The 115343-nt window shown below is 71.1% G+C and carries 84 protein-coding genes and 3 pseudogenes (2 of these 87 running past the window's edge); 44 read left to right on the plus strand and 43 right to left on the minus strand.

Annotation, left to right across the window (positions count from 1 at the left end; all coding sequences use genetic code 11):
- Nucleotides 1-1351, minus strand: partial view of a dipeptidase gene (locus FHX78_RS31060; RefSeq protein ID WP_145870706.1) — the 5' portion only. It extends 11 nt beyond the left edge of the window; the window shows 1351 of its 1362 coding nt (coding positions 1-1351); its start codon is at nt 1349-1351; its stop codon lies off the left edge, out of view.
- A gap of 194 nt (nt 1352-1545) precedes the next feature.
- On the opposite strand from FHX78_RS31060, the gene FHX78_RS31065 reads away from it, so the two are divergent.
- The 4 genes from FHX78_RS31065 (at nt 1546) to FHX78_RS31080 (ending at nt 5431) form a co-directional block, all read left to right on the plus strand.
- Entirely contained in the window at nt 1546-2784 is a 1239-nt protein-coding gene (locus tag FHX78_RS31065; RefSeq protein ID WP_145870707.1) for a geranylgeranyl reductase family protein, read from the plus strand.
- A gap of 157 nt (nt 2785-2941) precedes the next feature.
- Nucleotides 2942-4243, plus strand: a complete 1302-nt coding sequence (locus FHX78_RS31070; protein WP_425282236.1) for a sensor histidine kinase — start codon at nt 2942-2944, stop codon at nt 4241-4243.
- On the plus strand, nt 4240-4905 hold the full coding sequence (locus tag FHX78_RS31075) for a response regulator (RefSeq protein WP_145870709.1): 666 nt from the start codon (nt 4240-4242) through the stop codon (nt 4903-4905). Before FHX78_RS31070 ends, FHX78_RS31075 begins: the two co-directional genes overlap by 4 nt.
- A gap of 133 nt (nt 4906-5038) precedes the next feature.
- On the plus strand, nt 5039-5431 hold the full coding sequence (locus FHX78_RS31080) for a MarR family transcriptional regulator (protein WP_145870710.1): 393 nt from the start codon (nt 5039-5041) through the stop codon (nt 5429-5431).
- Nucleotides 5432-5457: 26 nt separating this feature from the next.
- On the opposite strand, the gene FHX78_RS31085 is transcribed toward FHX78_RS31080, so the two are convergent.
- From FHX78_RS31085 to FHX78_RS31095, 3 genes are all read right to left on the minus strand, one after another.
- A complete protein-coding gene (locus FHX78_RS31085) occupies nt 5458-6192 on the minus strand; it encodes a maleylpyruvate isomerase family mycothiol-dependent enzyme (protein ID WP_145870711.1) in 735 nt (244 codons plus the stop codon).
- A 108-nt stretch (nt 6193-6300) separates the two neighbouring features.
- Nucleotides 6301-7179 (minus strand): SDR family oxidoreductase, encoded by an 879-nt coding sequence (locus FHX78_RS31090; protein ID WP_145870712.1) that lies wholly within the window; start codon nt 7177-7179, stop codon nt 6301-6303.
- Between the two features lie 128 nt (nt 7180-7307).
- Nucleotides 7308-8471: an MFS transporter gene (locus FHX78_RS31095; protein WP_145870713.1), complete on the minus strand. Its 1164-nt coding sequence runs from the start codon at nt 8469-8471 to the stop codon at nt 7308-7310.
- 263 nt (nt 8472-8734) lie between these two features.
- Here FHX78_RS31095 and FHX78_RS31100 point away from each other — a divergent pair, with 263 nt between their 5' ends.
- Complete coding sequence (locus FHX78_RS31100; protein ID WP_145870714.1) at nt 8735-9223, plus strand: hypothetical protein; 489 nt, start codon at nt 8735-8737, stop codon at nt 9221-9223.
- Nucleotides 9224-9389: 166 nt separating this feature from the next.
- Nucleotides 9390-10052: a class F sortase gene (locus tag FHX78_RS31105; RefSeq protein ID WP_244403712.1), complete on the plus strand. Its 663-nt coding sequence runs from the start codon at nt 9390-9392 to the stop codon at nt 10050-10052.
- 52 nt (nt 10053-10104) lie between these two features.
- Here FHX78_RS31105 and FHX78_RS31110 read toward each other — a convergent pair whose 3' ends face one another.
- The 5 genes from FHX78_RS31110 to FHX78_RS31130 all read right to left on the minus strand — a co-directional run bounded on the left by FHX78_RS31110 (nt 10105) and on the right by FHX78_RS31130 (nt 16069).
- Nucleotides 10105-11742, minus strand: coding sequence for a cellulase family glycosylhydrolase (locus tag FHX78_RS31110; RefSeq protein WP_145870715.1), 1638 nt, complete (start codon nt 11740-11742; stop codon nt 10105-10107).
- 43 nt (nt 11743-11785) lie between these two features.
- Nucleotides 11786-12874, minus strand: a complete 1089-nt coding sequence (locus FHX78_RS31115; protein ID WP_145870716.1) for a GDSL-type esterase/lipase family protein — start codon at nt 12872-12874, stop codon at nt 11786-11788.
- A 177-nt stretch (nt 12875-13051) separates the two neighbouring features.
- Nucleotides 13052-14536, minus strand: coding sequence for a tripartite tricarboxylate transporter permease (locus FHX78_RS31120; protein WP_145870717.1), 1485 nt, complete (start codon nt 14534-14536; stop codon nt 13052-13054).
- Between the two features lies 1 nt (nt 14537).
- Nucleotides 14538-15089 (minus strand): tripartite tricarboxylate transporter TctB family protein, encoded by a 552-nt coding sequence (locus FHX78_RS31125; RefSeq protein WP_145870718.1) that lies wholly within the window; start codon nt 15087-15089, stop codon nt 14538-14540.
- Nucleotides 15086-16069, minus strand: coding sequence for a Bug family tripartite tricarboxylate transporter substrate binding protein (locus FHX78_RS31130; protein ID WP_167532005.1), 984 nt, complete (start codon nt 16067-16069; stop codon nt 15086-15088). Before FHX78_RS31130 ends, FHX78_RS31125 begins: the two co-directional genes overlap by 4 nt.
- 414 nt (nt 16070-16483) lie before the next feature.
- Between FHX78_RS31130 and FHX78_RS31135 the strand changes: the two genes are divergently transcribed.
- From FHX78_RS31135 to FHX78_RS31150, 4 genes are all read left to right on the plus strand, one after another.
- Nucleotides 16484-17272: a response regulator gene (locus tag FHX78_RS31135; RefSeq protein WP_145870720.1), complete on the plus strand. Its 789-nt coding sequence runs from the start codon at nt 16484-16486 to the stop codon at nt 17270-17272.
- A gap of 232 nt (nt 17273-17504) precedes the next feature.
- Nucleotides 17505-18620, plus strand: a complete 1116-nt coding sequence (locus FHX78_RS31140; protein WP_145870721.1) for a Gfo/Idh/MocA family protein — start codon at nt 17505-17507, stop codon at nt 18618-18620.
- Nucleotides 18617-19558 carry a DUF6807 domain-containing protein gene (locus tag FHX78_RS31145; RefSeq protein WP_145870722.1) on the plus strand — a complete coding sequence of 314 codons (942 nt, stop codon included), beginning with the start codon at nt 18617-18619 and terminating at the stop codon, nt 19556-19558. Before FHX78_RS31140 ends, FHX78_RS31145 begins: the two co-directional genes overlap by 4 nt.
- Nucleotides 19552-20307 (plus strand): cupin domain-containing protein, encoded by a 756-nt coding sequence (locus FHX78_RS31150; protein WP_145872230.1) that lies wholly within the window; start codon nt 19552-19554, stop codon nt 20305-20307. The genes FHX78_RS31145 and FHX78_RS31150 overlap by 7 nt, the downstream gene beginning before the upstream one ends.
- 207 nt (nt 20308-20514) lie before the next feature.
- Here the strand turns inward: FHX78_RS31150 and FHX78_RS31155 are convergent, their stop codons facing one another.
- Nucleotides 20515-21186, minus strand: a complete 672-nt coding sequence (locus FHX78_RS31155; RefSeq protein ID WP_145870723.1) for a phosphatase PAP2 family protein — start codon at nt 21184-21186, stop codon at nt 20515-20517.
- A 260-nt stretch (nt 21187-21446) separates the two neighbouring features.
- On the opposite strand from FHX78_RS31155, the gene FHX78_RS31160 reads away from it, so the two are divergent.
- The gene (locus FHX78_RS31160) at nt 21447-22364 is read left to right on the plus strand and encodes a hypothetical protein (protein ID WP_145870724.1); all 918 of its coding nucleotides are present in this window, start codon (nt 21447-21449) and stop codon (nt 22362-22364) included.
- A 3-nt stretch (nt 22365-22367) separates the two neighbouring features.
- Here the strand turns inward: FHX78_RS31160 and FHX78_RS31165 are convergent, their stop codons facing one another.
- A complete protein-coding gene (locus FHX78_RS31165) occupies nt 22368-24203 on the minus strand; it encodes a glycoside hydrolase family 15 protein (protein ID WP_145870725.1) in 1836 nt (611 codons plus the stop codon).
- Between the two features lie 108 nt (nt 24204-24311).
- A complete protein-coding gene (locus tag FHX78_RS31170; protein ID WP_145870726.1) occupies nt 24312-25091 on the minus strand; it encodes a DeoR/GlpR family DNA-binding transcription regulator in 780 nt (259 codons plus the stop codon).
- Nucleotides 25092-25227: 136 nt separating this feature from the next.
- Here FHX78_RS31170 and FHX78_RS31175 point away from each other — a divergent pair, with 136 nt between their 5' ends.
- Together FHX78_RS31175 and FHX78_RS31180 are read left to right on the plus strand one after the other, a co-directional pair.
- A complete protein-coding gene (locus FHX78_RS31175; protein WP_145870727.1) occupies nt 25228-26109 on the plus strand; it encodes an SIS domain-containing protein in 882 nt (293 codons plus the stop codon).
- A gap of 20 nt (nt 26110-26129) precedes the next feature.
- Complete coding sequence (locus FHX78_RS31180; RefSeq protein ID WP_145870728.1) at nt 26130-26999, plus strand: class II fructose-bisphosphate aldolase; 870 nt, start codon at nt 26130-26132, stop codon at nt 26997-26999.
- On the opposite strand, the gene FHX78_RS31185 is transcribed toward FHX78_RS31180, so the two are convergent.
- Nucleotides 26989-28134 carry a methyltransferase gene (locus tag FHX78_RS31185; RefSeq protein WP_189908637.1) on the minus strand — a complete coding sequence of 382 codons (1146 nt, stop codon included), beginning with the start codon at nt 28132-28134 and terminating at the stop codon, nt 26989-26991. The two genes, FHX78_RS31180 and FHX78_RS31185, sit on opposite strands and share 11 nt — an antisense overlap.
- A 56-nt stretch (nt 28135-28190) precedes the next feature.
- On the opposite strand from FHX78_RS31185, the gene FHX78_RS31190 reads away from it, so the two are divergent.
- The 4 genes from FHX78_RS31190 to FHX78_RS31205 are packed head-to-tail and all read left to right on the plus strand — an operon-like array spanning nt 28191 to nt 31526.
- Entirely contained in the window at nt 28191-28850 is a 660-nt protein-coding gene (locus FHX78_RS31190) for an alpha-ketoglutarate-dependent dioxygenase AlkB family protein (protein ID WP_145870729.1), read from the plus strand.
- Nucleotides 28851-28901: 51 nt separating this feature from the next.
- Entirely contained in the window at nt 28902-30179 is a 1278-nt protein-coding gene (locus FHX78_RS31195) for an ROK family protein (RefSeq protein ID WP_145870730.1), read from the plus strand.
- Nucleotides 30176-31066, plus strand: a complete 891-nt coding sequence (locus FHX78_RS31200) for an NAD(P)-dependent oxidoreductase (RefSeq protein ID WP_145870731.1) — start codon at nt 30176-30178, stop codon at nt 31064-31066. The genes FHX78_RS31195 and FHX78_RS31200 overlap by 4 nt, the downstream gene beginning before the upstream one ends.
- Before the next feature lie 37 nt (nt 31067-31103).
- Nucleotides 31104-31526 carry a PPOX class F420-dependent oxidoreductase gene (locus FHX78_RS31205; RefSeq protein ID WP_145870732.1) on the plus strand — a complete coding sequence of 141 codons (423 nt, stop codon included), beginning with the start codon at nt 31104-31106 and terminating at the stop codon, nt 31524-31526.
- A gap of 101 nt (nt 31527-31627) precedes the next feature.
- Here FHX78_RS31205 and FHX78_RS31210 read toward each other — a convergent pair whose 3' ends face one another.
- Together FHX78_RS31210 and FHX78_RS31215 are read right to left on the minus strand one after the other, a co-directional pair.
- Nucleotides 31628-32212 (minus strand): DUF4865 family protein, encoded by a 585-nt coding sequence (locus FHX78_RS31210; protein WP_145870733.1) that lies wholly within the window; start codon nt 32210-32212, stop codon nt 31628-31630.
- 36 nt (nt 32213-32248) lie between these two features.
- On the minus strand, nt 32249-32827 hold the full coding sequence (locus tag FHX78_RS31215; protein WP_145870734.1) for a TetR/AcrR family transcriptional regulator: 579 nt from the start codon (nt 32825-32827) through the stop codon (nt 32249-32251).
- 186 nt (nt 32828-33013) lie between these two features.
- Between FHX78_RS31215 and FHX78_RS31220 the strand changes: the two genes are divergently transcribed.
- From FHX78_RS31220 to FHX78_RS31230, 3 genes are read left to right on the plus strand one after another with little or no spacing between them, the layout of a single operon-like run.
- Complete coding sequence (locus tag FHX78_RS31220) at nt 33014-33295, plus strand: SHOCT domain-containing protein (RefSeq protein WP_145870735.1); 282 nt, start codon at nt 33014-33016, stop codon at nt 33293-33295.
- Complete coding sequence (locus FHX78_RS31225; protein ID WP_145870736.1) at nt 33292-34047, plus strand: ABC transporter ATP-binding protein; 756 nt, start codon at nt 33292-33294, stop codon at nt 34045-34047. The genes FHX78_RS31220 and FHX78_RS31225 overlap by 4 nt, the downstream gene beginning before the upstream one ends.
- Nucleotides 34044-36605 (plus strand): ABC transporter permease, encoded by a 2562-nt coding sequence (locus FHX78_RS31230; protein WP_145870737.1) that lies wholly within the window; start codon nt 34044-34046, stop codon nt 36603-36605. Before FHX78_RS31225 ends, FHX78_RS31230 begins: the two co-directional genes overlap by 4 nt.
- A gap of 172 nt (nt 36606-36777) precedes the next feature.
- On the opposite strand, the gene FHX78_RS31235 is transcribed toward FHX78_RS31230, so the two are convergent.
- A complete protein-coding gene (locus tag FHX78_RS31235) occupies nt 36778-37323 on the minus strand; it encodes an ATP-binding protein (protein ID WP_189908638.1) in 546 nt (181 codons plus the stop codon).
- A 183-nt stretch (nt 37324-37506) separates the two neighbouring features.
- Nucleotides 37507-37830: a hypothetical protein gene (locus FHX78_RS31240; protein WP_145870739.1), complete on the minus strand. Its 324-nt coding sequence runs from the start codon at nt 37828-37830 to the stop codon at nt 37507-37509.
- 334 nt (nt 37831-38164) lie between these two features.
- On the opposite strand from FHX78_RS31240, the gene FHX78_RS31245 reads away from it, so the two are divergent.
- Nucleotides 38165-39319 (plus strand): PLP-dependent cysteine synthase family protein, encoded by a 1155-nt coding sequence (locus FHX78_RS31245; protein ID WP_145870740.1) that lies wholly within the window; start codon nt 38165-38167, stop codon nt 39317-39319.
- On the opposite strand, the pseudogene FHX78_RS31250 reads toward FHX78_RS31245, so the two are convergent.
- Nucleotides 39293-39762: pseudogene (locus tag FHX78_RS31250) on the minus strand (SRPBCC family protein). The gene FHX78_RS31245 and the pseudogene FHX78_RS31250 sit on opposite strands and share 27 nt — an antisense overlap.
- 68 nt (nt 39763-39830) lie before the next feature.
- Nucleotides 39831-40670 carry a DeoR/GlpR family DNA-binding transcription regulator gene (locus tag FHX78_RS31255; protein ID WP_145870741.1) on the minus strand — a complete coding sequence of 280 codons (840 nt, stop codon included), beginning with the start codon at nt 40668-40670 and terminating at the stop codon, nt 39831-39833.
- Between the two features lie 292 nt (nt 40671-40962).
- Between FHX78_RS31255 and FHX78_RS31260 the strand changes: the two genes are divergently transcribed.
- Nucleotides 40963-43296: a lipase family protein gene (locus tag FHX78_RS31260; protein ID WP_145870742.1), complete on the plus strand. Its 2334-nt coding sequence runs from the start codon at nt 40963-40965 to the stop codon at nt 43294-43296.
- Nucleotides 43297-43333: 37 nt separating this feature from the next.
- Here the strand turns inward: FHX78_RS31260 and FHX78_RS31265 are convergent, their stop codons facing one another.
- The 4 genes from FHX78_RS31265 to FHX78_RS31280 form a co-directional block, all read right to left on the minus strand.
- The gene (locus FHX78_RS31265; RefSeq protein WP_167531895.1) at nt 43334-45796 is read right to left on the minus strand and encodes a right-handed parallel beta-helix repeat-containing protein; all 2463 of its coding nucleotides are present in this window, start codon (nt 45794-45796) and stop codon (nt 43334-43336) included.
- 123 nt (nt 45797-45919) lie between these two features.
- A complete protein-coding gene (locus FHX78_RS31270; protein ID WP_145870744.1) occupies nt 45920-46525 on the minus strand; it encodes an Rv1733c family protein in 606 nt (201 codons plus the stop codon).
- A gap of 96 nt (nt 46526-46621) precedes the next feature.
- Complete coding sequence (locus FHX78_RS31275) at nt 46622-47464, minus strand: MOSC domain-containing protein (RefSeq protein WP_145870745.1); 843 nt, start codon at nt 47462-47464, stop codon at nt 46622-46624.
- Between the two features lie 41 nt (nt 47465-47505).
- Complete coding sequence (locus tag FHX78_RS31280) at nt 47506-47943, minus strand: DUF6643 family protein (RefSeq protein WP_145870746.1); 438 nt, start codon at nt 47941-47943, stop codon at nt 47506-47508.
- A gap of 299 nt (nt 47944-48242) precedes the next feature.
- On the opposite strand from FHX78_RS31280, the gene FHX78_RS31285 reads away from it, so the two are divergent.
- Nucleotides 48243-49535 (plus strand): TerD family protein, encoded by a 1293-nt coding sequence (locus tag FHX78_RS31285; RefSeq protein ID WP_145870747.1) that lies wholly within the window; start codon nt 48243-48245, stop codon nt 49533-49535.
- 6 nt (nt 49536-49541) lie between these two features.
- Here FHX78_RS31285 and FHX78_RS31290 read toward each other — a convergent pair whose 3' ends face one another.
- Nucleotides 49542-50705: a glycosyltransferase gene (locus FHX78_RS31290; RefSeq protein ID WP_145872232.1), complete on the minus strand. Its 1164-nt coding sequence runs from the start codon at nt 50703-50705 to the stop codon at nt 49542-49544.
- Nucleotides 50706-50775: 70 nt separating this feature from the next.
- Here FHX78_RS31290 and FHX78_RS31295 point away from each other — a divergent pair, with 70 nt between their 5' ends.
- Both FHX78_RS31295 and FHX78_RS31300 read left to right on the plus strand, forming a co-directional pair.
- Entirely contained in the window at nt 50776-51570 is a 795-nt protein-coding gene (locus FHX78_RS31295; protein WP_167531896.1) for a glutamate racemase, read from the plus strand.
- Nucleotides 51571-51620: 50 nt separating this feature from the next.
- A complete protein-coding gene (locus tag FHX78_RS31300; RefSeq protein ID WP_145870749.1) occupies nt 51621-52166 on the plus strand; it encodes a hypothetical protein in 546 nt (181 codons plus the stop codon).
- Between the two features lie 254 nt (nt 52167-52420).
- On the opposite strand, the gene FHX78_RS31305 is transcribed toward FHX78_RS31300, so the two are convergent.
- Complete coding sequence (locus FHX78_RS31305; protein WP_145870750.1) at nt 52421-53485, minus strand: O-antigen ligase family protein; 1065 nt, start codon at nt 53483-53485, stop codon at nt 52421-52423.
- Between the two features lie 263 nt (nt 53486-53748).
- Here FHX78_RS31305 and lnt point away from each other — a divergent pair, with 263 nt between their 5' ends.
- From lnt to FHX78_RS31325, 4 genes are all read left to right on the plus strand, one after another.
- Nucleotides 53749-55359 (plus strand): apolipoprotein N-acyltransferase, encoded by a 1611-nt coding sequence (lnt, locus tag FHX78_RS31310; RefSeq protein ID WP_145870751.1) that lies wholly within the window; start codon nt 53749-53751, stop codon nt 55357-55359.
- A 56-nt stretch (nt 55360-55415) separates the two neighbouring features.
- Nucleotides 55416-55895, plus strand: a complete 480-nt coding sequence (locus FHX78_RS31315; protein WP_145870752.1) for an NUDIX hydrolase — start codon at nt 55416-55418, stop codon at nt 55893-55895.
- 55 nt (nt 55896-55950) lie between these two features.
- The gene (locus FHX78_RS31320; RefSeq protein ID WP_145870753.1) at nt 55951-56751 is read left to right on the plus strand and encodes a 3-hydroxybutyrate dehydrogenase; all 801 of its coding nucleotides are present in this window, start codon (nt 55951-55953) and stop codon (nt 56749-56751) included.
- Nucleotides 56752-56837: 86 nt separating this feature from the next.
- A complete protein-coding gene (locus tag FHX78_RS31325) occupies nt 56838-58826 on the plus strand; it encodes a helix-turn-helix domain-containing protein (RefSeq protein ID WP_167531897.1) in 1989 nt (662 codons plus the stop codon).
- Nucleotides 58827-58869: 43 nt separating this feature from the next.
- On the opposite strand, the gene FHX78_RS31330 is transcribed toward FHX78_RS31325, so the two are convergent.
- Nucleotides 58870-60255 (minus strand): MFS transporter, encoded by a 1386-nt coding sequence (locus FHX78_RS31330; protein ID WP_189908639.1) that lies wholly within the window; start codon nt 60253-60255, stop codon nt 58870-58872.
- A gap of 1191 nt (nt 60256-61446) precedes the next feature.
- On the opposite strand from FHX78_RS31330, the gene FHX78_RS31335 reads away from it, so the two are divergent.
- From FHX78_RS31335 to FHX78_RS31345, 3 genes are read left to right on the plus strand one after another with little or no spacing between them, the layout of a single operon-like run.
- Nucleotides 61447-61653: a hypothetical protein gene (locus FHX78_RS31335; RefSeq protein ID WP_145870755.1), complete on the plus strand. Its 207-nt coding sequence runs from the start codon at nt 61447-61449 to the stop codon at nt 61651-61653.
- Nucleotides 61653-62327 carry a restriction endonuclease gene (locus FHX78_RS31340; protein ID WP_145870756.1) on the plus strand — a complete coding sequence of 225 codons (675 nt, stop codon included), beginning with the start codon at nt 61653-61655 and terminating at the stop codon, nt 62325-62327. The genes FHX78_RS31335 and FHX78_RS31340 overlap by 1 nt, the downstream gene beginning before the upstream one ends.
- A 43-nt stretch (nt 62328-62370) precedes the next feature.
- Nucleotides 62371-63084 carry a restriction endonuclease gene (locus tag FHX78_RS31345; protein WP_145870757.1) on the plus strand — a complete coding sequence of 238 codons (714 nt, stop codon included), beginning with the start codon at nt 62371-62373 and terminating at the stop codon, nt 63082-63084.
- 385 nt (nt 63085-63469) lie between these two features.
- Here FHX78_RS31345 and FHX78_RS31350 read toward each other — a convergent pair whose 3' ends face one another.
- Both FHX78_RS31350 and FHX78_RS31355 read right to left on the minus strand, forming a co-directional pair.
- Nucleotides 63470-67090, minus strand: coding sequence for a DEAD/DEAH box helicase (locus tag FHX78_RS31350; RefSeq protein ID WP_145870758.1), 3621 nt, complete (start codon nt 67088-67090; stop codon nt 63470-63472).
- Nucleotides 67075-67995, minus strand: coding sequence for a hypothetical protein (locus FHX78_RS31355; RefSeq protein ID WP_145870759.1), 921 nt, complete (start codon nt 67993-67995; stop codon nt 67075-67077). Before FHX78_RS31355 ends, FHX78_RS31350 begins: the two co-directional genes overlap by 16 nt.
- Nucleotides 67996-68198: 203 nt before the next feature.
- Here FHX78_RS31355 and FHX78_RS37665 point away from each other — a divergent pair.
- The 4 genes and pseudogenes from FHX78_RS37665 to FHX78_RS31375 form a co-directional block, all read left to right on the plus strand.
- Nucleotides 68199-68475 (plus strand): annotated as a pseudogene (locus FHX78_RS37665) (TetR/AcrR family transcriptional regulator); the annotation flags it as partial.
- Nucleotides 68476-68583: 108 nt separating this feature from the next.
- Nucleotides 68584-73932: a sacsin N-terminal ATP-binding-like domain-containing protein gene (locus FHX78_RS31365; protein ID WP_145870760.1), complete on the plus strand. Its 5349-nt coding sequence runs from the start codon at nt 68584-68586 to the stop codon at nt 73930-73932.
- Between the two features lie 249 nt (nt 73933-74181).
- Nucleotides 74182-74523, plus strand: a complete 342-nt coding sequence (locus FHX78_RS31370) for a hypothetical protein (protein ID WP_145870761.1) — start codon at nt 74182-74184, stop codon at nt 74521-74523.
- A 349-nt stretch (nt 74524-74872) separates the two neighbouring features.
- Nucleotides 74873-75556 carry a DUF6308 family protein gene (locus FHX78_RS31375; RefSeq protein WP_145870762.1) on the plus strand — a complete coding sequence of 228 codons (684 nt, stop codon included), beginning with the start codon at nt 74873-74875 and terminating at the stop codon, nt 75554-75556.
- Between the two features lie 305 nt (nt 75557-75861).
- On the opposite strand, the gene FHX78_RS31380 is transcribed toward FHX78_RS31375, so the two are convergent.
- Complete coding sequence (locus tag FHX78_RS31380) at nt 75862-76191, minus strand: hypothetical protein (RefSeq protein WP_145870763.1); 330 nt, start codon at nt 76189-76191, stop codon at nt 75862-75864.
- 103 nt (nt 76192-76294) lie between these two features.
- Nucleotides 76295-77200, minus strand: a pseudogene (locus FHX78_RS31385) (IS481 family transposase).
- 226 nt (nt 77201-77426) lie between these two features.
- Here FHX78_RS31385 and FHX78_RS31390 point away from each other — a divergent pair.
- A complete protein-coding gene (locus FHX78_RS31390) occupies nt 77427-78317 on the plus strand; it encodes a DUF5655 domain-containing protein (RefSeq protein WP_145870764.1) in 891 nt (296 codons plus the stop codon).
- A gap of 148 nt (nt 78318-78465) precedes the next feature.
- Here the strand turns inward: FHX78_RS31390 and FHX78_RS31395 are convergent, their stop codons facing one another.
- Entirely contained in the window at nt 78466-78951 is a 486-nt protein-coding gene (locus FHX78_RS31395; RefSeq protein WP_145870765.1) for an NUDIX domain-containing protein, read from the minus strand.
- Nucleotides 78952-79298: 347 nt separating this feature from the next.
- Here FHX78_RS31395 and FHX78_RS31400 point away from each other — a divergent pair, with 347 nt between their 5' ends.
- The 7 genes from FHX78_RS31400 (at nt 79299) to FHX78_RS31435 (ending at nt 89854) form a co-directional block, all read left to right on the plus strand.
- On the plus strand, nt 79299-79799 hold the full coding sequence (locus FHX78_RS31400) for an NUDIX domain-containing protein (protein ID WP_229924127.1): 501 nt from the start codon (nt 79299-79301) through the stop codon (nt 79797-79799).
- A gap of 748 nt (nt 79800-80547) precedes the next feature.
- Nucleotides 80548-81564 carry a nucleotidyltransferase domain-containing protein gene (locus tag FHX78_RS31410; protein WP_145870766.1) on the plus strand — a complete coding sequence of 339 codons (1017 nt, stop codon included), beginning with the start codon at nt 80548-80550 and terminating at the stop codon, nt 81562-81564.
- Entirely contained in the window at nt 81561-83126 is a 1566-nt protein-coding gene (locus FHX78_RS31415) for a ThiF family adenylyltransferase (protein WP_145870767.1), read from the plus strand. Before FHX78_RS31410 ends, FHX78_RS31415 begins: the two co-directional genes overlap by 4 nt.
- On the plus strand, nt 83123-83578 hold the full coding sequence (locus FHX78_RS31420) for a Mov34/MPN/PAD-1 family protein (RefSeq protein WP_167531898.1): 456 nt from the start codon (nt 83123-83125) through the stop codon (nt 83576-83578). Before FHX78_RS31415 ends, FHX78_RS31420 begins: the two co-directional genes overlap by 4 nt.
- 155 nt (nt 83579-83733) lie before the next feature.
- The gene (locus FHX78_RS31425) at nt 83734-84795 is read left to right on the plus strand and encodes a hypothetical protein (RefSeq protein ID WP_145870769.1); all 1062 of its coding nucleotides are present in this window, start codon (nt 83734-83736) and stop codon (nt 84793-84795) included.
- Between the two features lie 391 nt (nt 84796-85186).
- On the plus strand, nt 85187-87964 hold the full coding sequence (locus FHX78_RS31430) for a protein kinase domain-containing protein (protein ID WP_145870770.1): 2778 nt from the start codon (nt 85187-85189) through the stop codon (nt 87962-87964).
- A 435-nt stretch (nt 87965-88399) separates the two neighbouring features.
- On the plus strand, nt 88400-89854 hold the full coding sequence (locus FHX78_RS31435; protein ID WP_229924128.1) for a hypothetical protein: 1455 nt from the start codon (nt 88400-88402) through the stop codon (nt 89852-89854).
- A gap of 150 nt (nt 89855-90004) precedes the next feature.
- Here FHX78_RS31435 and FHX78_RS37680 read toward each other — a convergent pair whose 3' ends face one another.
- The 12 genes from FHX78_RS37680 to FHX78_RS31500 all read right to left on the minus strand — a co-directional run.
- Nucleotides 90005-90187, minus strand: a complete 183-nt coding sequence (locus FHX78_RS37680; RefSeq protein ID WP_229924129.1) for a hypothetical protein — start codon at nt 90185-90187, stop codon at nt 90005-90007.
- A 388-nt stretch (nt 90188-90575) separates the two neighbouring features.
- Nucleotides 90576-94007: a type ISP restriction/modification enzyme gene (locus tag FHX78_RS31450; RefSeq protein WP_145870771.1), complete on the minus strand. Its 3432-nt coding sequence runs from the start codon at nt 94005-94007 to the stop codon at nt 90576-90578.
- A gap of 219 nt (nt 94008-94226) precedes the next feature.
- Nucleotides 94227-94601: a hypothetical protein gene (locus FHX78_RS31455; protein ID WP_145870772.1), complete on the minus strand. Its 375-nt coding sequence runs from the start codon at nt 94599-94601 to the stop codon at nt 94227-94229.
- A gap of 212 nt (nt 94602-94813) precedes the next feature.
- Nucleotides 94814-95548, minus strand: a complete 735-nt coding sequence (gene drmC, locus FHX78_RS31460) for a DISARM system phospholipase D-like protein DrmC (RefSeq protein ID WP_145870773.1) — start codon at nt 95546-95548, stop codon at nt 94814-94816.
- Entirely contained in the window at nt 95541-97574 is a 2034-nt protein-coding gene (gene drmB, locus FHX78_RS31465; protein ID WP_145870774.1) for a DUF1998 domain-containing protein, read from the minus strand. The genes drmC and drmB overlap by 8 nt, the downstream gene beginning before the upstream one ends.
- Nucleotides 97571-101317, minus strand: a complete 3747-nt coding sequence (gene drmA / locus FHX78_RS31470; RefSeq protein WP_145870775.1) for a DISARM system helicase DrmA — start codon at nt 101315-101317, stop codon at nt 97571-97573. The genes drmB and drmA overlap by 4 nt, the downstream gene beginning before the upstream one ends.
- Complete coding sequence (locus tag FHX78_RS31475; protein ID WP_145870776.1) at nt 101314-105360, minus strand: Eco57I restriction-modification methylase domain-containing protein; 4047 nt, start codon at nt 105358-105360, stop codon at nt 101314-101316. Before FHX78_RS31475 ends, drmA begins: the two co-directional genes overlap by 4 nt.
- Nucleotides 105357-108560: a DISARM system SNF2-like helicase DrmD gene (drmD, locus tag FHX78_RS31480; RefSeq protein ID WP_145872236.1), complete on the minus strand. Its 3204-nt coding sequence runs from the start codon at nt 108558-108560 to the stop codon at nt 105357-105359. Before drmD ends, FHX78_RS31475 begins: the two co-directional genes overlap by 4 nt.
- Before the next feature lie 369 nt (nt 108561-108929).
- Nucleotides 108930-109991 carry a Wadjet anti-phage system protein JetD domain-containing protein gene (locus FHX78_RS31485; protein WP_229924130.1) on the minus strand — a complete coding sequence of 354 codons (1062 nt, stop codon included), beginning with the start codon at nt 109989-109991 and terminating at the stop codon, nt 108930-108932.
- Complete coding sequence (locus tag FHX78_RS31490; protein ID WP_145870777.1) at nt 109988-114451, minus strand: coiled-coil domain-containing protein; 4464 nt, start codon at nt 114449-114451, stop codon at nt 109988-109990. Before FHX78_RS31490 ends, FHX78_RS31485 begins: the two co-directional genes overlap by 4 nt.
- A gap of 11 nt (nt 114452-114462) precedes the next feature.
- Nucleotides 114463-115287 (minus strand): hypothetical protein, encoded by an 825-nt coding sequence (locus FHX78_RS31495; protein WP_145870778.1) that lies wholly within the window; start codon nt 115285-115287, stop codon nt 114463-114465.
- A protein-coding gene (locus FHX78_RS31500; RefSeq protein WP_145870779.1) for a hypothetical protein crosses the window boundary here: on the minus strand, nt 115284-115343 show its 3' end. It continues 1488 nt past the right edge of the window; only the last 60 of its 1548 coding nucleotides appear in the window; its start codon lies beyond the right edge, outside the window; its stop codon occupies nt 115284-115286. Before FHX78_RS31500 ends, FHX78_RS31495 begins: the two co-directional genes overlap by 4 nt.

A 115343-nucleotide genomic window follows, 5' to 3' on the forward strand; every position in this document is an offset into this window, starting at 1 on the left:
TGGCCGCGTAGGTGCGCAGGAACAGCGCCTCCGCCACCGACAGCCGCTCCAGCTCCTCCGGGGAGACGCTCTCGTTCACCGCGTGGATACAGGCCTCCGGCTCGCTCAGACCGATGAGCAGGATCTCCGCCTTCGGATAGAGCGCGGCGAGGGTGTTGCACAGCGGGATCGAGCCGCCCTGACCGGCGTACTGCATCTCCTGGCCCGGGTACGCCACCGCCATCGCGTCGGCCATGGCCTGGTAGGCCGGGCTGGTGGTGTCCGCGCGGAACGCCTGTCCCTGACCGATCTGCTCGGTGCTCACCCGCGCGCCCCACGGCGTGTGCGTCTCCAGGTGGGCCCGCAGCAGCCCGGTCGCCTCGGCCGCGTCCACACCCGGCGGCACCCGCAGGCTGATCAGCGCGCGGGCGCTCGCCTGCACGGACGGCGTGGCGCCGACCACCGGCGGGCAGTCGATGCCGAGCACGGTGACCGCGGGCCGCGCCCAGATGCGGTCGGCGACCGTGCCGGAACCGATCAGCTCCACGCCGTCGAGCACCTTGGCGTCCTTGCGGAACTGCTCGGCGTCGTACTGCAGCCCGTCCCAGGCGCTGTCGCCGCTCAGCCCTTCGACGGTGGTGGAGCCGTCCTCGGCGCGCAGCGAGTCCAGGACCCGCACCAGCGCGGCCAGCGCGTCGGGCGCGGCACCGCCGAACTGGCCGGAGTGCAGGTTGCCCTCCAGGGTGTCGACGCGCACCCGCACCAGCGTCATGCCCCGCAGCGTGGAGGTGACCGTCGGCAGACCGACGCGGAAGTTGCCCGCGTCGCCGATGACGACGGTGTCGGCCTCCAGCAGCTCGGGGTGCTCCTCGGCGTACCGCTCCAGACCGCCGGTGCCCTGCTCCTCCGAGCCCTCCACGATCACCTTGACGTGCACGGGGACGCCGCCGTCGGCCTTCAGCGCGCGCAGCGCCAGCAGGTGCATGATGACGCCGCCCTTGCAGTCGGCGGCACCGCGCCCGTACCAACGGCCGTCCCGCTCGGTCAGCTCGAAGGGCGGGGTGGTCCAGCCCGCCTCGTCCAGCGGCGGCTGCACGTCGTAGTGGGCGTACAGCAGTACGGTCTTCGCGCCCTCCGGCCCGGGCAGGTACCCGTACACCGACTGCGTGCCGTCCGGGGTGTCGAGCAGCGCCACGTCCTGGAAGCCCTCGGCGGTCAGCGCGTCCGCGATCCAGCGCGCGGCCCCCTCGCTCTCCTCGCGCGGGAACTGGCCGAAGTCCGCCACCGACTTGAAGGCCACCAGTTCGGTGAGCTCCTCCTTCGCCCTGGGCATCAGCGAGGCGACGGTCGCGGCGACCGGATTCGACGACATGGGCACGCTCCTTGTGGGTGCGACGTTGTACTTCTGCGTACTTCTCGGTACGAGATGATCGTGCGGTGTGCGTGAGGACCGCGTGTACGTGGCACTCACACCGCCGATCCTCCCACAGTGGCCCACGGTGACCGCCGCCGTAGGATGCGGGGGACAAGAGCGGCAGGCGGCTGGATCGGGAGCAGTAGACCATCGTGAGCAGCGAGAACTCTTCGGCGGACGACGTGCGGCAGGTGTGGGACGTCGTCGTGGTGGGCGCGGGACCCGCGGGGGCCTCGGCCGCCTACGCGGCGGCGGTCGCGGGGCGGCGCGTGCTGTTGCTGGAGAAGGCGGAGCTGCCCCGCTACAAAACGTGCGGCGGCGGCATCATCGGCCCCTCGCGCGACGCGCTCCCGCCCGGCTTCGAGCTTCCGCTCAAGGACCGGGTGCACGCGGTGACGTTCTCGAACAACGGCCGCTTCAGCCGCACCCGCCGTTCCCGGCAGATGATGTTCGGGCTGATCAACCGGCCCGAGTTCGACCAGCAGCTGGTGGAGCACGCGCAGAAGGCGGGTGCCGAGCTGCGCACCGGCGTCGCCGTGCAGCGGGTCGAGCAGCACGGCTCGGCGGTGCCGGACCGGCGCTCGGTCGCCGTCGTCCTCCAGGGCGGCGAGACGGTGCTCGCGCGGGCCGTGGTCGGCGCGGACGGCAGCGCGGGCCGGATAGGGGCGCACGTCGGGGTCAAGGTGGACCAGGTCGATCTGGGCCTGGAGGCGGAGATCCCGGTGCCGGAGACCGTCGCGGAGGACTGGAAGGGCCGGGTGCTCATCGACTGGGGCCCCATGCCGGGCAGTTACGGCTGGGTCTTCCCCAAGGGCGACACGCTCACCGTCGGCGTGATCTCGCGGCGCGGTGAAGGCGCCGCCACCAAGCGGTACTTGGAGGACTTCATCGGGCGGCTCGGCCTCGCGGGCTTCGAACCGAGCATCTCGTCGGGCCACCTGACCCGCTGCCGCGCCGACGACTCGCCGCTCTCGCGCGGCCGGGTGCTGGTGTGCGGGGACGCGGCCGGGCTGCTGGAGCCGTGGACCCGCGAGGGCATCTCCTTCGCGCTGCGCTCGGGCCGGCTGGCGGGGGAGTGGGCGGTGCGGATCGCCGAGGCGCACGACGCGGTGGACACCCGGCGGCAGGCGCTGAACTACGCCTTCGCCGTCAAGGCGGGCCTCGGCGTGGAGATGAGCGTCGGCAAGCGGATGCTGGCGGCGTTCGAGCGGCGCCCCGGAGTGTTCCACGCGGTCCTCACCGGTTTCCGCCCGGCCTGGAAGGCGTTCAAGGACATCACGCAGGGCTCGACGACGCTCGGCGAACTGGTCCGCACCCACCCGCTGGCCCACCGGGCCCTGATGGCGCTGGACCGGCGTCCCGCCGACGTCCCGGAGGAAGCCGGCTCCTGACCGCCCCGCCCGGCGCGGGAGACCCGGGCTCTCCCGGACGGGCCGGCGCGCGGCCGGTCCCCGGTGGGACGGTGCGCGGCCCGGTCGGCGTACTTCGCCGGGAGTACGCGTGATCACCACGCCGGGCTGACGCCACCCGGGGCGTGCGGCGTCTAGCGTGGCGGACATGGACGAGCAGCGTGGACCCGGTGGCGGGCCGCCCGGGCGGTGGCGCCGGGGGCGGCCGCCCCGGTGGTGGCGGCACGGTCCGCCCGGACGGAGCCGCTGGACCGACGAGGGTTACGGGGCCCGCGAGGGCGACGGCGGGGGCGGCGAGGATCGGCGCCCCCGGTGGCCGTGGCGCTCCACCGTGCTGCTGACGGCCTTCGTCATGCTCGGAACCCACTTCGCGGACCACGCCCAGGACGGCGAGCGGGTCCCCCTGGACCCCTTCGCGCGGGTGCTGGTGTTCGGGGCGGGGGCGATGCTGCTGTGGCGCGGGCGTCACCCCGTCGCCGTGGTGTCCGGCACGGTCGCCGCCGTCCTGCTCTACGTGGGGGCCGGCTACCCGTACGGGCCGGTGTTCCTCACCGTCGTGGTGGCCTGCTTCAGCGCCGTCCTGTCCGGGCGGCGGCACGCCACCTGGGCGGTGATGGGGGCGCTGTGGGCGGGCCACGCGCTGATCGGCCACGTGCTGTACCGGTGGCTGCCGCCGTCGGGCGACGGGCCCTCCTCCTGGAACCAGGACCTCGTGATCGCCACCTGGGTGGTGGCGCTCCTGGCGGTGTCGGAACTGGCCCGGACCCGCCGTGAGCAGTGGGCCCGGGAACGCGCCGAGCGCGCCCAGGCGGCGCGGCGGCGCGCGGACGAGGAGCGGCTGCGGATCGCCCGGGAGCTGCACGACGTGCTCGCGCACAGCATCTCCGTCATCAATGTGCAGGCGGGCGTCGGTCTCGCCCTCCTGGACACCGACCCGGAGCAGGCGCGCACCGCGCTCACCACCATCAAGGCCAAGAGCAAGGAGGCGCTCGGCGAGGTGCGTCAGGTGCTCGACACCCTGCGCGCGCCCGGCGCGGCGCCGCGCACCCCGGCGCCCGGCCTGGACCGGCTGCCCGAGCTGGTGGAGCAGGCCGCGAGCGCGGGCCTCACGGTGACGGTCGAGGGGCGGCCGCCCGAACTGCCACCCGGCGCGGACCTGGCCGCCTTCCGCATCGTCCAGGAGGCCCTCACCAACGTCGTACGGCACTCGGGTTCGCGCGAGGCGCGGGTGCGCATCGAGCAGGACGGGGGCCGGCTGCGGCTGCGCGTCGACGACGACGGGCCCGCCACCGGGGCCGACGCGGGAGGCAGCGGGAACGGGCTGGCCGGGATGCGGGAGCGGGCCGCCGCGCTGGATGGCACCATCGAGGCGGGCCCGCGTCCCGGCGGCGGGTTCCGGGTGCTCGCCGTACTGCCGCTCGACGTCAAGGAGGACCGGTGATCCGCGTACTGCTCGCCGACGACCAGTCACTGGTCCGCGCGGGGTTCCGCGCGCTGCTGGACGCGCAGCCGGACATCGAGGTGGCGGGGGAGGCGTCCGACGGCGAGGAGGCCGTGCGCCTGATCCGTGAACTCCGCCCCGACGTGGTGCTGATGGACATCCGCATGCCCGCGCTCGACGGCCTGGCCGCGACCCGGCGGGTCACCGGGGACGCGGAGCTGGGGGAGGTGAAGGTGGTCATGCTGACCACCTTCGAGCTGGACGAGTACGTCTTCGAGGCGATCCGCTCGGGAGCCTCGGGCTTCCTGGTCAAGGACACCGAGCCGGAGGAACTGCTGCGCGCGGTGCGGGCGGTGGTCGACGGCGACGCGCTGCTCTCGCCCGGGGTGACCCGCCGGCTGATCGCCGAGTTCGCGGCCCGCTCCAAGGAACCGGCGGCGGTGGGCGCCCTGGCCGGGCTCACCGAGCGGGAGCGGGAGGTGATGGCCCTGGTCGGCATCGGGCTGTCCAACGAGGAGATCGCCCGCCGCCTGGTCGTCAGCCCGCTCACCGCCAAGACCCACGTCAGCCGCACCATGGTGAAACTGGGCGCCCGCGACCGGGCCCAACTGGTGGTCCTGGCCTACGAGTCGGGCTTGGTCCGCCCGGGCTGGCTGGGCTGACCGGCCCGCCGGAACCGCACCAGCACGGCGACCGAAGGTGAGCGCGAGGCCGATCACGGGTCATGCGTGCGGATCGAATGCATGCGCATTTAATTCCGGTGCAATGAACCGGCTTCTCTGCTACGGTGCGCCCATGGCGGCGACCCAGGCCGAACAGGCGCTCGTGCGACGGTGGCGGGACGTGCTGGCGCTGCATGCGCGCACCCAGTGCGAGATCGACCGCGCCCTGCACGGACACGGCCTGTGCGCCAGCGACTTCGAGGTGCTCGACATCCTCGCGCAGAGTGCCGGATCGGGCGGATGCTCCTACCGCGTCCAGGAGATCTCCGAGCGCGTCCACCTGAGCCAGAGCGCGCTGTCCCGGCTGATCGCCCGGCTGGAGAAGGAGGGCCTCGTCGAGCGCGGGATGTGCGCGGAGGACCGGCGGGGGGTCCGGGTGGTGCTCTCGGAGAAGGGGCGCGCCCTGCACGGCGAGTTGCTGCCGGTGCAGCGCGAGGTGCTGGCCCGGATGCTCTCCGACGGCTGAGCGACGCCGGAACCCCCGCGTGGCTCTCAGGTCACGGCGGAGGTGTCCCGCCAGAGGGCGGCGAGAGCCGGGTCGCCCGATATCCGCGGCACCGGCCGCCGGTTCCACAGCGCCAGGTACAACTCCTCGGCGGGCCCGGCCAGTTCGCACTCCGCCTCCGCGTCCGCGCCCCGGGTGGTCACGGGCGGCTCCTGGGACAGGCGTACGGTCCACACCGCGTCCGCGTCGGTCGCGCGGACCCGCAGGACCCGGGGCGCCGCGGTGCGCACCCGGCTCCTCGGCCGCGCGTGGAAGCCGCGCAGCAGCTCGTCGACGCCGTCCACGGCGAAGTCCGTGGCGGTCGGCGCCGGCGTGCCACCGCGGGCCGACTCGGCGTCATACCGGTGGACGGCGGTCTCGTGCGCCTGGCGGCGGGCCCAGAACGCCGGCGCGGAGGGCGATCCGGGCAGGAAGGTGAAGCACTCCACGTCGGGTGCCGCGCCGGCCAGGGTCTCCAGCAGGCGGCGGTGGCTGTTGCGGTACCAGGTCACGAGCTCGGCGCCGTCCAGCTCGGGGTGGTCGTCCATCGGGCGGGGCGCGACGTGCCGGTCGGCGACGAAGGCCGCGGCCCACCGGTGCACCACACCGGTGTGCCGCAGCAGGTCCCGCACCCGCCACCCCGGGCAGGTGGGGACCACGGTGTCCGTACCGGCCTCCGCCGCGGCGGAGGCCAGCAACCGGCCCTCTCTCTCCAGGCTTCCCAGGAACCAGGCAGTGTCCATGCCCAGGAGTCTGCCGTACGGACCGCCCGCCCGGGCCGTCGTCGACGAGGCGGGCGGCCCCGCGGCCGGATGGACGGTCCCGTGCACAGCCGTCCCTAGGTGTACTGCCTAGGGCAGCGGCGTCCCGCCCGTCGCGTTGACGATCTCGGCGGTGATGTACGACGCCTCCTGGGAGGCGAGGAAGACGTACGCCGGAGCCATCTCGGCCGGCTGGGCCGGGCGCCCGATGGGCGCCTGCTTGCCGAACTCCGTGGTGTCCGGCAGCGTCGCCGGGATCAGCGGCGTCCACACCGGCCCCGGGGCCACGGCGTTGACCCGGATGCCCCGCTCGATCAGCATCTGCGCGAGACCCTGGGTGAACGTGACGATGGCGCCCTTGGTGGTGGCGTAGTCCAGCAGGTGCGGGCTCGGCTTGTAGGCCTGCACCGACGTGGAGTTGATGATGCTGCCGCCCTCCGGCATGTGCGGCAGGGCCAGCTTGCACAGCCAGAACATGCCGTACAGGTTGGTGCGCATCACCCGGTCGAACTGCTCCGTGGAGATCGCCTCGATGCCGTCCGGCTGCGACATCTGGTACGCCGCGTTGTTCACCAGGATGTCGATCCGGCCGAACTCGGAGACCGCCCGGTCGACCAGCGCCCGGCAGTTCTCCTCCTCCCGCACGTCGCACGCGACGGGCACGGCCCGCCGGCCGGCCTCCTCCACCCACCGCACGGTCTCGGCGGCGTCGTCCTTCTCGCCGTCCAGGTGCGTGAAGAGGACGTCGGCCCCCTCGCGGGCGAACGCCAGGGCGACCGCCCGCCCGATCCCCGAGTCCCCGCCCGTGATCACGGCCTTGCGGTCCGCCAGCCGCCCGCTGCCCCGGTAGGTCTCCTCACCGTGGTCCGGGGGCGGGTCCATGGGACCGGTCCAGCCGGGATGCGGCTGGTCCTGGGACGGGAAGTCGGGGGTCGGATGCCGCTCGGCGGGATTCTGCTGCTCGGTCACGGTCTCTCCCGGGTTCCGGTTGCTCGGTCGCCGCGTCCGCCGGCGGACGGCGGGCGCGGACAACCGGGTACCCCGGCCCCGGGCCATTGATCCGGACCATCGAGGAGACCGTGCGGAGGTGCCGCTCCTCAGTCGGCGTGCGCACGGCGCGTGGCGAACCCGATGAGCGTGGCCACCGCGGCCAGCGCCGCCACGCTGGTCAGCGCCAGCGGCAGACTGAACCAGTCCGCCATGAAACCGATCGCGGGCGGACCGAGGAGCATGCCGCCGTAGCCGAGGGTGGAGGCGGTCGCCACCCCGGCGGCGCCCGCGAGGGCCCCCGCCCGCTCCACGGCCACGGGGAAGAGGTTGGCCAGGCCGATGCCGGTGACCGCGTAGCCGAGCAGGGCCGCCCACAGGGAGGGCGCGAGCGCGCCGAGCAGCATGCCGGCGGCCGCGGTGGAACCGCCCGCGAGGACCGTACGGGTCCGGCCCAGCCGTTCGAGCAGCGTCGTACCGGTGAGCCGCCCGACCGTCATGGCGAGCGCGAAGCACGCGTACCCGACGGCCGCCGCGCCCGGCGAGGCGCCGAGGTCCTGCTCCAGGTGGAGCGCGCCCCAGTCGGCCAGCGCCCCCTCGCCGTACGCGGTGCACAGCGCGATGAGCCCGAAGACGAACACCAGCGCGCGGGTACGGCGGTCCAGCCGGCGCGGGGCGCCCCGCTCGGACCGCCGCCCGTCCGCCGGGGTCAGCGGCTCGCACCGCATCAGCGCCCGCCCCGCGACCGCCGTGACCAGCAGTCCGACGACCGCGAGCCCCCACAGATGCCGGGTCGGCGACAGGGAGCCGGCGACCAGGGCGCCCAGCCCCGCACCGACCATGCCGCCCAGGCTGAACGCGGCGTGGAAGCTGGGCATCACGGGCCGGCCCAGCGCGGCCACCAGATCGACGGCGGCGCTGTTGAAGGCGACGTTGATGCCGCCGTACGCCGCGCCGAACAGCAGCAGGACGGCGCCGAGGGAGAGGGCGGAATGCGTCAGCGGGGGCAGGCCGACGCTCAGGCAGAGCAGGACCGCGCAGACGACGGTGACGAGATGACTGCCGTAGCGGCGGCACAGGCGGCCGGTGAGCGTCATCGTGACCACGGCCCCGGCGGAGACGCCGAGCAGGGCGAGGCCGAGGGTGCTCGCGGAGGCGCCGGTCTGCTCCTTGACGGCCGGGATGCGCACGACCCAGCCGGAGAAGACGAAGCCGTCGAGGGCGAAGAAGGCGGTCAGGGCGAGACGGAGGCGGACGAGGTCGGGACCCGGCACCACACTGTGCGAACGGGTTTTGTTTATCGGCGGCACAAACTCAGGCTAGGGGTGCGCACGGCCCGGGGCAAGGGCGCCGCCGGGGCGGAGCGGGCAGGGGAGCGGGACGGCCGGAGACCGCCGCGGGGGTGGTGCCGTTAACCCGTGTGAACGTCCCGGATGGTGGGACCGGCCGGCATGACTAACGGTGGATCACGCCGGAGAACGGGACATCAGCGCTGACGAGGGGTCAGCCGCCCGGCCTCCTGCGGAAGGACTCTCAGATGCGCTCTGCCCGCATGGTGCTCGCCACCGCGACGGCTACGGCGGCCCTCGCCATCGCCGCGCCCGCAGCCTACGCCGACCACACGGGTGACGGGGGCCACGACGACTCCTCTTACAGCAAGGAGCACGACGACTCTTCCTACAGCAAGGAGCACGACAAGGACGGCAAGCACGACAAGCCGCACGGCGGAATGCACACGGGCGGCGGGGCGCTGGCCGCCGTGAGCGAGGAGGACTGGGGCACCGCCAAGGACCCCAAGTACGACCCCGAGACCTACAAGGACAAGGGCGACTCCCAGAGCGAGGAGTCCTGGAGCGGCAAGCAGGACAAGGAGTGGAAGCACGAGAAGCCGCGCGGCGGGATGCACACCGGCGGCGGCGGTCTCGCCGAGCCCGGTGTCACCGCGGGCGGACTGGCCGCACTCGCCGTCCTCGGCACCGGCGCGTACGCGCTGCGCCGCAAGAAGGTCTCCGGGAACGTGGCCTGAGCCATGCCCGGCGGCATACCGGTCGGGGCCGTCGTGCGCGCCTCGCGCGTTCCGGCGGCCCCGCTCGCCCCGCCGCCCGCCGTACCCGCTGCCGTGCCCGAATGAGGTGGTTCCCCCGATGCCGGCCAGTCCCCCCACCCCCCTCGCAACCGATCCGGCGTCGCCGATGAGGCGGAGACTGCGCACCGCCATGACGGCGGTCTTCTGGAGCGGGGCCGGCCTGGTGCTGGCCACGACGCTGCTGGGCGGTGCCGAGGACCCGCCCGACGACGCCCACGGACCGCACGCGCCCCCCGCGGTGTCCACCGCGCCGTCCGGCACCGCCGCGAGCGACCCGGCGGCCGGTGAGCCCGCCGGCAAGGCGCCGGCCCGGCCGCTGCCCCGCTCCGAGCCGACCCGGCTCCTGATCCCCGCCATCGACGTCGACGCCCCCTTCACCGATCTCGCCATCAACCGCAAGGGGCAGCTCGAACCGCCGCCGGCCCACGACACCAACCTGGTCGGCTGGCACGCCAAGGGCGTCTCCCCGGGCGAACGCGGTACGTCGATCATCGCCGGGCACGTGGACACGGCGACGTCCCCGGCGGTGTTCGCGCGCCTGGGCGAACTGGAGAAGGGCGACCGCTTCCGGGTGCTGCGCGAGGACGGCAGCAAGGCGACGTTCGTCGTGGACGACACGGAGTCGTTCGAGAAGGACGACTTCCCCGACGCGCGCGTGTACGCCGACACGCCCGACGCCCAGGTCCGGCTCATCACCTGCGCGGGCGACTACGACCGCGCCGCCAGGGACTACACCGAGAACCTGGTGGTCTTCGCCCACCTCGTCTGACCGGCCGGGTGGCTGCCCGGAAGGGGGAGGAACCCTCCGGGCAGCCCGTCCGTCACGCCACGGAGCAGTCCGCGCCGTTGAGACTGAACGCCGTGGGAGCGGGGTTCGCGCCCGTCCGCGTGCCGGTGAAGCCGACGGTGACCGAGCCGGACGCCGGGATCGCCGCGGTGTACGAGGCGGAGGTGACGGTGACGTCGGCACCGCTCTGGGCGGGCGTGCCGCCCCACATGTTCGTGACGCGCTGGTCGGCGGGGAAGGTCCAGCGCAGCGTCCACCCGTTGACCGCCGCCGCCCCGGTGTTGCGCACCGTGATCTCGCCCTGGAAGCCTCCGGGCCACTCGCCGGTCACCCGGTAGCCGACCGCGCAGGCCCCCGTCGTCCCGCCGGACGACGTGGTGACGGTCACCGTGGCCGACCGCCGCGAGCGGTTGCCGGCGGCGTCCCTGGCGTACACGGCGAAGGTGTAGGAGGTGGCCGCGGTGAGGCCGGTGACGGTGGCGGAGGTACCGGTCGTCGTGGTGACGGCGGACTCCGTGCTCCCGCTGATCCGCACCACGTCGTAGCCCGTCACCCCGACCGCGTCGGTGGCGGCGCCCCAGGTGAGGGTCGCGGACGACGCGGTGACCGCCGAGGCGGCCGGGGTGCCCGGGGCGGTCGGGGCCGTGGTGTCGCCGCCGGAACCGGAACCGTAGACCGCGGCCTCCTCGGAGGTGGCGGCGATGCCGTTGGCGCCCTCGAACAGGCGCCGGCCCCAGCTGGTCAGCTGGTTCGGGTCGAAGTTCGTGACCATGTCGAGGTACTCGACCCCGCCGCCGTTGCCGCTCCACGACCAGCCGAGGTAGCCGAGGCGGAGCTGCTGGGTGACGGCCAGGATGGTGTCCTCGTCCGGGTTGCCGTCGGAGTGGTCGTGCCCGAACTCGCCCACCACGATGGGCAGTTTCGCGGCGACGAAGCGGCCGAGGTAGTCGCTGATCTCGGCGGCGGTGTCGAACACCCCGTACATGTGGATGGAGAACACCGTGTTGGCGTCCGGGTCGGCCGCGAACACCGAGGCCGCGTTGTCGCGCATGGTGAACGCCCAGTCCTGGCCCCAGTTGGGGGCGTCGACCATCAGGGTGTGGTCGAAGCCGGCGGAGCGCAGCTTCTGGACGGCCGCCTTGGTGTCGGCCGTCCAGGCGGTGTAGTTGGTGTTGCCGTACGGCTCGTTGCCGATGTTGACGATGACGTAGTCCTCCTGGCCGGCCAGGGCGCTCTGGACGCTGATCCAGTAGTCGGCCGCCCGGGAGAGGGTGGTGGCCCCGCTCTGCTCGCCGTAACCGGTGGTGTCGTGCACCTCCAGGACGCAGATCAGCCGGTTCTGCTTGCACTGCGCGACCACGTTCGCCACGTCCGAGGCGTCGTTGCGGGTCCACCGGTCACCGCTGGACAGCACGACGCGCACGGTGTTGGCGCCCTTGGCCTTGATGTGCGCCAGCGAGCCGATCCGGTCGGCGTACCAGGTGTGCGCGTGGTTGACACCGCGCATCACGAAGTCGTTGCCGGACGCCTCGAGCAGCCGGCCGTTCTCGACGCGGAAACCGGTGGGCGCCGCGTGGGCCGCGGTGGTGAGCGTGAGGAGCGGGAGGAGCAGTCCGAGGAGGGCGGCGACGAGGCCGGCCGCACGGGGGAGGGGACGTTCGGGGAATCTCATGGCGGCTCCAGTGGATGTGGGGGGTCTCGTACGGTGCCGTGCGTCAGGAGGAGGCGGTGACCGCGCAGCCGACGGTCGCGGCCGGGGCGGACGTCGCGGGGGTGGTCGCGATGAGGCCGAAGGCCGTGCTCGCGCCGGGGGCCAGGGTGCCGTTCCAGCCCGCGTCGGTGACGGTGGCCGTGCCGTCGGCGGCCGTCGCGAGGGTGCCGTTCCAGACCTGGGTGACGCGGGCGCCGTCGGCCGGCGCGACCGTCACCCGCCAGCCGGGCAGGGGCGCGGAGGAGGTGTTGCGGACCGTCACCTCGGCCTGGTACCCGCCCTGCCAGCCGGAGACCGCCCGGAAGGACGCGGTGCAGACGAGACCGCCGTCGCCCGGGCCACCGGGACCGCCCGGCACGCCGTCCTCGAGGAGCGCCGCCAGGGCGGGGAACCAGCGGGCGGCGATCTTCGCGTCGCCGGCGGCGTTCGGGTGCACGCCGTCGTAGGTGTCCGTGGCCGTGTCGAAGCCGGTCCACTGGTCGACGACGGTCACCGGCGAGCGGGTGGTACTCGTCGCCGCGGCCCAGGCGGGGATGCGGGCGTTGAGGTCGGCGACGCGCTGCGCGCAGGCGGCGCAGGTGCTGGGGTTCATGGGGATGAGCTGGGCGACGAGGACCCGCATGTCCGGGTTGGACGCCCGCATCCGCGCCACCAGTTCGGTGTACGCGGTGAGGATGCGGTCGGTGGGGACACTGCTCCAGACGTCGTTCGTGCCGAAGTGCATGACAACGATGTCCGGCCGGGTGGCGGCCAGCCGTGCGGGAAGCAGGTCCTGGTCGGCGACGTGGGTGGCCAACTCGCCGCCGTGCCCCTCGTTGTCCCCGTCGTGCGCCACGCCGCAGCCCTGCTCGGGCAGGGTGCCGACGAAGTCGATGTCCATGTGGCCGGCCTCCAGCAGCCGGTTCCACAGCACCGCCCGCCAGCAGCCGGGCGAGCCGGTGATGGAGTCGCCGAGCGGCATGACGCGCACCGGGGTGGCCTCGGGTGCGGCTGCCGCGCCCGGCGCGAGGCCCACGCCGAGGGGGAGGAGCAGGGCGGCCAGCAGGCCGATGAGCGGAAGCGTGCGTAAGCGCAGCAGACGGGTGTCGCGCATGGTTTTCCCTTCCCTGGATGAGGTGGGAGCGCTCCCATGACGGACATCAAGCCACTGTTGTCATTGACGCGTCAAGGGGTGGGACGGCACGCCGTTCCGGGCCCGCAGGGGCGTACGCCCGCGGGGCGCGGCCTCGGCGTGCCGCGCCCCGACGGTCGAACCCGTCGTTCGATCAGGTCAGCCCTTCCGGGGCAGCGCCCGGCGCACCAGCGGCCACGCCAGCAGCAGGACGACGACCGCGTAGACGGTCACCGAGAACGGTGTGTCCACCAGCCCCGCGACGCTGCCGTCGCTGATCTGCAGGGCGCGGCGGAGCTGCTGCTCGGCGGCCGGGCCGAGGATGACCCCGATCACGGCCGGCAGCACCGGCAGTCCGTAGCGCCGCATGCCGAAACCGATCAGACCGATGATCAGCAGGATCACCAGGTCGATCACCTCGCCGCCGACCGCGTACGCGCCCACCGCCGCGAAGAACATGATCCCCGCGTACAGGTACGGCCGCGGGATGCGCAGCAGCTTCGCCCACACCGGCGCCAGCGGCAGGTTCAGGGCGAGCAGCAGCACCATGCCGACGAACAGCGAGGCGATCAGGCCCCACACCAGGTCCGGTTCGCGCTCGAAGAGCAGCGGGCCGGGCTGGATGCCGTACTGCTGGAACGCCGCCAGCATCACCGCCGCGACCGCCGTGGTCGGCAGGCCGAGCGTCAGCATGGACACCAGGGTGCCCGCCGCCGAGGCCGACGCGGCCGACTCCGGGCCCGCGACGCCCTCGATGGCGCCCTTGCCCCACTCGTCCTTGTGCTTCGACAGCCGCTTCTCCGTGACGTACGACAGGAAGGTCGGGATCTCCGCGCCGCCCGCCGGGATGGCCCCGAAGGGGAAGCCGATGAACGGGCCGCGCGCCCAGGACTTCCAGGTGCGCCTCAGATCGGCGCGGCCCAGCCACGGCCGGCCCACCGGGATCGGCTCCGGCGGCCGGCGCCGCAGGTGCGCCGCGACCCACAGGGCCTCGCCGATGGCGAACAGGCCCACCGCGACGATCACCACGTCGATGCCGTCGGCGAGCTGGAGCGAGCCGAAGGTCAGCCGCTGCTGGCCGGTCATCTGGTCCAGGCCCACCAGACCGATCGTCAGACCGATCAGCAGTGAGGCCATGCCCCGGATCCGGGACGAGCCGAGCACGGACGTCACCGCGATGAACGCCAGCACCATGATGGCGAAGTAGTCCGGCGCGCCGATGTCCACCGCCAGGTCGGCCACCGTCGGGGCCAGCGCCACCAGCAGGATCGTGCCGACCATGCCGCCCGCGAAGTGCCCGACGGCGGCCGCCGCGAGCGCCTGGGCGCCGCGCCCGGACTTGGCCATGGGGTTGCCCTCCATGGCCGCGACCACGGCGGCGCTCTCACCGGGCGTGTTCAGCAGGATCGAGGTGGTGGACCCGCCGAACATCGCGCCGTAGTAGATCCCGGCGAACATGATGAACGCGCCGATCGGATCGAGCCCGTACGTCACCGGCAGCAGCAGCGCCACCGCCATCGCAGGGCCGATGCCGGGCAGCACCCCGATCGCCGTGCCGAGCAGCACGCCCACGGCGGCCCACAGCAGGTTGAGCGGGGTCAGGGCCGTACCGAAGCCGTCCATGAGGGAGTTGAGGGCGTTCATGTCACAGCACTCCCATCAGCGGACCGCCGGGCAGCGGCACTCCGAGCAGGTTGTTGAACACGGCGTAGGTGACCAGGGAGAGCACCGCCGCGATCAGCGGATCGCGGTCGAGTCTGCGGCTGCCGAGCGCGTGGGCCGCGCCCCAGAAGAGCAGCGCGCCCGCCACGGGGAAGCCGAGCGGCTCGATGAGCACGGCGGCGCCGAGGAACACCCCGGTCAGCAGCAGCACGGTGCGCCAGTCGGCGGGTTCGGACAGGTCGATGTCCTCGCCGCCCTCCGCCTGGCCCCGGCCGCCGCGCAGTACGTCGACCGCGAGCAGCGCGGCGACGACGAGCAGTCCGCCGCCGACGACGAGCGGCACGGTCCTCGGGCCGACGGGCCCGCGCTGGGCGATGTCGACGTCCATGGTGAGCGCGTCGGTCAGCACCAGCACGCCCAGGGCCAGCAGCAGGACGCAGACGCCGAGTTCGGAGTGGTCGCGCAGCCAGGAGCGCCGTCCGGCGGCGGGCGCCGGGGCGGTGCCGGCGGCCGGGGTGGGGGTCGGTGTCGTCACAGTCCCAGCTCCTTCAGTACCGAGACCACGCGCTTGTCCTCGGCGTCCAGGAACGCGCCGAACTCCTCGCCGGTCAGGAAGGCGTCGTCCCAGCCGTTCCGCTTCATCGACTCGCGCCACTCGTCCGAGTCGTGCAGCGCCTCCACCAGGCGCACGAGCTTGTCGCGCTCGGCCTCGGTGAGGCCGGGCGGGGCGACGATGCCGCGCCAGTTGGTGAAGCTCACGTCGTAGCCGGCCTCCTGGAGCGTGGGTGCGTCGAGCCCGGCGACGCGCCGCGGGCCGGTCACCGCGAGCAGTCGCAGCTCGCCCGACTTGATCTGGTCGAGGTACTCGCCGACACCCGAGACGCCGAAGGCGACCTTGTTGCCGAGGATCGAGGCAAGCAGCTCGCCGCCGCCGTCGAAGGGGATGTAGTTGACCTGCTTCGGCGGGATCCCGGCGGCCTTCGCCATCAGCATCGGCGCGAGGTGGTCGGGCCCGCCGGGGGAGGACCCGCCGCCCACCGGGAGCTTGCCGGGGTTCTCCTTCCAGGCGCCGATCAGGTCGTCGATCGTCTTGTACGGGGAGTCCTTGCCGACCACCACGACGTCCTGCTCCTCGGTGAGCCGGGCGATCGGGGTGGTGTCGGCGAGGGTCTTGGGCGCGTCGTTGGAGCGGACGGCGCCGACCACGCCCAGGCCCATCGACATGGCGAGCTTGCCGTTGCCGTGCTCGCTCACCAGCCGGCTGAGGCCGACGGTGCCGCCGGCACCGGGCAGGTTGAACACCTCGACGGTGTGGGTGAGCCCGGCGTCCTCGGCGTTCTTCGCGGCCGTACGGGCCGTGATGTCGTAGCCGCCGCCGGGCGTGTTGGGAACCATGAAACGCAGGCCCGGGATCTGGGTGCCGCTCTCGGTGCCGCTGCCGGTCGTGAGCAGCGGGGGGCCCACGAGTACGAGCACGGCGGCCCCGAGCAGGGCGAGGGGTGTGCGCAGGCGCACGAATGCCACCACCTGTCGGTCGGTCGTCTGGGATCACGCCAAGCCCTGTGGGGGGAGGGTGACGCGGGCCACATGGTGCCCGCGTACCGCCCGGCTGTCGCCCTTGCGGAAGCAATGGAGGTTGTGTTCATTGCGTCAGCGCACCGCCTCCAGTGGCGTACGTCTCTTTCCCCGGCCGCAGGTGAGGGCCATGATGGCGGCTCCGGCAGTGCCGGGCCCGCCCGTGCGACGCCGTGTCGCGCGGCCGGGGCGGTCGGTCCGTCGGGTGGGCCGGCCGCGGCGGTCGGCCCGCGGGGCGACGGCCGGCCCGTCGCGGGGACGGGCGGCCGGCGCGCCGGACGGGCCGGGGCGGACGGTCCGCCCGCACGGCCGCCGGCCACCTCACCGAAGCGGTGGCGGAAGGAGCGGAAACCGATGACCGGCACGCGGGACGGGCGTCCCACGCCCGCCGACGACGGCACGATCGACGTGCTCGTGGTCGACGACGACTTCAGGGTGGCCCGGGTGCACCGCGCCTACGTCGAACGCCTCGACGTGTTCCGGGTCGTCGGCGTCGCCGGCACGGGCGAGCAGGCGATCGCCGCCGTGGACGAGCTGCGCCCCGATCTCGTGCTGCTCGACCTGTATCTGCCCGATCTCTTCGGCCTCGACGTCATCCCCCGGCTGCGCACCGCCGGGCACGACTGCGACGTGATGGTCATCAGCGCCGCCCGGGAGGCGGACGCGGTGCGCGGGGCCGTCCGGCACGGGGTCGTCGACTATCTGCTGAAGCCGTTCGACTTCGAGGACCTGCGGGGCCGTCTGGAGCGGTACGCCGTCCAGCGCGGCCGGCTGCTCGACACGGTCGTCCGCGGTCAGGCGGACGTCGACCGGGTGCTGGCGGGGGCGGGGGCGGCGGTGGCCGTGTCCCCGGTGCTGCCCAAGGGGATGAGCGCGGAGACCGCGGGGCTGATCGAGCGCACCCTGCGCGCGGCCGGCGGCACGCTGTCGGCCACCGAGTGCGCCGGGCTCACCGGGGTGTCCCGGGTCAGCGCCCGCCGTTACCTGGAGCACTTCCACACCGTCGGCAGCGTGGAGGTGTCGCTGCGGTACGGGGCGACGGGACGGCCGGAGCGGCGGTACCGGCTGCTGGGGCCGGGGAGCGCGGGGGTGGCCGGTGGGCGCACCGGCGGGCTCCGGCCGGGGGGTGCGGCGCGGGCGTAGGGGTGGGTGCGGGGCTGATCTGCGCGGCGGGGGCGGGTCGGGTGAGGTGCGGCCGGGCGGGGCGGGGCGGGGCGGGGCGGGGCGGTTGTGCCCGGGTCCCGGCCGCGGCGGTTGCGGTGCCCGGGTCCCGGCCGGGGCGGTGGGGGTTGTCCAGGGGTGGGGGCGGCCCTAGGGTCGTCGGTCGGGGGAAAGCGCTTTCCCCCTCGCCTCTACCGTCTCCAAGGAGCGCCGCATGTCCTTGCCCCCCGTCCGCCGTCGCGTCGCCGTCGTCGGCACCGGCGCCATCGTCACCGGCGGCCATCTGCCCGCGTTGCGCGCCCACGCCGACCGCACCGAGCTGGTCGCCGCCGTCGACGTGGACCAGGGCCGGCTCGACGCCTTCCGCGCGGAGGCCGGGGAGCGGGTCGCCGGGTTCACCTCGATGAGCGCGATGCTGGACGCCGTACGCCCGGACCTGGTGCTGATCGGGACCCCGCCGTCGCTCCACCGCGAGCAGACGGTGGCCGCGCTCGGGGCGGGCGCCTGGGTGCTGTGCGAGAAGCCGCTGTGCCTCTCCCTCGCCGAGTACGACGAGATCGCCGCCGCCGAGGAGGCGTCGGGCGCGTACGCGTCCGTCGTCTTCCAGCACCGCTACGGCTCCGGTGCCGCGCACGCGCGCGAGCTGATCGCGCGCGGGGAGCTGGGCGCGCCGCTGGTCGCGCACTGCCAGACCACCTGGCACCGGGACGCCGCCTACTACTCCGTGCCCTGGCGCGGACGGTGGGCGACCGAGGGCGGCGGGCCCACCATGGGGCACGGCATCCACCAGTACGACCTGCTGCTGCACCTGCTCGGCGAGTGGGAGGAGATACGGGCCATGGCGGCACGGCTCGTCCACGACACCGAGAGCGAGGACGTCTCCACCGCCCTGGTCCGCTTCCGCAACGGCGCGCTCGCGACCGTCGTCAACAGCGTGCTCTCGCCGGACGAGGTGAGCCGGATCCGGGTCGACTGCGCCGACGCCACCGTCGAACTCACCCACCTCTACGGTCATGTCAACGACGACTGGACCTACACCCCGGCCCGGCACGTCCCCGCCGAGCGCGCCGCCGCCTGGCGCGCGCCCGCGCACGACGTGCCCAGTTCCCACACCGCGCAGCTCGACGCGCTCCTCGACGCCCACGACGCCGGCCGGCGGCCTCCGGGCAGCGGACGGGAGGCGCGGGGCACGCTGGAGTTCGCCGCGGCGCTCTACAAGGCGGCGTTCACCGGCCGACCGGTCCGCGCGGGCGAGATCGTGCCCGGCGACCCCTTCCACGAGGCCATGCACGGTGGCCGTACCGACTGGGCATCCAAGGAGCGGGCATGAACAGCCGTGGCATCGGCGTGACCCACACGCACGGTGAGGCCGTCACCGTGACCGCCGCGGGCGGTACGGAGATCCTCCGGTACGTCTACCGCCCGGACCCCGAGCGGTTCGAGTCCCGCAAGCCGTACGCCCATCCGGTGCGCACGCTCGGCGGGCGCACGGTGACCGGGTACCGCCCGAGCGACCACCGGTGGCACAAGGGACTGCAGATGACGGCCAGTCATCTGTCGGGGCAGAACTTCTGGGGCGGCAACTCGTATGTGCACGGCCGGGGTTACCTCCCGCTGCCGGAACGCGTCGGCTCGATGCGGCACGACGGGTTCTCCGCCTTCACGGTTCGGGACGACCGCTGCGACCTCACCGAGGACCTCACCTGGGTGGAGAACGGCGGCGCCGAGTGGGCGCGGGAGGAACGCGGGCTGAGCGTCCACTCGGTCGACGAGGAGGCCGGCGCGTGGGTGCTGGACTGGTCGATCCGGCTCACCAACCTCCGTGACTCCGCGCTGCGGTTCGGCTCGCCGACCACCGCCGGACGGGAGATGGCCGGTTACACCGGGCTCCAGTGGCGCGGCCCGCGCGACTTCACCGGGGGGACGGTCTTCACCCCCGACTCCGACGCCGACGCCGGTGCCGGCCGGCTCATGGGTACGCAGGGTCCCTGGCTCGCCTTCAGCGCCGAACACGACGAGTACGACGGCCACTCCACGCTCGTCTTCGCCCACGCGCCGGAGAACCTGGACGAGGCGGGCGCCATCCACCCCTCGCACTGGTTCGTGCGCGCGGAGCCGATTCCGTCGGTGGCGTTCTCCTGGGCGTTCTTCGAGGAGTTCGCGCTGCCGCCGGGGGAGTCGTTCGCCTACCGGTACCGGATCGTGGTCGCGGACGGGGCGTGGGACCGGGAGCGGGTGGGGGCGCATCTGGACGGGCTGCCCTGGTGAGCGGGCCCGTGCCGCCGCCTGCCGCGCCGCTGCCCGGCGCCGTCGGGCTGTCGCACCTCAGCGCGTACGACTGGGAGGCCGCCGACGGGGTGTGCGGGGGCAGCCCGCACCTGCATCTGGTGTGCACGGAGGCGTACGTCGTCACCGGCGGCCGGGGTGCCGTGCAGACGCTGAGCCCCGACGGCTACCGGGACACGCCGCTGGAGCCGGGGACGGTGGCGTGGTTCACCCCGGGGACCGTGCACCGGATGGTCCAGGGCGGTGACCTGCGGGTCACGGTGCTGATGCAGAACAGCGGCCTTCCCGAGGCCGGGGACGCGGTGTTCACCTTCCCCACCGAGGTGCTGGCCGACCCGGACCGCTACGCCGGCGCCGCGACGCTCCCGGCCGGTGCGGGGGCGGAGGCGGCGGCGCGGCGCCGGCGGGACCTCGCGGTCGAGGGGTACCTCGTGCTGCGGGAGGCGCTCGTCGCGGGGGACGCGGGGCCCTACCGCGCGTTCCAGCGTGCGGCTGCCCTGCTGGTGCGGGAACGGGTGCCGCTGTGGCGCGAGTTGTGGCGGGCCGGTGCGCTGGCCGCCGCCGAGCGCACGGGTGCGCAGCTGGACGCGCTGGCGGCCGGTGACGCCGCCCACCTCGGTGCGGCGTCGGCGTACCGGGCCGAACCCAGCCGGCGGGGCGGGTACGGCATGTGCGGACGGCGGGACGAGTACGCGCTGCCGGGGGTCACGGTGCCGTACGGGGGCGGGTGACGTTCGCGCCGTGCGCCGCCGGTGGGCGGGGCGGGGCCGGGGCGGGGGTTCCCGTCCTCGGTCCGGCGCGGAACCGGCCGCCCGGTGAGGTGAGGGGGCGGACGCGCCGGCCGCTGCGGGCGGGCACTCCCGCCCCGTCACCTCCGCGCCGTACGAGGATCGGCGGCGTCGTCGGCCGGGGGCGGTGCGCCGTCGTTGTTCCTGCGGTCAGGGGCGTCGGGGGATGCGGATGCCGCCGCGGGTGTACGAGGCCGGCAGGCGGGCCGTCGCCACGGCGAGGGCGGTCGCGGCGCTGGCGATCCCCAGGACCGCACCGGCCGCCACGTCCCCCGGGTAGTGCACGCCCGTGTGGACGCGCGAGTAGGCGACCGCCCCCGCCAGCGCTCCCAGGGGGACCGACGCGGCGGGCAGGACCGTACCGACCGCCGTGGCGAACGCCACCGCCGACGCGGTGTGCCCGGAGGGGAAGGACGCCGACGTCGGCATCGGCACGTGCCGGTCCACGGTGACCCGGGCCGCCTCGCGGTCCGGACGGGCCCTGCGGACCAGGCGCTTGCCCAGCAGGTTCGCCGACGCCGAGGCCACGGCGATGGCGCCGACCCCGACGAGCGCCGCCCGGCGCGGCCGTGCCCCGCTCAGCGCCAGGAGGCCGGCGATCGTGAACGAGATCTTGGAGTGGTCGGCCGTGTGGGAGAGCCGGCGCAGGGCCCGGTCCAGGGTCGGGGTGGGCGTGGCGGCGACCGCCGCGTACAGGGCGCCGTCCACGGCCCTGAGGTCGCCGAGCACGGCGGAGGCGACTCTGCGCAGTCCGTCGGCGGGCGGTACGGGCCGGGTGAGCGGACGGGTGACGTCCTGGTCGGCGGTGGGCGGCTCGCTCATCTGTCTCTCCCGCGGTGACTTCGTGGAGTGGCGTCCCGCGCGCTGAGGCGGGAATTCACCAGGTGCCCACGGTACGCATGATCCACACGGGAGAACCGGCCGCCCCGGTGGGAGCTGATTGCGGGGCATGTGGGTTTATACCCCCGCCCGTATGTGTGGCGGGGGGTTGTCCGGCTTGACTGAGTACCCCTGGGGGGTATTGTGAGCTGTGTCGATGGCTTTTCGTGAGTCACAGGTACCGTTTTCTGGGAGAGACGGCCATGCATACCGGACTGAAGATCACCGCGTTCGCCGCCGCGCTGGCCGCCACCTTCGGCACGGCCTACGGGATCGGTCAGGGGCTCGACCCGGTCGTCGCGGACCGGGCGCCGGAGTCGCACGCCTCCTCCTCGCCGGCGCGGGAGCGCGGTGGGGACGCCGTCGGCGGGCTCCGGATCTCCGAGCGCGGGTACACCCTCGATCTGAGGACCCCGCGCGTCGCCGCAGGGCAGCCCGCCGACCTGCGCTTCACGGTCCGGGACACGAGCGGCCGGCCCGTCACCGAGTTCCGTCGGGAGCACGATAAGGAGCTGCATCTGATCGTGGCTTCGCGCGACCTGCGCACCTACCGCCATCTGCACCCCGTCCGCGCCGCCGACGGCACCTGGAGCACCCCCGTCGAACTGCCCCACGCGGGCGGCTACCGGGTCTTCGCCGACTTCACTCCCGAGGCCGAGGGCGCACGGAACCTCACCCTCGGCGCCGACCTCGCCGTCTCCGGGTCCTACCACCCCCAGGAGCTGCCGCGAGCCGCCGCCACGGCCCGCGTCGACGGCTACGAGGTCGAGCTGACCGGAGGGCTGCGCCCGGGCCGGTCGAGCGAACTGCGGCTGACCGTCTCCCGCGACGGAGCACCGGTCACCGACCTCGAACCGCACCTCGGCGCCTACGGCCATCTGGTCGCCCTGCGCTCCGGAGACCTCGCCTACCTGCACGTCCACCCGCACGGCGAACCCGGCGACGGCACGACCCCCTCCGGGCCGGAGGTCTCCTTCACGGCCACGGCCCCCAGCGGCGGCAGCTACCGGCTGTTCCTCGACTTCAAGCACGGCGGAGTCGTCCGCACCGCGGCCTTCACGGTCCCGGCCGGGCAGAGCGCCGGAGCGCCGGAGCACGCCGAGGACGGTCACGGCCACTGAGCGTCAGCCGAGGGCCCGGTCCAGGTTGAACGCGGCGCTGATCAGCGCGAGATGGGTGAACGCCTGCGGGAAGTTGCCCTGTTGCTCCCCGGTGTGGCTGATCTCCTCGGCGTACAGGCCGAGATGGTTGCCGTACGTCAGCATCTTCTCGAAGGCCAGGGACGCCTCGTCGAGCCGTCCGGCCCGGGTCAGCGCCTCGACGTACCAGAACGAGCAGATGGAGAACGTGCCCTCGTCGCCGTTCAGCCCGTCGGGGCTCGTCTGCGGGTCGTAGCGGTAGACCAGTGAGTCGGACACCAGGTCCTCGGTGAGGGAGTCCAGCGTGGACAGCCACTTGGGGTCCCTCGGCGCGATGAACTTCGACAGCGGCATCATCAGGACGGCCGCGTCCAGGACGTCTCCGTCCTCGTGCTGGACGAAGGCCCGCCGTGACGCGGACCAGCCGTGGCTCATGATCCGCCGGTACACGGCGTCACGGCTCGCCTGCCAGCGGGGGAGATCGGCGGGCAGGCCGCGCCGGTTGGCCATCCGGACGGCCCGCTCGATCGCCACCCAGCACATCAGCCGCGAGTACAGGAAGTTCTTCCGCCCGCCGCGCGTCTCCCAGATGCCCTCGTCGGGCTGGTCCCAGTGCGCGCACACCCAGTCCACCAGCGCCGTCACATGGTCCCACTGCTCGCTGGAGACGGGCTCGGCCCACTTGTCGTACAGGTAGACGGAGTCGATCAGCGCCCCGTAGACATCGAGTTGGAGCTGGTCGGCGGCGGCGTTGCCGATGCGGACCGGTGCCGAGCCCCGATGGCCCGCCAGGTGGCCGAGTTCGCGCTCGGGCAGCTCGGTGCGGCCGTCGATGCCGTACATGATCTGCAGGGGGCCGGACGGACTGCCGTCGCCGGGGCTGATGTGCTGGGAGACGAACCCCATGAACGCCTCGGCCTCCTCGGTGAAGCCCAGCCGCAGCAGCGCGTACACGCAGAACGCCGCGTCGCGCACCCACACGTACCGGTAGTCCCAGTTGCGCTCCCCGCCCAGCTCCTCGGGCAGGCTGGTCGTCGGCGCCGCCACGATCGCCCCGGTCGGCGCGTAGGTGAGCAGCTTCAGGGTGAGCGCGGAGCGGTGCACCATCTCCCGCCAGCGGCCCCGGTAGCGGGAGGAGGACAGCCAGCGCCGCCAGTACGCCACCGTCGCGGCGAACTGCCGCTCCGCCTCCCCGCACTCGCACCGGTCGGGCGCCACCTCGCCGCCGACCCGGTCCAGGGCCAGCACCGCCGTCTCGCCCTCGGCCAGCTTGAAATCGGCCCGCACATCCGTCCCGTCGGCCTCCAGCGGGACGGTCGAGGTGAGCGCGAGCGACAGGTCGGGGGAGTCGAAGACGGCGAGGTCGCCGGTCAGCCGCAGGGTGTGCGGCACGGCGCCGTACCCGAACCGCGGCGCCACCCGCGTCCGGAACCGCAGCGAGCCGCGCACGCACAGCACCCGCCGGATCAGCCGGTGCCGGTCCTCCTCGGCCGGCCCGTCGGCGACCGGCATGAAGTCCTGCACCTCGCCGACCCCGTCCTCGGTGTAGAACCGGGTGATCAGGACGTTGGTGTCGGGGAAGTAGAACTGCTTGGTGCGGGCCCGCACGGCGGCCGCCAGCTCGAAGCAGCCGCCCCGCTCGGCATCCAGGATCGCGGCGAAGACGCTCGGCGCGTCGAACGACGGGCAGCAGTACCAGTCGATGGTGCCGTCGGTGCCCACCAGGGCCACGCTGCGCATGTCACCGATGAGCCCGTGGTCGGCGATCGGCACGTACCCGCGCGTCGCGGACCCGTCCCGCTCCTTGGCCGTCCCGTCCATCGCAGCCTCCCTGGCCCGGCACGCCTCACCTGCCAGCTTAAGGGGGGTTTGCCCGGATCGTGCCGGGGGTCGCTCCCGCACGATCCGGGCGGGTCCGGCCGCACCGGTTCACACCGTGACGACCCGCAGGCCCTCCTCCTCGAACCGGCGCACCTCGTCCGGGTCCGCCGCCGAGTCCGTGACCAGGATGTCCACCGAGCCGGCCGCGCAGATCCGGGCGAACGCCCGCCTGCCCAGCTTGCTGGAGTCGGCCGCCACGACCACCCGCTCGGCCCGCTCGCACAGCAGCCGGTTGACCGCCGCCTCCGCCTCGTCATGGGCGGCCGCGCCGTGTGCGGCGTCGAAGGCGACGACACCCAGCACCGCCACATCGAGGGTGATCTGCCCCAGCACCCCGTCCGCGAGCGGCCCGACCAGCTCGTACGACTGGGCCCGCGCCACCCCGCCGGTCAGCACGATCTTGAACTGGGGCCGTACGGCCAGCTCGTTGGCGATGTTCAGCGCGTTCGTCACCACGGTCAGCGCCGGCGACCCGGAGGCGAGATCACCGCGCACGGCCAGCGCCCGCGCCACCTCCGTCGTGGTCGTACCGCCGGTCAGCCCGACCGCCTCGCCCGGCGCGACGAGCTCCGCCACCGCCTTGGCGATCCGCTGCTTCCGCGAGGCGTGCCGCGCGGTCTTGTAGCGCAGCGGCAGCTCGTACGACACCCCGTGCACCACCGCGCCGCCCCGGGTGCGCACCAGCATCTGCTGCTCGGCCAGCTGGTCGAAGTCGCGCCGGATCGTCGCCGCCGACACCGCCAGCTCCCCGGCCGCCTCCTCGACGTCCAGCCGGCCGCGCTCGACCAGCAGCTCCAGCAGCGCCTTCCAGCGGGCGTCCCGCGACATCCGCCCCTCCCGTCCCCGGCCTCGTCTCGCACTCTCCGGTGACCCTAACGCACCCGATTCCCCGCACGATGCTTGATTCTGCTCGAAAGCTGGCTCTATCTTGCAGGAACAATCACCGAGCGGTCAGGGGTGCGGCATGACGCATGTCGAGGACGAGCTGAACAGCCAGCCCGAGTGCTGGCGGCGCGCCGCCGCGCAGGCCGCGGCCCACGCCCCGGTCCTGCCGGTGGCGGGGGAACGGGTCGCGGTGGTCGGCTGCGGCACGTCGTACTTCATGGCGCAGGCCGTCGCCGCCCTGCGCGAGGGCGCGGGCCAGGGCGAGACCGACGCCTTCGCCGCCTCCGAGTTCCCGCACGGACGGGCCTACGACCACGTGGTCGCCCTCACCCGCTCTGGCACCACGACCGAAGTCCTGGACCTGCTCGGCCGGTTGACCGGCGGCATTCGCACCACGGCGGTCACCGCCGACCCGGACACCCCGGTGATGTCGCTCGCCGACGGGACCGTCGTCCTCGACTACGCGGACGAACGCTCCGTCGTCCAGACCCGGTTCGCCACCACGGCCCTCACCCTGCTCCGCGCCCACCTGGGCCTGCACACCGCGGCGGTCGAGGAGGACGGGCGCACGGCCCTGGAGACGCCGCCGCCCGAAGGGCTCGTGGACTGCTCCCAGTTCACCTTTCTCGGGCGCGGCTGGAGCGTCGGACTGGCCAACGAGGCCGGGCTGAAGATGCGCGAGGCCGCGCTCGCCTGGACGGAGGCCTACCCGGCGATGGAGTACCGGCACGGCCCCATCAGCGTCACCACACGGGGGACGGCCACATGGATGCTCGGCACGGCCCCCGACGGGCTGGCCGACCAGGTCCGCGCGACCGGCGGACTGTGGATCGAGGGCGGCCTCGACCCGCTCGCCGAACTCGTCCGCGTCCAGCGGCTCGCGGTCGCCGTCGCCGCCGCCCGCGGCCTGGACCCCGACCGGCCCCGGCACCTCACCCGCTCGGTCGTCCTCGCGCCCTGACCCGTCGGAAAGGACCGGCCGTGCCCCTCACCACCACCGGCGAACTCGTCGCCCGCGCCGCCGCGCACCGCTCGGCGGTCGCCTCCTTCAACATCATCACCCTCGAACACGTCGAGGCCGTCGTCGCCGGCGCCGAGTCGGTGAACGCCCCCGTCGTGCTCCAGGTCAGCGAGAACGCCGTCAGGTTCCGCCACGGCCGCCTGCTCCCGCTCGCCCGCGCCGCCGTCGCCGCCGCCGAACAGGCCGGCGTCCCGGTCGCGCTGCACCTCGACCACGTGCGCAGCGACGCCCTGCTGCGGCAGGCACCGGACGCCGGCTTCGGCTCGGTGATGTACGACGCGGCCCGGCTGCCGTACGCCGACAACCTCGCCGCGACCCGGGCCGCCGTCGACTGGGCCCACGCCCAGGGGCTGTGGATCGAGGCCGAGCTGGGCGAGATCGGCGGCAAGGACGGACAGGGCGCGCTGGACGCCCACGCCCCCGGCGCCCGCACCGACCCCGCTCAGGCCCGCGCGTTCGTCGCTGACTCCGGCGTGGACGCGCTGGCCGTCGCCATCGGCACCACCCATGCCATGACCACCCGTACCGCCACCCTCGACCACGGACTCCTCAAGCGGCTGACCGCCGCCCTGGACGTGCCCCTCGTGCTGCACGGTTCCTCCGGTCTGCCCGACGACGAACTCGCCGCGGCGGTCACCGGCGGGATCACCAAGGTCAACGTCGGGACCGCCCTCAACCTCGCCATGACGGGCGCGATCCGGCAGTTCCTCACCGACCACCCCGAGGCGGTCGACTCCCGCAGCTACCTCACGGCGGGCCGGGACGCGATGACCCGGGCGGTCGCGGAGATCATCCGGACCCTGGGCCCGGTCCCCGCGGCTACCGCTTGACGGCCCTCAGCACCACGAACTTCGGGTCGGACGCCACGACCTCGCTGTTGCCGAACAGCCGCCGCAGCTTCACGTGGTACCCGAGGTGCCGGTTGCCGACCACCCACAGCTCGCCGCCCGGACGCAGGGTGCGGCGGGCGCCGGTGAACATGCGCCAGGCGGTGGCGTCCGAGGTCGCCTGGTGGGAGTGGAAGGGCGGGTTGTTCAGCACCAGGCCGGCACTGCCGGCCGGCACGCCCGCCAGGCCGTCACCGACCCGGAACCCGGCCCGCCCGGACAGCCCGTTCGCCCGGTACGTGGCCTCGGCGGACGCCACGGCCTGGAAGGACTCGTCCACGAACAGCACCTCGGCCGCCGGGTCGGCCAGTGCCATCGCCGTACCGACCACACCGTTGCCGCAGCCCAGGTCCACGATCAGGTCACCGTCCTTCGCGGCCGGCAGGTGCCGCAGGAAGAACCGGGTGCCGATGTCGAGGTGGTCGGCGCTGAACACCCCCGCGTGGTTGACGACGGTCCGCCCGGAGACGGGACCGACGTCGTCGGGCAGCGCGTAGCGGTACGGCCAGGGATTGGCGGGACGCTTCAGCGCGGGGTCCGGTGTGCAGAAGACCAGGCGCGCCTTCTGCTCGGCGAGCGAGGTGCGGGTCGGGCCGAGGATCCGCTCGAACAGCCTCAGCGTCGAGGTGTGGATCTCCTTCACCATGCCCGTGCCGACGACGACCGTGTCCGCGTGCACGGCGGGCGCCAGCCGCAGCAACTGGTCCTCCAGCAGCGCCAGGCTCTTCGGCACCCGCACGAGCAGGACGTCGATCCGCTCCGGCGGCGGGTCCTGCGTGGTGAGCAGCCGGACGCCGTCCGGCCCGGCGCCGTTGCGGGCCAGGTTGGCGCGGGTCGCCTCCTGGCCGAGCCAGGAGTCGGTGATCTGCACGGGCCGGTGCTCCGCGAGCGCCGTGACCAGCGCGCCCCAGCGGTCGCCGACGACCACGACCGTCCCCGAGAGCGGCACCGGCCGCTCGGCGAGATGCCTCAGCAGATACGCGTCGGAGGCGTCCCAGGCGCGCAGCCGGTCGCGCGGATCCTCGGGGAACCGGGCCAGCGCGAGCTCGCCCCACGGAGTCGTCATACGGTCGTTCATCGTGCTGCCAGGCTAGCCGAGCCCCGGCTCGGGCTCCGTCCGGCAGGATGGGATGCATGGACGCCGAGCTGTTCCCCAGGGCACGGGAGGAGATCGCGCCCGGCGCGGTGCACGTGCCGGACTGGCTGGACGCGCGCGAGCAGCGCGCCCTGCTCGACGCCTGCCGGGAGTGGGCCGGGCCGCCCGCCGGACTGCGCACCGTCCGCACGCCCGGCGGCGGCACCATGACCGCCCGGCAGGTCTGCCTCGGCCGGCACTGGTACCCGTACGGCTACGCCCGCACCGCCGTCGACGGCGACGGCGCGCCGGTGAAGCCCTTCCCCTCCTGGCTCGGCGCGCTGGCCCGCCGCGCGGTGACCGACGCGCTGGGAGAAGCCTCCGTGCCCGCGGCGGCGTACGACGTCGCGCTCGTCAACTTCTACGACGGCGACGCCCGCATGGGCATGCACCGCGACAGCGACGAGAAGGCGGACGCGCCGGTGGTGTCGCTGAGCCTCGGGGACACGTGCGTGTTCCGCTTCGGCAACACCCGGACCAGGACCCGGCCCTGGACGGACGTCGAGCTGCGCAGCGGCGACCTGTTCGTCTTCGGCGGCCCCTCCCGGTGGGCGTACCACGGCGTCCCCCGCGTCCTCGCGGGCACGTCACCGGCCGGGTCGGGACTGGCCGGGCGGCTCAACATCACGCTGCGGGTCAGCGGGCTGCCGGGCCGCTGACGTGTGTCACGCCCGAGCGGCCGGGTTGCGGATCATGGGAGACTCGCCTCCATGAGCGGGAAGGCGGACCCCCGGCCGGCGGGGGAAGGGACCACCACCTCGAGGACGCGGTTGGACCGGGGGCGCGGCGCGCTCGGGCCCGCGCTGGAGCTCGTGCACACCGGACGGGCGCCGACCCGCGCGGTGCTCACCGCCGAACTGGGTGTCACCCGGGCGACGGCCGGAGCGGTCGCCGCCGAGCTGGAGGCGCTCGGGCTGATCACGGTGGACGCCCGGCCCGGTGCCGCGGCCGGATCCCAGGGCCGCCCCTCGCACCGGCTGTCCGTCGCGGAGGACGGTCCCGTGGCGCTCGCCGCTCAGGTGCACGCCGACGGTTTCCGCGCGGCGCTGGTCGGGCTCGGCGGCCGTATCGTCGCCACGGCACCCGGCTGCGAGGTCGTCGACGCCGACCCGGCGAAGGTCCTCGGCTCCGTCGTCGCGGCGGGCGCCGAGCTGCTGCGGGAGACCGGGCGGCGGTGCGTGGGCGCCGGACTCGCCGTGCCCTCGGCGGTGGCCGAACCGGAAGGGCTGGCCCTCAACCCCCTGCATCTGGCCTGGCCCGCGGGCGCACCGGTGCGGGAGATCTTCGCCGAGCAGGTGCGCGCGGCAGGGCTGGAAGGACCCGCCTTCGCCGCCAACGACGTCAACCTCGCCGCCCTCGCCGAGCACCGGCACGGCGCCGGGCGCGGCTCGCGCGACCTGCTGTGCGTGGCCACCGGCCACCGCGGCGTGGGGGGTGCGCTGGTCCTCGACGGCCGTCTGCACTCGGGCAGTTCGGGCCTCGCCCTGGAGGTCGGCCACCTCACCGTCAACCCCGAGGGCCGCCCCTGCCACTGCGGCAGCCGCGGCTGCCTCGACGTGGAGGCGGACCCGCTGGCCCTCCTCACCGCGGCGGGGCGCGCGCCCGGCCCCGAGATGTCCCTGCTGAAGCAGGCCGACGACCTGATCCGCGGCCAGTACGACGACCCGGAGGTGCGCACCGCCACCGAGGCGCTCATCGACCGGCTCGGTCTCGGCCTCGCCGGGCTGGTGAACATCCTCAACCCGGACCGGATCATCCTCGGCGGCCTGCACCGCACCCTGCTGGAGGCCGACCCGGACCGGCTCCGCGCCGTCGTCGCCGACCGCAGCCTGTGGGGCCGCAGCGGCGGCGTCCCGATCCTCGCCTGCACCCTCGACCACAACAGCCTGGTCGGCGCGGCGGAACTCGCCTGGCAGCCGGTGCTGGACGACCCCCTCGGGGCACTGGGCCAGGAAGACACCCCGACCGACAGAAAGCCGACGTCATGACCGACCAGCTCACCGTCAGCGTCCTGGGCACCGGCATCATGGGCGCCGCGATGGCCCGCAACCTCGTCCGCGCCGGCCACACCGTCCGTGCCTGGAACCGCACCCGCGCCAAGGCCGACCCGCTGGCCGCCGACGGCGCTCACGTCGCCGCGACCCCCGCCGAGGCGGTGGAGTCCGCCGACGTGGTGCTGACCATGCTGTACGACGGCTCCGCCACCCTGGAGACGATGCGCCGGGCGGCGTCCGCCCTGCGCCCCGGCACCGTCTGGGCGCAGTCCACCACCGCGGGCATCGAGGGCGTCGCCGAACTGGCCGGCTTCGCCCGCGAACACGGCCTGCTCTTCTACGACGCCCCGGTGCTGGGCACCCGGCGGCCCGCCGAGGCCGGACAGCTGACCGTGCTCGCCGCCGGACCCGCCGGGGGCCGGGACAGGGTGACCCCGGTGTTCGACGCCGTCGGTGCCCGCACCGTGTGGACGGGGGAGGACGGCGCGACGGGCAGCGCGACCCGTCTGAAGCTGGTCGCCAACAGCTGGGTGCTCGCGGCCACCGCCGCCGCCGGTGAGACCCTCGCCCTGGCCAAGGCCCTCGACGTCGCACCGGACGGCTTCTTCGACCTCATCGCCGGCGGCCCGCTCGACATGGGCTATCTGCGGGCCAAGGCCGGCCTGATCCTCGAGGACCGGCTGTCCCCGGCCCAGTTCGCCGTGGCCACCGCCGCCAAGGACGCCCGGCTGATCGTGGCGGCCGGCGAACGGCACGGCGTCCGCCTGGACGTGGCCGCCGCGAGCGCCGGGCGGCTGGAGCGGGCCGTGGAGCTGGGCCACGGCGACGAGGACATGGCCGCCGCCTACTACGCCAGCTTCGACGACGGCCCCACCGCCTGACCGACAGAGCCGACCGCACCGCACCGAGGAGTCCGTTGTGTCCAAGCCCCCGCTGCCCCCCGAGGCCGACGCCCTGCTGCGCCGCCCCAACCCCTGTGTGATGGCGACGATCCGCTCCGACGGCGCGCCCGTCTCCACCCCCACCTGGTACCTGTGGGAGGACGGCCGCGCCCTGATCAACCTCGACGAGGGCCGGGTCCGGCTGAAGCACCTGCGCCGCGAACCCCGCATCACCCTCACCGTCCTGGCCGGCGACGACTGGTACACCCACGTCACCCTGATCGGCCGTGTCGTCGAGCTGCGCGACGACGAGGGCCTGGCCGACATCGACCGCCTCTCCCGGCACTACACCGGCAAGCCCTACGCGGACCGGGAGCGCGCCCGGGTCAGCGCCTGGATCGAGGTCGAACGCTGGCACGGCTGGGGCGCGATGAGGGACAGCGACCAGGCGGCCACCTGACCGACGGTGCCCGGCCGGACGTCACGGCCGGTCCACGGCGGAGGGACCGGGACCACCGGTGAGGACGCGGCCCACCGTGCCGTGCACGGTGCGGGGCGTGTTCACCACTGGCGCCCCCGGGGCAGCCGGTCCCGCTCCGGCGCCGACAGGTGGAGCACCTGGAAGACCTCGCCGTCCGCCTCCGGCGCGTGGTGCCGCCGCAGCGAGAAGTGGACCAGCTCCCAGCGGGCGGTGTCCATGGCCGCCGCCGCGAGGACCACCCCGTCCGTCCCGGCCAGCCGCCCGCACTCCCGGGCCGCCTCCTCGGCCACCTCACCCACCGGCACCCCGTCCGGCACGGGACTCCGGTGCCGTACGGCGACGACGGCGGGGGCGTCCGCGGCCGGCCCCTCCTCGTAGGCGAGGCCGGTCCACTGCCGTACCGGGGGCCGGCCGAAGTCGTCGGCGATGCCCTGGAAGCCGCCGCCCCAGAGGAAGGCGTTCATGCCCGCGACCGTGTTCCACAGGTAGAACGGCGCGTACTGGTTGACCGGCGAGCCGTGCACCCCGCGCTCGCGCACCAGATACGCCTTGACGCCGAGGCCCTGCCAGTCGTCGAGCAGACGTCCGCGACGGGCCACGCGGTCCCGGACGATCCCCATGTCGTAGTCGGCGGGCAGGGTGAGTTCGTACTGCAGGGCGTGCAACGAGGGCCTCCCGAGGGGTGGTTGAGGAGGGGCGGGCTAGCGGTCCCGCGGGGCGAGCAGGGCGAGCAGGCCGCGCACGCCCGCGTCGAAGGCGGCGGGGGAGCCGGAGGCGCGGGCCAGCACATAGCCGCCCTGGACGGTCGCGACGACGGCCGCCGCGATCTCCTCGCCGTTCACCGACGGAGCGAACTCGCCCCGCTCCTTGCCCTCTTCGACGATCCCGGCGAGCCGCGCGCGCAGCCAGCCCAGGGTCTCGTCCACCGGGGCGCGCAACGCGTCGTCGGCGACGACCTCCGGATCCATGGTGAGCCGCCCGACCGGACAGCCGCGCAGCACGTCGCGCTCGCGCAGGAGGTAGGCCTCGATGCGCTCGTACGGCGTACCCGGCCCGCCGAGCACTCCCTCGGCGGTGGTCCGCATCTCCTCGGCGGTGCGCCGGATCGCGGCCAGCGCGAGGTCCGGCTTCCCCTTGAAGTGGTGGTACATGCTGCCCTGGCCCGCGCCCGCCCGCTCCAGGACGGCCTTCGGGCTGGTGCCCACGTAGCCGCGCTCCCACAGCAGCTCGCGGGTGGACTCGATCAGACGCTCCGGGGTGCTCATCCCCCCACTGTACATACCAGTAGGTACAGACGTCGGGCCGAACCGTCGACGGCACGGGGAGCAGGCGCCCGCCGCCCGCGTACTCCCCGGGAGGTACGCGCACGGCCGCTGGCCGTACGACGACCCGGCCCCCCTCGCGGGACGACGCTCGAGGTGTCGCGCACGGAGCGACGAGACACCCCACCCGAGGAGTTGACGATCATGCAGACACTGGCGCACTTCGGCGACGGCGGGCCCGGCCCGTGGATCCTGTTCCTCCCCGTCCTCTGGGCCCTGCTCATCGGCGGCGGCATCGCGCTGCTGCGCCGCACGGTGTGGCGCGGACGCCACGGACCCGGCCGGCCCACGGTGGAGCAGGACTCGCCCATCGCGGTGCTCGGCCACCGCTTCGCCTCCGGAGAGATCGACGAGGACGAGTACTGGCGCCGGCTGTCCGTCCTGGACGAGCAGTTCGGCCGCGACGGCAAGGGCGGTGCGGCATGACCACCACGACCACCACCGGCACCCGGTCCGCCGCCCGGGTCGTCGACGCCGTCAAGGTGTACGGCACCGGCGACACCGCCGTACGGGCCCTGGACGGAGTGTCCGTGTCCTTCCCGGCCGGCCGCTTCACCGCGATCATGGGGCCCTCGGGCTCCGGCAAGTCCACCCTGATGCACTGCGCCGCCGGACTGGACACCCTCACCTCCGGAGCCGCCTGGATCGGCGACACCGAACTGGGCGGCCTCGACGACCGCCGCCTCACCCTGCTGCGCCGCGACCGCGTGGGCTTCGTCTTCCAGGCGTTCAACCTGGTGCCCACGCTCACCGTCGCGGAGAACATCACCCTGCCGCTCGATCTCGCGGGCGGCGGGGGAGACCCCGAGTGGACCGACGCCCTGATCGACGTGGTGGGCCTGCGCGACCGGCTGCGGCACCGCCCCTCGGAACTGTCCGGGGGTCAGCAGCAACGCGTCGCGGTGGCCCGGGCGTTCGCCGGCCGGCCCGACGTGGTCTTCGCCGACGAGCCGACCGGCAACCTCGACTCCCGCTCCGGCGAGGAGGTGCTCGGGCTGCTCGGCCGCACGGTACGGCAGACCGGCCGCACCGTCGTCATGGTCACCCACGACCCGGTCGCCGCCGCCCACGCCGACGAGGTGGTCTTCCTCGCCGACGGGCGCCTGGTCGACCGGATGGAAGCCCCGACCGCCGACGCGGTCCTGGACCGGATGAAAGCCTTCGAGGTGCCCTCATGAACACCTCCGTCCGCCTGAGCGCATCCTCCCTGCGCGCCCACAAGCGGCGCTTCGCCGGGACGTTCCTCGCCGTGTTCCTGGGCGTGGCCTTCCTGGCCGGAACCCTCGTCATGGGCGACACACTGCGCGCGAGCTTCGACTCCATGTTCGGCAACGCGGCCGCCGGCACCGACGCCGTCGTCCGCGCCGCCGACGCCATCACCACCCCCGGCGAGAGCCAGGGGGTGCGCGAGCCGGTCACCGCGGACCTGACGCGTACCGTCGAGCGGGTCCCGGGCGTCGCCGCGGCCGCCCCCGACATCCGGGGCGCCGGACAGCTCGTCGGCGCGGACGGCGAACCGATCGGCGGCCAGGGACCGCCCACCGTCGCCGGCAACTGGATCACCGACCCCGAACTCAACCCGTACCGCCTCGCCGAGGGCCGCGCCCCGCGGAAGTCCGGGGAGGTCGTGGTGAACCGGGGCACGGCCGAGCGGGGCGGCCTGGACCTCGGCGACACGACCGTGCTGCGCACCCCCGACCCGGTCGAGGTGACCGTCGTCGGGCTCGCCACCTTCGGCGGTGAGGACGGCATGGCCCAGGTGACCTTCACCGGCATGACCCGGGCCGACGCCGAGAAGTACCTGACGGCCCGCCCCGGCCAGGCCGCGAGCATCCTGGTGCGCGCCGGACCCGGGGTGAGCCAGGAGGAGCTGGTCGACCGGCTGACCCCGGTGCTGCCCGACGGCGTCGAGGCCGTCACCGGCCAGGAGTCGGCCGAGGAGAACAACGAGATGATCTCCGGCCAGTTCCTCAGCGTCTTCACCCTGTTCCTGCTGGTGTTCTCCGGTGTCGCCCTGCTGGTGGCGACCTTCTCCATCCACAACACCTTCGCGATCGTCGTCGCGCAGCGCACCCGTGAGAACGCCCTGCTGCGGGCGCTGGGCGCCTCGCGCCGCCAGGTCACCGCGGCCACGCTGGTGGAGGCGTGCGTGGTGGCCGTGACCGCGTCGGCGGCCGGACTGGCCGGCGGCATCGGCGTCGCGGCGGGGCTCCAGGCACTGTTCCCGGCGATCGGCTTCCCCTTCCCCGAGGGCGCCCTGGTGATCGGCCCGGTGTCGCTGCTGCTGCCGCTCGCGGTCGGCGTGGTGGTCTGCCTGGGCTCCGCCCTGCTGCCCGCCGTACGCGCCGGGCGCACCGCACCGCTGGCCGCGCTGCGCGAGACGGCCGTCGACACCTCCGGCGCCTCCCGCACCCGCGCGGTCGCCGGCACGGTTCTGGCGGCCCTGGCCGTCGCCGTCACGCTCACCGGCGTCCTGCTCACCCCGTCCGTCTGGCTGGCGGGCACCGGCGCCGTCCTGGCGCTGGTCTCCTTCGTGGTCCTCGGCCCCGTGGCCTCCTCCACCGCCGTGCGCGTCCTCGGCAGTCCGCTGGACCGGCTGCGTGGCGTCAGCGGCTCCCTCGCCCGGCGCAACGCGCTGCGCAGCCCGAAGCGCACGGCCGCCACCGCGAGCGCCCTGATGATCGGCGTGGCCGTGGTGTCCCTGTTCACGGTGTTCGGGGCGTCGCTGAAGGCGACCATGGACCAGACGGTCTCCCGGTCCTTCGCGGGCGACGTCGCCGTCAGCGCGCCGTCGTTCGGGGCGGGCGGCAGCGGACTGAGCCCGCGGCTGGCCGGCGCCGTCGCGGAGCTGCCCGAGGTGGACACCGCCGTCGGGCTCGGCCGGGGCGTCGCCGAAGTCGACGGCGACGGAAGGGCGTTGACCGTCACCGATCCGGCCGCCCTGCAGCGCGTCTTCGACCTCGGCGAGGTCGACGGATCCCTGGGCGCGCTGGGCGCCGACGGCATCGCGGTCACCGGGCAGGAGGCCGGCCGGCTCGGCGTGCGCCCCGGCGACACGACCCGGCTCGCCTTCACCGACGGCGAGGAGAAGACGTTCACGGTCCGCGCCGTCTACGGGCGGTCCGAACTCGCCGGCGACTACGTCATCACCCGCGAGGCCTGGGCCCCGCACCGCACCCGGGACGCCGACACCCTCGTCGCGGTCACCTTCGCGGACGGCGTGGACGGCGACGCGGGCAGGGCCGCCGTGCAGCGGGTCGCCGACGCCTACGGAAACCCGGAGGTCCAGACCCGTGAGGAGTACGCGCGGTCCTCGGCGGGTGGCATCGACATGATGCTCACCCTGGTCTACGCGCTGCTCGCGCTGGCCGTGCTCATCGCGCTGCTCGGCATCGCCAACACCCTCACCCTGGCGATCCACGAACGCACCCGTGAACTCGGGCTGCTCAGGGCCGTCGGCCAGACCCGGTCCCAGCTGCGGGCCATGGTCCGCTGGGAGTCGGTGCTGGTCGCCGCGTTCGGCACCGCGGGCGGACTGGTCCTCGGCGCCTTCCTCGGCTGGGTCCTGGTGGAGGCCTCCGACGGCGCGAGCGACAGCGCCTTCGCCTTCGCGATGCCGTCGGCGCACCTCGCGGTGGTGGCACTGGTCGGCCTCGCGGCGGGCGCCCTCGCGGGCCTGCGGCCGGCCCGGCGCGCGGCCCGCCTGGACGTGCTGCGGGCCGTGGCCACGGAGTAGTGGCGCCGCCCTCGCGCGCGGGCCCGACGGACACGTCCGGCGGGCCCGCGGCGTGCTCCCCGGCCATCGCATGAGGGCTCGTCAGCACCCGTTGCAGCGGAAGCCGTTCCGCCGGACGCGAGGGAGCCGGAGGAGCGCGCCGGTGCCGGGAGAGCGGCGTGTCACCGCCCGGTCAGCCTGGGACGGCGGACCGGGCGGGAGCAGGTTCGGGCCGGTGGCCCTCGGTGGTGTGCTCGACGAGCGCGACCTCCGCGAACCGGCGGTCGGCGCGTTCGCCGGCCGTGAGCAGGGGGCGCCGGTCCCAGGACGCGGGGGCGGTCGCGGACGGGGTCGGCAGGGTGAACCACACGACCTTGCCGGACTCGCCGTCCGGCACCGCGCCCCAGCTCTCGCTCATCGCGGCCACCATCGCCAGCCCGCGCCCACAGGTGGCGAGCGGACCGGCGTCCGCGACGACCGGCAGTCGCGGGTCGTGGTCGCGCACCGAGACCTTGAGCCGGTCGAGCTGCAGTTCCATCTCGACGGTGCACGTCTTGTCGGGCCGGGCGTGCCGGTGGACGTTGGACAACAACTCCGTCACACCGAGCGAGGCCCGGTCTATCAGGGAATCCATGTGCCAGTAGCGCAACTGCGCAGATACGATTCTGCGGACCTGGCCGATCCGCGACGGCAGGGCTTGGAGCTCCACCGCGCAGTGCCTGCTTGGGTGACTGATCACGGCTGCGACTCCCCGACGTGAGGTCCGGAAGAACACGGAGTACGGATCCAGCAGGGCGCCTGCGTGACGCTGCCGCCTGCTGTCGTGGCCGGCGGGCTGGTTCGCAGCGTTATCGCCGGTAAACCCAGAGTGACGTGAGACCAGCGTGACCCAGGGGGTGAGGTGGCGCAACTCGCGGACATCTCAGGCGCCACGCCCCGACGCCCGGTGGACGGCTTCGATGAAACGGCGGGCCGCGGGCGGGCCCGGTTCGCCCGGGGCGGGGTCGTGGTCGCCGAGGGTGAGCAGGTACCGCTTGCCGTTGAGGTCCGCCAACGCCCGGTCCTCCGGAGCGAACCAGGGCCGGGACGCCCGCACCGCCTGCACCGGCGCGCTGTCGATCTCACTGCCGTAGCTGGTGAGCAACTCCAGTCGGCCCTCGCTGATCCGCACCTGCCCGGCCCGGGTGAGCGACCGCAGCCACTTGCCGATCCGCACGCCCGTGGCCTTGAACTCCGGCTCCGTCATGCCACCCGCCCCCTTGTGCGCGTCGCTGTGCCGGACCGTGCTCCGCGGGCCGGCTCTGTCCAGATCCAGTGTGCCCCCGAACGGGAGCTTGCTCCCCGCCGGTGCAGTCTGCCCGCACCCGCCGCCGAGCACCAGTACGCGCACCTCCGTTCCCCGGGGCGCGAGGAGCACTCGCGCCAATGCGCCCCCGCGCCCCCGCGCCCCGGGTCCCCAGGGGTGCCTTTGGGGTGCTCAAAGAACTGTTTATGCAGGTGAGAGGTGGTGTGAAGGGTGTTTATGATCGGGGTGTCGGCCGCGCGAGACGCCGTCGGCGCTCAGTGTAAGGAGCCCCGCCGTGAGCACTCCCCGACAGACCCCGACCGGCGCCACCCTCGACGTCGACCACAGCGACCCCGCCTACCGGGACTGGCTGAAAGAGGCCGTGCGCCGGGTGCAGGCCGACGCCAACCGCTCGGCCGACACCCATCTGCTGCTCTTCCCGCTGCCCGAGCGGTGGGGCATCGACCTCTACCTGAAGGACGAGTCGACCCACCCGACCGGCAGCCTCAAGCACCGGCTGGCCCGTTCACTGTTCCTGTACGGACTGTGCAATGGCTGGATCCGCCCCGGCCGCCCGGTGATCGAGGCGTCCAGCGGCTCCACGGCGGTCTCCGAGGCGTACTTCGCCAAGCTGATCGGCGTGCCCTTCATCGCGGTCATGCCACGCACGACGAGCGCCGAGAAGTGCCGCCTGATCGAGTTCCACGGCGGTCGGTGCCACTTCGTGGACGACCCCCGGAAGATGTACGAGGAGTCCGCCCGCCTCGCGGTGGAGACCGGCGGCCACTACATGGACCAGTTCACCTACGCCGAACGGGCCACGGACTGGCGGGGCAACAACAACATCGCCGAATCGATCTTCCGTCAACTGCGGTCGGAGCGGTTCCCGGTGCCCGTGTGGATCGTCGCGACGGCCGGCACCGGCGGCACCTCGGCGACGCTGGCGCGCTACGTCCACTACATGCAGTACGACACCCGCGTCTGTGTCGCCGACCCGGAGAACTCGTGCTTCTTCGAGGGCTGGACGACCGGGGACCCGGACGTCGCCTGCGACCGGGGGTCCCGTATCGAGGGCATCGGCCGGCCCCGTATGGAGCCCAGCTTCGTGCCCGGAGCGATCGACCGGATGATGAAGGTGCCCGACGCGGCCAGCGTCGCCGCGGTGCGGGCCCTGGAGCGGGTCATCGGCCGCAAGGCGGGCGGCTCCACCGGCACCGGGCTGTGGAGCGCCCTGAAGATCGTCGCCGAGATGGCCGCCGAGGGGCGGCGGGGCAGTGTGGTGACACTGCTGTGCGATCCGGGCGACCGGTACCTGGACAAGTACTACTCGGACGCCTGGCTGGCCGAGCAGGACCTGGACGTCGCGCCCTACACGGCGGCGATCGAGTCCCTGCTGAACACCGGTGTCCGGCCCGGCCGGGAGCTACCCGGCGAGCCGGCGGTCCAGTGAGGTCACCGCGTCGCGGAACGCCCTCCCCGGCCCCGGCCGGGCGGCCCTGAGCGCGAGGCGGACGGGACCGTGCCGTCGGCCGCGCACGTCCACCGCGCCCGCGCGCCCGTCCCGGCCGGCGCGAGCCGCCACTCCTCGACGAGGGCGCGCGCGCCCGGCGCGTGAGTCACGTCGACGCGGTGGGCGCACACCTCGGGCGCCCTCGTCACCAGGATCGTCCCGCGGAACCGGGCGCCGCCCCGGAGGCGGATCCCCCGCCCCGCTCCGGCGTCGAGGGGACGGGCCGGCGTGACCGCCCGGAACCACTGCGTCCAGCCGGTCACGTCCTCGTCCGGTGCCCGGAAGACCGGCTCCGGCGCGGCGGGGATCCCCCGGCCGAGGGCCGGACGCACGGGCGCGGTCCGGACGAACCCGTGCCCCACGGGGCGCGGACGGTGCGCCATGGGCGTGTCCCCCTTGACGACGGACGCGTCGACGACGGAACCGGGCGGCCGCCCCGACGGGCGCGCCGTCAGATGTCGTCGTCCTCCGGGGAGTTGTCGGGCTCGCCCGCCACCACCAGCCGCCGCAGGTGCTCGGACACCTCCGCGCGGGCGGCCCCGGGCAGTCCGGAGTCCGTGACGAGGGTGTCGACCTGCTCCAGGGAGGCGAACGAACTCAGGCCCACCGTGCCCCACTTGGTGTGGTCGGCCACCACGATCACCCGGCGGGCCGACTGCACCAGCCGGCGGTTGGTCTCGGCCTCCGCGAGGTTCGGCGTCGACAGTCCCGCCTCCACCGATATGCCGTGCACCCCGAGGAACAGCAGGTCGAAGTGGAGCGCCGCGATCGCCTGGTCGGCCACTGGGCCCACCAGCGAGTCGGACGGTGTGCGCACCCCGCCCGTCAGCACGACCGTGGCCGCGCCCTGCCGGGAGCCCGAGGTGCGCTGCGCCGCGTGGAAGACGTCGGCGACGCGCACCGAGTTGGTGACCACCGTGAGGTCGGGGACGTCCAGCAGCTGGTGCGCCAGCGCGAACGTCGTCGTACCGCCCGAGAGGGCGATCGCCGCGCCCGGGGGGACCAGTTCGGCCGCCGCCCGCGCGATGTCCTCCTTGGCGCTGAGCTCCAGGCCCGACTTGGCCTCGAACCCCGGTTCGTGCGTGCTCGCCTCGACCACCGGGACCGCGCCGCCGTGCACCTTCTCCAGCACGCCCTGCCGGGCCAGCGCGTCGAGGTCGCGGCGGACCGTCATGTCCGACACGCCGAGCTTGCGGGTCAGCTCGTTGACCCGGACTCCGCCCCGGCGCCGGACCTCGTCGAGGATCAGGGTGCGCCGCTGCTCCGCGAGGAGGTTCTGATTCTCGCTCACGTACGCTCCGGTCCTTTCGCCACGCAACACCGTCCGACACGCCCCGCGCGCCCACGGTGACGAGCGGTTTCCCGCCGGGCACCGGTGCGCGGACGTCCCATCCTCGCATGCCGGGCCCCGGGCGGCGCCACCGGCGGCTCGTCGCGCACATGTCACTGGCCTGCCGTATGTTGCTTGCCTGTCACACGGATCGGGGAGATTACGTGACGACAGGTGCGGGCCGCTCGGCCACGGGAGATCCTGGGCCCGCACGGACGGAGCCGACGGGGCGTCACGGGGGAAGTGCGAATCAGTGGACAGCACGCAGCAGCACAGGCCGGCCGAGGGTTCGTCGCCCCGGCCCGCGGAGACCGGGACCGCCCTGGAACTCCTGGTCCACGGGGTGGGGGGCACCACTCCCGAGCAGATGCTCGGCGACCCGCGCACGGTCCGGATCACCGGTGACGACACCGCCGCCGTGTTCCGCCGCGCCGACGACGCCGACGCGGAGCGGCAGCCCGCCGGACGCCGCGAGGGACCCGTCCCCGAGGCCTACGTCTGGTGCAACCTCACCTCGGGGAACGGCACCCGCGCCCTGTGGCTGCTGCTCCTGCCGTTCATGGTCGTCAACCTCGCCCACTGGATGCGCCCCACCGCCCGGGGCCGCCGACGCACCGTCCGGCTGTACGGGCTGCTGGTGCGGCTCGCCGGGCTGAGCCTGACGGTGCTGCTCGTCGCGGCCGCCTGCGAGGTCGCCCTCGACCTGACCGCCTGGCAGTGCGCGGGCACCCACGCGTGCGCCGAAGGGCACTCCTGGCTCGGATTCCTCTCGCCCGAGATCTCCGACGACGGCTGGTGGAGCCCGCCGGGCCGCAGGCTCGCCCTGGCCGCCGTCGTGCCCGTCGCCCTCACCGGCCTGCTCTGGCTGCTGTCACTGCGCACCTGGAGCGCGTACGAGTCCCAGCAGCCGATGACCCACGACGCCGAGCGCGAGGAGGAGACCGGCCGCACCGCGCTGGGCCGCCCCGGCTTCTGGTACGGCCGGCGCCTGGTCGCCCGGCTGCGCGCCGCCCACACCGCCGCCGGACTCCTCACCGTCGCGGCCGCCGTCGGCTCCGCCGCCGCCCGCCAGGACCGGCAGCCGGGCGGCCCGGCCGCCCTCGCCGTCCTCGGCGTGCTCCTGGAGGCGGCACTGGCCGGCGGAGCGTGCGCCGTGGTGTGGGTGGTCTGCCGCCGGGGCCGCACCGAACGTCGGCTCGACGCCGAACTCGACCTGCGGCTGGTGCGGTACCTGCCGCTGGCCGCCCTCGCCCTGCTGGCGCTCGCCCTGCTGTACGCCGGGTGGGAGCGCCCCGGATGGGAGTCGGCGGGCCGGCTGCCGGGCGACGCCGCCTTCGGCGCCCTCGCCCTCGTCCAGGGTCTGCTGGTGATCGTCCTCGCCGTGGTCGCCCACGCCCTGCACCGCACCGACCCCGACCGCCGTGCCGCGATCCGCGGCCTGGCGGGACCCGCCGTCGCCATGCTCGCCTGCGCGCTGGGCGGCGTGATGTCCGGCGGTGTCTCCCAGCGCGTCGCCGACTGGCTGGACGGCACCGGCGCCTCGATGCCCGGACCGCCGGTGCTGCTCACCTGGCAGGCGTCCGTGATACCGCCGCTGCTCGTCCTGCTGCTCGTCCTGTTCGGCTGGCTCGCCCGGCGCGCCTGGCGGATCGCGCGCGCCGAACACGCCGCCGTGGAGCGGGAGTACGCCGGCGAGACCGGCGACCCCGGCCGCACCCGGCGTATCGCCACCGTGCGCGCCATGGCCGCGCTCACCGACCGCGGGCCGCGCATCCTCGCCGTCACCTCCGCCGCGACCCTGCTGCTGGGCGCCGGCGCGCTGGCCGGCGCCCTGGCCACCGACAAGACCCCCGGAGAGGCGGCCCGCGGGTCCTACGCCGTCGTCCACGGCGCGGCCGAGACCGCGCAGGCGCTGGGCTCCTGGCTGATCGGGCTCGGCTTCATCCTCCTGGTCGCCTGCGGCCGCCGCGCCTACAAGGACGCCTCCGCGCGGCGCACCATCGGCATCCTCTGGGACGTCGGCACCTTCTGGCCGCGCGCCGCGCACCCCTTCGCCCCGCCCTGCTACGCCGAGCGCGCGGTGCCCGACCTGACCTGGCGGATCGCCACCTGGACCCGGGCCACCGGCGGCCGGCTGGTCATCTCGGGCCACTCCCAGGGCAGCGTCCTGGCCGCGGCCACGGCCTGGCAGCTCCCGCCGTCCACCCGCCGCCGGGTCGCCCTGCTCACCTACGGCTCCCCGCTGGAGCGCCTGTACGGCCGCTGGTTCCCGGCCCACTTCGGACCGGACGCGCTCGGCTCCCTGCACGAGGAGGTCGACTGCTGGCGCAACCTCCACCGGCTCACCGACCCCATCGGCGGACCGATCCGGCTGCCCGGCGACCGCGGCCCCGACGTGGACCGTCCCCCGCTCCGGGACCCCCTCGCCTACGGCCGTACCGAGACCCATCCGCTGCCCGCGCCGATCCTCGGCCACTCCGACTACCAGGCCGACCCGGCGTTCGCCGAGGAACGCCGTCGGCTGCTGGCCCGTCTGCGCCCGGACGTACCGGCACCGCGGCACACGGACGACCCGCCGGGAGCCTGAACCAGGGGGCCCGGGCCGCGACCGGCCCGGGCAGTAGTCACCGGGGCAGCGCGGGCAGGTCCTCGGGGTACAGCAGGGTCAGGTCGTCGGTGGTCGGTTCGTCGAGCTGGGCGACACGGCTCGCGTGCCGCTCGACCATGGCCTCGAAGGTCTGCCGCGCGGTGCGCCCGTTGCCGAACGCGGGCCCCTTGGGCAGGTCGGTGAAGTACGTCAGCAGGGCCTCACCGGCGCCCGGCGCCAGCTGGTACTCGTGCTCCTCGGCCTGCTGCCGCACGATCCGCAGCAGCTCCTCCGGGCCGTAGTCGCCGAAGGTGATGGTCCGTGAGAAGCGGGACGCCACACCCGGGTTGACCGACAGGAACCGCTCCATCTCGGCCGTGTACCCGGCCACGATCACCACCACCGCGTCCCGCTGGTCCTCCATCAGCTTCACCAGGGTGTCGATGGCCTCCTTGCCGAAGTCACGCCCGGCGTCCTCAGGGGAGAGCGCGTACGCCTCGTCGATGAACAGCACACCGCCGCGCGCCTTCTCGAACGCCTCCTGGGTGCGGATCGCCGTGGAGCCGATGTGCTCGCCGACCAGGTCCACGCGGGACACCTCGACCAGATGCCCCTGCTCCAGCACCCCCAGCGAGGCGAGGATCTCGCCGTACAGGCGGGCGACGGTGGTCTTGCCGGTGCCGGGGGAGCCCGTGAACACCAGATGGCGCTTGACCGACGCCGCCTTCAGCCCCGCCCGCTGCCGGCGCCGTCCCACCTCGATCATGTCGGTGAGGGCGCGGACCTCGCGCTTCACGCTCTCCAGGCCCACCAGCGCGTCGAGTTCACCGAGCACGGCCTTCGACGTCCGGGGCTCCCGCTCCGGTGCGGCCGGTTCGGTGGCGGGGGCGGCGGCCGGGGCGGGCGGTACCTGCTCGGTGCGCTGCCCGGGAACGGTGCCCAGCAGGCCCGTGGAGTGCCCCGTCGGCTGCGCGGCCGGCTCCGGTGCCGCGGGCGGCCGGAGACCGCCGCTCTCGTCGCTCGTGCAGTCCTCGACGACCGGGCCGCCCGAACCGGACGCCGCGTCGGCGCCGCCCTCGGCGAACTCGTAACCCCCGCGCGCGCACCGCTCCGTGCGGCACTTCCGCAGCGTCGTACGGCTGCCGTCGATCACGTGGAAGCCGTAGCCGCCGCTGCCCGTGACCCGGCAGTTCTCGAAGGTGCCGCGGCCACCCGCCGAGACGTAGACACCGGCCTCGGCGGGCGAGTCGACCGTGCAGCGCTCGACGGTCGGGTCGGCGCCCTTGGTGACGATCACGCCCGTCTGTATGCCGTCCAGGGTGCAGTTGCTGAGGGTGCCGCCGCTGCCGTGGTCCCGGAACCAGGCGCCCGTCGCCGCCTCCCGGATGCGGCAGTCGTCGAGCTGGGCGGTGGCGCCGTCGCTCACCGACACGGCCGTGTTGCGCACCTGCGACAGATCGCTGTCCACGACGTCGGCCCGTGAGCCGCGGTCGAGGACGAACAGGGCGTCCGGCACGTCGTGCACCCGGCAGGAGTCCAGGACTGCGGTGGCGCCGTCGCTCACCCACACCGCCGGGTAGTCGCCGGTGCTGTCGAAGATCTCGCACTGGTTGGCGTCCACGCGCGTGCCCGGGTCCCACACCGACAGACCGTTGCGGCCGAACGTCCGCACCGTGGTGCGGGTCAGCGTCAGGACCGAACGGGACCGCAGGTCGACCGCGTTCTCCGGGATGTCGTGGATCCGGCAGTCGGCGAGGGTCAGCACCGCGTCCGTGTCGAGCGTGACCCCGTCCCCGGTGGTGCGGTGCACATCGCAGTCGGTGAGGTGGGCGGTGGCGCGGCCGGTCACCTGGACACCGCTGCCCCGCACCTCGTAGATCTCGCAGCCCACCGCTTCCAGCGCCGAGTTCTCCCCGGTCGCGGTCAGCCCCGAGCCCGAGGCGTGGTGCACCCGGCAGCGCTCCAGGCGGGGGTGGGCGCCCCCGCGCACCGCGATGCCGGCCTGGCCCGCGGCGACCACCTCGCACTCCTCGAACACCCCGCCCCCGCCGTCCAGTACGGCGATGCCGACGCCCGCCGGGTTGTCGACCGTGCAACGGCGCACCGTGGGCCGGGAACTGCCGCGCACCTCGATGCCGGCCGCGGACCGGGTGACCACCCGGACGTCGCGCAGCTCCGGGGTGCCCTCCTCGACCAGCACGGCCGGGGCGGTGGTGTCCTGGCCCTCGACGTGCAGGTCCTGCACCACCGCCGAGGCGCGCACGGTCAGCGGGACGCCGTCCAGGGGCGCGATGCGCACCGAGCCCGGTGCGCCCTCGGGCCCGCGCAGCGTCACCGCCCGCTGGACGACGAGGTTCTCCCGGTAGGTGCCGGGAGCGACGGTGAGGACGTCCCCTTCGGCCGCGGCCTCCAGGGCGGCGGCGAGCGATGTGTACTCACCCGTGCGGCGCCGCCACCTCGATGTGCCGGTGTGCGTCACCTGGACCGTGCCCTGTCCCATGGCGTAGCTGTGCCCCCACCTCGTCGTACTGTGGCTCTTCCGTGCGCGTGGCGCCGCCGATCGGTTCGGCCGGACCACCGTAGCGTGCGCGCGGGCACCCGGTTGACCAGAGCCGGAACCGGGTCAGCTGCCGGCGCCGGTCCTGCCCCAGTCCGGGCCCGCCTTGTCCCACGCCTGGTCCCAACGGGCGTACCGGCGGCGGAGCATGTGCCGGACGATCAGCCGTCTGCCGCCCTCGACCAGGCACGCGGTCACCAGGGCGGCGCCGACACCGGCGAGCACGGCGTGCGTGGTGGCCGTGGCGCCGTCCAGGGGGCGGGCGACCAGCCGGCCCTGCCGGTCGGTCCACGTCCGGAAACGGTCTCCCGGCTGCGGGTCGTTGAGCCGCGTGGGCACCGGTCCGCGGCGCTCGGTGCCGTCCGGCGCGGTCCAGCGGGCGAGGACGCGGTTGCGCGCCTCCGTGCCGGAGGAGATCTCCGGGTCGGAGTCCAGCGGGGACGGCTCGAGCCCGCGCACCACCGTGGCCGCCACCTGGTGGCGTGCCTGGTGCTGGGCGCGGACGGACCGCTGCAGGGCGTCCTGGGCGGCGCCCCCGACGAGACGGCCGATCACCGGGGCGGCGACGAGGACGAGCAGCAGCGCGGCGAGCGCCACCCAGGCCTCGGCCAGGTCGGTCCTGCGGCACAACGGGTTGTGCCGCCAGCGCCAGAGTCCGCCGATCGCTCGCACCGTCGGAACCCCTCCCCTCAAGGGCTCTCACGCACCTCTCATGAAGGGCCAACGCGCGGAGCCGGGACCCGGTTCCCGCGTCCGCTGTGGCCTGAGCTACACGGCCTCGACGGGATCGCCCACCCGGATCGTGCCGGAGGAGAGGGGCACCAGGTTCTGCCCGAACAGGAGCCGTCCGCCGGTCCGCCGGTGGGCGGCCAGCGTGCGCAGGGGCTCTCGGCCGCGCCGGGCGGTGTCCTGGTCGGTGGTGGTCACCACGCACCGGCCGCTCGGCTTGGCGACGCGGAAGGAGACCTCGCCGACGCGGACGCGCGTCCAGCCGTCCTCCGCCCACGCCTCGGTGCCCCGCACGACCACGTTGGGCCGGAAACGGCTCATCGGCAGCGGGCCCTCGTCGGCGTGATCCCCCTGCGCGATCAGGGAGTTGAGGTGGTCCAGGGAGGCGGTCGTGGTCAGCAGCAGCGGATAGCCGTCGGCGAAGGAGACCGTCTCGCCCGGCAGGGCGTGGGCGGGGTCGACCGGACGACGGGTGGCGGGGTCGTCCAGGTGCACGAGGCGCACCCCGATGCCGAGGTGTGCGCCGCACCAGGCGTGCACGGCGTCGTCCTCGGCCGGGACCACCTCCACCTTGGTGCCGAAGAGGTCCGCGGGGATCGTCCCGCCGGACGCGGACGCGGACGCGGACGCGGGCACGGGCACCGACACCGGCCGTGCCCCGGGCGCGGACAGCCGGACGCCGCCGCCGGGCAGCAGCTCGGCGGCGGCCAGTGCCAGCCGCGGGTGTTGGCGCTGTGTGACGACCTTTCCCCCGTCGTCGATCAGCATCCAGCGCCGGTCCCCGGCCGGACCCCAGGGCTCCACGACGACCTCCCGGAGCGGCAGGCTCCGGAACGCCTTGACCGGATGAATGTGGATCGAGTGCAGACGAGCGTTCCCCATGGGGCCATCGTGCCATCCGGCACCGACGGCCCCGGGTCGGCTCAGTATCCGCGGTACTGCTGGTGGTTGTACGGATCCTGGTACGGAGCCGGAGCCGGAGCCGGACGGGGCGCCGCGGGGCGCATGGCCTCGTAGCCGGCGGGCGGCGCCGGACGCGGCGGCTGCGGCTGGGGGCCGGGGTAGCCGCGCGGCGCGGTGGCCTGCTGCGGGATGTAGGCCGCGGGCGCCTGCTGGAGCGGAGCGGGCTGCGGCGCCTGCGGATAACCGTAGGCGGGCTGGGACGGGGCCGCCGGGAGGGCGGGCAAGGCCGAGGGAAGCGCGGGCAGATGGTGACTGGCCGGCGCGTCGTACGCGGCGGGGACCCGGATCGGGGCGATCTGCGGGGTACCCCGCTCGGCCACGAGCGAGTCGTAGATCGGGGTGTCCGGGAAGGAGGCGGAGTAGTAGCCGCCGCCATAGCTGGAGCGGGGGGAGGTCATGGCACATAAGTTAAGCCCACGATGTGTTGGTTGGGGAGACCGATAAGAGGGTTGTTTTCCGTGCCCGCCGTGACCGGGGATCCCCAATATGAGCGAACTTGGCAAAAACGGGGCACTCCGGCGGGCGTATTTCGTGTAAAGGCCGAGTTCCGGGCCGGTTACCGGGGGTTGGCCACCGTTCCCCCGCACCGGCGGTGGGCCCGGCCCGCCCGGGAGAATAGGTTGTGCGGACCACGAACACCGACGGATGCCGGGACCCCGGCCCGGCGCGACGACCCGTGATGGGGGCGGACATGTCAATGCCGAAGGGATCGAACACACCGGTGCCGGCCACGGCACTGCGGGTGGAGGTGGGCCGGCGCTCCGGCCCCGGCGTGCCCGACGCGGACGCCTCGGCGCTGCTGCTGACCGGCGGCAGGGTCCGCTCCGACGACGACTTCGTCTTCTACAACCAGCCCGCCCACGCCTCCGGAGCCGTCCGCCACGAGGGCAAACGGGACGCCGGAGGCAGGGTCACCGACACCCTCCTCGTCGACCTCACGCGCGTGGAGCCCGGCATCGAGACAGTGATCGTCGCGGCCTCCTGCGACGGCGGCACGTTCGGACAGATCCCGGACCTGTGCGTCGAGGTCAAGGACGCCGGCAGCGGCACCGTCGCGGCCCGGTTCGACAGCACCGGCGCCACCAGCGAGACGGCGTTCGTGCTCGGCGAGTTCTACCGCCGCCAGGGCGCCTGGAAGTTCCGTGCCGTCGGCCAGGGCTACAGCAGCGGCCTCGAGGGCCTCGCCACCGACTACGGCATCACCGTGGACGAACCGCAGCACGCCGCCCCCGCGGCCCCGCCCGCACCCGCCCCCGCGGCCCCGCCCGTCGCGCCCCCGGTCACGGCACCCCCGCCCCCGGCGGCCCCGCCGGCCGCCCCGCCCCCGCCGTCCGCACCCCCCGCCCCGGTCCGGCTGACGAAGGTCACGCTCACCAAGGCGGCCCCCAGCGTCTCGCTGACCAAGCAGGGCGGCACCTCGGGCGCCCTGCACGTGAACCTCAACTGGCAGGTGCGCAAGCAGTTCTCGGGCTGGGCCGGAAAGCTGGGCCGGCCGGTCGCCATGCACTCCGACCTCGACCTGGACCTGTGCGCCCTGTACGAACTCACCGATGGCAGGAAGGGTGTCGTCCAGGCCCTCGGCAACGCCTTCGGCGCACTGCACCAGCCCCCGTTCATCCACCTGGACGGCGACGACCGCACCGGCGCGACGGCGGCCGGCGAGAACCTCACCGTCAACCTCGACCACAAGGAGCACCTCCGGCGCATCCTCGTCTTCGTCACCATCTACGAGGGCGCCCGTTCCTTCGCCGACCTGCACGCCACCGTCACCCTCCAGCCGCAGTTCGGCGCGCCGGTCGACTTCTCGCTCGACGAGTGCACCGTCCCCTCCACGGTGTGCGCGCTCGCCCTGATCACCAACACCGGCGGCGGTGAACTCGTCGTCCAGCGCGAGGCCCGCTACCTGGTCCCCGAGCGGGGAGTGAGCCCGCAGCGCACCGTCGACTACGCCTACGGCTGGGGCATGAACTGGACCCCCGGCCGCAAGTGAGGGCGCTCAGCCCTCGTCCGGCACGGCGTCCGGGCGCGCGTAGGTGCGGCCCTTCCAGGCCGCACCGCGCCCCCGGAGGTGCCGCACCGCCGAGTCCACCGTCATCAGGAGATACAGGAACGCCGTGAACGGCAGCAGGGGAGCGAGCCACGGCGGCAGCCGGTAGTAGCGCAGCATCGGGACGTACGTGCCTGTCATCACCAGCCACGCCGTCGCACCGAGGACCGCCGGCGCCGCGCTTCCGGTCGCCGCGCCCGCGACCGCCGCGACGGGCGGCACCAGGTACACCAGCGCCAGCCCGGCGACCGTACCGGCGAGCAGCAGCGGGCTGTGCCGCAGCTGCGCGTACGCGCTGCGCGACACCATGCGCCACAGATCGCGCAGCCGCGGATACGGACGCACGCTGTCCACCCCGTCCGCCAGACCCAGCCACACGCGACCGCCGCCGCGTTTGACGGAGCGGGCGAGGGCCACGTCGTCGATGACGGCGTGCCGGATGGCATCCGGGATCCGCGCCCGCTCGGCGGTCTCGGCGCGCAGCAGCACACAGCCGCCTGCCGCCGCGGCCGTCCGGCTCCCCGGCCTGCCGATCCGGCGGAACGGGTACAGCTGCGCGAAGAAGTAGACGAAGGCCGGCACCACCAGCTTCTCCCAAGAGCTCTCCACCCGCAGCCGGGCCATCTGCGACACGACGTCGAAGTCCCCGCCCCGGGCCGCCGCCACCAGCCGGCGCAGACTGTCCGGGGCGTGCGCGATGTCGGCGTCCGTCAGCAGCAGGTACTCGGGGTCACGCGCCCGCGCCAGCCCGATGCCGTGCCGCACCGCCCACAGCTTGCCCGTCCAGCCGGCGGGCGGTTCGCCCGGGGAGTCCACGGTGAGCGGCAGCCCGCCGTGCCGCCGCGCGAGCTCACGGGCGAGCTGACCCGTGCCGTCCGTACTGCCGTCGTCGACCAGGAAGACCTCCGCCCGGCCCGGATAGTCCTGGGCGAGCACCGACGGCAGGCTCGACGGCAGCACGGCCGCCTCGTCGCGCGCGGGCACGACGACACCGACCGACGGCCACGCCCGCGGCTCCCGCGACGGCGGCAGCCGCACGTCCGTACGCCAGAACCAGCCCTGGCACAGCAGCAGCCACGCCCAGGCGGCGAGTGATCCGGCGGCACTCCACATGACGGCGCTCACGTGCCGCAGTCTGCCCCACGCGACCGGCCCGGAGCGGCTCATCGTCTATCGTGGCCGGGTGAAGATCGCGCTCATGGACTCCGGAATCGGACTGCTGGCGGCCACCGCCGCGGTACGGCGTCTCCGCCCCGACGCCGATCTCGTCCTCTCCCTCGACCCCGACGGCATGCCCTGGGGACCCAGGACCCCGGAGGACCTCACCGAGCGCGCCCTGGCCGTCGCCGAGGCGGCGGCCGCACACCGGCCCGACGCCCTGATCGTCGGCTGCAACACCGCCACGGTGCACGCCCTCACCGCCCTGCGGGCCCGCCTGGAACCAGGGCTGCCGGTCATCGGCACCGTCCCCGCGATCAAACCGGCCGCGGCCGGCGGCGGCCCGCTGGCGATCTGGGCCACCCCCGCCACCACCGGCAGCCCCTACCAGCGGAACCTGATCGAGGAGTTCGCCGGCGGCGTCACCGTGACCGAGGTGCCGTGCTGGGGCCTCGCCGAGGCGGTCGAGCGGGCCGACGAGACGGCGATCGACGCCGCGGTCGCCGCGGCCGCCGAACTCACCCCGGACGACGTGACGACCGTCGTCCTGGGCTGCACCCATTACGAACTGGTCGCCGAGCGAATCCGCGCCGCCGTGCAACGCCCCGGCGAACCGCCGCTCGCCCTGCACGGCTCCGCCGGCGCGGTGGCCGCCCAGGCCCTGCGCCGCCTCGGCGAACGGCCCGCCCCCGGGGCGCCGGCGAGCGGCACCCTGACGGTGCTGCTGAGCGGAAGGGAGGGCCCGCTCCCGGTGCCCGCCCTCACCTACGCCGAGGGCCGGCTGCTCCAGAAGGCCGCTCCCGCCCGGACGGCGCAGTAACGCCACGCTCCGCGGTACCCGCCGGGCCGAACCTGAGTAACCTCGACCGTATGAGGGACCACCGCCCCGGCGAGCATGCCCCATACCCCGAGATCTGGACCGGCCGCGCGACCAACCGCTTCCAGTGGCTGCTGGCGCTCATCGGTGCGGCCTGCATGGCGCTCGGCATCGCGCTGGCCGTGGACTCCGCGTGGACGACCGGCGTCGCGCCGCTGGTGATGGCCGTCGTCGGATGCATCGCCGCCGGACTGCTGGTCCTGTTCGGCACCCTCGCCTTCGTCCACGTCGCGCTGCGGGTCGACGAGGACCACCTGGAGGTGCGCTGCGGGCACATCGGGGTGCCGCGCCGCCGCATCCCGCTGTCGCACGTCGTCGGCGCCGACTTCGCCCCGCACGTCACACCGCGTCACTGGGGCGGCTGGGGGTACCGCTGGCGGCCCGAGAAGGGCACGGCGGTCGTCGTGCGCCGGGGCGAGGGCGTCGTCCTGCGCCTGTGGGACGGCCACACCTTCACGGTCACCGTGGACGACGCGGAAGCGGCGGTGAGGGTCATCCGCGAACGCCTGAGCCCCCGCAGGCCGGGCGCGCACCACTGACCCGCGCGGGATCCGCGCGGGCTGGCCCCTTCCCGGGCGCGGCTCCGCGCACGAGCCGGTGTCCGCGCGGGTGGGCGTGTGCCGGGCCGGTCTCCGCGCGGTGTGCGTGTGCCGGGCCGGTGTCCGCGCGGGTGGGCGTGTGCCGAGCCGGTCACCGCGTGGCGTGCGTGTGCCGGTGTCCGTGTACGAGACCCGTCATGGTGTGGGCCGGTCTCCGCGCGGTGTGCGTGCGTCGGTGTCTCCGTGCGTGCCCGTCATGGTGTGGGCCGGTCCCCGCGCGGACGTGCGGCGACCGCGCGGTGTGCGGTGTCGTCCGTGAAGGGGCGCGACGTGGCCAGTCCCGCCAGCAGTCCGCCGCCCGCGGAGACCGCCGTGAAGCTCAGAGCGTTGCCCACCGCGGCGAGGGCGGCGAGGACCGTCAGCGCCGCGCCCGCGGTGAGCACCACCGGCGTGGAGCGGGGGCTGCGCCACAGGGCGTACAACAGCCAGCCGAAGACCAGGGCCAGCAGCGCCGGCCCGGCGACGCCCTGCTCGGCCGCCAGCTGCAGCGGCGCGGAGTGGGGCTTGCCGTCGGACAGCGGGGACTGGCCGGACGTCGCGCTCAGCTCGCCGAAACGGCCCGGGCCCACGCCCAGACCCGCGTGGTCCCGGGCCATGCCCAGCGCGTCCCGCCACAGCCCCACCCGGTGCGGGGTGAGCCGGCCCTCCAACGACGCGGCGAGCCCCTCCGGCACGGCGTTCCCGGCCACCGCCCAGGTCAGTCCCGTCACACCGGCGGCGGCCACGGCCAGCGCGCCGACGGCGGGACCGCGGTGCCGTATCCGGCCCACGGCCAGGGACCACAGCAGGACCGCCGCGCCGGCGACGCAGCCCGTCAGCGAGCCCAGCACCGCCGCGGTGACGGCCACCCCCGCGGCCAGCAGACGCAGTGCCCACCGCACCGCCGGGGCGGAGGCCGCCCAGGCCGCACAGCAGGCGGCGCCGGCCGACAGGGTCAGCACGGCGGCCGTCGCACCGGCGTGCCCCAGCGGAGGGGTGATCTGCGGACCTGGTGCCAGATGCGGGACCGTCACCGTCAGACCGACGCCGGCCAGGGCACCCGCGCAGGGCGCGGCCACCGGCAGCAGCGCCCCGCCGATCCGGCCCGCCGCGTAACCCGCGGCCACGGCCAGGACCGCCAGCAGCATGCCCTCGGGCCGGCCGCCCCCGGCCGCCGCCGTGATCAGCGGCCAGACCGCACAGGCCCCCAGCACCACGACCCCCGCCGTGTCCGGCCCTGTCCGTCTCTCGCCGTCCGCGTCCGGACCGGCGGACGTCATCCCCGTCGAACCCACCCCGCCCCCCGCACCGCGTCGCCCCCGGTCTGTGACGGGCCCCGTCCGCCGACGCCGCGAGGGCCGCACGACCGGGGCACCGGCACACCGTAACGGCTGGTGGCCCCTTTGGGGACGGGTGCCGACATGTCGCGCGGAAACGATGCGGCACCTACCGCCTCCCGACGGGCCGCACGGTGCGTGCGGTCTCGTCCACCCCGCCCCCACCGTGCTGTCGGCGGCCAGGTCAGCCGCCGTAGACTCCCGGAGTGACCGTCACCGCAACCTCCGTCGGCGAGTCGGACCCGATGCCGCCGCAGACCGCGCCCCCGGCGCGGGGCCGCCGGCTCGTGCGCCTCCTCCCGGCCGCCGCAGCCGCGCTCTCGGGCCTGCTCCTCTACGTCAGCTTCCCGCCGCGCACCCTGTGGTGGCTGGCCCTGCCCGCCTTCGCCGTCTTCGGCTGGGTGCTGCGCGGCCGGAACTGGAAGGCGGCCCTCGGTCTCGGCTACCTCTTCGGTCTCGGGTTCCTGCTGCCCCTGCTGGTGTGGACCGGCGTGGAGGTCGGCCCGGGTCCGTGGATCGCGCTGGTGGTGATCGAGGCGGTCTTCGTCGCGCTGGTCGGCGCCGGTGTCGCCGCGGTGTCCAAGCTGCCCGGATGGCCGGTGTGGGCGGCGGCGCTGTGGATCGCCGGTGAGGCGGCCCGCGCGCGGGTGCCGTTCAGCGGCTTCCCCTGGGGCAAGATCGCCTTCGGTCAGGCGGACGGTGTCTTCCTGCCGCTCGCCGCTCTCGGCGGCACCCCGGTGCTCGGCTTCGCCGTCGTGCTGTGCGGCTTCGGTCTCCTGGAGACCGCGCGGCTCGCCCTGGAGGCCCGCCGTACCGGGACCGTGCGGCGGGCCGCGGCGGCCGTCGGCGTGCTGAGCGTCGCCGTTCCGCTCGTGGCGGCCCTCGCGGCCCGGACCCTGGTCGACGACAGAGCCGAGACAGGCGCCGTGACCGTCGCGGTCATCCAGGGGAACGTGCCGCGCCTGGGCCTCGACTTCAACGCGCAGCGGCGCGCCGTCCTCGACCACCACGCGCGCGAGACGCGGCGCCTGGCCGCCGAGGTCGCGGCCGGCCGGGCGGAGCGGCCGGACATCGTGCTGTGGCCGGAGAACTCCTCCGACATCGACCCCTTCACCAACGACGACGCCCGCGACGTCATCGACGAGGCGGCCAAGGCCATCGGCGCGCCCGTCTCGGTCGGCGGCGTGGTCGCCAGGGACGGCAAGCTGCTCAACGAGCAGATCCTCTGGGACCCGGTGAAGGGCCCCGTCGACACCTACGACAAGCGGCAGATCCAGCCGTTCGGCGAGTACCTGCCGCTGCGCTCGCTCGTGGGGGCGATCAACGCCGACTGGACGTCCATGGTCCGCCAGGACTTCAGCCGGGGCGGCGAGCCCGGCGTGTTCCGCATGGGCGGTACCGGGGTGGGCCTGGTCACCTGCTACGAGGCCGCCTTCGACTGGGCGGTGCGCGACACCGTCACCGCGGGCGCCCAGCTGATCTCGGTGCCCAGCAACAACGCCACCTTCGGCCGCAGCGAGATGACCTACCAGCAGCTCGCCATGTCGCGGGTGCGCGCCGTGGAGCACAGCCGCGCCGTCACCGTCCCGGTGACCAGCGGCGTCAGCGCGATCATCATGCCCGACGGGCGGATCACGCAGCGGACCGGCATGTTCGTCGCCGACTCGCTGGTCCAGGAGGTCCCGCTGCGCTCCTCGCAGACCCCCGCCACCCGTCTCGGCGTCCTCCCGGAGATCGCCCTGGTGCTCGTCGCCGTGGGCGGCCTGGGCTGGGCCGTCGGCAGCGGGGTGCGCGGGCGGCGCACCGGTGACGTGTAGGCGTACGCCCTGGAAAGTGCGGGCCGGGCTCCCGGCGTGCCGGTTAAGGTCGGGACATGGCTACTCCCGACTTCATCCGCACCCTGCGCGCCTCCGCCGGTCATCAGCTGCTGTGGCTCCCCGGGGTCACCGCGCTCGTCTTCGACGACGAGGGGCGGGTGCTCCTGCACCGCCGCTCGGACACCCGCAAGTGGTCGGTCATCGGCGGCATCCCCGACCCGGGGGAGCAGCCGGCGGCCTGCGCCGTGCGGGAGGTCGAGGAGGAGACCGCGGTGCGCTGTGTCGTCGAGCGGGTCGTACTGGTGCAGGCCCTGGACCCGGTGACGTACGCCAACGGCGACATGTGCCAGTACATGGACATCACCTTCCGCTGCCGTGCCGTCGGGGGTGAGGCACGGGTCAACGACGACGAGTCGCTGGAGGTCGGCTGGTTCGACGTGGACGCGCTGCCGGAGCTGAACGAGTTCGCGCAGCTGCGGATCAAGCAGGCCGTGTCGGACGCACCCACATGGTTCGACCCCACTGGAAGCAGCTGAACTGTAGGGCTCGACCACATGGGGCGACCCATGGGTGCTGCCTAGGGTCGGACCCATGACCGCGCCCCGTGCCCTTCCCACCCCCCACGCCTCCTCGCTCGACCTCGGCGGCCGCACCGCCCTCGTCACCGGTGCCGCCGGCGGCATCGGCCGCGCCTGCGCGCTGCGGCTCGCGGCCGCCGGGGCCAAGGTGAGAGCCGTCGACCGGGACGCGACCGGACTGGAGGCGCTCGCCGGAGCGGCCCGGGGCCTCACGGGGACCGTCGAGCCGCACCTCCTCGACCTCACCGACCTTGACGCCGCGGAACTCGCCGCCGCCGGCACCGACGTGCTGGTCAACAACGCCGGACTCCAACTGGTCCGCCCCATCGAGGAGTTCCCGCCCGAGGTCTTCCACACGGTGCTCACCGTGATGCTGGAGGCCCCGTTCCGGCTCATCCGGGGCGCCCTGCCCCACATGTACGGCCAGGGGTGGGGCCGCATCGTCAATGTCTCCTCGGTCCACGGTCTGCGCGCCTCGGCCTACAAGTCCGCCTATGTGGCCGCCAAACACGGCCTGGAGGGACTGTCCAAGACCGCCGCCCTCGAAGGCGCGCCCCACGGTGTCACCTCCAACTGTGTGAACCCCGGCTATGTGCGCACCCCACTGGTCGAGAAGCAGATCGCCGACCAGGCCCGCGCGCACGCCCTCCCCGAGGACCGCGTCCTGTCCGAGGTGCTCCTGAAGGACAGCGCCGTCAAGCGGCTCATCGAACCGGAGGAGGTCGCCGAGGCGGTGGCCTACCTGTGCGGCCCGGGGGCCTCCTTCGTCACCGGCACCTCGCTGGTCATGGACGGCGGCTGGACCGCGCACTGAGGCATCGGCCGTCAGCGGCCGGACGTCGGCCGCGGAGTTCTCCACAGGCCTGACGGGACGGCCGCGGGATGAGGAATCCTGTGAGCATGTCCCGCGATCACGTGCAGTCCGCCGAGCGAACCGGCCCCGCCGCCGCAGCGCCGGGCCGGGCCCACCCAGGCACCCGCCCGGGCTCCGGCAGCGCCGAGGCGCCGTTCCTCGAGCTGCTGGCCCGCGGCGCGTCCGCCGAGGCCTACGAACGGCCGGTGCTCCTCGCCCGCGCCGAAGGACTGCCCACCGAGCACATCGCCGAGCTGGAGCGGGCAAAGCTGCTCGCCCTGCGCGTCCGCTCGGAGCTGGAGGGGCGCCGCCGCCGCGAGGCGGAACTGTCCGCGCTCTTCGAGACCGCCCACGACCTCGCCGGACTGCGCGACCTGGACGCCGTGCTCCGGGCCATCGTGCAGCGCGCCCGCTCGCTCCTCGGCACCGACGTCGCCTACCTCAGCCTGAACGACCCGGCCAGGGGCGACACGTACATGAGGGTCACCGAGGGCTCGGTCGCCGCCCGCTTCCAGCAGCTGCGCCTCGGCATGGGCGAAGGGCTCGGCGGCCTGGTCGCCCAGACCGCCCGCCCCTACGTCACCGAGGACTACTTCCGCGACGACCGGTTCCGGCACACCCACTCCATCGACACCGGTGTGCGCGACGAAGGGCTCGTCGCCATCCTCGGGGTGCCCCTGATGCTCGGGCACCACGTCATCGGCGTCCTGTTCGCCGCGGACCGGCGGGCCCGGGTCTTCGAGCGGGAGCAGATCGCCCTGCTCGGTTCCTTCGCGGCCCTCGCCGCGGCCGCCCTCGACACCGCCAACCTGCTCGCCGAGACCCGCTCCGCCCTCGCCGGCCTCGAGCGCGCCAACGAGATCATCCGGGACCGCAGCGCGGTCATCGAACGCGCCTCGGACGTCCACGACCGCCTCGCCGAGCTGGTCCTGCGCGGCGGCGGGGTGCACGACGTGGCCGCCGCCGTCTCCCAGGTCCTGGACGGCACCGTCGAGTTCACCGAGGCCACCGCGGCCCCCGCCCCGGCCCTGCAGTCCTCGCGGGCGGAGGGCCACGCGGTACGGCACCGGGACGACTGGATCGCCGCCGTGACCGCCGGCGACGAACTGCTCGGCGCGCTCGTCCTGCGCGGCCACCCCGGACTCGACCCCGTCGACCAGCGCACACTGGAGCGCGCGGCCATGGTCACCTCGCTGCTGCTGCTCGCCCGCCGCTCCGCCGCCGAGGCCGAACAGCGGGTCCGCGGCGAGCTGCTCGACGACCTGCTCGACGCCCGCGACCGGGACCCGCGCCTGCTGCGCGAGCGCGCCGCCCGGCTGCACGCCGACCTCGACGCCACCCACGTCGTGCTCGCCGCCCGCCTGGAGGGCGGCACCGCCGACGCCGACCAGGAGGCCGACGCCCGCAGACGGCTGTGGGCGGCGGCCTCGCACCTGGCGGCCACCCGTCAGGGCCTGGCCGCCGCACGCGACGGCGGCACGGTCCTGCTGCTGCCCCTGACCACCGGGGACACCGCCACCGACCTGGCCCGCCGCACCGCCCGCCACCTGGGAACGGCCGTCCACGAACCGGTCACCGTCGGCGCGTCGGCCCCCGTCGAACACCTCACCGCCGGCCCCGACACCGTGGCGTCCGCCTATGCGGAGGCCCGGCGCTGCCTCGACGCGCTGCGGCTGCTCGGCCGCTCCGGTGACGGCTCCGCGGCGGAGGACTTCGGCTTCCTGGGGCTGCTGCTGGCCGGCGAGCGGGACATCGCGGGCTTCGTGGACCGCACCATCGGCCAGGTCGTGGCGTACGACGCGCGACGCGGCACCGAGCTGGTGCGCACCCTCGACGCCTACTTCGCCTGCGGCATGAGCCCCGCCCGCACCAAGGACGACCTGCACGTCCATGTCAACACGGTCGCCCAGCGGCTGGACCGCGTCGGCCGTCTCCTCGGCGACGACTGGCAGAGCCCGGCCCGGGCCCTGGAGATCCAGCTCGCCCTGCGCCTGCACCGGTTGTCGGCGGGCGCCCGGCCACCCGCACAGCCCTGACCCCCGTCCGCGCGGGGCGGACGGGGGCCGGGGCCGTGCCGGGTCAGACCGTCCGCGCGTCCTGAGCGGCCGGAGCCTTCTCCGGCCCGCCCGTGTCACCCGACGGGGCCACCTCCGCCAGATCGCGGTGGCGGGTCTCCTTGGCCGCCGCCACGGCGACGACCGTCAGCAGGCTCGCCGCGATGACGTACAGCGCGATCGGCGTCGAACTGCCGTAGTCCGAGAGCAGCGCGGTGGCGATCAGCGGCGCCGGGGCGCCTGCCGCGACGGAGGCGAACTGGGCACCGATCGAGGCGCCGGAGTAGCGCATCCGGGTCGCGAACATCTCGGAGAAGAACGCGGCCTGCGGCGCGTACATCGCCCCGTGCAGCACCAGGCCCACGGTCACCGCGAGGAGCAGGCTGCCGAAGCCGCCGGTGTCGATGAGCGCGAAGAACGGGAACATCCACAGTCCCACACCCGCCGCGCCGATCAGGTACACCGGGCGCCGGCCCCACCGGTCGGACAGCGCACCCCAGGCCGGGATGGTGGCGAAGTGGATCGCCGAGGCGACGAGCACCGCGTTGAGCGCGGTCTGCTTCGACACTCCGGCCGAGGTCGTGGCGTACACGAGGATGAACGCGGTGATCACGTAGTAGCTGATGTTCTCCGCCATCCGCGCCCCCATCGCCACCAGCACGTCACGCCAGTGGTGCCGCAGGACGGCGACGACCGGCATCCGCTCGGCGCCGGCGTCCGCCGTGCGGGCCTCGGCCTGTTGCAGCGCCTGCTTGAACACGGGCGATTCGTCGACCGACAGACGGATCCACAGCCCGACGATCACCAGCACACCGGAGAGCAGGAACGGGATCCGCCAGCCCCAGGACCCGAACGCCGAATCCGACAGCAGGGCGGTCAGCAGCGACAGCACACCGGTCGCCAGCAACTGCCCCGCCGGTGCGCCGGTCTGCGGCCACGAGGCCCAGAACCCGCGCCGCCGCGCGTCCCCGTGCTCGGACACCAGCAGCACGGCACCACCCCACTCGCCGCCCAGCGCGAAGCCCTGCACCAGCCGCAGCACGGTGAGCAGCACGGGCGCGAGGCTGCCGATGGTGGCGTGCGTCGGCAGCAGCCCGATCGCGAACGTGGCCCCGCCCATCATCAGCAGACTCAGCACCAGCAGCTTCTTGCGGCCGAGCCGGTCCCCGTAGTGCCCGAAGACCAGCGCGCCCAGCGGCCGCGCGGCGAACCCGACGGCGTACGTGAGGAACGACAGCAGGGTGCCGACGAGGGGGTCGGACTCCGGGAAGAACAGTTCGTTGAAGACGAGCGCGGCGGCGGAGCCGTAGAGGAAGAAGTCGTACCACTCGATGGTGGTGCCGATGAGGGACGCGGCGACGATCCGCTTGAGGCTGTTCGGGGCGGGTGGAGCGGCTGCGGGCGACGACATCGGCACCACTTCCTGGGGTGTGACGGGGACGTTTGCGTGTCGCCACACCGTAGGAATCCGCAGGTCAGGCGCACATGTGGCGGGGCAACATAGTTCGAGGGTCGGCTATGCGTGAGGCCACCATGCCAGCTTGTGGAAAGGCGTCTCAGAGGAACGGCGATGGTCGAAACGAGTGCTGTCCGGGACGCGTGGTTCAGGGTGATTGACGGTGTGGTGCTGACTACGCTCGGTTGAACTCGCGCATCTGGGATTGATCGACTCGCAGTCGTTGCGTGGCAGGTGACCGGACTGAGAGACCGAGTCCGGCCTTGCCGCTCAGTCGCCGTCGGCACGGACAAGGCGCTGCGTCTGGGCGCGGTGCGGGTTGGTCCCGGGAGGTTCTTGGTCTGCTGGTGGTACACGGCTCAGATGCAGTTTGACCAGCGAAAACAGCCTCGATCGCCACAAGCTACGGAGGGCTGGTCCGGGTATGGCCCGGATCTTGGTTCGAAGGTTCGTGGTGATGAGCGCTGCTCGCATGTTGCGCTTGTACGACGATGACGGCCTCGGCATTGCTTCGAGAGGCGACGACGGGCCGCAGAAGACTGTCCTGACCGGGCTGCACCAAGGCTGGATCCGGCGCTGGCGGAGGCCAGCGGCGGTTTCTTCGGCCCGGCCCTACAACCGTGGCGCTGTCCTCGCAGGACCGCGACGACACCGCGTTGAGAATTCGTCCCGTGGGGGCTCGGTTGGCCGAGGCGTCGCGGCGGCGGGTTGATCAGTGCCTACCAGTGCCTCCCGACCCTGTGACGCCCCCGGGTCATGGTCGCAGAACCACGGCTTGAAGGGGCGGCGCCGGCGCACTATGGCTGTGAGTGCGCTTCCGCTGCTTTTCGCCATTCGTCGGCAGAGCTCCGCTTGGCGTGACCGGGGCTGTTTCCGCAGGTGAGAGACGGACAGTCACGCGCTGCGTGAGGGCTGGCGGAAAGGGCCATGGTGAACCGCTTGGGAGCTGAGAAGGGCATTCGCCCAGCTGAGCTGCCTCAGGCTCGGCCCCGTGAATTGGCCTGACGGTGTGGGCCCTCCTGGCCTGATGGCGACTCGACCGGGGCGTAGCGCCGTGATGACCCATCAGCTGCTGTCAGTGCCCACTGCTACATCCTTTTGTTGGGATGAGCCGCGCTCCGCGGCCCACCGACGGGAGAGGGAAACATGTCGAAGGTGCCGGTCCACCGGGTACGCGGTCACATCCGTCGCAATCCGAAGCCCAGGAGCGCCAAGCGCATGAGCGGTTGGATGATTGCCGGCTTACTGGCCGGCGTGTGGCTGTGGGGGCAGGTGTTCGGGTTCAGTGAGTCCACCGCCACGACACCGCCGACGGATCCGAAGCCGGCGGCCAGCGCGACGGCCGACCGCTGATGGGACGGATACGTCTGCGGCGCCCTCGCGGTGCCGCGGAACTGGTCGCAGCGGCTGTAGTCGCCCTGGCTGTGCTCGTCCTGGTGGCGCGGACGGCGGCCATCGCGGTCGGCACACTGAAGGCGGCCTGGCCTGCCCTGCTGGCTTTCGCTCTGCTCACGGGAGCCGTCGCGGCGTGGCGGATCAGGCAGGCGGCCACGATGCGGCGTCGGGAGAAGGAGCGGCTGGCCACTCTGCGGATCATGCTCGCGGAGTTCGACACCATGGACGACCGTCGCTTCGAGTACGCCCTGCGGGATCTGCTGGTCCGCGACGGCTGGCCGGCCCGCAGAGTGGGTGGCGGCGGCGACCAGGCCGCCGACGTCATCGGTGACCATCCGCAGCGCGGCCGGATCGTGGTGCAGGCCAAGCACACCCGCGTCGGCGGGAAGGTGGGCTCAGCTGTGATGTACGCGGTGAAGGGGACGGCCGGGCCGGTCCACAAAGCCGATCACGCTGTCGTCGTCACCAACGGAGCCTTCACACGCGATGCCATGGCGTGGGGCGACCGGCACGGCGTCCACTGGATCGACCGGGAAAAGCTACGGCGCTGGGCCGAGGACGGTGCCGCTCTGCACGAGCTCCTCGGATGGTCCGCGCGCTCCCGCCCGAGCCGATTCAGGCGTGTGGCATGACTGGCACAGATCGTGATCGCTGCCCAAGACGTCTGGAGGTGTGGTGTTCGACGAGGACGGGTCGCTCGACCCGCTGCTGAAGTTCCTGCTGTATGCGGTCATCGTGCTGGCCGTCGGAAAGATGCTCTGGGAGTGGCTCACCGAGGACGTCGGCCAGTGGATCACCGTAGATCTGTGGGGGCTGATAGCCGATCACCCGTGGTGGACCGGGCTCTTCGTGGTCGGCGGAGTGTCCATGCTGCTCCTGCTCGGCAGAATCCTGTCGTTCCTGTTCGGCGCCAACACCTACGCCAACGCGGACGAAACGTTCGCCGCTCCCTCTGGCGATGCGATCGAAGCGGACGCGCTGACCTTCAAGATGAAGCAGCTTTCGTCGATGAGCGCGACGGGTTTCGGGCAGGCGTGCACTGATCTCCTGGCCCGTGACGGATTCCGGCGTCCGAAGCGGGTCGGGGGCGCCGGTGACCTCGGCGTGGACATCACTGCTCGCGATGACCAAGACCGCCTCCTGATCGTGCAGTGCAAGCAGTATCAGAGCCCAGTCGGGTCAGGCCACGTGCAGAAGTTCAACGGGACAGCCCGCCCGCACCACGGAGCCGACCTCCCGATCATGATCGCGCTCAACGGCTTCACGCAGCCGGCGATCGACTTCGCCCAGCATCACCAGCTCATCCTCATGAGCCGCCCGGAATTGAAACGATGGGCCCACGGCGAGCACCTCTACGACGTCCTCGGCATCCCAAGCACGACACACTGATGCCAGCGCACACGGAGCTGAGTCCGTCCCGGGAGATCCCGCCTAGTGGCCGGTGGTCCCGTTTCGGGCTCAGTCCGGTGCGGCGCGTTGTCATGGAGGTCGGCCCGGCCCCTCCCGGCGAAGAGCTCCCCACCGCGAGGCGGCCTTGGGTCGAGAGATCGTGAGGCGACACACCCACACCTGTGATGACGCCGCGGTCTCCGGCATGCCGGTCCTCCCCAATGGGCTCTCTACCCCAGCCGCTCACCTTCTGAAGCGCGCTTCCTGACGATCCGTGACCTTGCTGCTCGGCGGGTAGGTACTGAGGCTGCCCCGCAAGGCCGCAGTAGCGGACTCACTGCCTCCGAGGCAGCCGTCCGGGCTGACCATCAGCATGAGGAACCGATCAGGTAGAGCGCGGCAGGCGGAAGGTGAGCCGGTCGCGGCAGAGGGTGACCTCTATGTCGATTCCGCTGTCAAGGACGGTGAGCACGTCGATGTGAGCGTCGGCGGGTACCCGCGCCAGGTCCCTGGTTCCGTCGGAGACGGTCAGTGGATCGGGCGTGTCCGTGGCGTCATTTCGAATCCGCACCGCTAGAGGTGCCTCGGGAGCAGCGGCGAAAGGAATTACCTGCAAAGAGCAACGCTCGGTGTCCAACAAGTCGTTGATCAGGCTTCGCTTACGGAATCGGGTGTACTCGAGGAGTTCACCGGTCTCATAGGCGTTGGCGTTGAAGTCGCTCTTCCACCGGTTGATATGGAGATCGGTTAGCCACTGGCGAAGGTCTTCGGGGCGAATGTGTTGGGTCTTGGCCGAACGGCCAATGCTGTGGGCCAGTCGGCGAGACGTGATACCGGCGTTCAGGAGATTGAGGGCGTGGGGGGTGTCCACTCCGTGGCGCAGGTGCCATCCGGCCGTGGACGGGAGCCGGAATGTGGCATGAGCGTTTTCAAGGCGGGCGTTGACAAGGTTGATCAGTGCGCCGAGGGTCCAGGACAGGTAGTGCTCGAAGGTGCTGCTGATATTGCTGACGGTCTGTTCCAGGGCCCACTCGGGCGGAAGCGATGGCAGCCAGTCGGTGGAGAGGTCGGGGATGGAGCGGCCGCCGATCCACGCCGCCACCGCTGCCGCGATGTCGACAGTGATCTTGTTGCTCCTCCCCCTCGGCTTTTCGGTGAAGGTCCAGGCATCCTTGGCCTCGGGGAGACTGAGCAGAAGGCTGTAGACGTTGTGCTGATCAAAGAAGTCCAGGGCTTGTTGAAGCGGCCACTCGGAGGCCAGAGCATCGGCGAGGGCCTCTCCCCAGAAGCCGGGAGGAACCGGTGTGGGAGCTGCCGGATCCCGCAGAAGGAGTACGGTCAGGACTTCTGCAACGGCGTCCAGGGTGCGGGCGGACCTGATACTGGTCCCAGGGGTGGTCCAACGGCGGCGTGCACCTTCATCGGTAGCTGCGTATTCATCAGCGACCTTGACCGCGAGACGCATCCAGCGCTGGGCGAGCTCGTCCGGCAATTGGCGCATGGCCAGAAGTCGTTGGACAGCGGCGAGGGGCGGCTGCTCGGTGAGCGTGGGGATGCGTGAGAGCGCGTCGAGCGTGAACCAGACGTATGAGGCGAAGTCCGCCGCCTGGCTGGCCGCGAGACGTAGGACAGCGTTGGCGCTCTGGGCGATGAGCTCCTCCGCCTCGGCGAGGGAAGCCAGAGCGTCTTCGGATCCGAGCGCGGAAAGTACGTGAAGCCGGTCGGCTCCAGGCTGAAGCAGGCTATAGTCCGCCGTACGCGGATTGCTGTGACGGGTGAGTAGGATCCAGCCTTCACTTTCGCGGCCGGCGCGGCCAGCTCGCCCGACGGCGTTAAGGAGTTGGGCAGGTGGCATCTGAGGTCGTCCCGACCAGCGGTGGGGTCTGCCGTCGTCGACGTCGCTGTGGATGACAACAGAGCGCACGGGCAGATTGACGCCGTCGGTGAGGGTGCTGGTGCAGCAGATCACGTTCAGTTTGTCGTCACGAAGCGCATCTTCGACGGCGCGCAAGACTTCGGCCGGGAGCCTGGCGTGATGGTAGGCGACGCCGTGGCGCGCACAATCAATCAGGGGGTGCTCGGCTCCCAGGGTATCGGCGAGGAATTCGGCCAGTTGTGCGGCGGGAGCGTGTTCGGGCAGAAACTCAGCGACGGCGCGGGCCATCGTCTTGGCCGAGTTCCGTGAGTCGCAGACCACCAGGACGCTGCCAGCTCGTGCCAGGTGGGCGGCTCCGAAGGCGAACAAGGTGCGGTTAGGAACAGATGCGGGTGCTTTGGCACTGGTGTCGCCGGGCGTCTTTTCCAGGTAGATGCGTGTGCCCAGAGGCTCTTCCGGCCGGGTGGTCATCGAGTACGTCTGGCCGGTCGTGGTGGGACGGACACTGATTCGTAGGCCCATCGGCACTCGGAGCTCAGTGGTTCGCGTGCGGTTCGGGTGCGGCGGAAGTGTCCTGCGCACCTGCTGGTCGCGAAAGAGTTCAGGGGTAAGCAGTCCGTGTAGGCGTCGCGGTCCGCGCCATGCGTCGGTGAACACCACTTTCTCTGGGGGCTGTTCATCATCGAGCCAGGCCGCGAGTTCACCGTGGTTTCCGACGGCCGCGGACAGCAACACCAGGCGTGGCGGGCGGGGATGCGCCTGACAGAAGGCGAGGAGCCCTTCGAGGAGGAATCCACGTTCTCCTTGCTGAATGTGATGAGCCTCGTCGATCACGATCAGTCCAACACCGTCCAATGCGGCATGGGCATCTTGGCGCAAGGCGTGCATCAGTCGCTCAGGAGTGGAGATCTCCACGTCGCTATCGGCGCTGGTGAGGGGGGCTCCGGAGGCCGGAAAGTCCGGCTGGTCCGCAGCGAGAGTCCGGCCCAGGACGCGCAGGCGCGAGCGTAGTGCCTGACGCATCTCACGGCCCAGACTTCGCAACGGTGAGACGTACAGCACGCGTTCCGCGTGGTCGGCGAGGTGGGCGCAAATGATGAGCTGCGCCATCAGGGTCTTGCCGGCGCTGGTGGGCACACTGATCAGCAGGCGGCGGGTGTTCTCATCCAGCGGGTTGGCCTTCTTGAGCAGGGAACGTTGCGGCGGCCACAGCGTCATCACCGGTGGATCCGACAGAGCGAAGGTCCGCGCGAGGGCTGGCGGAGATCCGTCGGGCAATAGCCCCTGCAGGCTGTCGGCGGCCAGATCTCCCAAGAACTCCAGCAGGTGTGCTGCCACCCAGCGTGCCGAGCGGTCGGCCATGCCCGCTTCCCCGGTGACGACGTCGCGCAGCCGGGTCCGAGCCTGCTCCAATGCCGGCGCGTCGGCCCGGGTGAGATATCGCGTCAGGTACGCACAGGCGTCGACGACCGCTTCGGCGGGTCCATAGACGGTGCCGTGCAAGTTGGGAGCGTCGGCGAGCTGGGCGAGATCTCTGAACTGAGAACGCCAGCGGCGCAGCAGTTGGGCGAGACGGCGACGCTGCATCCCCAGGAACGCCACTGCGGCTTCGACGGCGAGTGTGTCGAGGTGGCTCGACAGGGCCGCCTCAGTGATCAGAAGGGAGTCTGTCTGGTCGATCTGGCGGAAGACCGCGGTGGCGTTGGGGTCCTGCTCGCAACGCCGGTAGCCGATCTGTGCGCCGAAGGCCATGGCCAGGCGCCGGGCTCGGATCACTTCCGGGGGCTGCGCGGATGATGGACGTTCTGCTTCCGCGTCGACAGAGAATTCGGCGGCGCGGATCTGGTGCCGGGGATCGCCCAGAGCCAGCTCGAGGATGTGGGCGCTGACGGCAAACGCGTGTCTACGCCGTACCGGGTCATACAGCTCAGTGCCCTCTGCCGCGGCGGCCACCCCGTGCAGGTACCAGGCGGTGCCGAGAAGCTGATCCGGCACCTCCGAATCGGCACGGATCGCTGCGACTTCGATGTCGGCGATCAGAGCGGCGAGTTGTTCGGGGGAGGGCAGGATGCCGGTCTCATGGACACCCAGTGCTTGAGCCAGGATCTGTGGATCTACAGTGCGCTCCACACCAGCTCCTGTACGTGCTCGGCGAATTCCGCGAAGTTGTCGATGGCGATGACGAGCCCTTCCAGCGCACCGGGATGTGTCAGGTGCGGGATGTGAGTGTGCGAGGTGGTGAACGCCTCGGTGGGTGCTGCAGAGGTGTTGGTGGCCACGCTGACTCCTGCGCCGCTACTGGGGTGGCCGTCGATCCACATCTCGACCATCTGACTGACGAACGCACCGAGATCACCCGCGAACTCGCGGTCTGCCCAGGCCGTCTGGGACAGCACGTACGCGGCGCCATTCTCGCTGAGCTGCTGCCAGGCGCCGGTCACGGTGGCCGTGATCGAGTCGTCCTTGCCGGTGTACTTCTTCATTTCCCAGAGCCGGAATACCAGTTCCGGTCCCGAGCCGCTTCGGGTACGCCGGATGATCAGCCCGTCGCCGCCGCCGTCGTTGACGTTCACTTTCGGCTCAGCCAAGTACTCAGTGGTTCGACCCGGCAGGTCAGGCGTCTCGAGAGCAAGTAGGTACCACAGCCACTCACCGACATGGCCGGGGACGCCGTGGTGCGGCTTTGCGTTTGGCTTCGTCTGAGGCTTGAAGACGGGACTGGCGAACTCCTTGATCAAGCGCTGCTGGCGCGGGTCGAGTGCTGCTTCACCAAGCGCCACTGCTCGCCAGAGAGCGAAGACATGCGGCAACTTGCGGCAGCGCTGTCGCATCACCGCCTCGGCGACGATCCAGGCGATCGCTGCGCGCTCTTCTGGGACGAGTCCGGCCAGCGAGGCGAACTCCCAAGGGCACGGCTGCTGCACACCATGGCGCTGTCGCTTCGTGAACGCGGTGATCCGATTGCCGTGCCGTGCGGCGAGCTTCTGACCTATAGAAGGGGGGACGCGGCCACCATTGCCACCTGCAGTCGCCATGAAGGTCGCGTGTCTCCCACCCGCGGCTGACTAGACGTTGGGCCTTAGGGAGCAAGCCGCTCAGCAGCCCTGGGCGCGTCCGAGGGTAGCTGACGGCTACATGCCCTGGCGCGCTGTCCGCCGTGAGTACGAGGTCGTGGTGCAAGGCGCCTGAGGTCTGCCAGTCGCAAGCTCCCCAGGGCCGGGACGGCGAGGGAATGGGCTACCTCTCCGTCGAGCACCGCGACGACCCGGCGGACGGCTGTCCGGTCGCTGCGCTCGCCACCGACATCGCGCGCGAGGTCGGTGGCGCGAGGCCCGTCGCGTCTACGTCGACGGGGTGGCCGACTTCGCCGAATTCCTAGCTAGAGACGACCAGGACGGCATCGTCCGCCTCTGCACCCTGTTCGGTGCGCTGGTCCTATCCCGGGCCCTCAAAGCTCCCCGCGCTCCGGGGAGATCTTCGCCGCCGCGCACGCAGCCTTGACTGAAGCAGTCTGATCAAGGGTCCGATGCCGGTGCACATCGACCGCGCTCGAAGGCTCCTTCCCGCTCAGTAGGATCACCGGCAGAGCGGGGCGGGAGGCGCACGGGGTGGGGAGCAGCGGTATGGCAGCGGGGGGTCGGCGAGTGTCGGCGGAGCGGGTGCGGGAGCGCCGTAGGGCCGCGGTGCGCAAGCGCGTTCACGACAAGGCACTGGTCGAGGTGCGGGGCTGTCTGCGGGACTGGGACGACGGCCGGGACGCGGCACGCGAGGCCAAGGCGGTGGCCGAGACGATCATCGCGCCCGAGTACGAGGGTCGGGTGCTCATCGAGTTGTTGCAGAACGCGCACGACGCGCACCTGGCCGGCGCCGCCGACGGACGTATCGAGATCCGGCTGGACGAGGACGAGGGTGAGCACGGCACCCTCTATGTGGCCAATGGCGGCAAGCCGTTCGGCGGCAAGAACTTCAAGGACCTGTGCAGCATCGCCCTGTCCAGCAAGCGTGCCGACGCCGGGATCGGCCACAAGGGCGTGGGCTTCAAGAGCGTGCTGCACCTGTGCGACGCGCCCGAGATCTACAGCGTGGCCAGGGAGGGATCCCGGGTCCCCGACGGGTTCACGTTCCGGTTCGCCCGGCTCGATGACTACGACGCGCTCGCCCGGGAGGTGGCACCCGAACGCGTCGGTTTCGCCGACTACTTGAAGGAGAACCTGCTCACGCTGAAGGTGCCGGTCTTCCTGGAGGAGGCACCGAAGAGTGTCCACAACTTCGTGCGCCGCGGCTTCGTCACCGTCGTCCGTCTGCCGCTGAAGTCGGCCGACGCACGCTCGGCCGCCGGGGCGCAGGTGCGGGAACTCATGGACGACAGCGCCCCGTTCGAGCTGTTTCTTGACCGTCTGGAACGTGTCCGGCTGGAGCGGCGGGTCGCAGGGAAAACTCGGGGCAAGACGTATGACCGCCAGGTGGAGGTGCTGCACCAGGCCCGCGGCCTGAAGGTGCAGCAGGTCACCTTGCGCCGGCGGATGCGACTGATCGTCGTCTGCGGGAAGGCCAACCCGGACCGCGCCCGGGAGGCACTCACCGCGTCGATCGAGAAGAGCGGGATGCGACGCGACTGGATGGCCTGGGAGAAGAAGGCCGAGGTACGCGTCGCCGTACCGGTCACCGATCCCCTGCGGGAGGGGCGGCTCTACGCCTTCCTGCCGATGGGCGAGCAGATTCCGGCGCCCGTGCGCGGCTTCGTCCACGCCCCGTTCTTCGCCGAGATGAACCGGCGCTCGTTCAACGAGGCGGTGCCGTGGAACGGCCTGCTCCTCGACACCGTGGCCGAGACGTGTGCCCGCGCGGTGCTCGCCACGGCCGAGGGACGGGCCCCCGTTCCCGCCGGAGCGCTGGTCGACCTGATGTGCTGGCGGTCGCCCACAGCACTGACCCGGCTCGCCTCCTCCTTCCAGCGGCTCGGTCACGGGATCGCCGAGGTGCCGCTCATCCCTGTGATCGCCACGGCGTCCGGCACGCGCACCTCCCTGCACCGGGCAGTGCTGTGGGAACGCAAAGAACACGCCACGGCTTTCACCCCGCACGCGGTCGCCGCCAGTGGGGTCACCGAACTCCTCGACCCGCAGCTGCATTCCGTACGGCTGCGGCGGCTGGTGTCTCTCGCGAGAAGTGTGGGCACGCGCCTCGAACCGCCGCCGGAGCGCCTCGCCTCCTGGGCGGAGCGGCTCGCTGAGGCCGCCGCCCGCGCCCCCTTCGACCCTGGATGGTGGGCGGACTTCTACTACGACCTCTCGCAGGAGTTCCCCGACGGCTCGGACCTGACCGGCAAGCGGATCATCCTCACATCCGAGTCGGCGTTGCCGGCACCGGCTGGCAGGGAAGGCGTCTTCTTCGACCGCGAGTCCCCGCGGGGCGGCCCCCTTCCGGCCCTGCCCGACGGGCTGTCCGGCCGTCTGCACTTCGTGCACGAGGGCATCGCCTGGACCGGCAAGGGCCGCAAGCGCAGAGCGCAGGGCCGCACCTGGCTCAGGACCGCCAGCCTCGTCCACGAGTACGGAGCCGACCGGGTGCTCGAGGTCGTGGCCGCGGCACTGAGGGCGGACGGAGAGGGCGGAGTCGAGGACGGCGTGCGCCTGGCCTGCCTTCGCTACGCCTGCGCGGTATCCCACGCGCTGGAGACCGAGGGGCGCAGGGCTCCGCAGCTGAAGGATCTCCGCGTACCGACCCGCGGCGGCTGGCAGGAGGCGAGCCGCGCCATGTTCGGGCCGGGATGGCCCGGTGAGCACTCTTCCATCGATGACACTCTGACCCGGTTCCTGGAGCGCGCCCGGGGACTGTCGTCCGTACTCACCCAGACGGAGCAGCGGCTCCTCCCGCGCCCCGAGGAGCTGTGCGGGGACACGCTCCCCGTCGAAGCCATGCGGCGCTTCCTCGAACGGCACGACGTCGCTCACGGCCTGCGTCCCCGGCACGAGGTCTTTCGCACCGAAGTGCGAGGCCAGGACCTCAACTGGCCCGCCCGGTTCTGGGTTCCGAACCGGCGGGATCTGCTGCCGCAGTGGCGGACGACCGCCGAGCGCTGGCCGAACCGGCGGCGGGTCGGTTACCTCAAGGTGGCCTACCACTCACGCGCCCATTCCGCGGACGTGCTGCCCGGACAGGACGACTACGCCGCCTTCGGCGAGGAGGACCGCAGGCTCTACGCGGAACTCATCGTGCACGGCCTCGCCTTCTCCTGGCTCGACTCCGCGCTGGAGATGCATTTCGTACGCCACACCGACTCCGCGGGCACCCCCTGGCCCACTCCGCTGGCCGCCTTCCTCGCCCAAGCGCCGTGGATCCCGCAGACCACCGTCCCAGGCGCTCCCGCTGAGGGGATCGTGTTCGCCACGGCGGGCCGGGCCTGGTGGTGGCAGGGCACACAGTCCCCGCCCCCTTTCCTCAGCGTGGTGCCCGCGACCTTGCGCAGCAGGCGGTCCGCCAAGCTCGTGGCACGCCTCGGCCTGCTCGGCATCCGCTCCTGGGACGACCCCGGCACCGCGCTCGACCGGCTCAGCCATCTGCCCAACCTGGTGCAGGCCGGCCCGCACCTGCGCGAAGGCAGGCACGCGCACGAGATCGGGCAGGAGTACGAGAAGGCGTGGGCCCAGCTGCTGCCCGCGAACGGCGGCACACGCACCACCGACGGCGGGCCTGCCACGCCACCGCACCGGCTGCTGGTCCACCGGGCCGGTGCACTCGAACCCCTGGACGCGGCGGAGACGGACGAGCCGGTCTTCGTCCCGGACCCGGACGGCGCCCAGAACCGGGCCCTCCTGGACCGCGTCCCGGTACCTGTGATCCCGATCAGGGACAGGGCGCTGGGCGCCCGGGTCCACGCCTTCCTCGACCAGGGGACGACGTTCGACGTCCAACGGTGCGGCGACGCCACACACGACATCCAGGCCGACGGGCTGCCCGTCCGTGAGGCGATGCGCCTGCCGCTGACCCAGTACGCGGGCCCCTGGCTGCTCACCCTGGTCGCGGCCCTGGTGGAGTTCGACGAGGAGCGCGCGTCCCGGACGGAGCCCGTGACCGTGGCCGAGGCGACCACCCTGCTGCGCCGCTGCGAGGTGACCGTGGCCGACGAGGCCGTCGTCTGGATCGCCGGACACCGTCTCACCGAGAACGGCACGGACCGCGCCCTGCTCCACCCACACCCCGACCGGCCCTGTGTCGTCGTCATGCACAACGGGGCGCGCACCGGCTGGCGGGTGCTCCGTACCGCCGCACCCGCCCTGGCCGCTCTCATCCGCGCGCCCTACCTCGCGGACATCCTGTGGAAGGCACTGACCCGGCTGGAGGAGCGGGACCTGAAGACGGACGACGTTTCCGAGGAGGATCTCGCGGACGTCCTGGAGCTACGGCAGCACCAGCTGCGCGTAATCCTCGCCGAGCGCGCCTCGCAGCGCTCCGGCAGCGCGCGGCTCGTGCCGCTCCTCGCCTGCCTCTACCTCGACCTCGCGGAGGAGCTCCAACAGCGCGTCGAGGAATTCCCCGACCGTGCAGCCCTCCTGGCCTGGCTCACCGCCCGCACCGGCGCACCCGACGCGGAACGCCTCATGCGGCTCCTCGACGACGACGATCCGGAACGGCAGCTGAGGGCCCTGTCCGTAACCCTGGCCGAAGCCAACCGCGCCTGGCGCGCACTGAGTCTGCCGCAGATCGACAACACCGACCGGCACGAACGGCAGTTCGCGACCTGGCTCCAGCGAAACCGTCCCGCACTCGCCGAGCGAATCAGGGACGCCCACGCCGACGTCCACCGCTCCGGCCGGTCCCTGGCCGCCTACGTGCGCCTGCGGGGCCTGCCCACACTCGCGCCGGACCCGACCTGGCACACGACACTCTGGGACCTCACCGACCAGCTCCTCCAAGCTCACGCGGACGCCTGGCTGACCCGATCGCTCCCCGCACAACCGCCGACGTCCCGCGCGCTGCCGCCGCTCACCGAGGTCCGCGAAGCATCCACCACCGCTGTCCACCAGCACCTGCCGCGTCTACGGCAGCTGATCCAGGAATGGCAGCGTCTGCACCCGACGAGCCACACCGTGGTGCCGCCGCCCCCGCAAGAGGTGCTACGAGCGCTGGACGACGAAGGGCTGCTGGACTTCGAGGTCCTATCCACGAAGGCGTTGATCACCTGGCTCAGCCACCACGGCCACTGGCCGACGGACATGCCCCTGTCGGACCGGCGCGCCCAACTCGGGCTGTCCCCGACGAGCTCGTCGGCGCCTGCCGGGAACAGCGGCACGGCCGCGGGCACAGGCCAGTCCGGAGCACCCGTGCCCGGCCCCCAAGTGGCTCTGAACGGCAGGCTCGTCCCGGCGGGCCCCGACGACCTGGCCGCACTGGCCCGTGAGGTGGCCGCGGACCTGACACCGGAACAACGCGCCACTTCGGCCACGGCCGTGACCACGCTCGCGCCCCGCATTCCCCGGCCGCGCACCCCGTCACAGCCCGGAACGGGATCGCAGGGCGGTTCCTACCAGGCCGCGGGCAACGACCAAGACCGCACCGTGCCGGTGGGCGTAGCGGGAGAGGCGGCGGTGGCCGCCTGGCTGCACAAGCAGTTCGGCGTCGAACCACAGGACTCATGGAAGTCCAGCCTGCGCGTGCACGGACTCGCCGGAGCACAGCCGGGGGACGACCGGCTCGGCTACGACTTCCTCATCCACGACGGCGACGCGACCTACCTCTACGAGGTCAAGGCGTCCACGGGCGACAGCGGAGAGATCATCCTGGGCGAGTCGGAGGTACGACGCGCTTCCCGGCTGGCCCCGGGCGAGACGTACTTCATCGTGTACGTCTCCCATGTCTTCGACCGCGACCGCCGCGCCATCACCGTCCTGCCCAACCCATTCGGCGCCCCGGACCTCGCAGGCTACGAACTGGTTAGCACCCAGCTGAGGCTCCGCTTCAACATTGGCTGAACCAATAAGTTCGGGCCCGGCTGGCTGTGAGACGTCGGCCTTGTTGACGAGCTTGGCAAGCATGGGTTGGACACTGAGTGGGCACGGCCGAGCCGAGCCGGTGGCTCCGCACGGTCACGCGGCGCTGCGCGTGGAGGCGGAAGCGGAGCCCGTGCAGGGGGCCAACCGCCTGGCGGTCGTAAAGCCGCCGAAGGTGGAGTATGTGCAGAGCTGGACGCCGGTGATGACGAGCAAGCTGGAGGGGCCAAAGTGAGCGAGATCAGGCGCGACGAGTGGGTTGGGATGACCAAGTCCGCCAGGAGGTACGAGCCGTTTTGGGAGAGCGTCCGGGTGGCGGAGGCGCAGGGTCGTCCGGTGATGCACGTCGTTAAGGTTGGCAAGTTCATCATGCAGGCGTCCACGGACATCGAGCTCGCCAAGCTGTTCGCGGAGCACCAGATCTTCGACCAGGACGAGGTCGGCGAGTTCGACTGGGTGCCGGACGAGTTCGAGGTGCTGCATCTTCGGTTCAAGAACACGCGGACTGGGGAGTGGGAGTCCACCATCCAGTCCATCTCGACGGTGCCGGCGCTGCCGGAGGTGCCGAAGTGAGTGAGCCGCAGGGTCCCGGCCCTTCGTGGTCTGCTTGCTGGCCATCAGGCGACTCTCTCATCGAAGGAAAGCCCGCCGTCGATGACGCCGAGGATGCCGTCATAGGTATCCAAACCCGGCTGCTCGCACTGCACTTGGTCGGCAAGGGCCAGCCGCATGCGAGCCTATTCGCGGCTGGCTATCGCGGCCGCCGCGTGGGTGGGATCGGTGCAAGAAGCCATCCCACACCTCAAAACGGTGTAGCGCAGGCACGCGCGTCGGGGGCGCATTCCGCCCGAGCCACCGTCTGATCTCACTGCTGTACAGTCCGCCGACGTGTCACTGTGCGCGAGGGAGTTGGGGGCCTCTAGTGATCGGATTGCAGATCCCGGAGATCTACTGGGACGACGAGAATGCTGTGAGTCTGCTGGTCGAGTACTTCACCCGACGACGGTCAAGCGGTGACCTGTTCTATTCCGGCGCGCACTTCGAGCGCCTGGGCGGGGGCGGCGACGCCGAGCATGTCGCAGACCGCTTCGACAGCAACGACCTGTTAGCCATCACCATGCTCAACGTCTCCCTGGAGCCGCATGGGGCGATCAACTTGCTGACCGACCCCGACGGGCACTGGGCGCGCCTGCTGTCGCTAATCCCTCGTGACGCGCGCCTGGAGAATCCTGGAAGCGATGCGCTCATGGAGGAGGGTGGACCTGCGTGGGAGTTGTGGGAACGCCTAGCTGGCACCAAGCACTACCCAGGGAAACCCGACGGCAGCGGCCCGGTTGTGGCAGGTAAATTGCTGGCCCGCAAGCGGCCGCACCTCATCCCCATCTACGACATCCGCATCAAGCAGCTATTCGAGCGACCGAAGGTGGACCACTCCTTCTGGGCCGCGCTGTCTGCGGCCCTGCGGGTGGACAACGGTGCCTTCCATGATCAGTTGATCCATCTCCGCGGCAAGGCGGGTATCGGTGAGGACATCGGCGTCCTGCGTGTGTTCGACGTCATCGCCTGGATGCTCCAAGGTCGGCAGGCCCAGGTCGCGACGAACTGAGCCCTGAGGTGGAGTGGTGGGAAGGCACATGCGGAGGCCGATGGGGCACCGAGGGCGGGCGAGGCTAAGCGCAGACACATTGAGCCCTACCGGGCAGATGTCCCGGAAGAGACCAGGCAGCCCAGTGAGCTGCTCTGATGGGTGGTTACGCGCTCCTGACCTGGTGAATGAACTTTCGGCTGTTTCACGCTCATACCCGTTGATGCAGCCGGAAGTCCCAGAAAAGTCCCTGAGCACTCCCGCTGCCCGGAGCCACTCTTTCGGTTCTATGCAGAGTGTGGGGACGCAGTGCCGCCAGTGCCACGTCAGTGGTAGTTGTTTCTGACCGTGCTGATTCTCGGCGTGATCATGGTGCGGGTGTTGGTCCGCGCGCCAGCCGCCTGGCTGAACTCCTGCCAGGTGCGCGGTTCGGTGGTCACGGGCTGGCCTTCTCCGAGGATCCCCTGAACGAGGCCCGTTCCGAGAGCGGAGAGGCGTTCGAAGAGCCAATCCTCAGCCACGAGCAGGTTACTGACCTTGCCGGTGGGCCGGCTGTGGGTCCGGTGCTGGACCTGATGGGTGCCGTTGGTGTCGTACCAGAACGGTCTGCTCGGATGCTGGCGCAGGCTGGCGCCGTCCATGAGCCAGTAGCTCAACAGGGCGACGTGACCGGTGCATCGATGGAGCAGTCGTAGCCGGAATGGGACCAGCTGTAGTCCTGGGTCGCCGGCCAGGCGCTTACGGGCTTTCCTCCCGGGCCTAGTTGTATTGCCCTGTGAGGTTGGGGACGCGGCTAGCGGGTGGTTGGCCCTTGAGCGCGGTGTGTCCGCGGTGGTGATTGTAGGTGTGCAGCCAGTCGGGGAAGGCGTCGCGTCGTTCCTGTTCGGAGCGGTAGGGGCGGGCGTAGGCCCACTCGTCGAGCAGGGTGCGGTTGAAGCGTTCGACCTTGCCGTTGGTCTGGGCCGGTAGGGCCGGGCTCGCTTGTGGCTGATCCCGGCCGCCGTCAATAGGTCTCGCCAGTCGCGGGAGCGGTAGCAGGCGCCGTTGTCGGTCAGGACCCGTCCAACGGTGATCCCGCGGGTGAAGAACGCCTGGGCTCGGGTCCAGAAGCCGGTGGCGGTCTCCTTCTTCTCGTCCGAGTGGATCTCGCTAGGCCAGGCGCGGGTGGTCGTCGACGGCGGTGTGCAGGTAGCTGTAGCCGGCGTTGGCGCGGGTCTTGCGGCTTGCTTGTCGGCCGAGGACCTTGTGGCCGCCGCCGTCGGGGATGTTGCCGAGCTTCTTGATGTCGACGTGGACCAGTTCACCGGGGCGGTCGCGCTCGTAACGGCGTATGACATGGCTGGTTGTCCGGTCCAGGTGGGTGAGGCGGGCCAGGCGGTATCGGGTCAGCACATGGTGCACCGTCGAGGGAACGGGTCGCAGCAGGTAGATGCGGGCCGGTCCTCAGCGGCGAAGGACGGGGACCTTTATGGTCCGGCGCTCGGTGCGGGTCGGGGTACGTCGTGGGGTCGTGTGTGGCCGGGAGGACCGGTCGGTCATGCCTGCCTCGCCGAGCCGGCGGTAGCGGTCAGCCCACCGCTTGGCCGTGCTCACGGAAACCTGGAAGCGTTCCGCGGCCCGCCGCTGGCGCCGCGCCTCGCGCAATGCCCTCGGCCGTATGAGCACGCGAAGGCAAGTCGGCGGGGCGAACTGCGGCCACTCGATCAATCGGAGGAGCAGATCGACATGAGCCAGCAGATGCGGTCAGGTAGACCGTGTATGACAGCGACGCAGGAGGCGAGGCTGTGCGCTGGCAAGGGAAGGCTCCCACCTTCTGCACGCAGCCGAAGCCCCCCGTGGAAACAAATCTGCACCTGCTCGACGTTGTCGATCCCTAGCCGAGGAGGGGAAGGTGGCGAGCCTGAAGCTGTTCCATACGACGGAATGCGGCGTGGCCGAGGTCATGCCGCGTCTTGCTGGGGTTGAGGCGGACGTGCAGAGCCTCGTCGAGGCGCACATGGAGACGATGCTGGGCGTCACGTTCCTCGCGAGCGAGTACGTCATCGATTGCGTCGACGGTGGACGGATCGACTCGCTGGGGATGGACGAGAACGGGGCACCGGTGATCGTCGAGTACAAGCGCGGCACGGACGCCGGCGTGATCAATCAGGGCCTGTACTACATGGCCTGGCTCACTGCGCACAGAGGCGCCTTCGCCAGCCTGGTCCGCGACCGGCTTGGGGTACCAGCCGCGGCCCAGGTCCTGTGGAGCGCGCCTAGGCTGATCTGCATCGCCGGGGACTTCACCCGCTACGACGCCCACGCCGTACGTGAGCACCGGCGCAGCATCGACCTGGTCCGCTACCGGTACTTCGGCAACGACCTCATTGGGCTTGAGACCGTGGCTTCGGTCACTGGGCAGCCAGGTGCGAGCCGACGGGCTCGTCGGCGCACGGGCGTGCTCCCGGCAACCCCGAAGAGTACAGGTGCCATGACGGAGCTGGCCGAGGCTGTCGACGAGGTTCTCCTCGGCCTTGGGGAGGACGTCACCCGTGTCCAGCGCAAGCAGTATGTGGCCTATCAGCGGCTGCGGAACTACGCCTGCGTCATACCGCCCCAGCAGACCAAGGTGCTGGTCTACCTGAAGGCGGACCCCCAGGGGGTGGACCTCGTGCCCGGGTTCACGCGGGACGTGAAGGGGCTCGGCCACCACGGCACGGGCGACCTGGAAGTGCAGCTGCGCACCGAGCGTGACCTGGAGCGCGCCCTCGAACTGTTCCGGCTCAGCTACGCCGCGGCGTAACGGCTTCATGGCCGGTAAGACGGCAACGCCAGCTATTCGGTTGTGAATGGACGTTGTCTACTGGCCTTTCACAGTGGCGGTTATGGACGTGGCGGTGGACTACTAATGGTACGGCGGAGTCCCGGTTTCGGTAACCGGGACTCCGCCGCTATATTGCTCGCCCGCCTGGTAGTCCGGTGCGATGGGGGCGGACTCTGGGCTCCAATGAGGCTGGCCAGGATGAGTCGGATCTACGTGCGATGCGCCAGACCAGATTCAGTTCGCAGGGGGCGTCGCGGGTGAACGGGACTCGGACGACCTCGTAGTCGCCTCGTTCCGGTTTAGTGAATTCCGCGCCGGTCTGCGTGGTCAGGTCCATAGCTACCAGGCGGGCGGCCAGGATGTGCTGGATGCCGATGCCGCCGTTGAGGTTGTCGGTGATCAGGTAGGCGAGTACAGCGAGGTCCACTGTGCCGCCGAGTTCTTCGAACACCTCGCGGTGGAGGGCCGCTTCGATGGTCTGGTCGTCGGCTTCTACGCCGCCGCCGACCGTCACCCAGTAGGGATCCCGGCCCGGCTTGATGCGCTTGATCAGGACAAGTTCTTCGTCGTCGCGGAGGATGTTGCGCACGCTGCGCCTCACGACGTCGGCCATGGCGTGAGTTCCTTCTGGCCGCGGTGTGGCATGCACCGGGTCGGAGGGCGGCCTAGCGGCGACCGGATCTCCAGCCCGGCGGACCCAGCATGAATTAGGCCGTGGCCAGGGTGAGGTGTAGGCGTGCCTGACCAGTGTCCCAACGTCTGAGGTCTCCCAAGTGCTGAAGCCGCCAGGCCAGTTCGTTGAGAGGCTCGACCACAGGGCGAGGGCTGGTCGTGTCGCGCGGCCAGCGGGATTCGTGCCGCGAAAAGACGAGGCGGACCGCCTGGCTTCTGCGGCAGACTGGCCCGCCCCGCGCTGGGTGCGTCGCTCCCATGCCATCAAGATCGTTTGGAGGAAGGCGATTGACTGAGTCCGATCAGCCGGCGGCCCGGTGGAAGAGCGAACCGATGACGACGCGGCTCATCGCCGCCGTACTCGTCACGAATCCCGACAACGGCAGACTCCTCATCTTGCGCCGGAGCAGTCACCTGGATTTCGCACCCGGCGAGTGGGATGTCCCAAGCGGCAAGGGCGAGCCCCGGGAACCGATCACTGCGACTGGGGTACGAGAACTGAAGGAGGAGACGGGCGTCGTGGTCGCCGAGGCGGACCTGCGCCTCGTCCACGTGGTCCATGGCTGCTGGGGAGTGGAGGTCCCGGGGATGTTCATGGCCCTGATCTTCCATACTGACCGGTGGAGCGGAACTCCCCACAATGCGGAACCGCACAAGCACGACACCATCGCCTGGGTGCCTCCGAACGACCTTCCGCAGCCCTTCACGCACACCACCCGGGTTGCCGTGCAGCGATACCTGGACGGGGGCCCGATCCTTTCGTTCGACGGTTGGGCAGAGGCCGGATGACGGTCAGTTCGGGCGGCTGCCGCGGGGGCGTTGCGCGGCGTCGTGAAGCTCAACAATGAGTCGCGCAGCTTCCTTCCTGGCTGGCTCCAGCCGGGGAACCTCGTGGTGCGTGTGCGGCCCTGCGACCTCCGCACAGTAGAACAGCGCCATCAGCAGGCCGGCCTGCTCTCCAGGTCGGGCCGCCGCGCGCTCCGCACGCGCTCCGCCTAGGCCGGGACGGCGAGGGAATGGCCCCAAACGGGCCGTGCTGGCCTCCGAGAAGACGGGCTCCAGCACGATGTCCTTGCGCGGGCCGCCGCGGTGGCGCGTACGCGGCCGGGCACCCTTCGCCTTCACCAGTACTCGGCGGCCGGCCAGCTCCAGCTCCTCGATGTTGATGCCGAGGATCTCCTCCCCCGACGCGTACGGGTGACGCCCTCCACAATTGCCCTGTGGGCTTCTGACCAGTCGTGATGGCCTACGGGCGGTCCTGATCTTGATCAGACGTCCTCATGTCATGTTCGCTCGAAGGGGATGTGCCCGGTGGGCTGCTCGATGCGGTGGATCTCCGCGCGGCTTGCATGCGGCCCTGGGCGCCAAGGGGCGGTGGGTCGACATGGGCCGGGATTGTCAGTGGTGAGTCGTAGCCTCTTGGGAGCGATGTGGTGCGTGTTCGGCACGGAGCCGAGCTGGGGCGCAGCGGGCGTGTGTGGCTTCGCGGCTGAGCCCTCCTCCGGAAGTGGCGCACCACTGGGAGAGAGGACCAGGGATGGCCGCGCTTCCCACCCAATTCGGAGAGGCCCTGAGCGCTGTCGAGCCAGATGAGGACGCTGCTCACGCGCAAGTCGCACACGCGCAGGTATCGAAAGTGCTGGAGGGTGACGAACGCCTTCGTGGGCTTGGTGTCGATCCGTTGCTCATCGGGTCGTACAAGCGGCACGTTTCTATCAAGCGGGTGAAGGATGTCGATGTCTTCGCACGGCTGACCAAAGCCGACGGGTCTCTCAGGCCAGGGGCAATTCTTGATCACGTTGCCGATATTCTTGGCGTGGCGTTCCCGGGAGACGTGGAGCGTCAGCATCGCTCGGTCAAGGTCGACTTCCCCGACTACGACCTGTCGGTAGACGTGGTGATCGCACGACCGTGTGGAGATCACTGGGAAATTCCTCAGCGGATCGAGGAAGACGGCCGGGCGCGGTGGGTGGAGACCAACCCGACCAAAATGACGGAGCTGACAACTGCGGCGAACAAGTCATTCCTCCTGTATGACGACGACGATGACAGCGGCGTCTATGTCCGTATCGTCAAACTCGTTCGACAGGTGCGCCGTACGTGGGTCAATGACCAACCGGGTGGCTACTACTTCGAGGTCCTGACCTACCACGCCTTTCAGGAGTTGCAGCCGGACGAGAAGACGGTCGCCGCATACCTCACTCGCATCCTGCGACGGATCGCCGAGATGCTGCCGGATCACGTGGATGAAGGACCGGTCGATCCCACATTGCCCGATAAGACGATCAAGACGAAGGCCACGGCAGAGCAGATTCAGGCAGCGGCAGACCAGATGACGAAGGCCGCAGATCTCGCCGAGGCGGCACTTGGCGAAGAAGATCGGTGTGTGGCAGCTGTGAAGTGGCGTCAGCTGCTGGGTAGGACTCAGAACACTGAGGTACCGGAGGATGTCTTTCCCCTGCCCGACTATTGCAACGCGGACGGAACGACCAAGAACAGGAGTGTCATCAAGGGTGCGCTGGCAGTCCCGGCGGGGCAGGACCGCTACGCGTGAGCGGGGCCGATGGTTGGGACGCTGACCTGCTCCGCGAGGGCTTGGTAGCACGTGACTTCACCGACGACGGTGTACGCCTGCGAGGACCTGTTCCCTGGCGCGGTGCTGGTGGCGCCGAAGCCCGAGCGCGCGTGGAGATCGAAGTGGACGAACGCTTCCCCTTTTATCCACCGCAGGTCCGACTTCTTGACCCGGGAGCACAGCTGGAGGTCACCTTTCACGTCGACCGTGCAGCTCGTCCTGGAGTCTCCGGCAACTTGTGCTTGTGGGACGACGCATGGCCGGCCGACATAGCACCGTGGACTGATCCCGACGAGTTGCTGTCCCGAATCGCTGGCTGGCTCGAGCAGACAGCGGCTGGATGGCCGGGAGACAACGTTTGTGATCTTGAGCGGTACCTCGAAGCAGACCCGACGATGTTCGTGCTCTACGACGCCGAGAACCTGGCTCGCCTCAAGGGCCACGCTGTGCGCACCCGCCGCGGCTCCACGAGCGGCACTGTGGAGGTCTGGAATACCCCGCACCGTTTGAAGAAACGGGCAGGGCGCCCTGGATTCAGCCGGGCCGACAGGCAGCTCGCGTGGGTGGAGGATCTGGGACAGCTCCACAGACCTGTCCGGTCCTGGGCCGATATTCACGACGTACTCGGGGAGCAGGCGGCTTCGGCAGAGCAACTCATTGCAGCTGGCGTGGTGAACCTGGTGCTGCTCCGCTACCAACGCGGTGACCAGCAGTCGGTCTTGGCCCTGACGGTGAAGTACGCGGCCGATGAGATCAAGGTGCGAGCCTGCGAGAGCGCGGACACCAGCAGTTCCACACGCCAGATGCGGGCCGGCACGATGGCGCCACAGCTCGCAGACGTACCCATCGCCATCGTCGGATGCGGCGCCATCGGATCGTTCACGGCCGCTCTGCTCTTCCGCGCGGGGGCCCGGCGTCTCACCCTTATTGATCACGAACGACTACGCCCCGGAAACGTCGTACGACACCTCGCCGGCCTCGAACAGGTCGGCGCCTGGAAAACAGACGCGGTCCGGAACTGCCTCACGGCCATCGACCCGGCGATCGACGCAGTGCGGGCCCTGACAACGGCAATGACCTCGGCCGATTACGCCAAACTGCTGGTCCAGCACCACCGAATCGTTGTGGACGCGACAGGAAGTGCACGCGCCACGAGCATGCTCGCCTTCGCTGCGAATACCACCAACGCCGAAGCGGACAAGGCGGTTGTGACAGTCTGTGCGCAACGCGACGGAGATGTCGTACGCGTCGACCGACTTCCAGCCCGGGGTGTAGAGATCTTTCTCCCCCCGTTGCCTGCTCTCGATGATCAAAACGAACTGCGAGAGAACGGCTGCGGGAGCCCTATTTCGCGTACCCCACCAACAGCGGTCGTCGCCGCTGCCGAACTGGCTTGCTGCGTGGTGCTCGACGAGTTGGCAGGACACCGCAAGCTCCCAACGTCCGTCGCGTTTGTGAGCCGTCCTCAACCAGAGCAGCAGTACACACACATCGGGCTGGTGCTCCCGGGGTCCATGCCGCAAGATCAGGTGGTGAAGTGAAACAGCGGCACCTGGAAGCCATCCTCTTTGCCAGCGCTCTGGACGTCATTCGAGCAGCCGCCTCTGCCGCTGGACACACCGAGACGGGAGGTCTATTGCTCGGCTGGTGGGAGGACGACGCCATCGTGGCCCGCTACGCCATCGAGGTGCCAGACCCGGATGCGACGACGTCGTCCTGGACGCGAGCGGATCACCGAGCGCAGGACGCGCTCGACCGGGCGCTCGCGGACTTGGACCACCCCTGGCTCGGCTACGTCGGAGACTGGCACACCCACCCCGCACGCTGCGGCCCAAGCAGCCAGGACGAGCAATCCATCTGCAACGCCTCCCGCGGATACAGCCAGCCGCTGCTTTTGCTGGTCCGCTGCAATGACGACACGTTCGAAGCACGCTCTGCTGACCAGGGGCACCTCCACCCACTTACAATCCACCACCAGTCTGACGGCAGGTGACACGGCGTCAGCGTGCGTGGATGCGACTGTCAAGAACGCGGCAGCGCGGACGTGTCACCGAGCTTTCCGGCCGGGCGAAAGGGGTGCACGGGCCCTCGTTCGTCTAACGCATACAGGGAATTGGGGAACGTGTGGCGTCGCAGAGAGTGACTTGGTTGCTGCGGTTCCTGACATCCGCACAGGGGCTGTTGACCATCACCGCATCCGCAGCGGCCGGCCTCGCCGTGGGACTGCTGCCCAACCTTGCGCAAGCAGTGCCAGAGGTGGGAGGACACCTGTGGTGGCTCGCGGTCGTCGCCGTTGCCGCCGTACTGGTTTTCGCCGTGTCCGCCACACTGCTTCACGGCAAAGAAGGCGTCGGCATCGTCGTCATCGTGAGCGAACGAGGGTGGGATGTCACACGGCTGCGCGCACTGCGCGCCGACGCCCTGCAGCGGCACCCCAGCTGCTTTACCGTCAACGTCTCCGAACTGCTCGGAAGCCAAGAACAGGATCCCGGCGACGCACACGACCGTGTTCGCTTTGCACACCGCGTCCTCCAGGCCCGGATCCTCGAGGCGGAGCAGCCCTACGAGAACGTCTCCCTCTATGTCACCGCGCGCCATCACGATGCGTACCGACTGGGCGAGCTCCTCCGGGACCAGCGCCACACCTCGCTCCGGCTGATGAGGCAGTCCCACGAGGACGGCGTCGGCATCTTCGAGGCTCTCCGCCTACACAGCGATCTGACCCGTCAGCCCGATACCAAAGACTTGCAGACACTGCGCGACGTGCTGGCACGAGACCCAGAGACCGACGGCCCAGAGTGGCTGTCCTTCGACCGCCCCGACGGAGACGCAGCGCGACGGATTGCGCTCATCCTGCCGATGGCCGGACACCTCGCCGGCACCCGGGAGAAGGCACTTGCTGCCGCACGCGCGGGCCAGCATGACGAATACCTTCTCACCGGATCCCCGGCAGACCGAGAACACTGCGTCGGCGCTCTGATCTTCGCCACCCGGTCGGGCAACGTCCCCGATCGACGGGACGTCTACGAGGCACTGGTTCGATATGTCCACCACCATTGGAATCTCAAGGTGACGGAGATGCTCGCGACACAGGGCACGGCGCTGCGAGGTTGGATCTTCACTGACGGCCCGACCGAGATCGCCCTCACCCTGGGATACCTACTGGGACGACAGTCTGACCTTGTCCCCTGGCGGAGAGAAAGCAGCTGATGGGCACGTAAGGCTGAGTCGGTGCCTGGTGAAGGTTCGTGATGAGGATTCGGAAGGTCGCAGGCAGAGAAAACGCCAGGGCGCAGTAACTCCTCGTGCCAGGGGCCTTCTGCGTCAGCGGCCCGCAAGTTCTCCCTTAGCACGGCGGCCCGCTCGGTGATCTGCGAATTAGCCATTCTCGTGCTGACGTCGATGCTGCTTCGGCGGCGGCCTGGTCGAGACGCTCGGCGTCGTGAGTTCGATCCTTGACGAATCTGAGGTGGGCTGTCGGCGGCGGCTGAACTCTGGGCGTAGGCGGATCTCTTTGATCACCGCGCGTCGTGTCCGCGTGTGGGTGACAATCACTCCTCCGGGCGTGGTGCCCGGCAGGCACGATGCACGGGGCGGGTCGATGGACGACGTACGGGAGCTGCTGGCCGAGTACGGTCAGTGTCACAGTGACGAGGTGTCGGAGCCGGACAGGCACCGGCTCCTTGTCAACGTGGTGGCGGCCCTGATCCGGCGAACCGACGCCGAGGCGACGGTGGACTACCACTCGCCTGATGATCCGGCCGTGTTCTTCGAACTCGCCGGACGCGACTACCTGATCACCGTGACGGCTGCGTCAGGCACCGATGTGGCCGAGTCGGCCAGGGCCGCGGTGCGGGCCCTTGACCAGCGGGACCTGCCTCCTGGTGTGCGATGGGTCCTAGTGTGTGCGAGGACTCCGGCCGGTGCGGTGGACGATGGCCTGCGCGCAGTCCTGGGAAAGCGGGGTGTGCTATTCGACCGGAACCATCTGGAGGCCGCCGTGTGCGCCCTCGTCCCGCTCGCAACGCTAATCCGGTCGGCGTTCCGCACGCCGCGACCGCCATACACCCCGCTGCACGAACTCCTGCTGCAGGAGCCGGAGGAGCCAGCCCCCGCCCTGTCCCTGCCGACGCGGCCATCCGGACCGGTCACCGTGCCGGCCCGGACGGAGCCGGGCATCGTGGCCTCCGTACTCCTGGCCGGAGAGGACTGGCCGCTGCCACCGAGCGGGCTTGCCTGGGAGTCGGCCGAGCGGGCGCTGATCACCACCGAGGCCGGGCTGGCCGAGGTCGATCTGCAGCGTGGCGGGGTGCGGTGGCGGCTGCCACTGCCTGGCGTGTATGGCGCCGCTGTCGTGCTGCCGGACGGAGCCGTGTGCGTCCCGTGCGGGCATGCGGTAGTGATGTGGCGCGACGGCGAACTGCGGCCGGTGGGCGGGGGGTTCGAGCAGCATGCGAGCCTGCTTCTCGGCCCTGACGCGAGCGTGTGGGTTCTGTCCGGATCTGGGGCGACCTTCGGCGCCGGCACCGGCTCGACCCTTGCACTCACGCGTCTGAGCGATGAGGTCGGCGAACAGCAGCGGTTCTCCATCGCCTTCGACGCGGCCGTGCGGTCGGCCTACTGGCTTGACGAGCGGCGCTTCTTCCTCGCCGCCAGCGGGCACAGCGCCGTCGTCGACCTCGCCGTCGGCACGAGCGTCGGCGGGCGGGAAGACTGGACGCCGACGCCGGTGTCCTACCCGGGCCACATGGCCGGCACGGGGAGTGACACGGTCCTGGTGGCCGGGCGGGCCGGATCCGGCATCGGCGTGGAACTGCACACCGTCGACGCGGCGGCCCACAAGAGCGACCCGGTGGCCACGGTGCAGCTCGGCGAAGTCCTCGGACTCGCCCAGGCACCGGAGGGCGGACCGGCCTACCTGCTGGGTTCGTTGCCGACGAACGATGTTGGCGTCGTCCACCCCGTGCTGGTGAAGATCACCGGCCACGCCCCTGCCGTCTCCCAAGCGGTCGAGGAGGAACCGGCGCCAGCTCCCGCCGCTGATCCATATGCCGCGGTGCGCCAGCAGGCTCGCGGCAATCGCGACGACTACGCCCTGGAGAAGTTCCCGATGCCGGGCGGCGAGGGCGGTATGGGGATCGTCCACGAGGCCGTGCACAAGCCGACGGGCACCGTCGTCGCGTTCAAGAAGCCGAGGTCGCTGCGCGAGCAGCTGACCGCACGGATGCTGCGCGAAATCGAGGTCGCCCAGGTTCTCGGCGGCAACCGCCACGTCATGCCGGTCCTCGATTCGAGCCCGCGGGCAGAGTGGTTCGTCATGCCGCTGGCCCAGGACACCGCCGAACACCTCCAGCCCCAGCTGCAGCACGACAGCCAGGAACTGCGGGCCCTGGTGGACGCGGTCGCGGCCGCCCTGGCCGATGCCCACCGCCTGGGCTACCTGCACCGGGACATCAAGCCCGCCAACATCCTGCGCCTCGACGACCGTTGGGTACTCGGTGACTGGGGCATCGTGCGCCGCCCCCGCGGCCAGACGACCAACCCCAAGCGCACCGGAACCAAGATCGGCACCGCTGAGTTCGGGGCCCCCGAACTGTCCGTCGCCCCCCACAACGCGACACCCTCCAGCGACATCTTCAGCCTGGCAAAGGTCATCGGCTGGCTGCTGACGGGCATCGAGCCCGAGGCGAACGTGCCCCTTCTGCCGGCACCGGGCCCCTGGCGCAGCGTCGTGAGGCAGTGCACGTACCGGGACCCGCTCCAGCGTCCGCAGACCATCGCCGAGTTCCTCGACCTCGTCGGGCGGGAGACCTCGCCTCACATCGACTTGCCGATCGCACGTGCCCAGCAACTCATGACGGCCGCCCAAGAGGGGGACACCAATGCCGCCGGCCGGCTGCTCGCACTGGCCGCCGACCACAGCGACGACTACGAGCTCTACCTGGACGTCCTGCCGAACCTGGAGATGAAGGCCGCCGCTCCGCTCCTCCTCGCCAACCCCGAGCAGGCCCTCACACTCGTGCACGCGATGACCGGGCACGTCCAGGGCGACGGCAACGGCCAGCCTCACTGGAACGAGTCCAAGAGGGCCATCGCGTGGCTTCGCGGCGTCGCCGTCCGCGCCGCCCGGGAAAAGCAGTGGGAACTGCTGGAGGAAGCGGCCCGCGGTATGTGCACCTGGGACGCGGCGTCCAACGAGTGGGACCAGCACGACGCCATCCGGGACTGGCTGCGCCAACTGCGCGGGCAGGCCGCTCAGATCCTCGCCGCCGTCCTGCGTGAGTACCCAGACAGCGCGGGGCACTTCGCCGATCTGACGCGAGAGCGCACAGTGGACATGGCCATCCGCGGCGCCATCAACTCCGCAACAAGTGGCTGACCCCACCCCGCCCGGCGAGCAGTTCCGCGTCTGTTCATCACCTCGGCCGACCGCACGCCCCGTAACGGTTGGACAGGTGTGGACTGTGCGCATCACCAGCAGAGCCTGCACAGCAAGGAGTTCACGAGCAACGCCGGGCAGTACGAGCACAGCCATACCCATGCAGCAAGGAACAGCGGTGATCGGCTACTCGCAGCCCCGTCCTGGCGTAGGAAGCCACCAGCTACGGACAGCCAGCCCCGCCGACCGTGTCGTCGACCCCAAACGTCTGAAAAGTGTGTTCATGATCCGCCGGGCCCCGCGTAGCCGATTGAGGGCCGAGCGGTGAGCTCTTATTGGTGACTGTTCGGCTACTCATCAGCTGATCTCAGGCGGGCTGCCTGGTGAGTCGACCGTACGCCGACGGGGTGTTAACAGGGGTGCTAGCCTGCGGCGATGAGCAGCTCAACCACCGGCCTGGTGCCGGTGCACATTGGCCAGCCTGAGCCCGGCTCCGAAGAAGAGCAGGGGCTGCTGTTCCGCAGGGAGCGAGCTCTGAACCGGATGGGCCCGCCAGAGCCGCTGCGTGTCCCCGGCGACGTGCCCTGGGAGCGGCACGGCCTCGTGCCGCGATGGTGGGGCATGGAGAGCAGCGACTGTCCGGCGGCCGTGGAGCCGGGCTTCTTCTCCGGGCAGGGCCATGAGGAGTTCCAGCGCTTCCTCGGCGGTGCACGGCAGCGCGGCGAGGTCGCTCTGGTCTTCGCCGTCGTCGGCCACGCGGACGGCGACCGCCCGCGTAACCCGCTGTCGTCAGTGGACGCCTCCGTACGCCTCGGTGACCAGTCCACCAGCGCCGGTGGTCGGCGACTGCCTAAGGGGATGCGGCCCGAGATCGCGCCGGGCCTGGAGGGTGCTGACCGTGATCTGGCGATCCGGCTGCTGACCCGCCCCGAAGGCGCGCCGTGGTGGAGCCTGAAGTTGTATGGCTCTCAGTCGTACAACGGCGACGGTTCCGGCAGGGTGGACCACCCCGCTGCGGGCGAGCTGCATCCCATCCTCGTCGACTCGCTCGGGGAGCCGGTGGTCGCGGCCTGGACGTCGCCGGAGGGAGACCAGCGGTGGTATCTCATCCCCGATGCCACCCGCTGGGAGAGCGTCCTGGGCTGGCTGGTGCACCGGGCGCTGCCGGAGTACGTGCCCGCAGCACTGCGCCGGGCTCGGTCGCCGTTCTTCATCGACCCCGATCTGCAGACCGTCGGTGAGCAGAGCGCTCGCGACGCGCTGGAGGACCTGGAGGCGCGGTACGCGGCCGAGAAGCAGCGTTTGGAGGATGAACTACGACGGGCCAAGGAGACGGCGGAGCCGGTGCGGTATGGGCTGCTGTACGGCAGCGGCACCGAGCTGGTCCATGCGGTCGCGCGGGTGCTGACCGTGGCGGGAATGCACACCGTGGACCTGGACGAGGAACTCGGCGGGACGAAGTCAGCCGACCTGCTCGTTGGCGCAGACGGTATGGCATCGCGCCTGGTCGAGGTCAAGGGCGCCTCCGGTCCCGCACAGGAGCATCTAGTTGGGCATCTCCAGCGGCATCTGGAGACCTGGCCGCAGCTGCGGCCCGACGAAACGGTCTCCGACGGCGTACTGATCGTCAACCACCAGCACAAGCTGCATCCGTCGGAGCGGACGGCGGCGGTGTACGCGCGGCCCGAGTTCGTCGCCTCGCTCGACTCACTACCGGTGACGGTCATCAGCACAGTGGAGCTGTTCAACTGGTGGCGGGCCGCAGACTGGACGGCGATCCGCACCGCAGTGCTGGGCGACGCGGCCGCACAGTCGGCGACGCCAGTGAACCCGCCGCAACCGCCATCCGCTCAGCGGCGCCGGTGGTGGAGCGGCGGACGGCACCAGTAGGGGCACGTGGGGGCCACTGGCTTAACCTGGTTCAGGCTCCCCATTTTACCCGTACGGGTTCACGGGTCACAGCGAGGGCGCTGTCGAAGTCGGCGAGGCGTTCGGTGAGGGTGGTGGTGGCGATGCGGATGGGGAGTGCCGCCGAGAATTTCAGGCCGCGGACGGCTCGTGGGGCGACGGTGGCAGGGTGAGGCAGTCGGGGAGTTCGACGCGGGCGGTCTTCCAGTCGGTGGGGGCGAGGTCCTGGCGGACCGGGAGTGGGTCGGGCCCGCAGTGGAGATCCACGCCGATGCCGGCTACCAGGGCCTGGGGGCGGCGGGCGCGTGGTGACACCACCGCACCGCAAGTTCAAGAGGAACGCCCCTGACTGGTACGAAGAGATGCGCGACCAACAGCGCAAAAAGCGCACTCCTCGCGACGCACCCGGGTCGAGCACGGCATCGCCCATCCCAAGAACTGGCGGGCTCTGGCCCGCCATCTCGGCCGCGGCGAGCGCATGAGCGACATCGTCCAAGCCGTCGTCGGCCTGCTCTCCCATCAGCGGACCGCAGACCTGATCCCGACACGGCAGACGTGAACAACGAGCCACGTCGAGGTCCTCGACGTCTCACTGCCTACGTGCACGAGCTCGTTAGTTGGCAGCGCATCGAGCCGCGCAGAGCCTTCATAGATCACAACCTGCAGATGATGTCCGGGCGCGGCCGCACCTTCGTCGCCAAGATCACGAGCCTGCCGCCGCTTTGTAGTTTTCGTCGAGCTGCGGACCGAGGAGAACCAGTTCGGTGAGCCGGAGGCAGATGCTGGTGAACTGCCGCACCTCGGCTATGGTCAAGTCGCGGCCGAGGATGTTCTTGTCTCGATAGGAAAGCCACTTGCGTAGTACCTGAAAACCGCCGATCTTAAAGTCCCAAACCGCCTCCGGAACACCGCGCCAGTACACTTTGTCGTTCAGATAGACGTCGACAACTTCGGCACCCAAGAGCTCCAGCTCTTCGTTGGTGAATGCGTGCCGCTCGTTGTCGGTCCTTTCGCGCTGCGTAATACGACCGCGTCCAGGCATGACAATACGGGAGGTAGCTCCGCTCTTCTGCTTTCGTCTCTGCTCTATTGCCCAGCCAACGGAGATGGCAAGGTCACCGGCTTCGGGTGACAGGCGCTCGCCGTCATCACGTGTCACTTGGGCGATCGTCCGCCAGGCACGTGTCGTCAACGTGTTGGTGGCGTCGATGTCCAGTAGGTCAGCGATCTGTTGCCCAAGCTGAGCCGAGGTTGCCAGCTGTTCGTATGTGGACGGTAGCGGCACGCGGGGCCAGTCGTTGCGGATCGCATCACCGTTTTCTTCGAGGTACAGCGGCGAATATCCAACAGCAAGGACGTGCTGCCAGAGGAGCTGGGCGCTCAGTTGTGAGGTCTGGGCGTCGGTGATACCAAGGCCGGATAGGTAGTCCAATGCAAGCGGGGACAGGTTCGGCCGCCAGCCCGACGCGCTGGGCGACTCCTCGTGGAGGTCGAACAGCGAGAGGTTGTCGCTGGACTCTGTTTCGTCGGTCGCGAGATAGAAGGGCACCACATAGGCGTCCTTGTGCATCACGTGCTGATCGATGAGGCAGCGCGAGAGTAGGAATGCCGCCCCATCGAGTGCGCGTGGAGCCCGGCGTCGCAACAGCAGGAAGTCGCTGCCGATGGTGGCGGCCTTGACCAACTCATCACGGGATTCATTCCATAGTTTTCCCGTGGTGTCGACATATGCCCAACGCACGTCAAAGGGCTTAACGCAGAAGCGGACTGCTTTGGATTGATCATAAGGGGACTCAGCCAGCAACTTCGCCCTAACCCTCTGCGGGTCGTAGCGAGCCCAGGTCTGGGTAAGCCCCGCGACCCGATCATCGAGATCTGTGAACCCTGTATCTGAGTCAAGAAAATGACACACGCGGTCCAGCAACTGCTCCCGGTCCGTGGAGATCAGCGCATCTCCTCGATTCTCATTGAGACCGAGGAGCGGATCAGCCAGAGCAAGATCAGGGATAGCAGGCCACTGTTCATAACCCTGCCGCGGTGACCACCGGCGGAGGCGGTACCAGTTCTCCTTGGTCGGCAGCAATGGAGCGTAGTGGGGAGCATTAGTTGACTCACTCAGCGACTCCAGGAGTTCCCTTCGCTTGTCCGCCCCCCAGAAGTCGCGATAGCTACCCTCGAAGGCGCTAGCATCATGTGCATCCTGGCGCACCAAGAGGGTGACTGCTGTCCCAACTTGGATGCCAGCGGGATTCAGCTTGGTAGAGAAGATACTCGGGTCCTTTTGCCCATCGGGCGTCTTCTTCCCGGTTTCCCTGCTGTCTCCGTTGAGGTTGTCCACGTAGAGACGGTCGAACTTGGAGACGAGTTCCTGCCGCATGACGACCGCTGAAGGATCGCCGAGCCACGAGAAGTTAGAGATGAAGCATACGATGCCCTTTCCGGTCTGCTCCGCGATACGCCGTTCGGCAACACGAAAGAAGCGAATGTAGAGATCGTCGAGCTTGTTCTTAGTGATGTCCCACTTTTCGGATAGGCCCTGCTTGTATGGCTCGACCAGACCACCCTCCTCTCGTCCGCTGACGCCTGCAAAACCGTTGTAGGGCGGATTTCCGAGGACGACGAGAACGGGTTGGGAACGCTTCACATCTATTGCCGCGTCCCGCTCCTCCTCGAACTCCGGGAAGGGAAGCCTGGGATGCTCGTCAGTCTCCACCCATCCCGTTAGAGCGTTGGTCAGATAGATCTTCGCCCGCTCGTCGGAAGACAGCGGTGCACCGAGCCGATCGAGGGTCAGAGCAACATTGAGGTGGGCGATGACAAACGGCGCTGGCAGCAGCTCGAACCCGTACACCCGACTCAGAGCGGCTGCTTTGGCGTCCTGAGCTACCAGGGCATCGCCATGCCGATCTTCCAGTACCCGGGCGATGGTCTCGATGGTCTCGACGAGGAATGACCCCGTACCCGTACAGGGGTCGAGCACGTGAACGTTCTCATCGGCCAAGCCGAGTTCGAGGCCGAGGTCCTGCTGGAGGGATTGGTGGACGCGCATGACCATGTACCGCACAACTTCGGGCGGGGTGTACCAGACACCGAGCTGACGGCGCAGGTCCGGGTCATAGGCTTCAAGGAAGGGCTCGTAGAAGTACTGAACGGCGTTGCCCGACTCGAAGCTGTTGAAGAAAAGTGTGCGGTCGACGCGAGCGAGGGTGTCCTCAGTCCAGTCGAGCACCTCGTCAAGGCCCACCGGCAAGGTCGCCGGCGTCGCCAACTGCTGAAAGAGCACACGGACCATTGGCACCTTGAGGGTCCACTGCGCAGACTTCCAGCTGAACCGCTGCTGACTGCCAGGCAGCTGCGACTCGCTCCACACAACCCATGCAGCGAAAACCCCATAGAAGAGCGTCTGGACAAGCGCAGAACGAAAGAACCTCTCGCCCTCTTCGCCCTCGAAACGCAGGCCGAGGCCATCTTCCATTGCCTCGCGTAGCGTAGCCAAGGCATTCATATGCCTGGCGTCAGCCGAGTCCAGCCGCTTTCGCCCCTCGCGTGCGTAGGCTGCCAGAAACCAGGCCAAGTCGGCTGGTTGCGACAGGGGTGCATCGCCCAGGAGCGCCCGCCTCAGGTAGTCTTCAAGATCGGTTTCTAGTTCCGGAGCCACCTGCCTGGCTGCGTGAACCAGTGCCCAGAAGCCCTCCTCGTCGTGCGCGAGGGAGAACGCCTCGCCCACGACAGGCTGGCCATCCTCGCCAAGCCCCACCACCAAGAACTCACGGTAGGTCGTGACCAGGACCTTCCCATACCGCGTGAGGTACCTGCGCACCTGCTGGCTACGTGCGATTCGACGTACATCCTTGCCGGGCCCCTTGACCTCCATCACGCCCCGCTCGGGAACCCGTGCGACCATGACTTCGCGTCCAGCCTGCTCGACAGCACGACTGCCGATGAACAGGCCGCCATCCGGGACCCCTGCGCCGCGATTGCGAGTCGTCAAGACACAGACGATCTTCGGTGACAATCGACCACCGATAGCGTTGAGCAACCTCTCCATCTGCCCGTAGTAAGAGGTCTCCTCAACCGCCTCGCCCGTCGCGTGAATCCTGGCCAGACCCTGTAGATAATCCCGAAGCGCACCCACGTCCTGATCTTAATCAGGAACCGACCAACCAGGCGGGGCATCCAGGGAGCGTCACCTTGAGTAACACCACCATTACCCAGTTGCAACCTGGCCGACGATACCGATAGCGGCGGGCCGACACCAGCTACGTCACTGCCATCGCCGACTCAGAGGCAAGCCGAACGCGGCGAAGGGCCGTCCCGAACGAGGTGAACGGCCCCTCCGGCCGCTGCCGGGGGACTACTCGGTCTCCTCGACGAGCGGAAGCAGCCGGGCCAAAGCCTGACGGCAGTTCGCTGCGGTCCGAGCAGCTGCCTCCTGTGCCCCCATGGGCGCCTGCGCGGGAATCTGCGCAGCCGCGTAAGACTTCAATTCGTTCAGTGCTTCGGTGCGGGCCTGCGGGGGGAGGTCGAGCAAGTCGCGCTCGGCGACTGTGAACTCCCCGTAGCGACGCTGGGTCGCCGCCTGGACCATCCGCCAGGTCTGGTCCTCCGCCGACATGATGTAGCTGAGCACCACGTTCGTCTTCGTCTTCGTGGAGACGGCCGCCATGTCGACGATGCGCGGCGTCTCCTTGTGAGGCTTGCGCGGCTTGCGCGCCTTCTCCCGGCCCACGGCACACTCCTTGCTGCGGTGCGGTCAGCAGGACCGCAGGGGGTCCGTCCCCATGGACAACGACCATGAAGGGCGTCGGGAAACCGCCCGCTGTCCTGCGCCGTTCCCGTTCGCCCACCTGCAGCACAAGGCCGGACGGGCGGAGGCTATCGGGAACCACGGGTTGGCGCGGATGTGACGGTCGGGGCTGGCTGGTGCCCGGCGCCGGCCTGTCAGGAGATCTGTTCGTATAGGGCCCCCTCTGCCTCCCGTAGCTCGCGCTCGACGGCTTCGGTGAGGTTCGGGTTGTCGATGAGGACGCCGAATTCGACGTTGTTGTTCTCTGCGCTCCAGGAGAAGTTCGCGCTGGTGACCAGGAGGAGGTGGTGGTCGATGGCGAGGAACTTGGCGTGATTGCGGACGTATCCGCCGTCGAATTCCTTGGTCCGCCATACCTCGGCCGGAGCCAGGTGGGCGGCTACCTCTGTGGTCGAAGGGGCCCAGTGTTGTCCGCTGCCGTCGGCGGCCCGGGTGTCCATGTAGACGCGAACGGCGACGCCGTCGCGCTGTGCGGCCGTCCGCAGTGACACCCAGAGTGCCGAGCTGCGCTGGAAGTTGAAGGTGGAGCAGGTGATTGCGTGGCGGGCGCTGTCCACGAGGCGGGTGACTGAGGTGGTGAGCGGCCCGCTCTGGGCGAGATGTCCGGGCATGGTCCACAGCGGTGACAGTGTGGTCGGAAGTGCCCGTGCCCCCTCGATTGCCCGCAGGACTAGAACCTGCTGATACGTCGCTCGGGCGTCTCGGGCCACCGCCTCTAGTAGCCGCCGGATCTCTGCTCGCTGGCCGACCGCGACGACCTTGAGTGCGGTGGTCAAGGTGTCGCCGTCGGCCAGGCGGTCGGCTATGTCCTTGGCCTCGGTTCCGGTCAGGAGCCGCCCGAGCTGGCGCGGCGCGTCCGCGTCACTCATGAGCCTGGAAGAAGCCGAGGTCGCTGCCGGGCAGGTCGAGCAGGAAGCGGCGGTCGAGGAAGCGGTTGGCGCGCTCGCAGGAGGTTTCCGAGGCCATGACGCAGCAGTGGCACGCGGCGCCGTGGAGGAAGTCCTCGGGATCCTGTGGGGTGCGCTTGGAGCAGATGGGGTCGGAGGAGCAGCGTGTGGCCTTGCGCAGCGCGCTGCTGACGACCCGCTGGAGGCGCGTTGGCTCGCTGAGCTGTACGAGGCCGCCGAGGGTGCCGTCGCTGTCGGATGCGGTGGTGCAGATGAGAAGGCCGGCCGCGGGGTCGCGGCCTTCGTTGGCGGGCCATGCGTAGAGGCGTTCGCTAAGGCTGGCGGCCGAGTAGCCGCAGGTCAGGGCAAGCTCGCGGATGAGGATGTGAGCAAGGGTGTGGACGAGCCAGTAGCGCGGGGGCTTCAGACGGCTGTCGGGGTCGATCTGGCCAGCGGTGTCGGAGAAGCGGCGCTCGAAGTTTCTGCGGTGTGCCTCGCGGTGGAGCTTCCACAGGTCGGTGTCCAGGACGCGCTTCTCCCAGGCCGCGACGGCGTTTTCGTCGAGCTGGAGGAAGATGCCTTCGCCGCGGTCTTCGGTGGCCACGGTCCATGTCGGCCGGGACGTACGCGTCAGTGGGGCCAAGCGGCGCGGGAGGTCGCCGACGCGGTCCATGTCGTCGATGCGGGTGAAGCCGACCAAGGCATTCACCTTGCGGAGGCGTTCGACCGCGAGCACACGGGTGATCTCAGGCTGCAGGGTGTCGCCCCGGTTGCGGGTGGCTAGGGTGAGCCCGCTCTTGGGGTCCGCGACGCGGGTGCCGACGATGTCACGCAGCAGGTAGCGCCATTCGGGGACGAGGAGGTCGACCGGGTCCCAGTCGCGGAGCTTCTCCTCCTGTTCCTCCGGGGTGTCGGTGGGGGCGGAGGCAGCCTGCAGGACCTGCTCCAGGTCGTGGTCGGACAGGCTGGTGACGTCGACGCCGCCGTCCATGCCGAGAAGGTCTCTGATCAGGTCGAGGTTGTCGCGGTACTTGGCGAGTTTGTCGCCCAGCGCGGTGCGGACCCGGTCGGCGAGGTCGCTGGCTTTCTCCTCCTGGGATTCCGGCATCACGATGATGGACTGGGTGGCCGGGAACCACAGGTTGGAGGCGCCGACGAGCATCAGCCGGGTCTCGTTGCGGCAGCCCTTGGGCTCGAAGGCGTCCAAGTGGGGGTGGCGTCCGCGGCACTGCGGGAGTTTCGCCCTGCCGGCCTCGCCCTGGGCCTCGTTCATGGGCCGCCGCATGTCGCAGGACGCGCAGTGGATGACGGCCGAGGCGCCCTTGCCGGCGGTCCGGTCGACCATCTTCAGGACGGGTAGCTCCGCCTGGGTGCACGGCTGTCCGCGGTGCACCCACAGGTCGTACGGGAACTCGTCCAGGTGTCCGTCGACGCAGGCCAGCAGATACCGGGCTGGGATGGCGGTGCGGCGCATCGGCTTGCGGGTGCCGGCGCCCGCGCGGCCCGTGCACTTGGCGTGCTCGAAGACGGCCAGGTCGGTGCGGAAGGGGTGCGTGTTGCGGTAGTCGAACTGGGTGAGTAGTCCGAGCATGTCGCAGCCCGTGCAGCGCAGCCATTGCGGGAAGACCCGGGAGGGGACTCCGAGGTCGTTGCCTTCGGCGGACCGGCTGTGCTTCTTCGGCTGCCAGGGATACGGCCGTAGCTGCACGTCGGGGGAACGCAGCATCATGCGGACTACGTCACGCAGGCGGGGGGCGTGGATCTGCGGGGGTGCGGAGTCGCGGCGCCGCCAGATGCGGTCCCAGTCGTCCAGGCCGGTGGGCATGATCGTGAACTGCGGCAAGTCCATGATCGCGCCGGGGCCGTAGGTGTAGAGCAGGGAGGAGGGCCGGGCGGAGCCGACCTTGGCACGGTTGTGCTTGGTCGCCTTCTCCGCCTCCTGTTCCAAGTCGCCCAGCGGGTCGACGGCGTGGGCGACGTCGTAGACGAAGCGCGTCTCGTCACTCACGAGTTGTCCTCCGGCATCTTCCACTGAGGGGCATGGTCAGGTGCCCGGTACACCAGCCGCTCCTTGATCGGGCTCACCAGGAGGTTGATCTCCGGCTGCACCTCGCGCATCGAGTTCGCCACGATGAACGGCGCGGCGTCACGGGTGTCGATGCCCGCCTTGGCGTTCTCCGCGCTCATCATCAGCGCGTCGTGCCGACCGTCGTCCAAAACCCTCTCGTACACCAGCGACTTGCGGTCCTCCATGAGGCTCTTGCGGCGCTTGCCCCATTGGTCGAGCCGGTTTTCCAGGCGCAGGCGGGCACGGGTGGCGGCGTCCTCGTCGCCGGCCCGCGCGACGCGACGGACGAGGGCGTCTACGAGTTCGCCCGCGAAGTGCTGCTCGGCCTCGATACGGGCTGCCCCGTCCTCCGGGGACAGCCCCTGGCCAGCCTTCGCTGCCTGCAGGACCCGGGCGGCGCTCACTAGCACGCCGTCCAGGCCGCGCTCCAGAGAGGTCACCGAGAACGGGGTCACCGACAGCGCCTCCACCTGGGCGTAGAACGTCTCGTGGTAGTGGCGGAACTGTTCGAAATGGGCGAGGTCCCTCGGCCGCGCCCAGTTCCCGAGTGCGACCACCAGCCCCGGCCGGTCCGCCGTACGGCCGACACGGGAGGACGCCTGGATGTACTCCGCGGTGTTCTTCGGCTGCCCGACCACGAGCATCAGCCCAAGGCGAGTCACGTCCACACCCACCTGGAGCATGGAGGTGGCCAGAACCACGTCGTACGGATTGACCTCGCGCGTGGGCTCCGGCTTCTTCGCCTCCCTGAGCGCGCGCCGGTTGCGCTTGCCCGCGGTGGAGTCGAAGCCCGGGTCGAATGCCGTCGCCATCTGGTCCAGGGTCGCGGTGATGTCCGCGCTGGCCACGCGCGAGGTCAGCTCGGCGACGTGCAGCGAACCGTAGTCGGTTCCGGTGCGGCGGGGGAGCTTCGACCAGGGGCGGCCCTTGGCGAGCGCGGTTTGAATGTCGTCGCTCATGTATCGGGCCATGCCGGCGAGTTCACGGGTGGCGCTGAAGTAGCCGACCAGGGTCATGTACGGATCGGCCGCGCGGCTGGAGCGGTCGAGGAGCAGCTGCCCGGCGGCTAGGAGAACCTCGGCGACCCGGATCTCCGCTGTGGTCAAGCGCACCCCGGTGGTGCTGATCCCGACGTACCGGCGCCCCGGGTGCTTCTCGGAGACCGGGATCTCCTTGGAGAAGTAGGTGTTCCCGGCGTCCAGGACCTGTGGCGGGAAGATGGTGACGTCGCGTCCGTACAGCGCGCGCACCTGCTCGGAAGCGTTACGGGCGGTGGCCGTGGAGGCGACGAGGAGCGGACGCACCGGGCGTCCCTCCTTGGTCCGCCAGTCGGTCATCGCGTCGATCGCCACCTCGAATAGGCCCACCGTCGTGCCGAGTGCCCCGGTGATCAGGTGCAACTCGTCCTGGATGACCAGGTCCGGGGGGCGTAGCCGCGTGGCCGGGTGAAGGGCGGCCGCCGGCCAGCCGTCCTTCTTGGGGTGCTTGCTGCCGTCCTTGATGTCGCACTGCTGATAGTCGGGATGCACGAATCCGTGCCGTTCACAGCGTCGCGAGACATGCCCGAACAGCGAGGCGGCCTCGCCCTCCCGCGCCAGGCGGGCGAACTTGTCCACCGTGGCGATGACGAATGCCGGCGCGAGCCGGTAGATCTCCTCGTCGACCGTGAGCACCGGCAGCCCGTCCGGGACTTCACCGCCGTCGGCGAACGGGCAGTTGGCCAGCTCGTCCCCGCAGTACACGTACACCCGGCGCAGCGCGGGCTCCGTGCGCACATCGCGCGCCTCGACCCGCGTCCCGCACCACGGGCAGCGCTGGATCTGCAGCACCGTCAGGCGATATCCACGACCCCCATGGGCCTTTTGCAACTGCTCGGCGGCCTCGTCGTACCGTTTCGGGCTCACATCGGTGCCGACCCACAGCCCGATCCGGAACGGCTCCTCACCCCACGTCGCCACATCATCGCGCCGCGCCAGCTCCGCCGCGCACACCAGGGCGGTGGCGCGCTGGAACTGCTGGGCGGTGAGCAGGCGCAGCGTGTACCGCATGAGGACGGCGACCCCGGACCGTCCGTCCAGCGGACCGTCGAATGCATCCACGAGGCCCTGGCGGCGCCGGATCGCGAACGTGTAGGCGGCCAGACCCAGATACGCCTCCGTCTTGCCACCACCAGTCGGGAAGAACAGCAGCTGCGCCTTGGCCAGATCCCCCGACCGCTTCTCGGCCGCCGGGTCGGACAGCAACGGCAACTGCATGAGCACGAAGGCGAGCTGGAAGGTACGCCACGAATGCGCCAAGGCCCCCTTCTCCGCGAGGATAGCCTCGCGAGCCTCGTCGATGCTCTCCTCCGGCCGACTCGCCCGCCTTTCCGCGACCTGGGATTGGACGCGCTGATCGGCCATCACCCGGTTCATGAACCGGAAGCAGCGCAACGCCTCCTTGTCCCCGAGGAGGTGCTTCAGACCCTCCTCAAGCTGGCGTTGCACCCGGCGCGCCTCGGTGACCGCGTCCAGGCCCTCGGACCGCAGATGCTCCGGAAGAGCCTTGGCCCGCTGCTCCTCGCCGTCCAGCCAGTCCGTGTAACCCGCGACGATCGGCTCAAGACCCGTACGCAGCTCGTCGATCGACACCTCCTGGAGCTTGCGCATGTCCAGCAGAGCCGCGCCGATCTCCTCGGCGGCCGTCTGCGGCGTCTCACTCACCGGCAGCCACGTCGTCCACACCTCGCTGGCCCTGCGCGCCCCCTCGGCTACCTTCCAGTCCACCGAGCAGGTCCGGCCATGGGCGAACTCCAGACGGTTGCGGTACTGAAGCCGCAGGCGCCGCACTTCGTCGTCCGGCTCCTCGCGCGTGTCCAGGAGTACGTCATTGACCGGCAGGAACGCCTCAGCTCCACCAGCCGACACCGACAGCTTGGTCTGGTACAGCCACGCCTCGACCGGGATCTTGCGAGGCGTCTCCCGGTCGTTGCACAATGCCACCTCGATCAGCCGGCAGTCACGCTCGGAGTCGTCGTATCGATCCACCCGAAGCAGGACCTTGTCCTTGAGCACGATCTCGCTCGTACGGGACGGCTTCAGGTCGGCAACCTTGATCGCCTTCGCTATGGCGTGCGGGGTGCGCTGGAAACGACGGAGCGCCGGAGCCGGTGCCGCGCCCTCGCCGTCTTCGGTGCCCTCGCCACGCTTCTCCTTCACCGGCTCGTACGTGCCCCACGAGGCGGTCACCGTGAACTCGTCGAGATCGTCAGGGATCTGGAAGCGCAGCCCCATCGACGCCGGGATCATCAACCCACGCTTCTGCGGCTGGTCCTCCACCTCGTCCTCGTCCGAACTCGCGCTGCTGTCGTCGACGGCAGTGAGCGGCACACCCCGGCTCTCGGCGGCGTCCACAGCGTCACCCACGTCGGTCGCAGCGTCGTCCGATCCAGCCTCGCCTGGGTCGTCCTGGCCGGCGGTGAGGCGCACGGGCGCGATCCGGCCGATCAGGTACGCCGAGTCGGGGACACCGTCAAGGACCTCGTCCGGGCCGTTCGCCGGGCCGAGGAGCTCACGCTCCAGGATGTCGACCAGATTCTCGCGGGCCGTCCAGGAACGGTCGTCGGGTTCGAGGGCGAGACGGTAGGCCGGGGCCTGCGGGGCACCGGCTGAGGGTTGGGCACTGTTGTGCCCCGGGGTCGTCACTCGTCATCCTCCTCATCCTCGGTGCCCTCATTGTTGCCGGTGGGGCTGACAACGCCCTGCGAGGCGGCACGACGATGATTCTCTTCGAGGAGGCGGTCGAGGATCTCTACCCGAGCGGCAGGGCTCACCGTCCAGCGTTCCATTTGGCGGTATGTGTGGAATCCGTGCTCCAGCCGGACGTCATCCCAGCCGTAGGCCGCCATGACTGCTTGGTCGAGCTCGACGTGGATCTGGCGAAGGCGGGCTACATCGGGGTCTGCGGCGTCGGAGATGGCGGGGTCGTTGACCAGATTGTAGAGCTTGGTGAGGCCCAGGTTGCGGCGGAGCATGATTTCGCGGCGCTCGGCGTGGAGGGTGCGGCCGGCATCGGCGAGCTCATCTGTGGCTCTTGGCTGAGGGAAGGTATCGAACACATCAGACGGCGTGTACCGAGGGTCATTTCGCATGCCCGACCCGTACTTGATGGCCCAAGTTTGATGCAGCGAAGACGACAACACCGCCTGAGCTGCATAGGATTCCGTAGCGAACACTCCCAACATGTGACTACAGACTTGTTTCGCTGAGACACGCACCGGCATCACTGTCTTGCTTACCAGAGCGATCACGAGCAATTCGTCCAGGTCTGCGATCGCCTTGCGCATCGCAGGGCGCTTGTCTGCGTACTGCCACCACCGGTCTCGCAGTACCTTCCGGTTGACCTTCTGGCGATCAGCCTTAACAGACTGGAGTACACGCTCATAGGGAAGTGGGTATTCCTTCGCCTTCTCTTCGGTGCGGTCGAAGAAGTCGATAACCCATCGTGACGGCGAGCTATCCGGGCGGGAATTGAGATCCTCACCATTGAGGTAGGGGAATAGAACGTCCTTGTTCCGTGGATCGACCTCGATCCACGCTGCGGCTTCGTCGGGCTCCAGGACGAATCCCATGCCCAGCACGTAGCAGCCGATGTACGCAACTCCCTTATTCTCCACCAACTGGACCGGATGACCGTCTACCTGGCCGCCCGGTTCCAGCAGTGTAGAGACCCGCTTGACCTCGAGGTCCCCCTCAACCTCCGCGACGATCCGGGGCACCGCCGAGTTAATGTCGGCCCGACTGCCCCACACCGCCGAATACTCCAGATTAGCGCTAGCCGCAGGCCATGACCGGCTCTGGATGGCGCGGGTGATGGTGAAGTTCTGCGAGACCAGCTGGTCGAGGCCGACCTGTCGGGTGTCTCCCTGAGCGACCGTGTTCGTTGCGATCAGCCCGAGCCCTCCCCGCCGTGATAGAAGCTCATGCGCGCGCAGGAAGAAGTACGCCACCAGGTCCGCGCTCCCCTTCCTGCCTCCTGCTAGCGTGTTGACGAACCAATCGCGGGCGTTCGTTCCCACTGATCCGGTGAGCTTCTTCCCGCCCAAGAATGGTGGGTTTCCGATCACCGCATCGAACCCGCCCCTCTCCATCACATCTGGCACGGCGAGAATCCAGTGCAGCGGCTTCCAGCGTTCGTAGTCCGTCGTCACGATCGGCGTGAGGCCAGCCTGCTTGATGCCATCGAGCATCGCCCGGTCCTGGTCAGCCTCTCCGCCGTCGACCGGGTAAGCGCTCTCGACCGCGATGCGGAGATTCTCGTAAGCCGCCTTCAACTCCTTCCCGGGCTTTCCGCCCCACCGCAGCCCCGCCGCGATCACACCGTCCGCGACGTCGGTGAGCTGCGCGGTCAGCTCCTGGTACCGGCGCCACTGCCGCCGCTTGGTGGCGGCCGAGCGCTGTGGGTCGTTGTCGTCGACCTCGGTGGCGAGCTGGCGACGCAGACGGCTGGCTTGGTCCAGGATGTCGTCCACGTCCAAGGCGAAGATGCTGAGCTGGTTGCCGGCCGCGGCGGGGTCGATGTGGAGGCGACGTAGCTGGTCGGCGTTGGTCAGGCCGAGCAGGGCGTTGCCGTGGAGCACCTTGTCGTCGACAAACGAGAACGGGAGCTTCGGGTCCAGCGACACCAGCCACAGCGACAGCTTGCACATCTCCACGGCCATGCCGTTGATGTCGGCGCCGTACAGGCAGGTGGCGACGACGGTCCTTATGGCGTGGACGTGCAGGTCGTGCGGTGTCCTTCCACGTGCTTCGCCTTGGCGCTGCCATGCTTCGACGAGCCGGTCGGCGAGGTAGCGGGCGGCTGCGACGAGGAAGGCGCCGGAGCCGCAGGCGATGTCGGCGATGCGCAGGTCGAGGATCTGGTCGGAGTCGATGGGCCGCCAGGCGTCCTGGTCGGCGGTCTGGTGTGGTCCGGGCGAGTAGACGAGGGGTTCCAGCGCGTAGCGGACGACTTCCTCGGCCAGCGAGCGGGGCGTGTAGTGCGCGCCGGCCGAGGCGCGCGAGGGCGTCTCCACCAGCAGGACGCCGCCGGGCTCGACCACCAGCGGTCGGTTGCGCAGGTCTCGGCGGATGAGTCCGATGTACGGGCGCAGTCGGTCGCGCAGTTCGGGGTCGTCGGTGACGTCGCGCAGGGCGATCTCGGTGTCGTCGAGGGTGTCGCCCGTCTTCAGTGCTTTGGTGAGGGCGGCTTTGCTGGACGGCTTCGCGGCTGGCTGGTGCTGCTTTATCCAGGCGAGGATCGCGTCGGCCAGCGCGGTCTCGGTGTACTTGGCCTGGCTGAGTTCTTCGAGGGTGGCGAGGGGGATCTCGGGTTCGGATCCCGCGCTGCCGGTGAGTCCGACGATGATCTCTTCGGCGGGTTCGCAGGAGTAGCCGAGCAGACCTTCGTAGATGTAGCCGATCTGTTCGACGTCGATGTCACGGAAGGAGATCCGTCGTGCTCCGCCGGGCAGTTGGGCGATCTGGACGGCGCGCAGGACTTCGAGCATGACGCGGTCGCTGACCGTGATGGTCAGGGTGTCCTGCGAGTCGCAAGCGGTGAGGAACGGGAAGCGGGCCGGGTCGAAGAGGGAGCCGCCGTACTCGGGAAGGCGCAGGTCCTCGAAGCTCGCGCCCCGGTACAGGGCCTGCGAGGTGGCCAGGAGCCGGTGCCAGGTCAGGGACGTGGCGTCGAGGGCCTGTTCGCCTTCCTCCTTCTCGCGGGCGTCGAGGAGGTCGAGTTCGTCGCTGATGCCGTATCCCATCGCGAAGAGGCGGCTCTGAGGCAGCAGCCCGCGTTCTTCGGCGAAGAGGAGGAAGACGACGCGCATCATGACGGTGACGGCGGCCTCGTAGACCTCGCCCCGTGCCGCCGGCAGCGGGTCTGGCTCGCCGCGTCGCTGTGCGTCCAGGGCGCCTTCGGACAGGGCCTGGACGATGAGTTCGACTGCGCGGCGGACCTGGGTGCCGAGCGCTTCGGTGATCTTCTCGGCGGCCGTGACGGACTCGCCGAAGAGTTCCGTCAGCCGGTCCTGCGCTTTGCCGCCGACCAGGCGGCGGCGCTGGAGGAGTTCGATGAAGGCGTTGCGGGTCTGGGGCTCTTCGATCCAGGTCTGGGCATCAACGATGCCGGAGGCGACCATGGTCTGCGGGCGGGCGCTGACGATCGCCCACCAGCGGCCGTCGGTGACGACTCCGATGGGGACGTCCGAGGCGCGCAGCAGCTCTTCCATGCGGTCGATGGGGCTGGCCGACCAGCCGTCGGTGAGCGGATCGCGCAGGGAGTCCGTGGGGTCCGTGACCAGGACGAGAGCCCCGGTGGTGTCGCCGTGGACGAGCGCGCCGTCGGCGCGCACGGTGACGGTGTAATCGGGTGAGCGGACTTCGGCGGCGGCTGGGGCGGGCACGGTGTAGGAGGCGCCCCAGCGCAAGCCCTGGCGCAGGACGAGGTCGACCCAGGTGTCGCGGGCCTCGCGGTACAGGTCGAGGGCGGCTTCGTCGCCCCGGTGCTCGTCCCAGTTCTCCCATGCCTTCTCGAAGGCTGGCTTGGCGTCCTTGATGGCGTCGAGCGCCCGGGAGTGGGGCTGGGGGATGCCCTGGGGATAGACACGTTCCAGGGCGGGGACGGCGAGGAAGGGACCGTCGGCGTCGACGAGTTCGAGCCAGGCGCGGTGCAGGCCGGCGGCGGTCGGGGGGTAGCGGCGGCTCATGCCTTGACCATTCCGTTCTTCGCGTCTTCGGGGGCGAGGGCGAACACGACCGCGGCGGCGGATACGTAGGGCCTGATGTCGCTGTAGCGCTCCTGGATCGAGACGATCTCGCGCGCCTCCTCGTCGTCCAGGCTGTCCAGGCGCTCGTTCATGTGGTGCAGGTCCCGACGTCGCTGCTTCTGCTGGTCGTCGGTGAACAGAAGCTCTTCCTCAGCGCGGATGGCCTGCTCCAGGCGGTCACGGGACTCGCGCAGGTTGAGCCGGAAGGCGCCGAAGATCTCGTGGGCGCGTTTGATGTCGGCGTCCCGGCGCTGGGTGAGCGCCTCGGTGACCTTCTCCTGACGGCTGGCGCTCTTGCGTTCCATCGCAGTCAGCAGGCGTGTGCGCAGCCGGGAGCCATCGTCGTTCCACTGCTCGGCGAGGTGAGCTCGTACCTTCTCATCGGCGAGGAGCAGATCGGCGGAGTCGAGGGTCTCGTCGAGGACCTGCTCGACCTTGGACTCGGCAAGTGCCTGACCACGCAGCCGGACGCCCGTGAGGAACACCTCCTCGTGCAGGCGCAGCCCGCCGCGTCCGACCAGGACTAGCCGGGAGACGGCGGCGACACAGGACTCGGGAAGGCCCGGGGCGATGACGGCGGTGACCCGGTGCACCGGGGAGTCCGTGCTGAAGAGCGCGGAGCGCAGGGTGCGGGTGGCGCGCTGCATGAGGGCGTGCCCGAGGTGGATGTGGACCAGGTCGGTGCGGTGTTGCGCGGCCTGGTCGTCGAAGGTGATGGGGCGCGGGACGCCAGGCTCCAGGCGGGTGTCCAGGCCACGCAGGGCCGGCTGCCAGGAGCGGCTGAGGTTCGGGATCCCGAAGACCTGCGCCTCGGTGCGGTCGTCGCCGATCTCGACGAGCGGGGGCTGCGAGGTCAGCGTGAGCGCCGTGTCCACCACCCGGCGGGCGTTTGCGGGCGTGAGATGCATGGCGGCCTTGCTCTCGTGGTACGTCTCGGAGAGCTTGGTGAGCCGGCGGTTCAGCTCCATTCCGCCGGCCAGCACGCGGGTGATCACCTCGTTGCCGTCGTCCGGCGCGGTCAGCCGGGCCTTGCGCACCGTACGGGTGGGGGCGAAGTGTTCCTGCACCTCGGCATCGATGACCTGGTTGACCTTGCCGAGGTCCTCGGTGGCCTGCCCGACCTTGGTCGCGATGATCCCCATGAACTTCATGTCCGCGTCGTACGTCGTGGAGCTGGAGACCGGCACGAAGTGGAAGATCTCAGGGTGCTTCGTCTGCCCGTACCGGTCGATCCGGCCGATGCGCTGCTCCAGGCGGGACGGGTTGAAGGGGATGTCGAAGTTGACCAGGCGGTGGCAATGGGTCTGCAGGTCGATGCCCTCGCCGGCGGAGTCGGTGGCGAGCAGGACGCGGACGGGGTGCTTGTCCGGGCTCTCGGTGAACCGGGCGCGGATCTTCTCCCGCTCCTCGGTCGGGGTCGAGCCCTGGATGACCTCCAGTACGTCGTTGTAGCCGCGCTGCCGCAGGACGCGCTCGATCCATTCGAGGGTGGCCGCGTACTCCGTGAACACCACGACGCGTTCGTTGGTCCAATGGGTGCCGTCCGGCCGGCAGACTGCGGCGAGGAAGGTCAGCAGTTCTTCCAGCCGGGAGTCCGGCTTGTGCTCATAGCGGCGCCCCCACTCGATGAGCGAGGCGATTTCGCTGCTGGTGGCCGCGACTAGGGGGTCCGAGCCCTTGGAGTGGCGCAGCGCGGTGAACTCGGGGTGTTCGGCCGCGCCCTCCTCCTCGTCGGACTGGCCGCTGCCCAGCACCTCCGTGTAGTACTGGTCTTCGTCGTCCATCCGAAGCTTCCGGTCGCCGCCGTCCGCGCCCTCATACAGCTCAAGGGTGCGGGCGAACGACCACGGGCTGGACAGGAAACGCTTCTTCAGCAGCATCGCGACGATGTCGCCGCCCGAGCCCTTGCCGTTCGCCCGGGCACTGTCCGCCAGCAGCCGCTCCAGCCGCGCGAACTGCTGCTGCTCCTCCTCCGACGGCGTGAACGGGAGGGTCCCCAGCTTCCGTGTCTTGAACCCCTTGTCCGGCAGATCGGTCTTCAGCCACCGCACCATCACCTCCCTCAGTGCCTGCTCGTCGATGCTCGCGCCGCGGGTGAACCGGCGGCCGTCGATCATCTCCAGCAGGGCGGTGAACGACTCCGAATAGCCGTTGTGCGGCGTCGCGCTCAAAAACAGCCGGTGCTCGCATGCCTCGGCGAGCCGCATGGTCGCCGTCGTCCGTTTGCTGTCCACCGCGTAGCCGCGCTGCCCCGGTGCCGTCGTCGGACTGGCCGGCGCCACATGGTGCGCCTCGTCGACCACCAGCACGTCGAACGCGTACCGCCTGGCCGTGCCCGCGCTGCGCACATCGGCCAGCACGTCGCGCAGCAGGCGCTGCGCCCGCAGTGACGGCAGCCACGCCATGCTCACGATCACGCGCGGGAAGAGGCGGAAAGGGTTGGCGTTCAGCCCGTGGCTCCGCCGCACCTTCGCCATCAGCTCGCTGTTGACGATGACGAAGTCGAGGCCGAACTTCTCTCGCATCTCGTCCTGCCACTTCAGCGACAGGCTCGGCGGGCACACGATCACCACGGATCGTGCACGGTGCCGCAGCAGCAGCTCCTGCACGACGAGGCCGGCCTCGATGGTCTTGCCCAGGCCGACGTCGTCCGCGAGCAGCAGGTTCGTACGCGAAGACTGAAGGGCCCGGCTCAGCGGCACCAGCTGGTACGCCTCCACGTTCGCGCCGCTGCGGAAGGGGGCCTGGTAGGAGTTCGCGTCCGCCGAGGTGACCGCACCCCAGCGGACCGCGTCCACGAACGCGGCGAGGGTGTTCGGGTCGTCGAACGCTTCCGCCCGCACAGTATCCGGAAGGCCCTGGTTCGGGGCGAGGGTGTGCCCGACCTCCAGCTCCCAGACCACCGTCAGCTCTTGCCCGAGCCGGTCCTCGTCCAGCGACTGCAGGCTGACCACATGGGTAAGTCCCGGCATGCCCTCGTCTGCGGGGCTACGAGGAAGGCCCTGCTTCTGGATATCGGACACGGCCCAGGTGGAGCCCCGCACCTTGACGACCTGTCCCGGCTCCGGGACCGGCGGAACGGCCGCCGTATTCGGGGTGCTGCTCGCCGATCCCTGCGGATACTCCGTCGCCGTCGCCACCTGGGCAGACTCCTTCACCAATGCCGTCACTGCCGGAGCGTAACCACCCAGGCACATGGGGATAGCATCAGGCCGCAGGGGTCACAGAAACACCAGTATCTCCGACCTGGCTGCGGCCCGCTGCAAGTCCTCAGGACTCGCGAACACCGTGGTCAGCGGATTACGGAAGGGGCGTCTTGGCCAGGGCTCGTCAGTGCGGGCTTCCGCCCGCACCCCCGCGCGATCTCGATCAAGACACACTCGGGCTGGGTGCCCCCTGGTGGAATAGATGGCTCCCTGCCCTCGATCGTCACTTTCTATCCCTCACCCATGGGGCGAGACCTGCGGTGGTGTACGCCGCCGGGGGCGGCGGCGGCCGTCAACAAGACGTCAAGTGCGCCAACTGGAGTCGACTGAGAGCTGGTTGCGGTTGGTCGCTTCCTGCGCGAGGCGCTGGCCGGCGGTGAGTAGATCGTGGGCCTGTGTGGACAGGGGCGCGGGCAGCCAGGCAGTGAGCGTCTGGGCACGGTCGTCGGCAACGAGAGCGGAGGGCGTGGGGGTGTGGCCGAGGAGGAGTCGGTAGAGGTCAGTTGCCGGTTCAATCGGGGGCAGGCCGTGCTGGAGGGCGGTGAGGGATGCGCGAGCAGGGATGGCCAGGCCGTCGGCGTCGAGGTCGCCGTAGTAGAAAGTGCGGTGGATGCCGGATAGTTCTGTGAGGCGGCTGACAGAGGCTTCGAAGGAACGTCCGGCCCCGAAGGCGATGAAACGGATGCGGCCGGGCTGCTTGGCGATCAGGTCGTGGAGGGTGGCATAGGTGTCGCTGTTCTCCACCACCAGAAGGGTGTCGCCGTCGCCGACTTGGTGGTGGGCGAGCGGGGGCGGCTGGCGGTAGGTGGCCAGCTGATCGAGGGTGAGGCGCCCGGGGGCGAACAGCGCGCCGGAGATGAGGGCGTCGAGACGTTTCTCGTCGCGGAAGATCTCGTAGGACCGCTCGCGCAGCGGGATCGGCGTACGCCGGTCGGGGGCGTAGCTGCTGTCCCGGAACCAGCGGTTGCACGCCAGGAGGTCCTCGGTCTGTGCGGCGGTGAGACGGGCGGTGTAGGCCCAGTCGAGTTCCGGGCGCCACGAGACGGGTTCACGCGGTGCACGCGGCGTCGCCTGGGTGGTGGCGGGCAGACGTACTTGTTCGGGCAGGCGTGGTCGGCCGGCGTCCCAGTGGGCTCTGCTGGTGGGCAGGTTGAGGAGGCGGTGGTCGGCGAGTTCGTGCAGGAGTGTGGCGAGCGCGGTGCGCGCGTGCTCGCCACTGGCCAGGCCGGGCAGGGCTGCGGTGAATGCTTCGACGAGGGTGGCGCGGGACACGGTGGCCTTCTCGGCCCGGGCCTGCAGCGCGGCGCTGAGGCTGGCCGCCGCGGGTGACAGTGGCGGGAGCGGAGGGGGAGAACCGGCGGTCATTGAGCGGGGGTCTCCTTCGTGTACAGGCGTGCGGAGTGGAGGTAGCCGGACGGGACGGCGGCGCTGTCGTCGGGGACGATGCGAGGGGAGGGGACGAGGGCGTGGCGGATGCGCTCGTCGAGGCGGATCAGGGAGAGGCCGGCGCGGGCTTCGGCGTCGTTGCGCAGCGGGATGCACATCGGGAAGCGGGCGGTGACCTCCTCGTCGCTCAGGCCGGTGGTGTAGATGAGCTGGATGCCGAGGGCGGCGGCCATCTCGAACTGGAGGTCGACGAGGTAGGTGGCGTTGGCGCGGCCGATGGGGTTATCCAGGAGCAGCAGTCCGCCGTTGCGGGTACGACTCCGGGGGCCGGGTGAGGTGCGCAGCGCAGCGAGGGCGCAGTAGAGGAGGATGGCGCCGGTGAGTTCCTGACCGCCGGAGAAGGTGGTGCCCATCTTCTCCACGGGCACGCGGGTGATCCGCTGGGCGGCGTTGGGCTTCATGACCTCGGCGGTGAATCCGCGCGGTACGGCCTCCTTGAGGCAGCGCAGGACGACGTCGATGCCTTTGAGTTTGCGGGTGCGGGGGTTTTGGGCGAGGGCATCGACGGTTTCGCGCATCGCGGCGGCGAGGGGGTTCTGCTGGTCGGGTTTCTTATAGCGGATGGTGAGGAATTTCTGTCCGGCCCAGGGTGCGTCGCCGTCGGGGAAGGCGGAGAAGCGGCTGGCCTGGTCGAGGCGGTGCAGGAGATCGGTGACGTGGGCGCCGAGCTGGGATGCGAGGGCATCGCGGGTCTTGGCCATGGCATCCAGGTCGCTGGTCAGTGCGGCGATGCGGGAGCCGAGCGCCTGGGTCCAGTTCTCAGCCAGGGCAGGAATCTTCGCGCCGCCCAGGGCGGAGATCTGCGTGCGCAGCGGGATGTCGAGTCCTTCGAAGCGGACGTCGGCGGCCTCCTCTTTGAGGCGGCTGACGCCGGTTTCCAGAGCGCGGTCGGCGTCGCGGGCAGCCTGGTGGCAGGTGCGGAATTCCTCGGTGGCCTGCCGGGCCTCTGTCTCGGCAGCCTCGGCGGTGCCCGGATAGGGCTCCGCGGCGGCGGGCAGGTCGAGACCGTGGACGGCGCTTTCCAGGCGCGGCAGGACAGACCGGAACGCCGCAAGGTCGCGGCTGCTGTTGGCCTGGCTGCGGCGGGCGCCGTTGTAGCGTTCGGACGCGGCGCGCTCCGTGGTACGGGCTTCTTCCAGCTCCCGTGCCGCGCGGGCACTCAGGGCGGTGGCATCCTCCAGGGTGGCCGGCGTCCAGGCGGCGGCCTCCTCGCCGGTCAGCGGTGCTGCCGCGGCGGCGGACTTAAGGTGGCCGGTACGGACCTTCAGCTCGCTCTCCTTGTCACGCAGTGCGTTGAGCCGGTCGTCGAGGTCGGTGAGCTGTCCGGCCACGTCGCGCAGGATGGCGTGGCGCTGGACCTCGTCGGTGGCCCGCGGGTCCGCGCTGAACTTCTGGGCGAGCGCCTGAATCGGCCCGGGCACCTGGTTCCATTCCCTCTGGCACACCAGCAGGTGTTCTTCGGCGCGGGCGGCGCGCTGCTGCTGGTCTTCCCCGACCTGGACGGCGCGCAGCTCGTCCAGGGCCTGCTCGTAGCGGTGCTTGAGCACGGGGAGAGGCTCGTGCGGTGCGTCGGGTTCGATAGCCGCGTCGCCGCCGGGCGGGGCGGGGACGGCCCGACGGCTCTCGGCATGGCTGTCGGCCTCCTGCCGGGCGGCTTCGACGGCCTGGGCGCGGCGCAGCAGCTCCGCTTCGGCCCGCTTGCACGCGGCACGCAAATCGTCGGCTTCGGTCCGCCACTCCTGGCACTGCGCGGTCAGGGCGGCGATGCGGTCGCGGGCCTGGCCGGCCTCGGTCTCGGCGCTGGCCAGCTGTCGGAGGACGTGCAGGGCGCGCTGGGCTTGACCGGCCCGGTCGACGAGGACCTCGTACGCCTGCTCCGCCTCGTGCAGGGCGGAGTCGTGACCCTCGGCCGCGTCGCGGGCCTCCTGGGCGGCGGTCTCGGACGCGGCGGCGGTGGTCTGCAAGTCGTTCAGCTGGGCGAGGCGGTCGGGGACGGGCATCTGCGCGCAGGCGTCAAGCCAGTTGGCGAGGTGGCGCTCCAGCTCCCGGGCCTCCGCCAGGCGCGCATCGAGGTCTTGCAGCTGGCGGGTGGCGGCCGTGATGCGCGCGGTGACCTCGCCTCGTTCGCGTTCGGCGGCGTCTTCGTCGTGCAGGGCGGGGGAGGGCTCGATTACGAAGCGGTCGTCGTCGCAGGAGCCCGGGCGCAGCAGGCGCTCGCCGGTGCCCACGGTCACGGCGGCGGCCGGGAGGGGACGGGTTTGTTCCATGTGGCGGCGAGCGGCGTCCAGGCCATCGGCGCCGCCCACGATGATCCCGCCGACCAGGTCGGGGTGCGCGCGGATGACCTGGGGATGGGCGTCGGCGGGCACGTTGTCGTGCATCCACCGCCAGCCGGGCCAGGCCGAGATGCCGTGCGTGACAAGGTCCTCACACAGGCGCCGCACGGCAGCGCTGGCCGGGTGCAGGCCCCCGCTCGTATCGAGCACGTCGAGCAGGTCCTGGTCCTCGCGCAGGCCGAGGCGGGTCCCGGTGAGCGTGGTCTCCAGGTTCGCGATGCGGCGTCCGGCGGCCTCCCCCAGCACGGTGGCATGCTCACGGAGCCATTCCAACGCGTCGACGGCGCGCAGCTCGTCGGGCGCGGCTTCTAGGAGGTCGGCGCACAGCGGCAGGGACTGGACCGCCGTGGCCTGCTTGCGCAGCCGGTCGGTCTGGGCGAGCGCCGCATCAGCCGCGGCACGGTCGGACAGCGCCTGCCGCTGCGTGTCGGCCAGGTGCCGGTGCGCATGGTCCCGCCCGGTGCGGGCAGTCTGACGTGCTTGTTTGGCCTCGTCCATGAGCTGGTCGAGGTGGCGGGCGTGCGCCTCGGCACGGGCCGCGGCGTCCCCGGCTAGTTCGTCCGGCTCGACGAGCCGGTCATGGCGCGCCTGACCCAGCGTGGTGGTGAAGGAGTCGATCTGCTCGCGGAGCGTGCGGAGATCGGCCTGGGCCGCGCCGGTGTCTTCAAGGAGCTGTTCGCGGCGGTGCTGCCACTGCTCGATATCGGTCTCGGACTGCTGGTTGGCCTCGGCCAGTCGGCGGACCTTGTCCTGGGCGGCGGCCTCGGCGCGGGCGTACCCAGCACGGAGGTCGGCTGCTGCCTGGTGGACGGCCCGGAGGTAGGGGGCGGCGGTGCGCTCTGCCTGGCTGAGGGCTTCCTGGGCGCGGGTGTGATCGTCCACAGCATGCGCATGGCGTAGCGCCACCGGGACCGTCTCCCAGCCCGACTTTTCGGCTTCGGTCTCCTTCTTGTCCTGCTCGGCGCCGCGCTGCTTTGCCCGGACGGTGGCCAGTTCGAGGGCGCTGGCGTGATGGCGTACGTGGTGCACGCGCTGCTCGGCCCGCTCGGCTGCCCGCTTTGCCTCCTCGTGCGCTCGGTAGGTGTCCGTGATGGCGTCGGCGTGGACCGTGAGCGCGTCGGACAGTTGCTGCTCGCGGAGCTGGACAGTGGCGGTCAGGTGCACGAGCCGTTGCTGCGCGCTCTCGGCGGCGTGGGCGGTCTTCTGCCGGGTCTGGTGAAGGATGGCGACCTCCCCACAGGCTCGCTGCATGGTCAGGGCGAACTGTCGTTCCTTGTCCCATGCGGCGCGCTGGTCGTGGGCATGGGCGTAGGAGTGGAAGGCGGTGCCCAGCTCGGCGTACTGGTCGTCGTCGGTGGCCTTGCGCAGCAGCCAGTCCACAAAGGCGTCGGATGTGGTGGTGGTGAATGCCGCCGCCGCGTCGCTCTCCTTGGCGTTCATCCGGCGCTGCACGTCGAACAGATCGGGCTGCAGGCCCAGGGTGCGCTGGTGTTTCTCCCATCGTTCCTGGCCGTCCTCGATGCGCAGTTCCAGGGCGTCGACGCGGCGCTGTACGTCCCGCAACTCGGTGCAATAGTCCTCGAACGGCAGCCAGTGCTCGTCGCGGTGGAAGGGCAGACGGTCGGCGTCCAGGGCGGCGGCCGGGTGGAAGCTGTAAAAGCGGCGGTGCAGTTTCCCCTCGCGGTCCGGCGCCAGGATCTGGGCGGTGACCAGCAGGCGTCCGGTCCTCGCGTCGGCCCATTCGAGAACCACGTGAGAGGGCTGTGCCAGGGACACCGTGAAGTTGCGCAGCGTCTCCACATCCTGGTGGCGGTGCGGGATGGTGGTGCAGGTGATGCCGGTCAGCAGTACGCCCTTGCCGCCGCCGTTTTGCAGCATGATCAGGTTGGCTGGGGCCGGGCGGTGGGTGACATGGCCGGCGGCCGGGATCAGCGAAGCGGTTTCCACCTCCGGGCCGGCGCCGGAGAAGTCCAGGGTGACGTCTTCGTACCGTGCGTCGACCGGGCCGAAATTGCGCAGCAGAATCCGATTGAGTTCATACATGGCAGGCGTCCTTACGGCAGGTCAGTGGGCAGCGGCGAACCCGGCAGGGTGTCATCGGCACTCAGAGCGCTGTCTGCCGCCGACTCGGAGGTGGTTGCCTGGTCGCGGGAGGGCAGGGCGGCCACGCCCAGGGCCGCCAGTTCCCGCAGCATGTCGCCGGCGGCCTGGTCGCGGATCTGCAGCCGGTACTTGACGCTGGTGGCGTAGGTGCCGGCGTCCTCGTCGCTCACCTTGCGCACGAAGCCGTGCTCGGCCAGGTGGGTCAGGGCCCGGCGCACCAGGGAGTAGGTCACCGTCCTGGGAGTCTTGTCCGCCCGAGTGGTGCCGGTGGCGTTGCGCCGCAGATAGGCCCGCCATAGTCCCTCCAGGCCGGGCTGGTCCGCCGGGGGATCGGTGTCGGCGTCGGTTTGCGCAAGCCGGTGCTCGATGGCCCGGGCCAGGGAGCGGACCTCCTCGTCCACCTGCTTGACCGAGACTCGGGTGACGTACTCGTCGTCGTCGAGGTCCTCGGGCCGGGGGAAGGCCAGGGCGGCGATGGCGAGCTGGGCCAGCAGATACAGCGGCCGGTCGGCGGTCTGAGGGACCAGGTCGGCCACCGAGACGGCGAAGTCGGTCTCCGGGGTGGTCCCCAGAACCAGGCCCGGCATGCGGTGGACCTCCAGCACCGTCAGGTCGAAGCCCTGGGCGATCTTCCGTACGATCTGGGCGAAGTCCGGTTCGGTCTCGAAGCGCCGGACCAGCCGCGCGTACTCCCCGGAGCGGGCCGGTGCCTTGCCACGGGCCAGGGCCAGGGCGACCATCCGGGCGGCGTCCGCAATGTCCTCGTGCTGGCTCACGCGCTCTCCTGGTCACGGTCGGGGATGGGTGTCACCGACGACAGCCGGTTGTCGTC

It is taken from the genome of Streptomyces capillispiralis, assembly GCF_007829875.1.
Taxonomy (GTDB): Bacteria; Actinomycetota; Actinomycetes; order Streptomycetales; family Streptomycetaceae; genus Streptomyces; species Streptomyces capillispiralis.

What these genes read in the sequence shown, in the direction of transcription:
- FHX78_RS31080 (WP_145870710.1), top strand. Translation starts at nt 5,039, where the DNA reads ATGGCGGCGACCCAGGCCGAACAGGCGCTCGTGCGACGGTGGCGGGAC.
- FHX78_RS31085 (WP_145870711.1), bottom strand. Translation starts at nt 6,192, where the DNA reads ATGGACACTGCCTGGTTCCTGGGAAGCCTGGAGAGAGAGGGCCGGTTG.
- FHX78_RS31100 (WP_145870714.1), top strand. Translation starts at nt 8,735, where the DNA reads ATGCGCTCTGCCCGCATGGTGCTCGCCACCGCGACGGCTACGGCGGCC.
- FHX78_RS31105 (WP_244403712.1), top strand. Translation starts at nt 9,390, where the DNA reads ATGAGGCGGAGACTGCGCACCGCCATGACGGCGGTCTTCTGGAGCGGG.
- FHX78_RS31110 (WP_145870715.1), bottom strand. Translation starts at nt 11,742, where the DNA reads ATGAGATTCCCCGAACGTCCCCTCCCCCGTGCGGCCGGCCTCGTCGCC.
- FHX78_RS31115 (WP_145870716.1), bottom strand. Translation starts at nt 12,874, where the DNA reads ATGCGCGACACCCGTCTGCTGCGCTTACGCACGCTTCCGCTCATCGGC.
- FHX78_RS31120 (WP_145870717.1), bottom strand. Translation starts at nt 14,536, where the DNA reads ATGAACGCCCTCAACTCCCTCATGGACGGCTTCGGTACGGCCCTGACC.
- FHX78_RS31135 (WP_145870720.1), top strand. Translation starts at nt 16,484, where the DNA reads ATGACCGGCACGCGGGACGGGCGTCCCACGCCCGCCGACGACGGCACG.
- FHX78_RS31140 (WP_145870721.1), top strand. Translation starts at nt 17,505, where the DNA reads ATGTCCTTGCCCCCCGTCCGCCGTCGCGTCGCCGTCGTCGGCACCGGC.
- FHX78_RS31145 (WP_145870722.1), top strand. Translation starts at nt 18,617, where the DNA reads ATGAACAGCCGTGGCATCGGCGTGACCCACACGCACGGTGAGGCCGTC.
- FHX78_RS31155 (WP_145870723.1), bottom strand. Translation starts at nt 21,186, where the DNA reads ATGAGCGAGCCGCCCACCGCCGACCAGGACGTCACCCGTCCGCTCACC.
- FHX78_RS31160 (WP_145870724.1), top strand. Translation starts at nt 21,447, where the DNA reads ATGCATACCGGACTGAAGATCACCGCGTTCGCCGCCGCGCTGGCCGCC.
- FHX78_RS31165 (WP_145870725.1), bottom strand. Translation starts at nt 24,203, where the DNA reads ATGGACGGGACGGCCAAGGAGCGGGACGGGTCCGCGACGCGCGGGTAC.
- FHX78_RS31170 (WP_145870726.1), bottom strand. Translation starts at nt 25,091, where the DNA reads ATGTCGCGGGACGCCCGCTGGAAGGCGCTGCTGGAGCTGCTGGTCGAG.
- FHX78_RS31175 (WP_145870727.1), top strand. Translation starts at nt 25,228, where the DNA reads ATGACGCATGTCGAGGACGAGCTGAACAGCCAGCCCGAGTGCTGGCGG.
- FHX78_RS31185 (WP_189908637.1), bottom strand. Translation starts at nt 28,134, where the DNA reads ATGAACGACCGTATGACGACTCCGTGGGGCGAGCTCGCGCTGGCCCGG.
- FHX78_RS31190 (WP_145870729.1), top strand. Translation starts at nt 28,191, where the DNA reads ATGGACGCCGAGCTGTTCCCCAGGGCACGGGAGGAGATCGCGCCCGGC.
- FHX78_RS31195 (WP_145870730.1), top strand. Translation starts at nt 28,902, where the DNA reads ATGAGCGGGAAGGCGGACCCCCGGCCGGCGGGGGAAGGGACCACCACC.
- FHX78_RS31200 (WP_145870731.1), top strand. Translation starts at nt 30,176, where the DNA reads ATGACCGACCAGCTCACCGTCAGCGTCCTGGGCACCGGCATCATGGGC.
- FHX78_RS31215 (WP_145870734.1), bottom strand. Translation starts at nt 32,827, where the DNA reads ATGTACAGTGGGGGGATGAGCACCCCGGAGCGTCTGATCGAGTCCACC.
- FHX78_RS31220 (WP_145870735.1), top strand. Translation starts at nt 33,014, where the DNA reads ATGCAGACACTGGCGCACTTCGGCGACGGCGGGCCCGGCCCGTGGATC.
- FHX78_RS31225 (WP_145870736.1), top strand. Translation starts at nt 33,292, where the DNA reads ATGACCACCACGACCACCACCGGCACCCGGTCCGCCGCCCGGGTCGTC.
- FHX78_RS31230 (WP_145870737.1), top strand. Translation starts at nt 34,044, where the DNA reads ATGAACACCTCCGTCCGCCTGAGCGCATCCTCCCTGCGCGCCCACAAG.
- FHX78_RS31240 (WP_145870739.1), bottom strand. Translation starts at nt 37,830, where the DNA reads ATGACGGAGCCGGAGTTCAAGGCCACGGGCGTGCGGATCGGCAAGTGG.
- FHX78_RS31265 (WP_167531895.1), bottom strand. Translation starts at nt 45,796, where the DNA reads ATGGGACAGGGCACGGTCCAGGTGACGCACACCGGCACATCGAGGTGG.
- FHX78_RS31275 (WP_145870745.1), bottom strand. Translation starts at nt 47,464, where the DNA reads ATGGGGAACGCTCGTCTGCACTCGATCCACATTCATCCGGTCAAGGCG.
- FHX78_RS31280 (WP_145870746.1), bottom strand. Translation starts at nt 47,943, where the DNA reads ATGACCTCCCCCCGCTCCAGCTATGGCGGCGGCTACTACTCCGCCTCC.
- FHX78_RS31285 (WP_145870747.1), top strand. Translation starts at nt 48,243, where the DNA reads ATGCCGAAGGGATCGAACACACCGGTGCCGGCCACGGCACTGCGGGTG.
- FHX78_RS31290 (WP_145872232.1), bottom strand. Translation starts at nt 50,705, where the DNA reads ATGTGGAGTGCCGCCGGATCACTCGCCGCCTGGGCGTGGCTGCTGCTG.
- FHX78_RS31300 (WP_145870749.1), top strand. Translation starts at nt 51,621, where the DNA reads ATGAGGGACCACCGCCCCGGCGAGCATGCCCCATACCCCGAGATCTGG.
- FHX78_RS31305 (WP_145870750.1), bottom strand. Translation starts at nt 53,485, where the DNA reads ATGACGTCCGCCGGTCCGGACGCGGACGGCGAGAGACGGACAGGGCCG.
- FHX78_RS31315 (WP_145870752.1), top strand. Translation starts at nt 55,416, where the DNA reads ATGGCTACTCCCGACTTCATCCGCACCCTGCGCGCCTCCGCCGGTCAT.
- FHX78_RS31320 (WP_145870753.1), top strand. Translation starts at nt 55,951, where the DNA reads ATGACCGCGCCCCGTGCCCTTCCCACCCCCCACGCCTCCTCGCTCGAC.
- FHX78_RS31325 (WP_167531897.1), top strand. Translation starts at nt 56,838, where the DNA reads ATGTCCCGCGATCACGTGCAGTCCGCCGAGCGAACCGGCCCCGCCGCC.
- FHX78_RS31330 (WP_189908639.1), bottom strand. Translation starts at nt 60,255, where the DNA reads ATGTCGTCGCCCGCAGCCGCTCCACCCGCCCCGAACAGCCTCAAGCGG.
- FHX78_RS31335 (WP_145870755.1), top strand. Translation starts at nt 61,447, where the DNA reads ATGTCGAAGGTGCCGGTCCACCGGGTACGCGGTCACATCCGTCGCAAT.
- FHX78_RS31340 (WP_145870756.1), top strand. Translation starts at nt 61,653, where the DNA reads ATGGGACGGATACGTCTGCGGCGCCCTCGCGGTGCCGCGGAACTGGTC.
- FHX78_RS31355 (WP_145870759.1), bottom strand. Translation starts at nt 67,995, where the DNA reads ATGGCGACTGCAGGTGGCAATGGTGGCCGCGTCCCCCCTTCTATAGGT.
- FHX78_RS31365 (WP_145870760.1), top strand. Translation starts at nt 68,584, where the DNA reads ATGGCAGCGGGGGGTCGGCGAGTGTCGGCGGAGCGGGTGCGGGAGCGC.
- FHX78_RS31395 (WP_145870765.1), bottom strand. Translation starts at nt 78,951, where the DNA reads ATGGCCGACGTCGTGAGGCGCAGCGTGCGCAACATCCTCCGCGACGAC.
- FHX78_RS31410 (WP_145870766.1), top strand. Translation starts at nt 80,548, where the DNA reads ATGGCCGCGCTTCCCACCCAATTCGGAGAGGCCCTGAGCGCTGTCGAG.
- FHX78_RS31430 (WP_145870770.1), top strand. Translation starts at nt 85,187, where the DNA reads ATGGACGACGTACGGGAGCTGCTGGCCGAGTACGGTCAGTGTCACAGT.
- FHX78_RS31435 (WP_229924128.1), top strand. Translation starts at nt 88,400, where the DNA reads ATGAGCAGCTCAACCACCGGCCTGGTGCCGGTGCACATTGGCCAGCCT.
- drmC (WP_145870773.1), bottom strand. Translation starts at nt 95,548, where the DNA reads ATGAGTGACGCGGACGCGCCGCGCCAGCTCGGGCGGCTCCTGACCGGA.
- FHX78_RS31475 (WP_145870776.1), bottom strand. Translation starts at nt 105,360, where the DNA reads ATGAGCCGCCGCTACCCCCCGACCGCCGCCGGCCTGCACCGCGCCTGG.
- FHX78_RS31485 (WP_229924130.1), bottom strand. Translation starts at nt 109,991, where the DNA reads ATGACCGCCGGTTCTCCCCCTCCGCTCCCGCCACTGTCACCCGCGGCG.
- FHX78_RS31490 (WP_145870777.1), bottom strand. Translation starts at nt 114,451, where the DNA reads ATGTATGAACTCAATCGGATTCTGCTGCGCAATTTCGGCCCGGTCGAC.